Origin of the sequence: Streptomyces kronopolitis (assembly GCF_014646275.1) — a bacterium.
Taxonomy (GTDB): Bacteria; Actinomycetota; Actinomycetes; order Streptomycetales; family Streptomycetaceae; genus Streptomyces; species Streptomyces kronopolitis.
Genome location: NZ_BMND01000002.1, coordinates 395,961 through 507,249, shown reverse-complemented (window position 1 = coordinate 507,249; position 111,289 = coordinate 395,961). Strand labels below are relative to the sequence as shown.

The 111,289-nt window shown below is 72.8% G+C and carries 112 protein-coding genes and 1 riboswitch (2 of these 113 only partly in view); of the genes, 55 read left to right on the top strand and 57 right to left on the bottom strand.

Annotated elements, in window-relative coordinates:
• Positions 1-82, top strand: a riboswitch (cyclic di-AMP (ydaO/yuaA leader); it begins 109 nt to the left of the window's first position.
• Positions 83-86: 4 nt separating this feature from the next.
• Positions 87-560: a C40 family peptidase gene (locus IEY78_RS04175; protein WP_189096137.1), complete on the top strand. Its 474-nt coding sequence runs from the start codon at positions 87-89 to the stop codon at positions 558-560.
• Positions 561-631: 71 nt separating this feature from the next.
• Here IEY78_RS04175 and IEY78_RS04170 read toward each other — a convergent pair whose 3' ends face one another.
• Entirely contained in the window at positions 632-1,309 is a 678-nt protein-coding gene (locus IEY78_RS04170; RefSeq protein WP_189096136.1) for a LysE family translocator, read from the bottom strand.
• A 71-nt stretch (positions 1,310-1,380) separates the two neighbouring features.
• Here IEY78_RS04170 and IEY78_RS04165 point away from each other — a divergent pair, with 71 nt between their 5' ends.
• The gene (locus IEY78_RS04165) at positions 1,381-2,298 is read left to right on the top strand and encodes a LysR family transcriptional regulator (RefSeq protein ID WP_189096135.1); all 918 of its coding nucleotides are present in this window, start codon (positions 1,381-1,383) and stop codon (positions 2,296-2,298) included.
• Positions 2,299-2,343: 45 nt separating this feature from the next.
• Here the strand turns inward: IEY78_RS04165 and IEY78_RS04160 are convergent, their stop codons facing one another.
• A complete protein-coding gene (locus IEY78_RS04160; protein ID WP_189096134.1) occupies positions 2,344-3,561 on the bottom strand; it encodes an 8-amino-7-oxononanoate synthase in 1,218 nt (405 codons plus the stop codon).
• A gap of 156 nt (positions 3,562-3,717) precedes the next feature.
• Between IEY78_RS04160 and bioB the strand changes: the two genes are divergently transcribed.
• From bioB to IEY78_RS04140, 4 genes are all read left to right on the top strand, one after another.
• Positions 3,718-4,896 (top strand): biotin synthase BioB, encoded by a 1,179-nt coding sequence (bioB, locus tag IEY78_RS04155; protein ID WP_189096133.1) that lies wholly within the window; start codon positions 3,718-3,720, stop codon positions 4,894-4,896.
• Entirely contained in the window at positions 4,889-6,193 is a 1,305-nt protein-coding gene (locus IEY78_RS04150; protein ID WP_189096132.1) for an adenosylmethionine--8-amino-7-oxononanoate transaminase, read from the top strand. Before bioB ends, IEY78_RS04150 begins: the two co-directional genes overlap by 8 nt.
• The gene (bioD, locus tag IEY78_RS04145; protein ID WP_373294054.1) at positions 6,082-7,011 is read left to right on the top strand and encodes a dethiobiotin synthase; all 930 of its coding nucleotides are present in this window, start codon (positions 6,082-6,084) and stop codon (positions 7,009-7,011) included. The genes IEY78_RS04150 and bioD overlap by 112 nt, the downstream gene beginning before the upstream one ends.
• Before the next feature lie 169 nt (positions 7,012-7,180).
• Positions 7,181-7,852 (top strand): class I SAM-dependent methyltransferase, encoded by a 672-nt coding sequence (locus tag IEY78_RS04140; RefSeq protein WP_189096130.1) that lies wholly within the window; start codon positions 7,181-7,183, stop codon positions 7,850-7,852.
• Between the two features lie 68 nt (positions 7,853-7,920).
• Here IEY78_RS04140 and IEY78_RS04135 read toward each other — a convergent pair whose 3' ends face one another.
• The 3 genes from IEY78_RS04135 to IEY78_RS04125 all read right to left on the bottom strand — a co-directional run bounded on the left by IEY78_RS04135 (position 7,921) and on the right by IEY78_RS04125 (position 9,324).
• Positions 7,921-8,292: a fic family toxin-antitoxin system, toxin component gene (locus IEY78_RS04135; protein WP_189096129.1), complete on the bottom strand. Its 372-nt coding sequence runs from the start codon at positions 8,290-8,292 to the stop codon at positions 7,921-7,923.
• Entirely contained in the window at positions 8,289-8,558 is a 270-nt protein-coding gene (locus IEY78_RS04130; RefSeq protein WP_189096128.1) for a toxin-antitoxin system HicB family antitoxin, read from the bottom strand. Before IEY78_RS04130 ends, IEY78_RS04135 begins: the two co-directional genes overlap by 4 nt.
• Positions 8,559-8,679: 121 nt before the next feature.
• The gene (locus IEY78_RS04125; protein WP_189096127.1) at positions 8,680-9,324 is read right to left on the bottom strand and encodes a CAP domain-containing protein; all 645 of its coding nucleotides are present in this window, start codon (positions 9,322-9,324) and stop codon (positions 8,680-8,682) included.
• 621 nt (positions 9,325-9,945) lie between these two features.
• Between IEY78_RS04125 and IEY78_RS04120 the strand changes: the two genes are divergently transcribed.
• From IEY78_RS04120 to IEY78_RS04085, 8 genes are all read left to right on the top strand, one after another.
• On the top strand, positions 9,946-10,371 hold the full coding sequence (locus tag IEY78_RS04120) for a GNAT family N-acetyltransferase (RefSeq protein WP_189096126.1): 426 nt from the start codon (positions 9,946-9,948) through the stop codon (positions 10,369-10,371).
• A 208-nt stretch (positions 10,372-10,579) separates the two neighbouring features.
• Positions 10,580-11,923, top strand: coding sequence for a hemolysin family protein (locus tag IEY78_RS04115; RefSeq protein ID WP_189096125.1), 1,344 nt, complete (start codon positions 10,580-10,582; stop codon positions 11,921-11,923).
• Positions 11,920-12,939, top strand: coding sequence for a hemolysin family protein (locus tag IEY78_RS04110; protein WP_189096124.1), 1,020 nt, complete (start codon positions 11,920-11,922; stop codon positions 12,937-12,939). Before IEY78_RS04115 ends, IEY78_RS04110 begins: the two co-directional genes overlap by 4 nt.
• A gap of 132 nt (positions 12,940-13,071) precedes the next feature.
• Entirely contained in the window at positions 13,072-13,842 is a 771-nt protein-coding gene (locus IEY78_RS04105) for an SGNH/GDSL hydrolase family protein (protein WP_189096123.1), read from the top strand.
• 102 nt (positions 13,843-13,944) lie between these two features.
• Positions 13,945-15,387 (top strand): adenylosuccinate lyase, encoded by a 1,443-nt coding sequence (purB, locus tag IEY78_RS04100; RefSeq protein WP_189096208.1) that lies wholly within the window; start codon positions 13,945-13,947, stop codon positions 15,385-15,387.
• 10 nt (positions 15,388-15,397) lie between these two features.
• Positions 15,398-15,955 carry a G/U mismatch-specific DNA glycosylase gene (gene mug, locus IEY78_RS04095; protein WP_189096122.1) on the top strand — a complete coding sequence of 186 codons (558 nt, stop codon included), beginning with the start codon at positions 15,398-15,400 and terminating at the stop codon, positions 15,953-15,955.
• Between the two features lie 145 nt (positions 15,956-16,100).
• Positions 16,101-17,033, top strand: coding sequence for an alkaline phosphatase family protein (locus tag IEY78_RS04090; protein ID WP_229699690.1), 933 nt, complete (start codon positions 16,101-16,103; stop codon positions 17,031-17,033).
• A gap of 1 nt (position 17,034) precedes the next feature.
• Positions 17,035-18,330 (top strand): MFS transporter, encoded by a 1,296-nt coding sequence (locus IEY78_RS04085; protein ID WP_189096120.1) that lies wholly within the window; start codon positions 17,035-17,037, stop codon positions 18,328-18,330.
• A gap of 42 nt (positions 18,331-18,372) precedes the next feature.
• Here the strand turns inward: IEY78_RS04085 and IEY78_RS04080 are convergent, their stop codons facing one another.
• Positions 18,373-18,810: a hypothetical protein gene (locus IEY78_RS04080; protein ID WP_189096119.1), complete on the bottom strand. Its 438-nt coding sequence runs from the start codon at positions 18,808-18,810 to the stop codon at positions 18,373-18,375.
• 122 nt (positions 18,811-18,932) lie between these two features.
• Between IEY78_RS04080 and IEY78_RS04075 the strand changes: the two genes are divergently transcribed.
• Positions 18,933-20,090, top strand: a complete 1,158-nt coding sequence (locus IEY78_RS04075; RefSeq protein ID WP_189096118.1) for an ROK family transcriptional regulator — start codon at positions 18,933-18,935, stop codon at positions 20,088-20,090.
• 62 nt (positions 20,091-20,152) lie between these two features.
• On the opposite strand, the gene IEY78_RS04070 is transcribed toward IEY78_RS04075, so the two are convergent.
• The gene (locus IEY78_RS04070; protein WP_189096117.1) at positions 20,153-20,899 is read right to left on the bottom strand and encodes a GntR family transcriptional regulator; all 747 of its coding nucleotides are present in this window, start codon (positions 20,897-20,899) and stop codon (positions 20,153-20,155) included.
• Positions 20,900-21,265: 366 nt separating this feature from the next.
• Between IEY78_RS04070 and IEY78_RS04065 the strand changes: the two genes are divergently transcribed.
• Positions 21,266-22,096 carry an alpha/beta fold hydrolase gene (locus IEY78_RS04065; RefSeq protein ID WP_189096116.1) on the top strand — a complete coding sequence of 277 codons (831 nt, stop codon included), beginning with the start codon at positions 21,266-21,268 and terminating at the stop codon, positions 22,094-22,096.
• 134 nt (positions 22,097-22,230) lie between these two features.
• On the opposite strand, the gene IEY78_RS04060 is transcribed toward IEY78_RS04065, so the two are convergent.
• Positions 22,231-22,635 carry a VOC family protein gene (locus tag IEY78_RS04060; RefSeq protein ID WP_189096115.1) on the bottom strand — a complete coding sequence of 135 codons (405 nt, stop codon included), beginning with the start codon at positions 22,633-22,635 and terminating at the stop codon, positions 22,231-22,233.
• A 256-nt stretch (positions 22,636-22,891) separates the two neighbouring features.
• Here IEY78_RS04060 and IEY78_RS04055 point away from each other — a divergent pair, with 256 nt between their 5' ends.
• From IEY78_RS04055 to IEY78_RS34950, 4 genes are all read left to right on the top strand, one after another.
• Positions 22,892-24,466 (top strand): alkaline phosphatase D family protein, encoded by a 1,575-nt coding sequence (locus tag IEY78_RS04055; protein ID WP_189096114.1) that lies wholly within the window; start codon positions 22,892-22,894, stop codon positions 24,464-24,466.
• 84 nt (positions 24,467-24,550) lie between these two features.
• Positions 24,551-25,948, top strand: coding sequence for a GNAT family N-acetyltransferase (locus IEY78_RS04050; RefSeq protein ID WP_189096113.1), 1,398 nt, complete (start codon positions 24,551-24,553; stop codon positions 25,946-25,948).
• Between the two features lie 157 nt (positions 25,949-26,105).
• Positions 26,106-27,800: a DUF885 domain-containing protein gene (locus tag IEY78_RS04045; protein WP_189096112.1), complete on the top strand. Its 1,695-nt coding sequence runs from the start codon at positions 26,106-26,108 to the stop codon at positions 27,798-27,800.
• 79 nt (positions 27,801-27,879) lie between these two features.
• Entirely contained in the window at positions 27,880-29,337 is a 1,458-nt protein-coding gene (locus tag IEY78_RS34950; RefSeq protein WP_189096111.1) for a GNAT family N-acetyltransferase, read from the top strand.
• A gap of 53 nt (positions 29,338-29,390) precedes the next feature.
• Here IEY78_RS34950 and IEY78_RS04035 read toward each other — a convergent pair whose 3' ends face one another.
• Positions 29,391-32,612, bottom strand: coding sequence for an AAA family ATPase (locus IEY78_RS04035; RefSeq protein WP_189096110.1), 3,222 nt, complete (start codon positions 32,610-32,612; stop codon positions 29,391-29,393).
• A complete protein-coding gene (locus IEY78_RS04030; protein WP_189096109.1) occupies positions 32,609-33,775 on the bottom strand; it encodes an exonuclease SbcCD subunit D in 1,167 nt (388 codons plus the stop codon). The genes IEY78_RS04035 and IEY78_RS04030 overlap by 4 nt, the downstream gene beginning before the upstream one ends.
• Positions 33,776-34,151: 376 nt before the next feature.
• On the opposite strand from IEY78_RS04030, the gene IEY78_RS34945 reads away from it, so the two are divergent.
• Positions 34,152-34,508 (top strand): chaplin, encoded by a 357-nt coding sequence (locus IEY78_RS34945; RefSeq protein WP_308426852.1) that lies wholly within the window; start codon positions 34,152-34,154, stop codon positions 34,506-34,508.
• 114 nt (positions 34,509-34,622) lie between these two features.
• Here the strand turns inward: IEY78_RS34945 and IEY78_RS04020 are convergent, their stop codons facing one another.
• Positions 34,623-36,077, bottom strand: coding sequence for an APC family permease (locus IEY78_RS04020; protein ID WP_189096107.1), 1,455 nt, complete (start codon positions 36,075-36,077; stop codon positions 34,623-34,625).
• A 152-nt stretch (positions 36,078-36,229) separates the two neighbouring features.
• Complete coding sequence (locus tag IEY78_RS04015; RefSeq protein WP_189096106.1) at positions 36,230-36,856, bottom strand: YigZ family protein; 627 nt, start codon at positions 36,854-36,856, stop codon at positions 36,230-36,232.
• A gap of 260 nt (positions 36,857-37,116) precedes the next feature.
• On the opposite strand from IEY78_RS04015, the gene IEY78_RS04010 reads away from it, so the two are divergent.
• Together IEY78_RS04010 and IEY78_RS04005 are read left to right on the top strand one after the other, a co-directional pair.
• Positions 37,117-37,896, top strand: coding sequence for a type VII secretion system-associated protein (locus IEY78_RS04010; RefSeq protein ID WP_189096105.1), 780 nt, complete (start codon positions 37,117-37,119; stop codon positions 37,894-37,896).
• A gap of 164 nt (positions 37,897-38,060) precedes the next feature.
• Positions 38,061-38,468: a CoA-binding protein gene (locus IEY78_RS04005; protein ID WP_189096104.1), complete on the top strand. Its 408-nt coding sequence runs from the start codon at positions 38,061-38,063 to the stop codon at positions 38,466-38,468.
• A gap of 15 nt (positions 38,469-38,483) precedes the next feature.
• On the opposite strand, the gene IEY78_RS04000 is transcribed toward IEY78_RS04005, so the two are convergent.
• Entirely contained in the window at positions 38,484-39,041 is a 558-nt protein-coding gene (locus tag IEY78_RS04000; RefSeq protein WP_229699689.1) for a YbaK/EbsC family protein, read from the bottom strand.
• A 43-nt stretch (positions 39,042-39,084) separates the two neighbouring features.
• Entirely contained in the window at positions 39,085-39,657 is a 573-nt protein-coding gene (locus IEY78_RS03995; RefSeq protein ID WP_189096103.1) for a helix-turn-helix domain-containing protein, read from the bottom strand.
• 107 nt (positions 39,658-39,764) lie between these two features.
• Between IEY78_RS03995 and IEY78_RS03990 the strand changes: the two genes are divergently transcribed.
• Positions 39,765-40,634 (top strand): DMT family transporter, encoded by an 870-nt coding sequence (locus IEY78_RS03990; RefSeq protein ID WP_189096102.1) that lies wholly within the window; start codon positions 39,765-39,767, stop codon positions 40,632-40,634.
• Between the two features lie 28 nt (positions 40,635-40,662).
• Here IEY78_RS03990 and IEY78_RS03985 read toward each other — a convergent pair whose 3' ends face one another.
• Complete coding sequence (locus tag IEY78_RS03985) at positions 40,663-41,421, bottom strand: acyltransferase (RefSeq protein WP_189096206.1); 759 nt, start codon at positions 41,419-41,421, stop codon at positions 40,663-40,665.
• Positions 41,422-41,571: 150 nt separating this feature from the next.
• Between IEY78_RS03985 and IEY78_RS03980 the strand changes: the two genes are divergently transcribed.
• Positions 41,572-42,111, top strand: a complete 540-nt coding sequence (locus IEY78_RS03980) for a gamma carbonic anhydrase family protein (RefSeq protein ID WP_189096101.1) — start codon at positions 41,572-41,574, stop codon at positions 42,109-42,111.
• Positions 42,112-42,210: 99 nt separating this feature from the next.
• Here the strand turns inward: IEY78_RS03980 and IEY78_RS03975 are convergent, their stop codons facing one another.
• The 9 genes from IEY78_RS03975 to IEY78_RS03935 form a co-directional block, all read right to left on the bottom strand.
• The gene (locus IEY78_RS03975) at positions 42,211-42,969 is read right to left on the bottom strand and encodes an enoyl-CoA hydratase/isomerase family protein (RefSeq protein WP_189096100.1); all 759 of its coding nucleotides are present in this window, start codon (positions 42,967-42,969) and stop codon (positions 42,211-42,213) included.
• A 54-nt stretch (positions 42,970-43,023) separates the two neighbouring features.
• On the bottom strand, positions 43,024-44,157 hold the full coding sequence (locus IEY78_RS03970) for a cytochrome P450 (protein WP_229699688.1): 1,134 nt from the start codon (positions 44,155-44,157) through the stop codon (positions 43,024-43,026).
• Between the two features lie 222 nt (positions 44,158-44,379).
• Entirely contained in the window at positions 44,380-45,741 is a 1,362-nt protein-coding gene (locus IEY78_RS03965) for a cytochrome P450 (RefSeq protein ID WP_189096098.1), read from the bottom strand.
• Positions 45,742-45,751: 10 nt separating this feature from the next.
• A complete protein-coding gene (locus tag IEY78_RS03960; protein WP_189096097.1) occupies positions 45,752-46,342 on the bottom strand; it encodes a GTP-binding protein in 591 nt (196 codons plus the stop codon).
• The gene (locus IEY78_RS03955) at positions 46,317-46,697 is read right to left on the bottom strand and encodes a DUF742 domain-containing protein (protein ID WP_189096096.1); all 381 of its coding nucleotides are present in this window, start codon (positions 46,695-46,697) and stop codon (positions 46,317-46,319) included. The genes IEY78_RS03960 and IEY78_RS03955 overlap by 26 nt, the downstream gene beginning before the upstream one ends.
• A complete protein-coding gene (locus IEY78_RS03950; protein WP_189096095.1) occupies positions 46,694-47,107 on the bottom strand; it encodes a roadblock/LC7 domain-containing protein in 414 nt (137 codons plus the stop codon). The genes IEY78_RS03955 and IEY78_RS03950 overlap by 4 nt, the downstream gene beginning before the upstream one ends.
• A complete protein-coding gene (locus tag IEY78_RS03945; protein ID WP_189096094.1) occupies positions 47,104-48,330 on the bottom strand; it encodes an ATP-binding protein in 1,227 nt (408 codons plus the stop codon). Before IEY78_RS03945 ends, IEY78_RS03950 begins: the two co-directional genes overlap by 4 nt.
• A 428-nt stretch (positions 48,331-48,758) precedes the next feature.
• On the bottom strand, positions 48,759-49,115 hold the full coding sequence (locus tag IEY78_RS03940) for a DUF4333 domain-containing protein (RefSeq protein WP_189096093.1): 357 nt from the start codon (positions 49,113-49,115) through the stop codon (positions 48,759-48,761).
• A 129-nt stretch (positions 49,116-49,244) separates the two neighbouring features.
• Entirely contained in the window at positions 49,245-50,240 is a 996-nt protein-coding gene (locus IEY78_RS03935) for an alpha/beta hydrolase (protein ID WP_189096092.1), read from the bottom strand.
• Positions 50,241-50,835: 595 nt separating this feature from the next.
• Between IEY78_RS03935 and IEY78_RS03930 the strand changes: the two genes are divergently transcribed.
• A complete protein-coding gene (locus IEY78_RS03930) occupies positions 50,836-51,045 on the top strand; it encodes a hypothetical protein (protein WP_189096091.1) in 210 nt (69 codons plus the stop codon).
• Positions 51,046-51,121: 76 nt separating this feature from the next.
• Here IEY78_RS03930 and IEY78_RS03925 read toward each other — a convergent pair whose 3' ends face one another.
• Both IEY78_RS03925 and IEY78_RS03920 read right to left on the bottom strand, forming a co-directional pair.
• Positions 51,122-51,772 carry a DedA family protein gene (locus IEY78_RS03925; protein ID WP_189096090.1) on the bottom strand — a complete coding sequence of 217 codons (651 nt, stop codon included), beginning with the start codon at positions 51,770-51,772 and terminating at the stop codon, positions 51,122-51,124.
• 264 nt (positions 51,773-52,036) lie between these two features.
• Positions 52,037-52,492, bottom strand: a complete 456-nt coding sequence (locus IEY78_RS03920; protein WP_189096089.1) for a DUF4442 domain-containing protein — start codon at positions 52,490-52,492, stop codon at positions 52,037-52,039.
• 235 nt (positions 52,493-52,727) lie between these two features.
• Between IEY78_RS03920 and IEY78_RS03915 the strand changes: the two genes are divergently transcribed.
• The gene (locus IEY78_RS03915; protein WP_229699687.1) at positions 52,728-54,011 is read left to right on the top strand and encodes an MFS transporter; all 1,284 of its coding nucleotides are present in this window, start codon (positions 52,728-52,730) and stop codon (positions 54,009-54,011) included.
• A gap of 24 nt (positions 54,012-54,035) precedes the next feature.
• On the opposite strand, the gene IEY78_RS03910 is transcribed toward IEY78_RS03915, so the two are convergent.
• The 4 genes from IEY78_RS03910 to IEY78_RS03895 all read right to left on the bottom strand — a co-directional run bounded on the left by IEY78_RS03910 (position 54,036) and on the right by IEY78_RS03895 (position 57,452).
• Complete coding sequence (locus IEY78_RS03910; protein ID WP_189096087.1) at positions 54,036-54,890, bottom strand: spermidine synthase; 855 nt, start codon at positions 54,888-54,890, stop codon at positions 54,036-54,038.
• 142 nt (positions 54,891-55,032) lie between these two features.
• Entirely contained in the window at positions 55,033-55,875 is an 843-nt protein-coding gene (locus IEY78_RS03905) for a patatin-like phospholipase family protein (protein WP_189096086.1), read from the bottom strand.
• Positions 55,876-56,012: 137 nt separating this feature from the next.
• Positions 56,013-57,179, bottom strand: coding sequence for an elongation factor Tu (locus tag IEY78_RS03900; protein ID WP_189096085.1), 1,167 nt, complete (start codon positions 57,177-57,179; stop codon positions 56,013-56,015).
• Between the two features lie 108 nt (positions 57,180-57,287).
• On the bottom strand, positions 57,288-57,452 hold the full coding sequence (locus IEY78_RS03895) for a hypothetical protein (protein ID WP_189096084.1): 165 nt from the start codon (positions 57,450-57,452) through the stop codon (positions 57,288-57,290).
• Between the two features lie 192 nt (positions 57,453-57,644).
• Here IEY78_RS03895 and IEY78_RS03890 point away from each other — a divergent pair, with 192 nt between their 5' ends.
• Positions 57,645-58,346: a TVP38/TMEM64 family protein gene (locus tag IEY78_RS03890; protein ID WP_189096083.1), complete on the top strand. Its 702-nt coding sequence runs from the start codon at positions 57,645-57,647 to the stop codon at positions 58,344-58,346.
• Between the two features lie 196 nt (positions 58,347-58,542).
• Positions 58,543-59,415 carry an undecaprenyl-diphosphate phosphatase gene (locus IEY78_RS03885; RefSeq protein ID WP_189096082.1) on the top strand — a complete coding sequence of 291 codons (873 nt, stop codon included), beginning with the start codon at positions 58,543-58,545 and terminating at the stop codon, positions 59,413-59,415.
• Between the two features lie 54 nt (positions 59,416-59,469).
• On the opposite strand, the gene IEY78_RS03880 is transcribed toward IEY78_RS03885, so the two are convergent.
• From IEY78_RS03880 to IEY78_RS03870, 3 genes are all read right to left on the bottom strand, one after another.
• Positions 59,470-59,763, bottom strand: a complete 294-nt coding sequence (locus tag IEY78_RS03880) for a hypothetical protein (protein ID WP_189096081.1) — start codon at positions 59,761-59,763, stop codon at positions 59,470-59,472.
• A gap of 333 nt (positions 59,764-60,096) precedes the next feature.
• Complete coding sequence (locus IEY78_RS03875; protein ID WP_189096080.1) at positions 60,097-60,792, bottom strand: zinc metalloprotease; 696 nt, start codon at positions 60,790-60,792, stop codon at positions 60,097-60,099.
• A gap of 175 nt (positions 60,793-60,967) precedes the next feature.
• A complete protein-coding gene (locus IEY78_RS03870; protein ID WP_229699686.1) occupies positions 60,968-61,825 on the bottom strand; it encodes a hypothetical protein in 858 nt (285 codons plus the stop codon).
• 243 nt (positions 61,826-62,068) lie between these two features.
• On the opposite strand from IEY78_RS03870, the gene IEY78_RS03865 reads away from it, so the two are divergent.
• Entirely contained in the window at positions 62,069-62,941 is an 873-nt protein-coding gene (locus tag IEY78_RS03865; RefSeq protein WP_229699685.1) for an SCO4651 family lipoprotein, read from the top strand.
• Between the two features lie 8 nt (positions 62,942-62,949).
• Here the strand turns inward: IEY78_RS03865 and IEY78_RS03860 are convergent, their stop codons facing one another.
• Positions 62,950-63,816 (bottom strand): SCO6745 family protein, encoded by an 867-nt coding sequence (locus IEY78_RS03860; protein ID WP_189096079.1) that lies wholly within the window; start codon positions 63,814-63,816, stop codon positions 62,950-62,952.
• Between the two features lie 133 nt (positions 63,817-63,949).
• Here IEY78_RS03860 and IEY78_RS03855 point away from each other — a divergent pair, with 133 nt between their 5' ends.
• Positions 63,950-64,849 carry a S41 family peptidase gene (locus IEY78_RS03855; protein WP_189096078.1) on the top strand — a complete coding sequence of 300 codons (900 nt, stop codon included), beginning with the start codon at positions 63,950-63,952 and terminating at the stop codon, positions 64,847-64,849.
• A 15-nt stretch (positions 64,850-64,864) separates the two neighbouring features.
• Here the strand turns inward: IEY78_RS03855 and IEY78_RS03850 are convergent, their stop codons facing one another.
• The 4 genes from IEY78_RS03850 to IEY78_RS03835 form a co-directional block, all read right to left on the bottom strand.
• Positions 64,865-65,095, bottom strand: a complete 231-nt coding sequence (locus tag IEY78_RS03850) for a hypothetical protein (RefSeq protein WP_042158133.1) — start codon at positions 65,093-65,095, stop codon at positions 64,865-64,867.
• A gap of 2 nt (positions 65,096-65,097) precedes the next feature.
• Positions 65,098-65,334 carry a DUF6400 family protein gene (locus IEY78_RS03845; protein WP_189096077.1) on the bottom strand — a complete coding sequence of 79 codons (237 nt, stop codon included), beginning with the start codon at positions 65,332-65,334 and terminating at the stop codon, positions 65,098-65,100.
• 230 nt (positions 65,335-65,564) lie between these two features.
• Positions 65,565-66,950, bottom strand: a complete 1,386-nt coding sequence (locus IEY78_RS03840) for a PP2C family protein-serine/threonine phosphatase (protein WP_229699684.1) — start codon at positions 66,948-66,950, stop codon at positions 65,565-65,567.
• A 179-nt stretch (positions 66,951-67,129) separates the two neighbouring features.
• Entirely contained in the window at positions 67,130-67,903 is a 774-nt protein-coding gene (locus IEY78_RS03835) for a TetR/AcrR family transcriptional regulator (protein ID WP_229699683.1), read from the bottom strand.
• 276 nt (positions 67,904-68,179) lie between these two features.
• On the opposite strand from IEY78_RS03835, the gene IEY78_RS03830 reads away from it, so the two are divergent.
• Together IEY78_RS03830 and IEY78_RS03825 are read left to right on the top strand one after the other, a co-directional pair.
• Positions 68,180-69,712 (top strand): APC family permease, encoded by a 1,533-nt coding sequence (locus IEY78_RS03830; protein WP_229699682.1) that lies wholly within the window; start codon positions 68,180-68,182, stop codon positions 69,710-69,712.
• A gap of 59 nt (positions 69,713-69,771) precedes the next feature.
• Positions 69,772-71,481, top strand: coding sequence for an amidohydrolase (locus IEY78_RS03825; RefSeq protein WP_189096076.1), 1,710 nt, complete (start codon positions 69,772-69,774; stop codon positions 71,479-71,481).
• 91 nt (positions 71,482-71,572) lie between these two features.
• On the opposite strand, the gene IEY78_RS03820 is transcribed toward IEY78_RS03825, so the two are convergent.
• Positions 71,573-71,983 carry an organic hydroperoxide resistance protein gene (locus IEY78_RS03820; RefSeq protein ID WP_189096075.1) on the bottom strand — a complete coding sequence of 137 codons (411 nt, stop codon included), beginning with the start codon at positions 71,981-71,983 and terminating at the stop codon, positions 71,573-71,575.
• A 126-nt stretch (positions 71,984-72,109) separates the two neighbouring features.
• Between IEY78_RS03820 and IEY78_RS03815 the strand changes: the two genes are divergently transcribed.
• The 7 genes from IEY78_RS03815 (at position 72,110) to IEY78_RS03785 (ending at position 77,695) form a co-directional block, all read left to right on the top strand.
• Positions 72,110-72,571: a MarR family winged helix-turn-helix transcriptional regulator gene (locus IEY78_RS03815; protein ID WP_189096074.1), complete on the top strand. Its 462-nt coding sequence runs from the start codon at positions 72,110-72,112 to the stop codon at positions 72,569-72,571.
• Between the two features lie 296 nt (positions 72,572-72,867).
• Positions 72,868-73,074, top strand: a complete 207-nt coding sequence (locus IEY78_RS03810) for an acyl carrier protein (RefSeq protein ID WP_189096201.1) — start codon at positions 72,868-72,870, stop codon at positions 73,072-73,074.
• Complete coding sequence (locus IEY78_RS03805) at positions 73,071-74,309, top strand: beta-ketoacyl-[acyl-carrier-protein] synthase family protein (RefSeq protein ID WP_189096073.1); 1,239 nt, start codon at positions 73,071-73,073, stop codon at positions 74,307-74,309. Before IEY78_RS03810 ends, IEY78_RS03805 begins: the two co-directional genes overlap by 4 nt.
• An 86-nt stretch (positions 74,310-74,395) precedes the next feature.
• On the top strand, positions 74,396-75,295 hold the full coding sequence (locus tag IEY78_RS03800; protein WP_189096072.1) for an alpha/beta fold hydrolase: 900 nt from the start codon (positions 74,396-74,398) through the stop codon (positions 75,293-75,295).
• Positions 75,296-75,353: 58 nt separating this feature from the next.
• Positions 75,354-75,671, top strand: coding sequence for an ArsR/SmtB family transcription factor (locus tag IEY78_RS03795; protein WP_189096071.1), 318 nt, complete (start codon positions 75,354-75,356; stop codon positions 75,669-75,671).
• On the top strand, positions 75,668-76,513 hold the full coding sequence (locus IEY78_RS03790) for an SRPBCC family protein (protein ID WP_189096070.1): 846 nt from the start codon (positions 75,668-75,670) through the stop codon (positions 76,511-76,513). Before IEY78_RS03795 ends, IEY78_RS03790 begins: the two co-directional genes overlap by 4 nt.
• Positions 76,514-76,978: 465 nt before the next feature.
• Complete coding sequence (locus tag IEY78_RS03785; protein ID WP_189096069.1) at positions 76,979-77,695, top strand: transglycosylase SLT domain-containing protein; 717 nt, start codon at positions 76,979-76,981, stop codon at positions 77,693-77,695.
• A gap of 146 nt (positions 77,696-77,841) precedes the next feature.
• Here IEY78_RS03785 and IEY78_RS03780 read toward each other — a convergent pair whose 3' ends face one another.
• Positions 77,842-78,027, bottom strand: coding sequence for a hypothetical protein (locus IEY78_RS03780; RefSeq protein ID WP_189096068.1), 186 nt, complete (start codon positions 78,025-78,027; stop codon positions 77,842-77,844).
• Between the two features lie 734 nt (positions 78,028-78,761).
• Here IEY78_RS03780 and IEY78_RS03775 point away from each other — a divergent pair.
• The 3 genes from IEY78_RS03775 (at position 78,762) to IEY78_RS03765 (ending at position 81,345) form a co-directional block, all read left to right on the top strand.
• The gene (locus IEY78_RS03775) at positions 78,762-79,415 is read left to right on the top strand and encodes a transglycosylase SLT domain-containing protein (protein WP_189096067.1); all 654 of its coding nucleotides are present in this window, start codon (positions 78,762-78,764) and stop codon (positions 79,413-79,415) included.
• Between the two features lie 381 nt (positions 79,416-79,796).
• Positions 79,797-80,657: a lysozyme gene (locus IEY78_RS03770; protein ID WP_189096066.1), complete on the top strand. Its 861-nt coding sequence runs from the start codon at positions 79,797-79,799 to the stop codon at positions 80,655-80,657.
• 229 nt (positions 80,658-80,886) lie between these two features.
• Positions 80,887-81,345 (top strand): spore-associated protein A, encoded by a 459-nt coding sequence (locus IEY78_RS03765; protein ID WP_189096065.1) that lies wholly within the window; start codon positions 80,887-80,889, stop codon positions 81,343-81,345.
• Positions 81,346-81,433: 88 nt separating this feature from the next.
• Here IEY78_RS03765 and IEY78_RS03760 read toward each other — a convergent pair whose 3' ends face one another.
• A complete protein-coding gene (locus tag IEY78_RS03760) occupies positions 81,434-82,966 on the bottom strand; it encodes an SDR family oxidoreductase (RefSeq protein ID WP_189096064.1) in 1,533 nt (510 codons plus the stop codon).
• Positions 82,967-83,078: 112 nt separating this feature from the next.
• Positions 83,079-83,399, bottom strand: a complete 321-nt coding sequence (locus IEY78_RS03755) for a hypothetical protein (RefSeq protein ID WP_189096063.1) — start codon at positions 83,397-83,399, stop codon at positions 83,079-83,081.
• A gap of 359 nt (positions 83,400-83,758) precedes the next feature.
• Here IEY78_RS03755 and IEY78_RS03750 point away from each other — a divergent pair, with 359 nt between their 5' ends.
• On the top strand, positions 83,759-83,953 hold the full coding sequence (locus IEY78_RS03750) for an antitoxin (protein WP_189096062.1): 195 nt from the start codon (positions 83,759-83,761) through the stop codon (positions 83,951-83,953).
• A gap of 222 nt (positions 83,954-84,175) precedes the next feature.
• Here the strand turns inward: IEY78_RS03750 and IEY78_RS03745 are convergent, their stop codons facing one another.
• The 4 genes from IEY78_RS03745 to IEY78_RS03730 form a co-directional block, all read right to left on the bottom strand.
• Positions 84,176-84,379: a cold-shock protein gene (locus IEY78_RS03745; RefSeq protein ID WP_006601696.1), complete on the bottom strand. Its 204-nt coding sequence runs from the start codon at positions 84,377-84,379 to the stop codon at positions 84,176-84,178.
• Between the two features lie 295 nt (positions 84,380-84,674).
• A complete protein-coding gene (locus tag IEY78_RS03740) occupies positions 84,675-85,880 on the bottom strand; it encodes a D-alanyl-D-alanine carboxypeptidase family protein (protein ID WP_229699681.1) in 1,206 nt (401 codons plus the stop codon).
• Positions 85,881-86,118: 238 nt separating this feature from the next.
• Positions 86,119-86,997 (bottom strand): endonuclease I family protein, encoded by an 879-nt coding sequence (locus IEY78_RS03735; protein WP_373294051.1) that lies wholly within the window; start codon positions 86,995-86,997, stop codon positions 86,119-86,121.
• Between the two features lie 368 nt (positions 86,998-87,365).
• Positions 87,366-87,995, bottom strand: coding sequence for a class I SAM-dependent methyltransferase (locus tag IEY78_RS03730; protein WP_189096060.1), 630 nt, complete (start codon positions 87,993-87,995; stop codon positions 87,366-87,368).
• 236 nt (positions 87,996-88,231) lie between these two features.
• Here IEY78_RS03730 and IEY78_RS03725 point away from each other — a divergent pair, with 236 nt between their 5' ends.
• Entirely contained in the window at positions 88,232-88,660 is a 429-nt protein-coding gene (locus IEY78_RS03725; RefSeq protein ID WP_189096059.1) for a hypothetical protein, read from the top strand.
• A gap of 15 nt (positions 88,661-88,675) precedes the next feature.
• Here IEY78_RS03725 and murJ read toward each other — a convergent pair whose 3' ends face one another.
• Both murJ and ligD read right to left on the bottom strand, forming a co-directional pair.
• Positions 88,676-90,340 carry a murein biosynthesis integral membrane protein MurJ gene (murJ, locus tag IEY78_RS03720; protein WP_373294057.1) on the bottom strand — a complete coding sequence of 555 codons (1,665 nt, stop codon included), beginning with the start codon at positions 90,338-90,340 and terminating at the stop codon, positions 88,676-88,678.
• A 129-nt stretch (positions 90,341-90,469) separates the two neighbouring features.
• Positions 90,470-91,417 carry a non-homologous end-joining DNA ligase gene (ligD, locus tag IEY78_RS03715; protein WP_189096057.1) on the bottom strand — a complete coding sequence of 316 codons (948 nt, stop codon included), beginning with the start codon at positions 91,415-91,417 and terminating at the stop codon, positions 90,470-90,472.
• Between the two features lie 30 nt (positions 91,418-91,447).
• Between ligD and ku the strand changes: the two genes are divergently transcribed.
• From ku to IEY78_RS03700, 3 genes are all read left to right on the top strand, one after another.
• Complete coding sequence (ku, locus tag IEY78_RS03710; protein WP_189096056.1) at positions 91,448-92,614, top strand: non-homologous end joining protein Ku; 1,167 nt, start codon at positions 91,448-91,450, stop codon at positions 92,612-92,614.
• Between the two features lie 114 nt (positions 92,615-92,728).
• Positions 92,729-93,988 (top strand): MFS transporter, encoded by a 1,260-nt coding sequence (locus IEY78_RS03705; protein ID WP_189096055.1) that lies wholly within the window; start codon positions 92,729-92,731, stop codon positions 93,986-93,988.
• A 69-nt stretch (positions 93,989-94,057) separates the two neighbouring features.
• Positions 94,058-94,432: an RNA-binding S4 domain-containing protein gene (locus IEY78_RS03700; protein WP_189096054.1), complete on the top strand. Its 375-nt coding sequence runs from the start codon at positions 94,058-94,060 to the stop codon at positions 94,430-94,432.
• 34 nt (positions 94,433-94,466) lie between these two features.
• Here IEY78_RS03700 and IEY78_RS03695 read toward each other — a convergent pair whose 3' ends face one another.
• Positions 94,467-94,895, bottom strand: coding sequence for a YchJ family protein (locus IEY78_RS03695; protein WP_189096053.1), 429 nt, complete (start codon positions 94,893-94,895; stop codon positions 94,467-94,469).
• A 195-nt stretch (positions 94,896-95,090) separates the two neighbouring features.
• On the opposite strand from IEY78_RS03695, the gene IEY78_RS03690 reads away from it, so the two are divergent.
• Together IEY78_RS03690 and IEY78_RS03685 are read left to right on the top strand one after the other, a co-directional pair.
• A complete protein-coding gene (locus tag IEY78_RS03690; protein WP_006601706.1) occupies positions 95,091-95,285 on the top strand; it encodes a hypothetical protein in 195 nt (64 codons plus the stop codon).
• Between the two features lie 184 nt (positions 95,286-95,469).
• Positions 95,470-97,314: a hypothetical protein gene (locus IEY78_RS03685; RefSeq protein WP_189096052.1), complete on the top strand. Its 1,845-nt coding sequence runs from the start codon at positions 95,470-95,472 to the stop codon at positions 97,312-97,314.
• A gap of 35 nt (positions 97,315-97,349) precedes the next feature.
• On the opposite strand, the gene IEY78_RS03680 is transcribed toward IEY78_RS03685, so the two are convergent.
• Entirely contained in the window at positions 97,350-98,855 is a 1,506-nt protein-coding gene (locus IEY78_RS03680) for an SCO1417 family PLP biosynthesis transcription factor (protein ID WP_189096051.1), read from the bottom strand.
• Positions 98,856-98,956: 101 nt separating this feature from the next.
• Here IEY78_RS03680 and yczE point away from each other — a divergent pair, with 101 nt between their 5' ends.
• The 4 genes from yczE (at position 98,957) to IEY78_RS03660 (ending at position 102,589) form a co-directional block, all read left to right on the top strand.
• Positions 98,957-99,640, top strand: a complete 684-nt coding sequence (gene yczE / locus IEY78_RS03675) for a membrane protein YczE (protein ID WP_189096050.1) — start codon at positions 98,957-98,959, stop codon at positions 99,638-99,640.
• A gap of 8 nt (positions 99,641-99,648) precedes the next feature.
• Positions 99,649-100,437: a glycerophosphodiester phosphodiesterase family protein gene (locus IEY78_RS03670; protein ID WP_189096199.1), complete on the top strand. Its 789-nt coding sequence runs from the start codon at positions 99,649-99,651 to the stop codon at positions 100,435-100,437.
• A gap of 82 nt (positions 100,438-100,519) precedes the next feature.
• The gene (locus IEY78_RS03665) at positions 100,520-101,905 is read left to right on the top strand and encodes an MFS transporter (protein WP_189096049.1); all 1,386 of its coding nucleotides are present in this window, start codon (positions 100,520-100,522) and stop codon (positions 101,903-101,905) included.
• Positions 101,906-102,211: 306 nt separating this feature from the next.
• Positions 102,212-102,589, top strand: a complete 378-nt coding sequence (locus IEY78_RS03660) for an RNA polymerase-binding protein RbpA (protein ID WP_100605284.1) — start codon at positions 102,212-102,214, stop codon at positions 102,587-102,589.
• Between the two features lie 117 nt (positions 102,590-102,706).
• On the opposite strand, the gene fxsA is transcribed toward IEY78_RS03660, so the two are convergent.
• The 5 genes from fxsA to IEY78_RS03635 all read right to left on the bottom strand — a co-directional run bounded on the left by fxsA (position 102,707) and on the right by IEY78_RS03635 (position 108,478).
• On the bottom strand, positions 102,707-103,294 hold the full coding sequence (gene fxsA / locus IEY78_RS03655) for an FxsA family membrane protein (RefSeq protein ID WP_189096048.1): 588 nt from the start codon (positions 103,292-103,294) through the stop codon (positions 102,707-102,709).
• Between the two features lie 81 nt (positions 103,295-103,375).
• A complete protein-coding gene (locus IEY78_RS03650) occupies positions 103,376-104,131 on the bottom strand; it encodes a polyprenol monophosphomannose synthase (RefSeq protein ID WP_189096047.1) in 756 nt (251 codons plus the stop codon).
• On the bottom strand, positions 104,128-105,801 hold the full coding sequence (gene lnt / locus IEY78_RS03645; protein ID WP_189096046.1) for an apolipoprotein N-acyltransferase: 1,674 nt from the start codon (positions 105,799-105,801) through the stop codon (positions 104,128-104,130). The genes IEY78_RS03650 and lnt overlap by 4 nt, the downstream gene beginning before the upstream one ends.
• Positions 105,802-106,331: 530 nt before the next feature.
• Entirely contained in the window at positions 106,332-107,981 is a 1,650-nt protein-coding gene (locus IEY78_RS03640; RefSeq protein ID WP_189096045.1) for an amidohydrolase, read from the bottom strand.
• Between the two features lie 56 nt (positions 107,982-108,037).
• Positions 108,038-108,478, bottom strand: a complete 441-nt coding sequence (locus IEY78_RS03635) for an Lrp/AsnC family transcriptional regulator (RefSeq protein ID WP_026170119.1) — start codon at positions 108,476-108,478, stop codon at positions 108,038-108,040.
• Positions 108,479-108,687: 209 nt separating this feature from the next.
• Here IEY78_RS03635 and IEY78_RS03630 point away from each other — a divergent pair, with 209 nt between their 5' ends.
• Complete coding sequence (locus IEY78_RS03630; protein WP_189096044.1) at positions 108,688-109,104, top strand: hypothetical protein; 417 nt, start codon at positions 108,688-108,690, stop codon at positions 109,102-109,104.
• Between the two features lie 37 nt (positions 109,105-109,141).
• Here IEY78_RS03630 and IEY78_RS03625 read toward each other — a convergent pair whose 3' ends face one another.
• A complete protein-coding gene (locus tag IEY78_RS03625; RefSeq protein ID WP_189096043.1) occupies positions 109,142-110,263 on the bottom strand; it encodes a phosphotransferase family protein in 1,122 nt (373 codons plus the stop codon).
• On the bottom strand, positions 110,260-111,289 hold the 3' portion of the coding sequence (locus IEY78_RS03620) for an Rv3169 family protein (RefSeq protein WP_189096042.1). Its footprint extends 107 nt past the window's final position; only the last 1,030 of its 1,137 coding nucleotides appear in the window; the start codon falls outside the window, past its right edge; the stop codon is at positions 110,260-110,262. Before IEY78_RS03620 ends, IEY78_RS03625 begins: the two co-directional genes overlap by 4 nt.

Here is a 111,289-nt window from a genome sequence, read left to right as displayed (position 1 = left end):
GTGAAGCCGTACGCACGGCCGGGCATTCTTCGCCTGCCCGAACCCGACAGGTCTTCCTTCGCAGGCGGCTGACGAAGGGTTTGCGCATGACTGTGCGCATGCATACGCCGGGTGTGCTGGCGCGCACCGGCACCGTCGCCGCGCTGACGCTGGTCACGCTCGGCGGAACGATGATCGCCCCGGGAGCGACCGGGGACGTGGAGGCCGCGTCCGTGTCCGCGCACGCGCTGCGGGTCGCCGCCTCCAAGCGGGGCGCCCCCTACCGCTACGGCGCCCAGGGGCCCAACGCCTTCGACTGCTCCGGGCTGACGCTGTACTCGTTCCTGCGCGCCGGCCGGGCCCTGCCCCGTACCGCCGCCGCGCAGTACGTCCGCACCCGGCACGTCCCGGCCGCCGCCCGCCGCCGTGGCGACCTGGTCTTCTTCCATTCGACCAGGGGCATTTACCACGTGGGGATCTACGCCGGGAACGGCCGGATGTGGCATGCGCCCAAGGCCGGGAGCACGGTGCGGCTGGAGCGGATCTGGAGCCACGGGGTCTGGTACGGGCGGGTGCGCTGAGCTGTCCCATCTTCTGACTACCCGTCAATTCCCTTCGGTCGGACGGCCGGAGGTGCGGGGCGTGCCGCGAGTCAGGCGAGCACCACCTCGGCCAGCAGCACGCCGCCCAGCACCGTCAGCAGCGCTCCGGTGGTGGCCTGCAGCGCACGCGCCACCCGCGGGCGCCGCAGCCAGGTGCCCAGTCGGTCGACGAGCAGCGCGACGACGGGGAACCACACCAGCGCCATCGCCACCACCAGCGCGGCCAGCAGCAGCGTGCGGGGCAGCGCGGGCTGCCCCGCCGGGACGAACTGCGGCAGCAGACTGAGGAAGAGGACCGGGGCCTTGGGGTTGAGCGCGTTCGCCAGGAAGCCCTGGCGCAGGCTCCGCGCGGTGCCCAGCGGCGCGGCCGGCTGGCCGGTGTCGGCCGGTGTGCCCTCGGTGGCCGTTGTGCCGTCGGCGGCCGCGTCCGAGGTGGCCGCCGGGCGGTGGAACGCCCCGATCAGCGCACGGGCCCCCAGGTACAACAGATAGCCCCCGCCCAGCAGTTGGACGGCTCCGAACAGCGCGGGCACGGCGACCAGTACGGCCGCGAGCCCGGCCACCGCCAGCGCGGTGTGCACCAGCAGTCCGCCGGCGACCCCGAACGCGGTCGCCACCCCCGCGCGCCGCGAGTCGAGCGCGTTGCGCACCACGACCGCGAAGTCCGCGCCCGGCATGGTGACCATGCCCGCGGCGACTGCCGTGAATGCCGTCAGCTGTCCGTCCATGTCAGCAGCTTCGCTGGTCAGAGCCTTTAATGGGTAGTGGCAATGTTCTGGGAGGGCCTAAAGAGGTTCTTATGTACGACCCCACACGACTGGCCGCACTGGTGGCGGTGGCGGAGGCCGGCTCGATCACCCGGGCCGCCGCCCGACTGGGCTACACCGCGCCCGCGCTCTCCCAGCAGCTGGCCAAGCTGGAGCGGGAGGCGGGGGCGGCGCTGCTGGTGCGCCACCACCGGGGGACGCGGCTGACGGCGGCCGGGGAGCTGCTGCTCGTCCGGGCCCGGCGGGTGCTCGACGAACTGGCGCAGGCGCGGCACGAGCTGTCCCGGCTGGCGGGGCTGTCCGGGGGCCGGCTGCGGGTCGGCACGTTCATGACCGCCGGCACGCATCTGCTGCCGCCCGTGCTCAGCGCCTTCCGCCGGGCGCACCCCGATGTGGAGCTGAGCGTGACGGAGTACGTGCCGCCGCAGGCCGCCGAGGCGGTGGCGGTGGGCGAGGTCGATCTGGCGCTGACGCACGTCTATGTGCCGGGCGAGGCGATGCCGCCGCCGGACGGGGTGCACCTCGAACCGCTGCTGACCGAGGAGCTGGTGCTGGTCACGGCGCCCGGCCATGCCCTGTCGGCGGGCTCCGGCCGGCTGCCGCTCGCCGCACTCGCCGGACAGCCGCTGGTCAGCATGGCCCCGGCCAACCCCAACCGGCGCGAGGTGGAGGCGGCGCTGGCGGCGGCCGGGGCGAGTGTGGCGGTGCGCTGTGAGTCGCCGAGCTATGCGGTGGCGTGCGCGCTGGTGAGCGCCGGGCTGGGGGTGGCGGTGGTGCCGGAGATGGTCGCGGAGGGCGCGGTGACACCGCTGGGAGTCCGCCGGCTGGACCCGCCGGAGCTGCGCCGCCGAATCGCTGTCGCCCACCGGCCGGACGCCGGCAGCCCGGCCGCGGACACCCTGCGGGCCCTGCTGCGCGGCGCCTTCGCCCGCCACTCCCCCGCGCCGTGACCAGGGGTACGGCGGCGGGCGGCGTTCGTCCGTTCTGACGGAGGGTCAGCCGGTCGGGGCCGTGGCCAGGATCGTGTCGACCGCCGTGTCGAGCTGATCGTCCGTCAGGTCTGCCCTGGCGGTCAGCCTGAGCCGGGAGATCCCGTCGGGCACCGACGGCGGCCGGAAGCAGCCGACGAGGAGTCCGGCCGCGCGGCAGTCGGCGGCCCAGCCGACCGCCGCCTCCGGCGAGGGGGCGCGGACCGAGACCACCGCGGCGTCCGGCCGCACCGCCGTCAGACCCGCCGCGGTGAGCCGGTCGTGCAGCGTGCGGGCGACCTGCCGGGCCCGGGCGGCGCGCTGCGGTTCACGGCCCAGCACCCGCAGCGCGGTGAGCGCGCCGCCGGCCGCCGCCGGGGCCAGGCCGGTGTCGAAGATGAACGACCGGGCGGTGTTGACCAGGTGCTCGATGACCCGGGCCGGGCCGAGCACCGCACCGCCCTGCGCGCCCAGCGACTTGGAGAGCGTCACGGTGGTCACCACATCGGCGTCGCCGGCCAGCCCGGCCGCCGACAGCGCGCCGCGGCCGCCCTCACCGAGGACGCCCAGTCCGTGCGCGTCGTCGACGAGCAGCGCGGCGCCCCGCGTCCGGCAGGCCTCGGCGAGGGCGGTGAGCGGGGCGGCGTCGCCGTCGACCGAGAACACCGAGTCGGTGACGGCGAGCGCCCGGCCGTCGTGGCCGCCGAGCGCGGCGCGGACGGCCTCCGGGTCGGCGTGCGGGACCACTTCGGTGCGGGCCCGGGACAGCCGGCAGCCGTCGATGAGGGAGGCGTGGTTGCCCGCGTCGGACACCACCAGGGTGCCGGCGGCGGTGAGCGCGGTGACCGCGGCGAGATTGGCGGTGTAGCCGGACGAGAGCACCAGGGCGGCCTCGAAGCCGCAGAAGGCGGCGAGTTCCGACTCCAGCCGGGCGTGGAGTTCGGTGCTGCCGGTCACCAGCCGGGAGCCGGTCGCGCCCGCGCCCCAGCGGTGTGCGGCGGCGGCCGCGCCGCGGGTGACCTCGGGGTGCCGGGCGAGTCCGAGGTAGTCGTTGCCGGCGAGGTCGAGGTGCGGGTGGTCGGCCGGGCGGGGGCGCAGGGTGCGGACCAGTCCGGCGCGCCGGCGTTCCTCGCGGGCCTCGTCGATCCAGTCGAAGGCGGTGCCGTGGGCCGGGCGGCGGGCCTCGGCGGGGGCTGCCGCCGGTGAGCTGTCGCGGGGCAGCGTGGGGGCGGAGTCCTGCGGCATCGGCGTCCTTCGTCCGTGGGCCTCGGTTGTGGGCTGTTGATAGACGTTAGCGGTCGTTCCGCAGGCCCACGGTGTGGCGATACACACACCTCCATCCAGGGTCGTTGTGGGAATCCTCCTTGGCCGGGGGCGGTGCCGTAGGCCAGGATCAACGCCATGGACCTGCTGAACGCACTGGTGGACAAGGGGCTGCGGCGCGAGTTGCCGACCCGCGAAGAGGCGCTGGCCGTGCTGGCGACCTCCGATGACGAATTGCTCGATGTCGTGGCCGCGGCCGGAAAGGTGCGCCGCCAGTGGTTCGGGCGGCGGGTCAAACTCAACTATCTCGTCAACCTCAAGTCGGGCCTGTGCCCCGAGGACTGCTCGTACTGCTCGCAGCGGCTGGGGTCGAAGGCGGAGATCCTCAAGTACACCTGGCTCAAGCCGGACGACGCCTCCAAGGCGGCCGCCGCGGGCGTCGCCGGCGGGGCCAAGCGCGTCTGCCTGGTGGCCAGCGGCCGCGGTCCCACGGACAAGGACGTGGAGCGCGTCTCGAAGACCATCTCCACCATCAAGGAGCAGAACGAGGGCATCGAGGTGTGCGCCTGCCTCGGTCTGCTCTCCGAGGGCCAGGCCGGGCGGCTGCACGAGGCGGGCGCCGACGCGTACAACCACAACCTCAACACCTCGGAAGCCACCTACGGCGACATCTGCACCACACACGACTACTCGGACCGCGTCTCCACCGTCCAGCAGGCCCAGGCGGCCGGCATGTCCGCCTGTTCCGGGCTGATCGCCGGGATGGGGGAGAGCGACGCCGACCTCGTCGATGTGGTCTTCGCGCTGCGCGAGCTGGACCCCGACTCCGTCCCGGTGAACTTCCTGATCCCCTTCGAGGGCACCCCGCTCGCCAAGGAGTGGCACCTCACCCCGCAGCGTGCGCTGCGCATCCTGGCGATGGTGCGGTTCGTCTGCCCGGACATCGAGGTACGGCTGGCCGGCGGCCGCGAGGTGCATCTGCGCAGCATGCAGCCGCTGGCGCTGCACCTGGTCAACTCCATCTTCCTCGGCGACTACCTGACCAGCGAGGGCCAGGCCGGCAAGGACGACCTGGCGATGATCGCGGACGCCGGTTTCGAGGTCGAGGGCACCGACACCACCACGCTGCCCGAGCACCGCCGTGCGGGCGGCTGCGGCGGCGGGGACTGCGGCGATGCGGAGTCCACCGGTTCCGCCTGCGCGGGCAAGGACGCGGCGCCGGCCGCCACCATCCCCGCGCCGCCCGAGGAGAGCCGCCGCGACCTGGTCTCGGTACGCCGCCGGGGTGCCGGCACCGAGCTGCCGCCCAATGCCTGAGCCGCTCTCCCCCGGTGAACTGCTGGACCTCGACCGGCAGCACGTGTGGCATCCGTACGGGCCGATGCCCGGCCGGACCGCACCGCTGCTGGTCGAGTCGGCCTCCGGGGTCCGGCTCCGGCTGGCCGAACCGGTCGAGGGCCGGGACGAGTTGGTGGACGGCATGTCGTCGTGGTGGTCGGCGGTGCACGGCTACAACCACCCGGTGCTCAACGAGGCCGCGCACGGCCAGCTGGAGCGGATGAGCCATGTGATGTTCGGCGGGCTCACCCACGAGCCCGCTGTACGGCTGGCGAAGCGGCTGGTCGACATCACCCCGGAGCCGCTGGAGCACGTCTTCCTCGCCGACTCCGGTTCGGTGTCGGTCGAGGTCGCCGTGAAGATGTGCCTGCAGTACTGGCGCTCGCTCGGCAAGCCGCGCAAGCAGCGGCTGTTGACCTGGCGGGGCGGCTACCACGGCGACACCTGGCAGCCGATGTCGGTGTGCGATCCGGACGGCGGGATGCACGAGCTGTGGCAGGGGGTGCTGCCGCGGCAGATCTTCGCGGACGCGCCGCCGGCCGGCTTCGACGCCGCACCGGACGAGGCGTACGCGGCGCAGCTGCGCGAGCTGATCGGCCGGCACGCCGAGGAGCTGGCGGCGGTGATCGTCGAGCCGGTGGTCCAGGGCGCGGGCGGGATGTCGTTCCACTCCCCCGGCTATCTGCGGGTGCTGCGGGAGGCCTGCGACGCACACGGCGTGCTGCTCGTCTTCGATGAGATCGCGACCGGCTTCGGCCGCACGGGCTCGCTCTTCGCCGCCGGGCACGCCGGGGTCACCCCCGATGTGATGTGCCTGGGCAAGGCGCTGACCGGCGGTTATCTGACGCTGGCGGCGACGCTGTGCACGGCGGACGTCGCGGACGGCATCTCCCGCGGCGCCCTGCCGGTGCTGGCGCACGGCCCGACCTTCATGGGCAATCCGCTCGCCGCGGCCGTCGCCGAGGCCTCGATCGAGCTGCTGCTGTCCCAGGACTGGGCGCAGGAGGTCAAGCGGATCGAGACCGGGCTGCGGGAGGGGCTGGCGCCGGCCGCGGAGCACGCCGGGGTCCGCGAGGTACGGGTGCTCGGCGCGATCGGCGTCGTGCAGCTGGACCACGAGGTGGACATGGCGGCCGCGACCCGGGCGGCGGTCCGCGAGGGCGTGTGGCTGCGCCCGTTCCGGGACCTGATCTACACCATGCCGCCGTACATCACCGGCGACGACGATCTGGCGCGCATCTGCGCCGCGGTGTGCGCGGCGGCCCGCGAGGGCTGACCCCGCGTGCGGGGGAGCGGGCCCGGGCATCCGGCCCGCTCCGCCGCGCACCGGCACTCTTCACCAGGAACCATCCGGCCGCCCCGGGGCGGCCCGCGCAGAGTCGGAGACACACCATGTCAGTGCTGTTCGTGACGGGTACCGGCACGGAGATCGGCAAGACCGTGACCACCGCCGCGATCGCCGCGGCGGCGCTCGCCCGGGGTCGTTCGGTGGCCGTGCTCAAACCGGCCCAGACCGGTGTCACGGCGCACGAGACGGGCGACGCGGCGGAGGTCGAGCGGCTGGCCGGCCCGGTCACCACCCTGGAACTCGCCCGCTTCCCCGACCCGTTGGCGCCCGCCACGGCCGCGCTACGGGCCGGTCTGCCGCCGGTGCTCCCCCAGGACATCGCCGAGGCCGCCGCGAAACTGGACGCCTCGCACGACCTGGTGCTGGTCGAGGGCGCGGGCGGGCTGCTCGTCCGCTTCGACGCGGACGGCCACACCCTCGCCGACGCCGCGCGGCTGGCGAAGGCCCCGGTGCTGGTGGTCGCCCAGGCGGGTCTGGGCACCCTGAACGCCACCGCGCTGACCGCGCTCGCGCTGCGCTCGTACGGCCTCGGCTCCCCGGGCGTCGTCATCGGCAGCTGGCCGGCCGCGCCCGATCTGGCCGCGCGCTGCAACCTGGCCGACCTCCCGGAAGCGGCCGGCGCCCCGCTCCTGGGCCTGGTCCCGGAGCAGTCCGGCGCCCTCGCCCCGGACGCCTTCCGTGCCGCGGCGGCCGGTTGGCTGGCGCCGGCGCTCGGCGGCTCGGACGCGTTCCGGATCCCGGTGTGAGCCGCTGACGGCCTCGGCGGAGGAGCCGGGCGTTGCCGCCCGACCGGGCACGGCACCCCCGGCCCGTACGGATGTGCGCACCGCGGACCGGGTGACTCGCGGGGAGTCCTCGGGCGCCCAGTGGGGAGACTGACGGCAGGAGCGGGCATCGCCGGCGAAGGGGTCCGTCATGTTGCAGCGCAGAAGAGTGCCGCAGGGCACCGTCCACCACCCGGTGTTCGCCCGTTTCTACGCGAACTGCTGCGGTCCGGCGGCGGACGCGCGGGCGGGGGTGGCCGCGCTCCGCAGGGAGTTGCTGGCGGGCGCCACCGGCCGGGTCATCGAGGTCGGCGCCGGCACGGGCCTGAACTTCGCGCACTATCCGGGGACGGTCTCGGAGGTGGTGGCGATCGAGCCGGAGTCCACGCTGCGGGAGGCGGCCCGGTCGGCGGCGGCCCGTGCGGAGGTGCCGGTGGACCTGGTGCCGGGGGTGGCGGAGGCCCTGCCGGTGAAGAGCGAGGCGTTCGACACGGCGGTGGCATCGCTGGTGCTGTGTTCGGTGCACGAGGTGCCGCGGGCGCTGGCGGAGCTGATGCGGGTGCTGCGCCCGGGCGGTGAGCTGCGGTTCTTCGAGCACGGGCGGGCCGCGGGGCGCGGGCTTGCGATGGTGCAGCGGGCCCTGGACCGGACGGTCTGGCCGCTTCTGATGGGCGGCTGCCACACCGGCCGCGATCCGCTGGGCGAGGTGCGGGCGGCCGGGTTCGAGGTGGTGCGGGTGCGCCGGCTGAAGGTGCCGGAGCGCGGGCCGACGCTGCCGACCTCGCCGGCCGTACTGGGCCTGGCGCGGCGGCCGACGGGTTGAACGGACCGAGGGCTGAACGGACCGAGGGCTGAACGGACCGGGTGGAGGACCGAACGGCCGCGAGGCTTTCAGACGGTCCAGGTGCGCAGCGCGTCCGCGATGGCGCAGACGTCGGCCGTGCCGTCCTTGACGAGGCGGGCGAGGTCGCGGACCTGCTCCGGGGAGGTGGCGATCTTCAGCCCGCTGGCGACGAGATAGCCGTAGGCGACCGCGGTCGCGAACATCGCGTTCGAGCCCTCCAACGCCGGTACCCGGAGCAGGAGGTGGAGCAGGGACGCGGCACGCTCCTGGGGGTCGGCGTAGACCGGCACGCCGAGTATCTCGGCCTCGTGGCGGCTGACGGCGGCCACCAGGGCGCCCCAGTCGGTGACCTGGGGGTCTCCGGGGGTGTGCCGTTCGGCGATCAGAAGGAGCCAGGCGAGATCGATCCGCAGTGTCACGTCGTGCCCGGCAGTCCTTCGTGCGGGGTGGGCGCCGCGTCCGGCGCCTCGCGTCGTTCCCTGCCGAATTCCTCGGCGAAGACCCGCTCGTACTGCTTCATGAAGTCGGAGGCGGCCTCGACGAAGGTCTGGCCGATCTCTCCGGCGTCCTTCAGGACGAGTTCCTCGATGTAGCGGTTCATGCTCACCCCCCGCTGCAGAGCGCGCGCCCGCGCCGCTTCGGCAGTGGCCTCGTCCACCCGGACGTTCAGCTGTGTCTTCGCCACCCCTCCAAGCTAGCGCGGGGGTGCTAGCAGCGGCAAGCAACAGCGGCTTCGGGCAGGCCCGGCGCGGGATGCCGTGCGGGGCGGCACCCGTGCGGTGTGCGGCACCCCGCACGGCCGTCCTCTACTTGTAACCGAAGTCCTGAGTCCAGTACGCCCGGAGCTTGCCGCCCAGGGCGACACCTATGCCGGTGGCCTTGGAGTGGCAGGCGAGGATGTTGGCCCGGTGGCCGGGGCTGTGCATCCAGGCGTCGAAGGCGTTCTTGGGCGTGGTCGGCCAGGCGTCGATGTTCTCCGCCGAGGCGTCGTCGTAGCCCTGTGCCTCCATGCGCTCCTTGGGACCCTTGCCGTTGGGGGCGGTGTGCGCGTAGAAGCCGTGGGCGGCCATGTCCTGGCTGTGCAGACGGGCCGCCCGGTCCAGGCGGGGGTCACGGTGCAGGGGCGCGCAACCGTGCTCGGTCCGGGCCTTGTTGACCAGCCGGTTGATCTCCGCCTCGTAGCGCGCGACCTTGCCGGCGGCCCGCGCGGAAGCCGTCGGCGCGGCGGACGGGGTGGCGGGCGCGGACGGCCGGGCGCTCGGCCCGGCGGTGGGACCGCCGGTGTGGGCGGCCGGCGGGAAGGCCTCGCCGGCCTTCGCGTTGTCCTGGGAGTTGAACACCACCAGCGATCCGGCGACGACGCCCACCGAGGCCACGAGGCCGATCGGGATGATCCTGGCCCTGCGCCGGTGGGTGCCGCGCGCCTCGCGCTTCGACGAAGAGAATTTCACGTTCAACTAAATCGTCTCCATGGGGGGATAACCGGAAGGGAAAGGGGCGACCCAAAGGCGCCCACGCGTCTCCCACGGGCAGCCCGGCGAACCGAACTCCCCTTTCCGAGAACAGGGTTACCGTAACAAAACATTCAGCCACTCGATCTTCGCGGATCCGGGCATCGGAAATTGCCCGGCGTGGCCGCAATAAGCAACATGCCCGCTTTCGCCGACCTTTGAAAGCATGATCCTTCCGTTATCTGGATCGAACCAGGTAGGCCAGAAACCCAACTGTGCCTTCTTTCAGGCGGGTTGAGCGAGGCGAGCACGCAAAGCCCCGACTTGCTGGAAATTCCGTCAGCAAGAGGGCCGGAAAACCGCCACCACACGCGCACCGAAACCGGATATCCATGGCCCGACGCCCCCTTTTCGCAGAAATATGCGGGCCGCCCTTCGGGTTTCCGTTCCGCACCAGGGAAGTTATTTACGGCCCAGCCACAGAAAATGTGCGACCGCCGGGCGGCGGGCCCAGCGCGGAAATCGGGGCGCCGGCCGGGACGTCGGGCCGGGTCGGGCCCCCGGCGCCCACATCGCGGAAAGGCTTCGACACCGCGCTCCCGCCGGTGATGGGATCCGAGCATGAATGATCTTCACGTCCGGGCCGGAACACCGGCCGACCTCGATGCCGTGCTCGCCTTCTGGAAGGACTCCGCGGAGGGCACCAGCATCAGCGATGACACCGACGGCGTGGCGCGGCTGGTGGCGCGCGATCCCGCGTCGCTGCTGCTGGCCGAACTGGATGGCGCACTGGTGGGCACCGTGATCGCCGGCTTCGACGGCTGGCGCTGCCACCTCTACCGGCTGGCCGTGCACCCCGGGCATCGCCGCCAGGGCATCGGCGGCACGCTGCTGGCGGCCGCCGAGGAGCGGTTCCGTGCGCTGGGCGGGCGGCGCGGTGACGCGATGGTGCTGGACCGCAACGAGTCGGCGCACCATGCCTGGCGGGCGGCGGGGTACGCCCCCGAGCCGCAGTGGAGCCGCTGGGTCAAGCACCTCGACGACTGAGCCCACCCGTCGGCGCGCGAGCGGGGCCCATCCGGGGTACGGACGAGCCCCGCTCGCACTTTGCTGATCCTTTACCATGGAGGCTCCACCGACCCCGGCGAAAGGTGTGTGAGCGTCCAGCCATGGGCGAACCTCCCAGTTGTCGAGCTTCCTGGCGACATAGCGCGAACCTCCCGATCCTGCTCGATCATGGGACGGAGGTGACTCGATGACCGACCTGCTCTTTCTGGGCGTGGCGCTCCTCCTGACCCTGGCCTGCGGAGTCTTCGTCGCGGCCGAGTTCTCGCTGACGACCGTCGAGCGCAGCGACCTCGAACGCGCTGTCGAGCGCGGCGAGCGGGGCGCGGACAGCGCCCTCAAGGCCGTCCGCAGCCTCACCTTCCAGCTCTCCGGGGCCCAGCTCGGGATCACCGTCACCGGGCTGGTCATCGGCATGCTGTCCAAGAAGGCCATCGCCACCCTGCTGGCCGGACCGCTGGACGCGATGGGCCTGCCCCGCTCGGCGGCGGACTCGCTGGCCCTGGTCCTCGGCACGGCGATCTCCACCGTCGTCCTGATGGTCGTCGGCGAGCTGGTCCCGAAGAACTGGGCCATCTCCAGCCCGCTGGCCATCGCCAAGCGGGTGGCCACCGCGCAGCGCGGCTTCAGCGCCTTCTTCCGGCCGCTGATCCGCCATCTCAACAACGCCGCGAACCGCATGGTCCGCCGGATGGGCCTGGAGCCCACCGAGGAGCTGGTCTCGGCCCGCGGCCCGCAGGAGCTGGTGGCGCTGGCCCGGCACTCCGCCGATGAGGGCGCGCTGGAGGCCGACACCGCCGAGCTGTTCGTCCGTACCCTCAGCCTCGCCGATCTGACCGCGGAGAACGTGATGACCCCGCGGGTGCAGGTGATGGCGCTGGAGGTGCAGTCCACCGCGGAGGACGTGGCCAATGCGACCCGGGCCTCCGGACTGTCCCGCTTCCCGGTCTACCGCGGCAGCCTGGACAGCGTCGTCGGGGTGGCGCACATCAAGGACGTGCTGACCGTCCCGGCCGAACGCCGCCCCCGCCATCCGGTCTCCGAGCTGGTGCGCGAGCCGCTGCTGGTCCCCACGACGCTGACCGTGGACCGGCTGCTGGACCGGCTCTCCGGCAAGCGCACGATGGCCGTGGTCATCGACGAATACGGCGGAACGGCCGGCGTGGTGACCCTGGAGGACATCGTCGAGGAGGTCGTCGGCGAGGTCCGTGACGAGCACGACCCGATGGAGACCCCCGATCTGGCACCGGCCGGGGCGGACGCCGAGGGCCGCGCGCTCTACCAGGCCGACGGCGCCGCCCGCACCGACCAGCTGGAACGGATCGGCCTGCGACTGCCGGAGGGCCCGTACGAGACCCTCGCCGGTCTGATCGCCAGTGCGCTGGGCCGGATACCCGTGGCCGGCGACAGCCTGGAGGTGGCCGGCTGGTCCATGGATGTGCTCGACGCCACCGGTCACCGCGCCGCGCGGGTGCTGCTGCACGCGCCGCTGCCCGGAAGCACCGACGAGCGGGAGACGGAGGCCGGCCGATGACCGCGCTACAGCTGTTCGTGGGCCTGCTGACGCTGGTCGTCAACGCCTTCTTCGTGGGCGCCGAGTTCGCGCTGATCTCGGTGCGCCGCAGTCAGATCCAGCCGTTCGCCGAGCGCGGTGACCGGCGGGCCGCCAGCGTGCTGTGGGGTCTGCAGCACGTCTCGGCCCTGCTGGCGGCCGCCCAGCTGGGCATCACGCTGTGCACGCTGGTGCTGGGTGTGGTGGCCGAGCCGGCCATCGCCCATCTCCTGGAGCCGGTGTTCCACGCGGTGGGGATCCCGTCCGCGCTGAACCAGCCGATCTCGTTCGTGATCGCGCTGTCGCTGGCCACCTATCTGCACATGCTCTTCGGCGAGATGGTGCCGAAGAACGTCGCGCTGGCCGAACCGGTACGCAGCGCGCTGCTGCTGGGGCCGCCGCTGGTCGCGCTGACCAGGGCGCTGCGCCCGGCGATCTTCGCGATCAACGCGCTGGCCAACGGGCTGCTCGCGCTGCTGCGGGTGGAGACCAGGGACGAGGTGGCCGCGACGTTCTCGGACGCCCAGCTCGCGAAGATGGTCGAGGACTCCCGGGCCGCCGGGCTGCTCGACGAACGGGCCCAGGAGCGGCTGCGGGACGCCCTGGAGCTGGGCCGCCGCCCGGTCCGGGACGTGGTGCTGCCGGTCGAGCGGGTCGTCTCCGCACGGATGGGGATCACCCCCGAGGGGCTGGAGCAGCTGGCCGCCGATTCCGGCTTCTCCCGCTTCCCCGTCGTCGACGACACCGAGCGCATCCTCGGCTATCTGCACGTCAAGGACGCCCTGGACGCCGCCCCCCGCCGGCAGCCGTTCCCGGTGTCGGCGCTGCGGCCGATCGCCCGGGTCAAGGCGGCGACGCTGCTGGACGACGTGCTGACGGCGATGCGCGGCTCCCGTACCCATCTGGCCGCGGTGATCGGCGAGGACGGGCGGCTGGCCGGGCTGGTGACGATGGAGGACGTGCTGCGGGAGCTGGTGCTGCAACAGCCCGCGGCCTGACGGGCGGGAGCGGGAGGGGCGCCGACGGGTGCCCCTCCCGTTCCTTTTCCCGCCGTGCGCTCTTGGCACCGGGCGGCTCCCGGGGGCCCGGCCATACCGCGCGGTACGGCCGGGCGGTAGGATCACCGCGCCATGGAGATGAATGCCCGCTACACCAGTTTCGTCGCGGTCGGCGACAGCTTCACCGAAGGCATGTCGGACGGCCTGCCGGACGGCTCGTACCGCGGCTGGGCCGATCTGCTCGCCGCCCGGCTGGCGGCCTCCTCACCCGGATTCCGCTACGCCAATCTCGCGGTGCGCGGCAAGCTCATCGGCCAGATCGCCGACGAGCAGTGCGGCCCGGCCGCTTCCATGGGCGCCGATCTGGTGACCCTGGTGGGCGGGCTCAACGACGTCCTGCGGCCGCGCTGCGACGTGGCGCAGGTCTGCGCGCGGTTCGAGGAGGGCGCGGCCCTGCTGGCCAGGGGCGGTGGACAGCTGGTGCTGATGCGCAGTCCGGGCCGGCAGGGTCCGGTGCTGGAGCGCTTCCGGCCGCGGATGGAGCGGCTGTTCGCACACCTCGACGAGGTGGCCGCGCGGCACGGGGCGGTGGTCGTGGACCTCTACGGGTCGCGGGCGCTGTCCGATCCGCGGCTGTGGGCCGACGACCGGCTGCATCTGAACGCCGAGGGGCACCGCCGGGTGGCGGAGGCCGTGTGGCAGGCGCTCGGGCTGCCGGCCGGGGACGACTGGGACGCCCCGCTGCCCAGCGCCGCACCGCCCGGCTGGGGCGCCCGGCGCACCGCGGATCTGCGGTTCGCCCGCGAGCATCTCGTGCCGTGGATGGGCCGCCGGCTCACCGGCCGGTCCTCGGGGGACGGCCGCCCGGCCAAGCGGCCCGAGCTGCTGCCGTACGAGGTCTGACGGGAGGGCCGCCGCGGCCGCGCTCGGCTTGGAGGAAACTACAGCCGGGACCGGGGCGCTGGCCTGCGTAAAGCGCCAGTAGACTCTGACCACGTGACTGCTGTGTCTGCGAAGCCTCGCATCCCCAATGTCCTGGCCGGCCGCTACGCCTCCGCGGAGCTGGCCGTGCTGTGGTCCCCCGAGTACAAGGTCAAGCTGGAGCGGAAGCTGTGGCTCGCCGTGCTGCGTGCGCAGCAGGACCTGGGGGTGGAGGTCCCCGAGCAGGCGCCGGCCGACTACGAGCGGGTCCTGGAGAACGTCGACCTGGCCTCCATCGCCGAGCGCGAGAAGGTCACCCGGCACGACGTCAAGGCCCGCATCGAGGAGTTCAACGCCCTCGCCGGCCATGAGCAGGTCCACAAGGGCATGACCTCCCGCGACCTGACCGAGAACGTCGAGCAGCTCCAGGTGCGACTGTCGCTGGAGCTGATGCGCGACCGCACGGTGGCCGTGCTGGCGCGCCTGGGCTCGCTGGCCGCGCAGCACGCCGAGCTGGTGATGGCCGGCCGCTCGCACAACGTCGCCGCCCAGACCACGACGCTCGGCAAGCGCTTCGCGACCGCGGCGGACGAACTGCTGGTGGCCTACGCCCGGCTGGAGGACCTGCTCACGCGCTACCCGCTGCGCGGCATCAAGGGCCCGGTCGGCACCGCCCAGGACATGCTCGACCTGCTGGGCGGCGGCCCGGACGGCGCGGCCAGGCTCGCCGAGCTGGAGCAGCGGATCGCCGGGCACCTCGGCTTCGGCCAGGCCTTCACCTCCGTCGGGCAGGTCTACCCGCGGTCGCTGGACTACGACGTGGTGACCTCGCTGGTGCAGCTGGCCGCCGCCCCGTCGTCGATCGCCAAGACCATCCGGCTGATGGCCGGGCACGAGCTGGTCACCGAGGGCTTCAAGCCCGGCCAGGTCGGCTCCTCGGCGATGCCGCACAAGATGAACACCCGCTCCTGCGAGCGCGTCAACGGCCTGATGGTCATCCTGCGCGGCTACGCCTCGATGGCCGGTGAGCTGTCCGGCGACCAGTGGAACGAGGGCGATGTGTCCTGCTCCGTGGTGCGCCGGGTCGCGCTGCCGGACGCGTTCTTCGCGCTCGACGGCCTGCTGGAGACCTTCCTGACCGTGCTCGACGAGTTCGGCGCCTTCCCCGCCGTCATCGCCCGCGAGCTGGACCGCTACCTGCCCTTCCTCGCCACGACGAAGGTGCTGATGGCGTCCGTGCGGGCCGGCGTGGGCCGCGAGGAGGCGCACGAGGCGATCAAGGAGAACGCGGTCGCGTCGGCGCTGGCCATGCGCGAGCAGGGCGCGGAGCGCAACGAGCTGCTGGACAAGCTGGCCGCGGACGCGCGGATCCCGCTGGACAAGGCCCAGTTGGACGCGCTGATGGCGGACAAGCTCTCGTTCACCGGTGCCGCGGCCGGCCAGGTGGCGTCCGTCGTCGCCCGGATCGAGGAGATCACCAAGCAGCACCCGCAGGCCGCCGCGTACACGCCGGGCGCCATCCTCTGACGCGACCGCCATGCGTTTCACTCCCGAAGAGCTGGCAGCCGCTCGCGACCGCCTCGTCCCCGACGTGGCCGCGAGCGGCTTGCGCGTGCTCTTCTGCGGGATCAACCCGGGGTTGATGACGGCGGCCACCGGCCACCACTTCGCGCGGCCCGGCAACCGCTTCTGGCCGGCCCTGCACGCCGCCGGCTTCACCCCGCGCCGGCTGCGGCCCGACGAGCAGGAGGAACTGCTCGCGCACGGCCTGGGCATCACCAATATCGTGGCCCGGGCGACCGCCAGGGCCGACGAGCTGAGCGCGGAGGAGTACCGCGAGGGCGGCCGGCTGCTCGCCGAGAAGGTGGCCCGGCTGCGGCCGCACTGGCTCGCGGTCGCCGGTGTCACCGCCTATCGCCTCGCCTTCGACGACAAGCGCGCCGCGATCGGACCGCAGCAGCGCACGCTGGGCGAGACCCGTATCTGGGCCCTGCCCAACCCGAGCGGGCTGAACGCCCATTGGACCCCGCAGGCGCTGGCGGAGGAGTACGGACGGCTGCGCGCCGCGGCGTTCGCGACGGAGGACGACGGCTGAGACTCCCGGGGCCGACGGTGCGCGGCGGCATCGGCCGCTCGTCCGCTGTTCCCCCGCGCGTCATTCGACAGGCGTGTACATGTCACGGCGTCAGCTCTACGCTGTCGCCGCCCGCACCCCCCACCTCCCCCGTACGGAGGCTCCCGTGCCTGCTCCGTCCTCCTCGGCTTCCCCCACGGCTTCCCCCTCCACCTCTCTTCTCCGCCGCTCACGCCGCCACCGGGCCGGTGCGCTCGCCGCGGCGTTCGGGCTCGCCGCGGCCGGCCTCGCCCTCCGGGCCGGCACCGGCTTCGGCGCCGAGCCGGCCGCGGCCGCCGTGCCCACCCCCGACCATGTGGTCGTGGTGGTCTTCGAGAACCACGCCTACGGCCAGGTCATCGGCAGCTCCAGCGCCCCGTACATCAACTCCCTGGCCGCCGGGGGCGCCAGCCTCACCGCTTCCTACGCCGAGACCCACCCCAGCCAGCCCAACTACTACGCCCTCTTCTCCGGGGACACCCAGGGCGTCACCGACGACAGCTGCGTCGACCCGGGGTTCAGCGACGCCCCCAACCTCGCCGCCGAGCTGACCGCGGCCGGCAAGTCCTGGGCGAGCTACAACGAATCGCTGCCGTCCGACGGCTCCACCACCTGCAAGAGCGGCCGCTACGCGCAGAAGCACAACCCGTGGTTCGGCTTCAGCAACGTCCCCACCGGCTCGGCGCACACCTTCGACGCGTTCCCCGGCGACTTCTCGCAGCTTCCCACGGTGTCGTTCGTGGTGCCGAACCTGTGCGGCGACATGCACGACTGCTCGGTGTCCAGCGGTGACACCTGGCTCAAGAACCACCTCAAGAGCTATGCCGACTGGGCCCGGACCCACAACAGCCTGCTGCTGCTCACCTTCGACGAGGACAACCGGCTCAGCGGCAACCGCATCCCCACCGTGCTGTACGGCCAGCCGGTGAAGCCCGGCGCCACCTCCCCCACCACCTACAACCACTACGACGTGCTGCGCACCCTGGAGGACATGTACGGCACCGCGCACGCGGGCAAGGCCGCCGACGCCAAGGACATCAGCGGCATCTGGGCGAGCTGAGGTGTATCTCGCAGACCGCCCGGCCGCCGCCACTCCGGCGGAGGTCGGGCGGCCCTCCCGGGTGCGGCGCTCCGTGGCCGCGCTGCCCTCCACGGTGCTCATCCTGGGCACGGTGAGCCTGATCACCGACGTCTCCTCGGAGATGATCACGGCCGTTCTCCCGCTCTATCTGGTCGCCGAACTCGGGCTGTCCCCTTTGGGGTTCGGGGTGCTGGACGGGGTCTACAACGGGGTGAGCGCGCTGGTCCGGCTGGTGGGCGGGCGGGTGTCGGACCGGGACGGGGGCGGCGTTCACAAGGCGGTGGCCGCGGTGGGGTACGGGCTGTCCGCCCTGTGCAAGCCGCTGCTGCTGATGGTGCACTCGCTGCCGCTGATCGGTGCGGTGCTGGCGGTGGACCGCACCGGCAAGGGACTGCGGACCGCCCCACGGGACGCGATGATCTCGCTGGCGGCCGAACCGGCCGTGCGCGGGCGGGCCTTCGGGGTGCACCGGGCGATGGACACGGCCGGCGCGCTGGGCGGACCGCTGGTCGCGTTCCTGCTGCTGCGGGCGGCCACGGACGGCTACGACGCGGTGTTCACGGTCAGCTTCTGCGTGGCCGTACTGGGCGTGCTGGTGCTCGTGCTGTTCGTCCCCGGCCGCGCCCGGGACACCGCCCGGCGCACCGGTGAACGGGCCCCGGTCCGGCCGCGGATGCCGGTGCGCGCCCTCCTGGGCCGGTCGGAGGTGCGCCGGCTGACGGCGTGTGCGGTGCTGCTGGGGCTGACCACCGTCAGCGATTCCTTCCTCTATCTGGCCCTGCAACGACGGCTGGACCTGCCGGCCGGGTGGTTCCCGCTGCTCCCGCTGGGCACGGCCGCGGCGTTCCTGCTGCTGGCCGTGCCGCTGGGGGCGGTCGCCGACCGGCTCGGCCGCCGGCGGCTGTTCCTGGCCGGGCATCTGGCGCTGCTGTGCGCCTACGGCTTGCTGACGGCCCCGCTCGCCGGCGGCCCGCCGCTGGTCTGTGCCGTGCTGGTGCTGCACGGTGCCTTCTACGCGGCGACCGACGGAGTGCTGGCGGCCGCGACCGCCGACGCGGTGCCCGAGGAGGTCCGGGGCAGCGGTCTGGCCCTGGTGCAGACCAGCCAGACCGCCGCCCGCTTCGTCTGCTCGCTCGCCTTCGGCGCCGCCTGGACCGCGTGGGGCGACCGCACCGCCGTACTGGCCGCCGCCCTCGGCCTCGCCCTCGCCGCGGCCCTGAGCGCCCGCCTGCTGCACCACGCCACCCCGGCCCCGGCTCCCGCCACTCCCCCGTGACGGCCGAAGCCGTGCTTCCTTCGCACCCGCCCCGCCCCCCTCCTACGCCACCCGCTCCTCCCCGACCGCCACCAGCAGTTGGCAGGGCAGTTCCGGACCGCCCTGCCCCACCCCCACGCCTATCCACCGGCCCCGCACCCGCCAGCCGTGCATCCGCGGGACATAGCCGCAGAGCGTGTCCAGCGGCGGACGGACCGGCAGGCCCTGTGCCTGCCGCTCCAAATGAGCGGTGAGATCGACCACTTCGGCCGGCCCCCACCGTAAGGACAAGGCCTGCACCAGCGCCGTCAGCCCGTCCGCGAACTCCTCCTCGACCTCCGCCGCCTCGGCCGGGTCCACGTCCCACAGATCCGGGCCGGTCCGCAGCGCGGCTATATGGAAGCCCGGCCCGCTCTCGGCCATGGCGGAACGGACCCGCCCGGCCGGGAAGTCCCGCGCGCGCCACAGGTCGATGGCCGTCAGCTGCTCATCCAGCGTCATGCCCTCAGTAAACCGTCCGGGTCTGACAATTGACTCCCCGCGGACGGACCGCGCTCGCGGCACTCGCCGCGCACCGCACGTCCGGTTACGATCCGCCCACACGGCGAGCGAGGGAGCGGACGTTGGGGCGGCTCACCGGCGGGGACCCGTCCCTGCTGCGACGGATCAACTCCACGGTGGTGCTGCACGCGCTGCGCGCCGCCGACTCCCCCACACTCACCGATCTCGTGCGCGCCACCGGCCTGTCCCGGCCCACGGTCGAGGGCGTCGTCGAAGGGCTCATCGAGGCCGGTCTGGTGGCCGAGGCCGCCGCCGGGGCGGGTGCGACGCGCCGACAGGGACGGCCCGCCCGCCGGTTCCGGTTCCGCACCGAGGCCGGCCATCTGCTGGGCATCGAGATCGGCCCGCACCGTGTCGCGGCACTGCTCTCCGACCTGGGCGGCCGGGTACGCGACAGCGCACAACGGCCCGTGGCGGAGACCGCACCGGCCGAGGAGCGACTGGAGCAGGTGCGCGCCCTGGTCACCGAGCTGCTGCGCCACTCCGGCGTGCCGCGAAGTGCGCTGCGCGCCGTAGGGGTCGCCGGCCCCGGCATCGTGGAGGCGGACGGCACGGTACGTCTGAGCACCGCCCTGCCGGGCTGGACGGGCCTGCGGCTGGGCGAGCGGCTGCGGCGGTCCTTCCGCTGCCCGGTGCTGGTCGAGAACGACGCCAACGCCGCCGCGGTGGCCGAGCACTGGCAGGGCGCGGCCACCGGCTCCGATGACATCGTCTTCGTGCTGGCGGGGCTCAGCCCGGGGGCCGGTTCGCTGATCGGCGGACGGCTGCACCGCGGCTTCGGCGGCGCCGCGGGGGAGATCGGCGCACTGCATCTGCTCGGCCGTGAGGCGCGTCCGGAGAAGCTGCTGTCGACGACCGGAACGCCGCTGCACCCCCTCGACGAGGAGCAGGTAGGGGCGGTCTTCGCGGCGGCGCGGGAGGGCGCGGCGCAGGCCCGGGCAGCGGTGGACCGCTTCCTGCGGCGGCTGGTGCACGATGTCGCGGCCCTGGTGCTGGCGCTCGACCCGGAACTGGTGGTGATCGGCGGCCGGGCGGCGGGTCCGGCCGGTGTACTGGAGCCACTGCGCACGGAACTGACGCGCTACTGCCTGCGCCCGCCCCGGGTCGTCCTGTCACAGCTGGGCGAGGCGGCCATCGCCACGGGGGCGCTGCGGCTCGCGCTCGACCATGTGGAGGGTGAACTCTTCGACGTACAGGGTGCAGTGACGAGCCGTCAGTGAGTGTTCGGAGGCCGGTGTCCGCCCTGCCCGGTGCGCGACCACCGCCCCGCCCCGCCGGCGGCTCAGCCCGCGAGCAGGGCGATCGGGTCGCTCTCGCCGAAGGTCAGGCGGCAGGTGTCCGCACGGTAGGTGGCGACCGCGACGGCCATCGTGCGCCCCGCCGAGACATAGCGGGTGGTGACGACCAGGACGGGCGCGCCCGGCAGCCGGTCCAGCTGCTTGGCGTCCTCCGCACGGGCCGAACCGAGTTCGACGGTGCGTTCGCGGCCGGTGAGCTCCAGCGTCTGCAACGCGCGCAGGACCGTACGCGCGCGGGCCTGGGCGCCCGGTGGGACGGCGGCCGCGCAGCCGGGAACCACGGCGGACGGGACGTAGAGCAGTTCGGCGGCGACGGGCTGATCGTGCGTGACCCGGCTGCGGCGCACGAGGTGCACCCGGTCGCCGGGGGCCGTCTCCAGCAGACGGGCCACCGCGGCGGGCACCTGGTCCGTCTCGACGGCGTCGACCGGCAGCCAGTCGTCCTCGCCGACGCCGGGCCAGGTGTGGTGGGCGGATTCGACGGCGACGCCGACCCGGGGCGGGGCGACCATGGTCCCGACACCGCGGCGGCGTTGCAGTCGCCCCTCCAGCTCCAGCTGTTCGAGGGCCTGCCGCAGCGTGGCGCGGGCGACGCCGAAACGGGCCGCCAGATCCCGCTCGTTGGGCAGGATCTCGCCGACCGCGAACTCCGAGTCCAGCGCCTCGCTCAGCACCGTCCTGAGTTGCCAGTACTTCGGCTCCGGCACCGTTTCGAGTTGCCTGGTCCCCACCGTTGTCCTCCGCACCGGCCGTCACCCCGCGGGGCGTTGCCCCGATGGACCGCGGGCCCGCACCCATGCCCTACGCCGGGGCCCGTTCCGCGCGCCCGGTCGGGGCGCTGCTTTATGAAAGGTTGTTGCAGTATCCCGACGATATGGGCGCCCCCACCCTTGGTCAAGACCAATCCCGGGCCACCGCCCGGACCCTGCCGCTCCGCTTCCGACCGGTCCAACGGACTCCGGTACGCCGCTCCGCCACCCCGCGGGATCACCCGTTGCCGGTCCCGGCTGCCCCATACCGCTCAGTAGCCTCAGCTGGCATCGTGTCAGTGCACACCCCGCGCCACCGCACACGCACCGCACCCCCGAGGAGTTCCCATGGCCGCCCCGGTCTCCTTCGCCCATGTCACGCCCGAGGACCGGCCGCCGTTCACGGTCGCGTACGAACGCAAGGGCGCGGGCGAACCGATCGTGCTGCTGCACGGCATCGGCCACCACCTCCAGGCCTGGCACCCGGTGACCGACATCCTGGCCGCGTCCCACGAGGTCATCTCGCTGGACCTGCCGGGCTTCGGCGCCTCCCCCGCGCTGCCCGGCGACGCCTCCTACGACCTGGACACCGTCCTCCCGCTGCTCACCGCCGCGTTCGCCGAGCTGGGGGCCGAGCGTCCGCATGTGGTGGGCAACTCGCTGGGCGGGCTGCTGGCGCTGGAGCTGGGCCGCCGGCGGGCCGTCCGCTCGGTCACCGCGCTGTCGCCCGCGGGCTTCTGGACGACGGCCGAGCGGCGGTACGCCTTCGGTGTGCTGCGCGGCATGTACGCGGGCGCGCAGGTGCTGCCGGAGCCGATGCTGGAGACGCTGGCCCGCTCCCCGCTCGGCCGCGCCTCGCTGACCGGCACCATCTACGCCCACCCGGGCCGCCGTTCGGCCGATGCCGTGGTCGCGGAGACCCGGGCGCTGCGGGACGCGACCGGCTTCGCTCGGACCCTGGCCGCCGGGCGGGGCGTGCGGTTCACCGACGATGTCCCGCACGTGCCGGTGACCATCGGATGGGGCAGCCGCGACCGGCTGCTGCTGCCCCGTCAGGGCGTCCGCGCCAAGCACACGATTCCCGGCGCACGGCTGGTCCGGCTGCCGGGCTGCGGACACGTACCGATGAACGACGACCCGGCGCTGGTGGCGCGGGTGGTCCTCGACACGGTGCGGTAGGGCGGACGGGGCCTGGCAGCAGAACGCCGGGCCGGTCAGCAGGGGCGGTCAGGGGGTGCGGCCGGGCCGCGGCTCTACCGGGAAGCTCTGTTCACCGACGGCCCCTGCGGAGCACCCGAACTCCTCGCCCGTACCTACGCGTTGGACCAATCCCGCGGCGACAGCACCAGCCGGTAGCCGTCCGGGTCCTCCAGGGTGACGCCCCACTCGTCCCAGTAGGGGTTGTGGGCGGCCACCCGCCTGCCCCCGTTGCGCTCCAGGCGGGCCACGAGGTCGGCCGGCACCGCCTCGCCCAGGTAGACCACCAGCAGATCATCCGCCGTGGGGGACGGTGCGAGCGTGCCCGAGGGGTCGACGGTCAGCTCCAGGTGCCAGTGGGCGTCCGGCCAGCCGAGCATCAGCAGGGCGTGCTCACCTGGCTCGCCGTCGTGGCGGTACAGCTCGGTGAGGCCCAGGCCCTGCTTCCAGAAGCGGCCGGCCGCGGCCAGATCGCGGGACGGGCGGGCGATGCGGACATGGGCTGAGCCGTTGGCCGGCATACGGGGTCACCTTTCTCCCGGCCGCCCCACGGCGGCGCGTAGCAGAAACGTAAGGGCCGTGGCGGCATCCTGGCGATCGGCCGTTGGTCTTGCGACCATGGCCCGGGTCCGGCGGGTCGCAGGGCCCGGGACCCGTTCGGGCTAACGGGGCACGCACCGTGAACGGGCCGCTGTTCACCGTCCGTTCGACTGTGGGGCACCGGACAGCGATACCAACGGGGCGGCAGTGAAACCGGTCGAGGCATGGAGGTTCGGTATGGCGCAGGAATCCGGCGGCGGCTTCGGGCGGCGCGCACTGCTGCGGGGCGCCGCGGTGGGGTCGGCGGCACTGGCCCTGCCCGCGCTCTCCTCCGCCGCGCCGGCGCAGGCCCGCAGTGGCCGGCCGGCCGCCGGCTGGGGCGTACAGGCGGGCGATGTGACGACGTCATCGGGGCTCATCTGGGTGCGGTCGGACCGGCCGGCCCGGATGGTGGTGCAGACCGCGGCCACCGAGTCGTTCCGCCATGCCCGGTCCTGGACCGGTCCGCTGCTCGGGGCGGGCACGGACTTCACCGGCGTCACCTCGCTGCACGGCCTGCCCCCGGGGGAGCAGATCCACTACCGGGTGCTGCTCGCCGACCCGGACGACCCGCGGCGCACCGGCGAGCCGGTCGCCGGCACCTTCCGCACCGCACCCGCGGGACGTCGCGCGGACGTCCGCTTCCACTGGTCGGGCGACCTCGCCGGGCAGGGCTGGGGCATCAACCCGGACCGCGGCGGATACCGCATCTACGAGGACATGCGCCGCCGGAACCCGGACTTCTTCCTGTGCAGCGGCGACAACATCTACGCGGACAACCCGATCACCGAGAAGGTGACCCTGCCGGACGGCCGGATCTGGCGGAACGTGACGACCGAGGAGAAGGCTAAGGTCGCCGAGACCCTCGCGGAGTTCCGCGGCGCCTTCCGCTACAACCTGCTCGACGACAATCTGCGCCGCTTCAACGCGCAGGTGCCGACGATCACGCAGTGGGACGACCACGAGGTGCACAACAACTGGTACCCGGGTCAGCTGCTCGACGACGACCGGTACACCGAGAAGGACGCCGATGTGCTCTCGGCGCGGTCGCTGCGTGCCTTCAGTGAGTATTTCCCGATCCGTACGCTGCGGCCCGACGGGCACGGCCGGGTCTACCGGGTGGTGCACCACGGTCCGCTGCTCGATGTCTTCGTGCTGGACATGCGCCGTTACCGCGACGCGAACTCGCCGGGCCGGCAGACCGACGACCGCCAGGGCATCCTCGGGGCAGCGCAGCTGCGCTGGCTCAAGCGGGAGCTGTCCCGCTCGCGGGCGGTGTGGAAGGTGATCGCCTCCGACATGCCGCTGGGCCTGGTCGTCCCGGACGGCAAGACCGACTTCGAGGCGGTGGCGCAGGGCGATCCGGGCGCACCCCTGGGACGCGAGTTGCAGCTCGCCGAGCTGCTGCGGCACATCAAGCACGACAGGATCACCGGCACCGTCTGGCTCACCACGGACGTCCACTACACCTCGGCGCAGCACTACGCGCCGGAACGGGCCGCGTTCAAGGATTTCGAGCCCTTCTGGGAGTTCGTGTCCGGGCCGCTGAACGCGGGAGGTTTCCAGGCGGTGAAGCTGGACGGAACCTTCGGGCCCACTCAGCCGTTCCTCAAGGCGCCGGACCGCGCCAACACCTCCCCCGCGGAGACACCGCAGAATTTCGGGGAGATCGACATCGACGGCGCGAGCGGGGAGCTGACGGTCAGGCTGCGGCAGGAAGGCGGAACGGTGCTGTTCACCAAGGTGCTTCAACCGGGACGGGCAGGACAGTAGAGGCCAATGCGTCGATTGCGTCTTTTACCCGTCGGACACAATGTGTTGGCGATCAGGCAACACCTGTCCGCCAGGCTGGTGTGCATGACTGAAGCATCTTCTGCGCATTCCGCCCGCCGCCCGCACCGGCGCCGGGACCTCATCGGGCTGGCCGCCCTGTTCACCGCCGTGGCCATGGCCGGCACCCTCGCCCCGGCGGGCCCCGTCCTGCTGTGCTGCGCCGCGGTGGCGCTGCTGGCCACGACGGGCTACTACGCCTGGCGCTCACGGCGCCACGAAAACGCCCCGCCGCCGACCGATACCGGCGCCACGGCGCCGTCCCCCGCCGGTCCGGCCCCCCGGGCCGCCGGCCAGGAGACGACGCTGTGGCGGATGCGGACCACGGTCCGGGACGAGCCGGGCAGCCTGGCCGTGCTGTGCACGGCGCTGGCCGGGGAGCGGGTGGACATCCTCAGCCTGCAGACCCACCCGCTGTCCGACGGCACGGTCGACGAGTTCCTGCTGCGCGCGCCCGCCGCGCTGCAGTCCGCGGAGCTGACCGGCACGGTGTCCGGCGCGGGCGGCACGCACTGCTGGCTGGAGCGGGCCGACACCCACGACCTCGTCGACGCCCCGACCCGGATGCTGGGCATGGCGACCCGTACGGCTCTGGACTCCGCCGAACTCCCGCTGGCGTTGCGCCAGTTGCTGGGCCGCTGCACGATCCACTCGGTGCCCGCGCGCTCGCTGCACGGCCGGCCGCTCGCCGAGCAGGTGCCCACCGAGGGCGTGCTGGAGGAGCACCGTATGAAGTTCCGCGACTCCTCCGGGGGCTCGCTCACCATCGAAAGGCCGCAGTTGCCGTTCACGCCCACCGAGTTCGCACGGGTGCGCGCGCTGGTCGAACTGGACGCCCGGCTCGGCCAGCGGGTGCCGCCGCGGCGTGATGTGCTGACGCTGCCCGAGGGCAACGAGATCACGATCCGCCGCGCCGACACCTCCGATCTGACCGCGGCCCGCGAGATGCACGAGCGCTGCTCCCCGCAGACCCTCGCGCTGCGCTACCACGGCCCGGTCGGCGACGCGGACCGCTATCTCGACCATCTGCTCAGCCCGCGGTACGGGCGCACCCTGGCGGTGGAGACCGCGTCCGGCCGGCTGGTGGCGCTCGGCCATCTGCTGTGGGACGGCGACGAGACCGAGATCGCCCTGCTGGTCGAGGACGCCTGGCAGCAGCGCGGCATCGGCGCCGAACTGCTGCGCCGGCTGGCGACGATGGCGGCCGAGACCGGCTGCACCAGCGTGTACGCGATCACCCAGGCCTCCAACACCGGCATGGTGGCGGCGATGCGCGGACTCGGCCTGCCCCTCGACTACCAGATCGAGGAGGGCACGCTGGTGATCACCGCCCGCCCGGCGAGCCTGTCCCCGCGCCGCGCGCCCCGCGAGACCGTACGGATCGAGGAGATCCAGCAGATCCAGGACGCCTCGGGGCGCCGCTGAGCACCCGCTCTCCGCGGCCCCGCGGTCCAAGTGCGAGGGAGCCTGCCGGGCGTCGCGGCGCCCGGCCGACTCCCTCGTGCGGCGCCGGGCCGCCCTCGTCACGAGCCATTGGCCGATTGCTGGTGACGCGGCGGGCCATCCGTACGAGGATGGCCCCATGCCCCACACCACAACCCCCCAGAGCGGTCCGCTGCCCCGCCAGGTCGCCGACGCCTATGTCGACGCCTTCGTGGAACTGGACCCGATCGCCGGTACCTTCCTCGGGATCCCCGGGAGTTCCGGCCGGCTCCCCGACTTCTCACCGACCGGCCAGGAAGCGCTGGCCCAGCTCGCCCGTACGACGCTGGAGCGGCTCGCCGAGGCCGAGGCCCGGCCGGGCGCGGAGCTGCCCGCCGAGCAGGTCTGCGCGCGGCTGCTGCACGAGCGGCTGACCGCCCAACTGGCGGTCCACGAGGCGGGCGAGGGCCTGCGCACCGTCAGCAACCTCAGCTCGCCCCTGCACAGCGTCCGCGAGGTTTTCACGGTCACCCCCGCCGAGACCGACGAGGACTGGGCGGCGATCGCCCGGCGGCTGCGGGCCGTGCCCGCCGCGCTGGAGGGCTACCGCGCCGCGCTGGACGCCGGCCGCAAGCGGAACCTCCCCGCCGGCCCGCTCCAGGTCACCACGGTCATCGGCCAGTTGGACGAGTGGATCGGCACGGACCGCAGCTGGTTCGCCGAGTTCACCGCCCCGGGGCCGCACGCGCTGCGCGGCGAGCTGACCGAGGCCGCCGCCCTGGCGACCGGCGCCCTGGTGGAGCTGCGCGACTGGTTCCGTGACAGCTACCTCCCGGCCGTCGCGGACGCCCCGGACGTGGTGGGCCGGGAGCGCTACGCCCGCCTCGCCCGCCACTACAACGGCGCCGACATCGACGCGGACGAGGCCTATGTCTACGGCTGGTCCGAATTCCACCGGCTGCTGGCCGAGATGGAGACCGAGGCGGAGCAGGTGCTGCCCGGCGCGAAGACCCCGTGGGAGGCGCTGGCCTGGTGCGATGAGCACGGCGAGGCGATCGAGGGGGTCGAGGAGACCCGGCAGTGGCTCCAGTCGCTGATGGACGAGGCCATCGAGGCGCTCGACGGCACCCACTTCGAACTGGCCGAGCGGGTACGCCGGGTGGAGTCGCGGATCGCCCCGGCCGGCAGCGCCGCCGCCCCGTATTACACCCCGCCGTCGCTGGACTTCTCCCGTCCCGGCCGGACCTGGCTGCCGCCCATGGGCGAGACCCGCTTCCCGGCGTACGACCTGGTCTCCACCTGGTACCACGAGGGGGTGCCCGGCCATCACCTCCAGCTGGCGCAGTGGGTCCATGTCGCCGACCGGCTCTCGCGCTACCAGACGACCGTGGGCATCGTCAGCGCCAACGCGGAGGGCTGGGCGCTGTACGCCGAGCGGCTCATGGACGAGCTGGGCTTCCTGACCACCGCCGAGCGGCGCCTGGGCTATCTGGACGCACAGATGATGCGGGCCATCCGGGTCATCATCGACATCGGCATGCATCTGGAGCTGGAGATCCCGGCGGACTCCCCCTTCCACCCCGGTGAGCGCTGGACGCCGCAGTTGGCGCACGAGTTCATGGCGAGCCACTGCAGCCGGCCGGCCGACTTCGTCGAGAGCGAGATCGTCCGCTACCAGGGCATGGCCGGCCAGGCGATCGGCTACAAGCTCGGCGAGCGGGTGTGGCTGCGGGGCCGGGAGGCGGCCCGCGCCCGGCACGGCGCGGACTTCGACCTCAAGGCCTGGCACATGGCCGCGCTGTCCCAGGGCTCGCTGGGCCTGGACGATCTGCTGAGCGAGCTGTCGGCGCTCTGACACCGGCCCCGGGACACGGCGGCCGGCCGACCCGTCCGGTGCGGTGCCCGGCCGCCGTCCGTCCGTAGGGTCCGCTGACATGACAGTGGACCCTACGGGCGGCCCGCCGCTCCTTCTGTTCCCGGGCGACCCGCTCCGCCCGCGGCGTCCCGATCCGCACTTCGCGGCCGAGGCCGCCACCGCGCACTCGGCCGGTGCCGGGTGTGCGGTCCTGGACCACGAGGCGCTGCTCGCCGGGGACGCCGAGGGGGCGCTGGCCCGGGTGCCGCGGGGCGCCGGACCGGTCTGGTACCGCGGTCGGCCGCTGCCCGCCGCGCACCATGCCGCGCTCGCCGCGGCCCTCACCGCGCACGGCGGCCGGCCCCTGACCTCCCCCGCCGCCTACCGCACCGCCCGGGAACTCCCGCGCTGGTACGCCACGTTCCGCGCCCTGACACCGCCCAGCGGCTGGCTGGCGTGCGCCCCCGGCCGGGTCCCCGAGCCGTCCGCGCTGGCCCGTCTCGCCGCCGGGCTGGGCGCACCGGGCCGCCCGTGCCCGCTGCTCGTCACGGACTGGGGCGCATCCGGCGGGCACGAAGCGGAGGACACTTGCCGCCTCCCCGACGGGGCCGACACCGACCGGCTGGTCTCGACCGTCGGCCGCTACCTGGCCCTGCGGGGCGAGCGCCTGACCGGGGGTGTGGCGCTGCGGGCCGTCGAGCCCCTCGATCCGGTGGGTGTGGCCCGGGTGTGGTGGGTGGACGGTGAACCGGTGCTGACCGGCCCGCACCCCGGCGCTCCCGAGCTGCGGCCGCTTCCGGATCTGACCGCCGTGGCGCCCGCGGTCCGGGCACTGGGCGCGCGCTTCGTCACCACGGATCTGGCGCGGCGCACGGACGGGGTCTGGCGGGTGCTGGAGGTCGGCGACGGTCAAGTGGCCGCGCTGCCCCCGGGGGTGGACCACCGCCCGTTGTTCGAGGCCCTGGTCACCGCGGGCGCCGGCCATCCGCTGACCCTCGCGGCCGGCCGGGTCGCGCTGCGCGCCCTGCTCCCGGCCACCGCCGCCCGGGTCGCGGACGGCGAGGCCGCCGGCTTCGACTGGATCGACGGCGCACCGGCCGCGACCACGTCCGGCGCCGCCGGCATCGCGGTCCGGGCCGCCGCGGCGGGCCCCTGCCGCCCCGGCTGGGGCGTCTTCGTCCTGACCGACGCGGCCACCGGCACGGCGCTCGGCAGCATCGGCTTCCACGGCCCACCGGACGACGAGGGCTTCGTGGAGATCGGCTACGACCTGTCCCCGTCCGCACGCGGCGCCGGATGGGCGACCGAGGCGGTCCGGCTGCTGACCGGGTGGGCGACGGACCGCCCCGAGGTCCGGATCGTGTGCGCCCTGACCGAGCCGGAAAACGTCGCCTCGCAGCGCGTCCTGGAACGGGCCGGCTTCCGCTTCGCCGGGGAGCGCGAGGGGCTGCGTGCCTACGAGGTCCGCGCGGTGCCGGACGCGGGCGGGGCCGTGGCCGGGGAGCGGCTCAATGCCGGTAGCCACCCCCGGAGTTGATGACCTGGCCGGTGATGCGGCTCTTCGGCGTCGGTCGGCCCGTCCCCGTCCGCTCAGCCACGTACCCGGTGCCGGACCGTGGACCCCGACCGGGCCTTGACGACCTCCAGCTGGGCCGGGATGCGCGCCCTGAGATCGGCGACATGGCTGACGATGCCGACGCTGCGGTCGCGTTCGCGCAGCGAGTCCAGTACGTCCAGCACCTCGTCCAGGGTCTGTTCGTCCAGGCTGCCGAACCCCTCGTCGATGAAGAGGGTGTCCAGCCGGACGCCGCCCGCCTCGTCGGTGACGACGTCCGCGAGGCCCAGCGCCAGCGCGAGCGAGGCGAAGAAGGTCTCGCCGCCGGAGAGGCTGGAGGTGTCCCGTTCGTGGCCGGTCCAGGAGTCGATGACGTGCAGCCCCAGGCCGGAGCGCCGGGCGCCGCCGGCCCGCTCGTCGGAGTGGACGAGGGTGTAGCGGCCGGCGGACATCCGCTGGAGGCGGGCGCTGGCGGCGGCCGCGACCTGTTCGAGCCGGGCGGCCAGGACATACGACTCCAGGCGCATCCGGCGGGCGTTCTCGGCGGAGGTGCCGGAGGCGAGCGCGGCGAGACGGGCGATGCGGTCGTGGTCGGCGCGCAGCGGGGCGAGTTCGCGGGCGTCGGCCTCGGCACGGGCGGAGAGCCGGTCGAGCGCGGCGCAGCGTTCCTCGGCCGCGGCGAGGGTGGCCGAGGCGGTGCGCAGCCGGGCCGCCGCGGCCTGGTGCGCGCCCTGTGCGGCGGCTGGATCTGCGGGCGGCAGCGCCGCGGCGGCGCGAGCCTGCGGATCGGCCAACTCGGCCTCCACCGCGGCGGATTCGGCCTGCCAGTCGTCGAGCCGCTGTTGCAGTGTCCGCCATTCGCCCTCGCGCAGCAGCGCCTGCGCGGCGGCCTCGGCGGTGTCGAATCCGGCACCGGAGGCGGCCTCGGCCAGTCCTGCTTCGGCCTCGTCGAGCCGCCGGGCGCAGGCTTGTGCCGTACGGGACGCCTCCGCCGCGGCGGCCAGCAGCACCACCTGCCGCTCCAGCCGGGCGGCGCGGTCGGCGACGCTGGGGCTGTCGCCCCGGGACCGCGCCAACTCCTTTTCCAGAGCGTCCTGTTCACGATCCAGCGCCTCGCGGTGGGAGGTGCGGGCGGCGGCCCGGCGTTCGGCCTGCTGCTGGTCGCCGCGCCGCCGTTCGGCCTCGCGCTCGGCGTGCCCGAGCGCCTCGCGGGCGGCGTGCAGGCCGGCGCCCTGCGCATGGGCGCGGGCGTGCTCGGCCTCCCAGTCCGCGATCTGCGCGGCGAGTTCGGCGGTGGCGGCGTCCCCGGCCGCGGCGGTCGCGGCGGCCAGCGCCTCCTTGGCCGACTGGCACGCGGTCTCCGTGCGCGCACGGTCCTGCTCGGCCTGCCGGTGGGCCTCCTGCGCGGCCTCCTCGGCCGCCCGGTCGACATGGCCGGCGCCGGCCCGCGCCGGGTCGGGGTGGTCGGTCGCCCCGCACACCGCGCAGGCCTCGCCGTCGCGCAGCTGGTCCGCGAGTTCGGCGGCGATCCCGCGCAGCCGCTCCTCCTTGAGCGTCAGCCACTGCTCATGGGCCGCCGTGGCGCGCTCCCTGGCGGCGAGCAAATCCTCCTCGGCCGCGCGCACCTCGCCCCGGAGGCGGTCGCGGCGACGGGCCGCCTCGGCCCGTTCGCGGGCCGGTGCGATCCGGGTGCCGAGCTGTTCGGCGCGGGTGGCGGCCTCCCGTGCCGCCTCGATGCGCTGCTCGTGTGCCGTCCGGGCCTCGTCCCATGCGGCGAGCCACTCGGCGGCGTCCAGCAGGGTCTGCTCGTCGGCGCGCGCCTCGCGGTCGAGGGCGGCCCGCTCCCCCGCGAGGTCCGCGGCGCGCCGCTCGGCCCGCCGGGCCGCGGCGAGCGATCCCAGGTCCTCCCGCACCGCCCTCTCCTGTGCCGCGAGTTGCTCGCCCGCCGCGGCGGCGAACCGGTCGGGCAGCGGCCCCCGGGCCTGCCGCTCGGCGTGCCGGGCGGTGTCGAGTTCGCGCCGGGCGGCGTCGCGCAGGGCGAGCGCCGGGGCGACCTCCGCGGCCGCGCGCGCCCGCTCCAGCCGGTCGCGGGTGCGCTCCCGCTCCTCGGCACGCTCGTCGAGCCGGGCGGCCCGCTGCCGGGCGTCGGCGTACCGCTGCTGGAGCCGGTCCCGCTCGCGGGCCGCCGTCCACCGCTCGGCCGCGGTGTGCTCCGCGGTCTCGGCGGCCGTCACCGCGCTGTGCGCGACGGCCAGCCGCTCCCGTGCGCTCACCCGGGCGACGGCCGCCCGCACCAGCACCGTCTCGACGAACCCCGGCTCGCCCGGGCCCGGTACGTCCGGCTCCTCCCCCGTACGTGCCACCCCGCGCCCGCCGGGCTCCACCGCTCCGCCCTGCCCCGGCACCGTCGCCGCCTGCGTCAGGACCGCCGCCGTCGCCCGGCCGCGGCCGCCCGCTGAGGCACGGCCACGGGCCGGTGCGCGCCCCGCCGCCCGCCCCTCGCGGTCCGGCGCCGGGACCGACGGGTCGGTGAGGTCGGCGCTCTCACCGGCCGCCTGTGCCATCCGGTGGGCCAGCGCCAGCAGCCGTTCGTCGCCGGCCAGCACCGTTTCGCCGGCGGTCTTGCGGCGCGCGTTCAACTGCTCTTCGAGCGCCGCGAACCGCCGGGTGTCGAAGAGCCGCCCCAGCAGCCGCGAGCGGGCCTCCGCGTCGGCACGCAGAAAGCGCGCGAAGTCGCCCTGCGGCAGCAGCACCACCTGGCAGAACTGCTCCTTGCTCATCCCGAGCAGCTGGCCGATCTCCTCACCGATCTCCTGGTGGGAGCGGCTCAGCGCCTTCCAGCGGCCGTCCGGGCCGGCACCCTCCGGGGCGGGAGCCGCACCGGGCCCGGCCGGCACGAACTCCCGCAGCCTGCTCTGCGCCTTCTCCTTTGTCGTGCCGCTGCCCCGCTTCTTGGGGCGGGGCTGCTCGGGCAGCCGGGTGATCTCCAACCGCCGTCCGGCCACGGTCAGTTCGAGGACCACCTCGGTGGGCGTCATCGGGTCCGCCAGATCGCTGCGCAGCGCCTGGCCGCTCTGCCGCGCCCCGGGCACCGAGCCGTAGAGCGCGAAGCACACCGCGTCCAGGACCGAGGTCTTGCCCGCGCCGGTGGGCCCGTGCAGCAGGAAGAGGCCCTCGCGGGTGAGCCGGTCGAAGTCGACGGTCTGGGTGGCGCCGAACGGCCCGAAGGCGGTGAGCGCGAGCCGGTGCAGCCTCATCGGGCCCCCTCCGCCGCCGTCTCGGCGGTGCGCACCTCGTCGATGGCCGACCGCAGTGCGGCCCGCTCCTGCGCGTCGGCGGCGCGGCCGGCCCGTACGTGCACCACGAAGTCCTCGGCGATCTCCTGGTCGCTGCGGCCGCGCAGCCGCTGGGCGTACGAGGCCGACCCGTCGGCGGCGACCTCGTCGGGGTCGAAGACGAGGCTGACGAGGTGCGGGAAGCGCTTGGCGAGCCGGGCCATGGGCTCGTGCGGGCGGGCGGTGTCGGTCAGTGTCGCCTCGACCCAGGAGTCCTCGTGCCGGGCGTGCGCGGGGTCGGCCAGCAGCTCTTCCAGCGTGCCCCGCAGGCGGGCCAGCGGTCGCGGCACCGGGCAGTCCACCCGCTCCGCGCGCACGGCGCCGTCCCCGTCCAGGTCGACGAGCCAGGAGGATTTGCGGTGTCCGGCCTCGGAAAAGGAGTAGGCGAGCGGCGATCCGGAGTAGCGGACGCGCTCGGTGAGGGTCTGGCAGCCGTGCAGATGGCCCAGTGCGGCGTAGTCGACCCCGTCGAACACGGACGCCGGGACGGACGCGACCCCGCCGACGGTGATATCGCGCTCGCTGTCACTGACCGCGCCGCCGGTGACGAAGGCGTGCGCCAGCACCACCGACCGGGTCCCCGCGGGCCGGCCGGCGAGGTCGGCCCGCACCCGCTCCATCGCCGCGCGCAGCACCTCCGCGTGGTCGGCCCGCCGGGCGCCGAGGGTGTCCCGCACCATCGCGGGTTCGAGGTAGGGCAGCCCGTACAGCGCCACCGGGCCGTGTGCGTCGTCGAGCAGCACGGGCGTGCCGCAGCCCGCCGGGTCGGTCCGCAGGTGGATGCCGGCCCGCTCCATCAGCCCGGAGCCGACGCCCAGCCGGCGGGCGGAGTCGTGGTTGCCGGAGATCATCACCGTCGGGACGCCGAGCGCGGCGAGCCGGTGCAGCGCCTCGTCGAACAGCTCGACGGCGGCGAGCGGCGGCACCGCCCGGTCGTAGATGTCGCCGGCGACCAGCACGGCGTCGACCTCGCGGGCGCGCACCGTCTCGACGAGATGGTCGAGGAAGGTCCGCTGCGCGGAGAGCAGACCCACCCGGTGAAAGGACCGCCCCAAATGCCAGTCAGAGGTGTGCAGCACTCTCACGAAAGGGCTCCGACCTGCATGTTTCTCCCCCTCCGAGGCGACCGGTCAGCGTCCCGGCCGACGCGATTCCTTGGCGCCATTCTCGCACCCGCGCACGGGGCCGGGTGACCGCGGAGGTCCCGCGCCGGGGCTCCGGCCGGGCCCGACCGGACCCACGCCCGCCGAGCCCGTTTCACCGCACACGAAGCCATAGAACGTTCGTCCCAATAGCCGCTATACGCAAGCCATTTGCACTAAACCACATTTACTCCCTGAAAGAGTGAAATGCTCGCAAACTCTCTCAAGGTGCGGCTGTGGGCGCCGAAAACAAGTAACAGGAAGCGGCAGCTAGTCGCTTTGGATCGATCGGGAGATTGTTATGTCACGGATCACACGGGTGACGGCTATCGCCGCTCTTGCGGCCAGTACCGCCCTGGGTGGCATGTCGGCAGCGTTCGCAGACAGCGGTGCGTCCGGCGGCGCGGCCAATTCGCCGGGAGTGTTGTCAGGCAATGCGGTTCAGGTCCCGATTCACATTCCGGTCAACGTGTGCGGCAACACCCTGAACGTCGTGGGCCTGCTGAACCCGGCCTTCGGGAACACCTGCCTCAACGGCTCCATCGAGCGCCGCCGGGTGATTGTTCACCACCACCACGTCCGCCACATCATGCCGCACCACAAGAAGCGCCACCACAAGAAGCGCCACCACCGTCCCATCGGTGGAATCCACACCGGCGGCGGCGGCATGTCCTAAGACGGGACCCGTCCCGGGCGCTGCCGGTCATCACGGCACCGCCCGGGGCACCCGCTGACGCTCGCACCACCCGGCCCGGGGCCGGGCCCGTTTGCACCGAGAGCCCTTCCACCTTCATCGGCGCAGACGGCCCGGCCCCGGGTTTGTGCTGTGCAGGTACTCCTCGCGGATCCGCTTCGGGCCGAACGGCCACTCCTTCTCGCGCCGGGCCCAGACCAGGAACGCCACCACCCCCGCGCCGACCCAGGCCAGCGACCATTCGACGGGGTACCGGCCGGGCGAGTTGCGATCCGCGTAGCCGTAGATGACCAGCCAGCCGAGCAGGGCGACGATGCTCGGCAGAGGATGGAGCCACATCCGGTAGGGCCGGCGCAGCCCCGGCTGGCGGCGGCGCAGCACGCTCACCGCGGCCACCTGGGCCAGCGCCTGGACGAGCACCATGACGGTGGTCAGCAGCTGGATGAGGGTGGCCAGGTCGGTGTGCCGGCCGAGCAGGAAGCCCGCCGCCGTCACCGCGCCCATGGTGAGCAGGCCCAGCGTGGGAAAGCGGTGACGGGGGTGGAGCGTGCCGTAGGGGCGGAAGAAGACCCGGTCGCGGGCGGCGTCGTAGGGGATCCTGGAGCCGCCGAGGAGTCCGGTGAGGACGGAGGCGGCGGCGGTGAGCAGGATGAGCACCGTGACGGTGTCGGCGGCGCCCCTGCCCCAGGCCTTCTCCAGCACGACGGAGGCGACGGAGGAAGACGCCGGGCTGTGCGGGTCGAGCATCTCCCGCCAGTCGACGACCCCGAGCGTGCCGATCTCCAGCAGCAGATAGATCGTCATGATGCCGAGGATCGACCGGATGACGGCGCGCGGGATGGTGCGGCCGGGCGCTCTGATCTCGGCGCCCAGGTACGCGACGGTGTTGTAGCCGAGGTAGTCGTAGATGCCGATCGTCAGGCCCGCCGCGAAGCCGGTCCAGAAGTGGCCGGCCGTCAGCTCGACGGCGTGCGCGGGGTAGGTGAAGGCCCGCTCCGGGCTGAAGTGGGTGAAGGCGGCGGCGATGACCAGCACGACCGAGGCGATCATCACCGTCCACAGGACGACGGTGAGCCGGGCGATGTTCTCCACCCGCCGCCACAGCAGGACGACGATGCCGGCGGTGACGGCGAGACCGACGAGGTCGCCCTGCCCCGGGCTCAAGTCCGGCCACAGATAGGCCAGGTACTGCACGAAGCCGAGCACGCCGGTGGACATCCCGAGCGGGATGAAGAGCATGGCCGTCCAGACGAACAGGAACGGCATCAGCTTGCCGGTGCGGTACTGGAAGGCCTGCCGCAGATAGACGTAACTGCCGCCGGCGCCGGGCAGCGACGCCCCGAGTTCGGCCCAGATCAGCCCGTCGGCGAGCGCCAGGACCGCGCCCGCGAAGAACCCGATCACGGCCTGCGGCCCGCCGAAGGCCGCGACCATCAGCGGGATCGTCACGAACGGACCGATTCCGCACATCTGGCTCATGTTGAGGGCGGTGGCCTGGAACAGGCCGATGCGCCGGACGAATCCCACGCGCTCATCGGGGAGTTCAGCCATCCGGCAGACCCTTCTCCGGTCGGCGCGCACGCCGGACGCCGGTCCTTCTCGCCGCGCCTCATGCTGGCACGGTCGCCGCACCGGCACATCGGCGCGGACCGGCCATTTAGGCGCGGCCCGCGCACTCCCGCGCACGGCGCCGGGCCGGCCGGTCAGGCGTCCCCGTACGCCTCGCCGCCGAGTTCCAGCCGCGCCGTCCCGGCGGTGGTGTCCGCGAGCCAGCCGCGGAAGGCCTTTAGATCGGACTCCGGCAGCCCGACCTCGATGCGGACCTCCGCGCCGTACGTCACCTCGCGCACCGTCCGGCCCGTCGTACGCAGATCGTTCTCCACCCGGCCCGCGCGCTGGTGGTCGACGGTCACCGTCACCAGCCGGAAGCGCCGGCGGGTGACCGTTCCCAGCACGTCCAGCGCCTCGCCGACGACACCGCCGTAGGCGCGGATCAGGCCCCCGGCGCCGAGCTTGACGCCGCCGAAGTAGCGGGTGACCACGGCGACCACGAAGCGGACCTCGCGGCGCACCAGCATCTGGAGCATCGGTACGCCCGCGGTGCCGCCGGGCTCCCCGTCGTCGCTGGCCTTCTGAACGCCGCCGTCGGCACCGAGGACGTAGGCGAAGCAGTGGTGGCGGGCCGTGGGGTGTTCCCTGCGGATGCGCGCGATGAAGTCCTGGGCCTCGGCCTCGGTCGCCACGGGCGCGAGCGCGCACAGGAAGCGGGACTTGTTGATCTCGATCTCGTGGACGCCCTCGCGCGCGAGCGTGCGGTACTGCTCCTGCATCGGGCCAGCCTATGCGGCCCCGGTGACCTGCGAAGCGGCGGCCGGCGGCGGCCCGCGCCGCGCGGGGGTGTCCGCCGTACGGGCCCGGGTGTCGGCCGGACGGGCGCAGTCCGCACGGCCAGGCGGCGTACCCGCCCCGTCCGCACGGTGCGTCGGGGAGACGTCCGCGCCGCCCGTGGGCACTGTGAGGCCAGTGCGAGAGCCTCGTGTTCCGGGGCCCCGCTCGTACACGTAGGAACGGCGGGTTTGCGGAGGGCGGCATGGAAGAGAGCACACAGGCGGCGATGACGGCGGGCGTGCCCGTGACGGGTGACGAGATGCCCGAACCCCCGCCCGAGGTCATCGAGGCGGCACGCACTGCGCCCGATCACTGGTTGGCCATGGTGGATCTGACCTGGCAGGGCGAGGGGCCACCGCCCCTGTGGGCGCTGATCGGGCAGTGGCGCTCGGGTCCGACGGGCGAGATCGAGGAGTGGCGGGACAATCCGGAGTACCGGCCGTCGCCGCAGATGCTGGACTGGCCGGAGCCGGCCGACGCGGTCGACTGCGCGGTGCAGCTCGCCGCGACCGGCTACGGGCCGGGCCAGGACGTGTCCGAGGCGCTGGCGCGCGCGGAGGTGTCCGTACTGGTCACCGCGACCGGCTCACCGCTGGCCGCCGCCTCCCCCGAGGGCACCCCGGTGATCCCGGTCTACACCTCGCAGAGCTATCTCGAATCGGTGGGCCGGCTGCTCTTCGACCGCCGGCCGGTGTCCGCGCTCGTCGAGCAGCTGCCGCCGGGGCACGCGCTGTATCTCAACCCGACCGGCCCGGTGAGCATGCTGGTGGACACCGAGGAGCTGCGCGCCGCGGTGGCCGCGGCGTCCGGCACGACGGACGAGGCGGGCAAGCCGGCCGTGGCGGCGCGCCCGGGCACCGGGGCCGGCGGCGCCGAGCCGGTGAGCGGCGGCCGGGCGATCGGCAAGCCGGCCCGTGCGGCGAACGGCAGCACCGTCGGCGCCGGGATGGCCAGTAGTGGAGTGGCCCGCGGCCGGAACTGATCCGCCGGCGCACAGGACCCGCCCCGCCCGTCTTCCCCTTCGGGCGGGGCGTCTGCCGTACCGCCGCGGGGTCCTCGCGGTCCGCGCACCGGTCGTCCCACGACGGGAATCTCCTGGCGGCGCCGTCCGTTGAGCGCACAGGAACCTTCCACAGGAGGCAGTGCGTGTACGGCGACCCCACCACGATCCGCAGGATCCTCACCGAGCTCGGCGACACCTGGGCGATCGTGGGCCTGTCGAGCAACGAACAGCGGGCGGCGCACGGCGTCGCGGAGGTGCTGCAGCGGCACGGCAAGCGGATCGTGCCGGTGCATCCGAAGGCCGAGACGGTCCATGGTGAGCAGGGGTATCCCTCGCTCGCCGCGATCCCGTTCCCGGTCGATGTGGTCGATGTCTTCGTCAACAGCGAGCTGGCGGGCGGCATAGCCGACGAGGCGGTGGCGCTGGGCGCGCGGGCCGTCTGGTTCCAGCTCGGGGTGGTCGACGAGGCGGCCTGGGACCGGGTGCGCGACTCCGGGCTCGATATGGTGATGGATCGCTGTCCGGCGATCGAGCTGCCCCGGTTGGGCTGAAGGGGGCGGCGCTCGTCAGGCGGTGCCCAGGCCGTCCAGGAGTGTGGCGCCGGGCAGTTCGGCCAGTGCCGTGCCGGGCACGATGAGTTTGCCGCGGCGGCTGCCGCTGCCGATCAGGGCGTAGGGGGTCTCGGCGACGGCGGTGTCCACCAGCAGCGGCCAGTCGGCGGGCAGGCCGATCGGGGTGATGCCGCCGTATTCCATCCCGCTGTCGTCGACCGCCTGGTCCATCGGCGCGAACGACGCCTTGCGGGCGCCCAGTTGGCGGCGCACCGCCCCGTTGACGTCCACGCGGGTGTGCGAGAGGACGACGCAGGCGGCCAGGGTGGTCTGCCCGCCGCGCTTGCCGGCCACCACCACGCAGTTCGCCGACTGCTCCAGCAGCCAGGGCCCGTAGTGTTCGACGAGCAGGGCGGTGTCCGCGATGGCCGGGTCGGTGTCGACGTAGCGCAGCTCCTCGACCGCCACCGGCCCCTGCCAGTCACGCAGCGCGCCGGCCACCGGAGGGACCAGCAGGTCCAGGCACTCGACGGCGGGGCGGACATCGTCAAAGGCATCCATCGGGACGGGCATACGCGCCAAGTTAACAGTCGTGCCCGCCCGGCGGCGGACCCGCTCAGCGGGCGAGCGGGATGATCACCGACATGGTCATCTCGACCGGCTCCGCGCCGTCGTTGCGGTAGGCGTGGGGGACCTTGGCCTCGAACGTCGCGGAGGCGCCGGCGGGCACTTGGTGCTCCGCGCCGTCGACCACCAGCGTCAGGGTGCCGGTGCGGACATGCAGCAGTTCGACGGTGCCGGGCGGGTGCGGATCGGAGGCGCTGCGGTCGCCGGGCATCAGCCGCCAGTCCCACAGTTCGAAGGGCCCGGGGGCCTCGGCGCCCACCAGGAGCATGGTGAAGCTGCCGGCCTCGGTGGACCAGAGCCGGACCGCCTCGTCGGCGGCCACGATGCGCACCTGCGGGCCCTGCTCGTAGTCGAGCAGCGTGGTGATGCTGACGCCGAGCGCGTCGGCGATCTTGACGGTGGTGCCCACGCTCGGGTTCGTACGGGCCTGCTCGATCTGGATGATCATGCCGCGGCTGACCCCGGCCCGGGCCGCCAGCGCATCGAGGGTGAAGCCGCGCTCACCGCGCCAGTGCTTGAGGTTGCGGGCGAGCGACTGCGTGAGCTGATCGAGATCCGTCACGGGTCCGTCCAGGTCGGGGGCGAATATATTCGATTCCGCAGTTCAGTTTCTTGCACTACGGTGTGGTGTACTTCAGCGTCCGGTTCACTGTACTGCGAGGTTTCACCATGACAGCGGTCTTCGCCCTGGCCACCAGCCTGCTGTGGGGGCTCGCCGACTTCGGCGGCGGACTGCTCACCCGACGGCTGCAGGCGCTGACCGTCGTGGTGGTCTCGCAGACCCTGGCCGCCGTGGCACTGGGCGCCATCGTGCTGGCCACCGGCGGCTGGCGGGAGGCCGGACCGCAGCTGTGGTGCGCGGTCGGCGCGGGAGTCGTGGGACCCGCCGCCATGCTCTGCTTCTACCGCGCCCTGGCGCTCGGCCCGATGGGCGTGGTCTCCCCGCTCGCCTCGATCGGCACCGTCCTGGTACCGCTCGGCGTCGGGATCGTGGCGGGCGAGCGGCCGGGGCTGCTGCAGTCCGCCGGCATGGTGGTGGCCGTGGTCGGCGTGCTGCTGGCCGGCGGCCCGCGGCTCAACGGCGCGTCGGTGGCCCGCCAGACGATCGCGCTGACGCTGGTCTCGGCGCTCGGCTTCGGCGCGGTGATGGCGCTGATCTCCGAGGCGTCCACGACCGTCACCGGGCTCTTCCTCGCCCTGTTCGTCCAGCGGGTGTGCAATGTCGCCGTCGGCGGCGCCGCCCTGTACGCCTCGGTGCGGCGCGGCACCCCGGCACTGCCCGAGGGCGGACTGCCGGCCCTTCGCGGCGCGCTGCCCGCACTCGCCTTCGTCGGGATCGCCGATGTCGCCGCCAACGGCACGTACGCGATCGCCGCCCAGCACGGCCCGGTCACCATGGCGGCGGTGCTCGCCTCCCTCTACCCGGTCGTCACCTCGCTCGCGGCGCTCGGCGTCCTCAAGGAGCGGCTCCAGGCCGTCCAAGCGGCCGGCGCCTCGCTCGCGCTGGTCGGCACGGTGCTGCTCGCCTCGGGCAGCTGACTCCGGGGCAGGCGCGCCTGACGGCTGGTCAGGACGCCTCGTACGCCTCCCCGGCCTCCGCGGCGTGCCATTCCTGCACCGCGCGCAGCTGCTCGGGGGTGACGCCCTCGGGGATCGGCACCGGCGCCGGCGTGCGCAGCGGCGGCTGCCAGCCCTCCCGGGGGTCCCAGCGGCGGACGACCTTGGCGGGCGCGCCGGCGACCACCGCGTGGTCGGGGACCTCGCCGCGCACCACGGCGCCGGCCGCGACGACCACGTTCCGGCCCAGCCGCGCGCCGGGCAGGATCACCGCGCCGGTGCCGATCCAGCTGCCGGAGCCGATGGCGACCGGGTCGCTGCGCGGCCACTGCTTGCCGATCGGCACCTCGGGGTCGTCGTAGCTGTGGTTGGTGGTGGTGACGTACACCCCGGGGCCGAAGAAGCAGTCGTCGCCGATCGTCAGCCGGACATCGGCGATCACATGGCTGCCCCGCCCGAGCACCACGCCGTTGCCCAGCGTGAGGATCGGGTCCGGGCCGAGATCGAGGTCCGGCATCATGCCCGCCGTGAGCGTCACGTCCTGGGCGATGATGCAGTGGTCGCCCAGCTCGATCCACGGGTCGCCGAAGACCGTGCCCTGCGGGAAGGCGAGCCGGGTGCCGGTGCCGATCCGGCGGAAGCGGTACGGGCCGGGGCGCTGTGCCGTCACGGCCGCGGACTCCCTCACCCAGCGCGCGCCGCGGTGCACGGCACGCGACACGGCCCGGCGCCGCCAGGCCGCGACGGATGAGAACACGTTCTTGTTCATCGGCACCCGCACACGGTAATCGGCCCGCCGCCGTAGCGACCGTGCGGCGTGCTGTGATCTTCGCCCCACCCGCGGCCGTCCCCGCCGGGCGCCGCGGAGGTCGTCTACGGTGCTGGAGTCGCGGCGCAGCACGGCAAAGGAGAGCGAAGAATGACGGCACGGGCCTTGATCTCAGCGGTGAACGGCAAGGAGCCGGCCATCGATCCCTCGGCGTTCACCGCCGCGACGTCCGTCGTGCTCGGCGAGGTCTCCATGGCGGCCGGCTCCAGCGTCTGGTACCACGCGGTGCTGCGGGCCGACTGCGGCCCGATCGTGCTCGGCGCCGACAGCAACATCCAGGACAACTGCACGGTCCATGTCGACCCCGGCTTCCCGGTGACCGTCGGGGAGCGGGTCTCGGTCGGCCACAACGCGGTGCTGCACGGCTGCACCGTCGAGGACGACGTGCTGATCGGCATGGGCGCCACGGTGCTCAACGGGGCCCACATCGGGGCGGGTTCGCTGGTCGCCGCGCAGGCGCTGGTCCCCCAGGGCATGCGGGTCCCGCCCGGCTCCCTGGTCGCCGGGGTGCCGGCGAAGGTCAAGCGCGAGCTGACCGCCGAGGAGCGCGAACTCCTCACCGTCAACGCCACGATGTACGGGGAGCTGGCGGCGCAGCACCGGGAGACGGTCACGGCCGACGGGGAGTGAGCGGGCCGGGCGGCCGCGGCGGCACGGACCGGGGACGCGCCCGCGCCCGGCCGCCGCGGATCGGCTCGGCGCTCCCGCTCGGCCGTCCTGCGGTTAGCCTCAGCGTCCGGCGGTGGCGACGGTCAGCGCGGAGGACAGCAGCTCGGCGTCGAACAGGGTGGCGTCCGCCAGGCGGTTGGCGTTGGCGTAGGCGTTCAGCATCAGCTTGGCGGTCCGCAGGGCCGAGGGGGAACGGCGCACCAGCGGCTTGATCCAGCGTGCGACGGTGCTGTCGAGCTGCTCCTCGGGGACGGCCTTGTGCAGGATGGACAGCTCCTGCGCGGTGGCGGCGTCGAAGTTGTCGGCGGTCAGTATCAGCTCACGGATCCGCGAGGCGCCCGCCTCGTGCAGCAGCCGCGGCATGATCCCGCCCCAGGCGGGCGGCACCCCCAGGCCCAGCTCCGGCAGCCGGAAGCGGCAGGTGTCCGCGCCGGCCCGCAGATCGCAGAAGACCGCGAGCCCCACACCGGCGCCGACCACCCCGCCGTGCAGCCGCGCGATGGTCACCACGTCCGTGCTCGCGAGGGCCTCGCACACCCGCCGCGCCTTGTTGCCGAGCGCGCGCAGCCCCACCCCGCCGGGCTCCTCGGCGAGCAGAGCCGGGAACTCCGAGCGGTCACCGCCCAGGCAGAAGTCCGCGCCCGCGCCGGAGAGGACCAGGACCCGGATACCGGACTCGTCGTCCAGGGCCCCCAGTACGGCGAGCAGCTCGTCGAGGATCTCCCCCGAGATGGCGTTGCCCGTCTCGGGACGGTTCAACTGGACGGTGAGAACGGCGCCTTCCCGTCTCACGAGGAGGGACTTGAAGTCGTGCATCATGGGCGTTCCTTGTTTCGTTGTGCCGCTGTGCGGGAGGCCTGTGCGCCGGGGCGGTCAGACGCGGACGACGGGAAGAGTGACCAGGCGGCGGAAGGCCACCCGTGACTCCCAGACGGGCGGTGCGCCGATCCGCAGCCCGGGCAGCCGGTCGAGCATCGCGGTGAGCAGGCAGTCCGCCTCCATGCGCGCCAGCGCGTTGCCGAGGCAGTAGTGGATTCCCCCGCCGAAGCTCAGGTGGGAGGCGCGCCGGCTGACGTCGAACTCCTCGGGGGCGGCGAAGTGGTCCGGGTCGTGATGGGCGGCGCCGACCATGAGCTGCACCATCTCGTTCTTGCGGACGGTCACGCCGGCCAGCTCGGTGTCCTCGGGGGCGATCCGGCTGATCATGTGGATCGGGGCGTCGTAGCGCAGCACCTCGTCGATCGCGTCCGGTATCTGCTCGGGGTGCACCCGCAGCCAGTTCAGCTGCCGGGGGTGCTCCAGGAGCAGCCGGATCATGCTGGACAGGACGTGTGAGGTGGTCTCCAGCGCGGCCAGCACCATGAAGAGCGCGAGGGAGAAGACGGCCTCGTCGACGGCTTCGCGGTCGGGCTCCTGCGCGTCCCAGACGCGGAGCCAGGAGGAGACCGGGTCATCGCCCGGATTTCTTCGCCGTTCGCTCACCAACGCGGTGAAATACTGGCGCAATTGATGGCTTGATCCGTCCGAGAGCATGAGCTGGCTCGGCGTCGGAAACAATTCCTGGGTGTACACCTGATCATGGGTGAGCGCACGCAGAAGGGCATAGTCGGACGGCGGAATCCGCAGCCATTCCCCGATGGTGATCACCGGAAGTTCCTCGCTGACCAGGGCGCAGAAATCCGCCGGGCCGGTCGCGAGTTGTTCCTCGAACCGGTCGAGCAGCCGCCGCGTCGTCCGCTGGATCGACGGTCGCATTCCGGCCACGCAGTTGCGGTCGAAAACGTTGCCCAACGACCGCCGCACCCGGGTGTGGTGCGGCGGGTTGAGCATCGGCAGGGTGCCGCCCATCTGCCGGGAGGCATCCGCGCTCCAGCGGGCCGCGTCCCCCTGACGGGCCCGCCAGGCACTGTCCGGGACCCGCCAGTTTCTGCTTCGCAAAAGCTGGTGGCACAGCCCGTATGACGTGGCCAGATATCCGCCCCAGGGCGCCGGAACGACCTCTCCCATGGTCCTGAGTTTCGCGTACAGCGGCAGCGGATTCGACTGGCCGTCGACCGTGCGCAGACGGGAAAAAAGCGAAACCACACTGCGCCGGTCGACGGCGGCAGTGGCCAGAGCGGGAGGCAAAGCGGCACCTTCTTTCAGAAGATCACTCACGGATCGCCAACCCTGCATACCCCTGCCGCCGAACGTTCATGCGACAAACGAACATTCAAGCTGTAGTAAAGCTCACACCCGCCACCAGCTGAGGAATCCACTCCACCAGCTGCCCTTCTGGGGCTTGCCCTGCTGCTCCTGGGCCCGGGCGGCTCCCCCCTCGGCCGCGGCGGGCAGCGGGCGCCGCCGCTCGCTGCGTACCGGGGTGAAACGGGCGGGCAGCGCGTTGAGCGCGCGGTGGAACGGGCCGGGCCGCCAGGTCAACGTCTGTGCGGGCACGCCCAGTTCGATGTCGGGCAACGTGTTCAGCAACTTCTCGATCGCCCGTATGGAGATCAGCAGCGCGGGGTCCTTCGCCGGGCAGGCGTGCGGGCCGGCGCCCCAGGCCAGATGGGCCCGCTTGCTGAACGTCTGCCGGCTCGCGGACAGGCTCGGGTCGGCGTTGGCCGCCGCGAAGCTGATCAGCACCGGCGTCCCGGCCGCCAGCTTGGTCCCGGAGAGTTCCACCTCGTGCACCGGGTAGTGCGTGGCGTAGTTGGCGATCGGCGGGCTGTTCCACAGCACCTCGTTGATCGCGTCCTCGACCAGGACGTCACCGCCGCCCTGCGGGCCGCCGGCGAACTCCTCCTCGGACAGCAGCTGCCGCAGCGCGTTGGCGATGATGTTCTGCACCGGCTCGGTGCCCGCGCCGATGAGCAGGGCCAGCTGGTGGACCATCTCCTCGTCGGTCAGGCGGGACTGGTGCTGCATCAGCCAGGAGGTGACGTCCTCGCCCGGCGTGCTGCGCTTCAGCGTGACCAGCTCGAACAGGGCACCGGCCATGACCTCGTTGGCCCGCTCCACATCCACGCCGTCGAAGAGGTTGGAGATGGCGCTGATCAGCCGGTCGCCGATCTCGGCCGGGCAGCCGAAGAGGTCGTTGAAGACCAGCAGCGGCAGCAGCTGCGCGTAGTCACTTATCAGGTCGGCCTTGCCCCGCAGGCCGAACTGGTCGATGAGGTACGCCGCGACGCGGTCGACATGCCGGCTCACCCGGTGCATGTCCAGGCGCGCGAGGCTCTCCGTCACCGCCTGGCGCAGCCGAAGGTGCTCGGCGCCGTCGGAGAACATGCAATTCGGCCGGTACATCATCATCGGCAGCACGGGGCTGTCCTGCGGGACACGCCCCTCGTTCAGCGCGCGCCAACGGCGGGAATCCCGCGCGAAGGTGTCCGGGTTCTGCAGGACGTGCAGCGCGGTGGCGTAGTCCGTGACGAGTTCGGCCTCCACACCAGGAGCCAGCTCGACGGGGGCGCTGGGGCCGTACTGCCGCATCGTGTCGTAGAAAGCGTCCGGTGCGGCGGCGAATTCCGGCCCGTGCAGGGGCACCCTTTCGCCGCCGGCGTGCGCGGGGCAGCCTGGCGGCGGAGACTGGAATTCCGAGTGAGATTGCATGGCTGAGCTCCTAGTTGACGCGGGACTGTAGATATCGGACGAGTGCGATCAGGGAATCTGCCGAGGAACGCTGGTCCCGTGCGTCACAGTGGACGACGGGCGTCTCCGGGAGAAGGTCCAGCGCCTCCCGGATCTCGTCGAGCGAATGGGAGGGGGTCCCGTCGAACCGGTTCACGGCGATGGCGTACGGGATTCCGTAGTGTTCCACCAGGTCCATGACAGGGAACGACTCGTCAAGACGCTGCGGGTCGACCAGGACCAGCGCACCGAGCGCCCCCCGCGTCATGTCTTCCCACACCTGAACGAACCGCTGCTGCCCGGGCGTTCCGAACAGATAGAGGACCAGCTGCTCACTGAGGGTGAGTCGGCCGAAATCCATGGCGACCGTGGTCGTGGTCTTGTCCGGCGCGCCCTTCGGATCGTCAATTCCCGCGCCCGCCTGGGTCATTACCTCTTCGGTCCGCAGCGGAGGAATCTCGGACATGGTGCCGATGAATGTCGTCTTCCCCACGGCGAAATGACCTACCACGAGGATCTTCGCCGCGGTCTGCACTGAATCACGCAGGTACACGCCGTCATCCAAAGCGGGCCTGGAGTCCATTCAGCACCTCCTCAAGGATTTTCCGGTCGACAAGCTGAGCGCTAGGTATGGGCGCGCGGGAGTAGAGATACCCCTCCCGCGCGAGGTCGGACACCAGAATCTTGACGACGCCCACCGGGAGCCGGGTGTGCCCGGCGATCTCGGCGATCGAGAGAAAGCCTCCCGAACACAGCTCCAGCAGGCGGAGCTTCTCCGGATCGAGCGGTTTCGTCCGAGGGGGCTCCGCATGCACGGTGACCAGGGTGATCAGCGAGAACTCATCGCCGTCAAGAAGATCGCGACCGTTGGTGATGACGTACGGCCGCACTAAATCCGCTGCTTCGTGTTCCAGCTCCGGCTCGTCGTCATGTGTCATGACTGAATATCTGCCCTCTCACGAGGCGGGCTGGTCAATGCCTTACCGAGCTGCCCGACCAGCTGCTGCATACGGAAGGTGATCTCCGCCATGTCGACATCGGGCGATGCCGAAACGGCGAGATACGCGCCTTCACCGGCCGAGATGAGAAAGACCCAGCCATGGTCGAATTCCACCAGCGTCTGCCGCCACTGCGGGCGGTTGGCGGACGCACCGCCATGGCAGAAGTCGGCCACCGTACGGCTCAGCGACTGCATTCCGCTCATTGCCGCGGCGACGGTATCGGCGTGGTCCCGGCCGACGTCCTTCGAGCGGGCCATGAGCAGACCGTCGGCGGAAACGAGAATGGCATGCTGCGCTTCGGGCAGTTCCAGAGCACTGTCAAGCATCCATGACAGATCGTAGTTCACTGAACCTCATGCCCTTCATCGCTTGCATTAGTGGAACGCCGGCCGGACTGCGTGCCGCGCTGGAATGCGCCCATGACGGACGCGGCCCGTGCACTGTCGCGGGCCGGGGTTTCCGTGGTCTCGTTCTGGGTCGGCACGATGGAAATCGCACCACGGCGGCGGCGCTTGGGCAGCCCGCCGGCGGTCGTCTCACCGACCGGCGCCGAGGGAGCCGGCGGCTGCGCGGTCGGCACCGGTCCCGGAGCCTGGTAGGAGGGGCGCCGCTGGGCCGGAACGGCACCGCCGGAAGCCGGGTGACCAGGAGGGTTCTCGGGCGGCAACGGAGCGGACGCGGCCACGGCAGGGCTCTCCTCGGGCTCGTGCAGGGACGTCAGTAGATCGTCGGGGAGCAGGACGACCGCGCGCACGCCACCGTAGGGAGAGGTGGAATCCACCGATACGCTGAATCCGTAGCGGGCGGCGAGCACACCCATGACCGTGAAACCGAACTGCGGCGGATTTCCGAGGCTGGAGACGCTGGCGGAATTCTCGCTCGACAACAGCCGGGCGGCGCGCGCCTTCTCCTCCTCGTTCATACCGACACCGGCGTCATCGACGACGATGCATACGCCCTTGGGTACCGGACGGATATTGATCTCGATCATCGTTTCCGGCGCCGAGTAACTGGTGGCGTTGTCCAGCAGTTCGGCAAGAACCAGCGCGACCGGTTCCACCGCACGGCTCACGATGGCGAAGTTGCTCTGCGACCGGATTTCGACGCGCGTGAAGTGACGGATTCGCCCCTTCGCACTGCGGACCACATCGTAGAGCGAGGCATTGTGCCGCCGCCGGCCGAGCCAGCCGTCGCAGAGGACGGCGATGGACTGGGCCCGCCGCGCGAACTGCGAGTTCATGTGGTCGATGTCGAGCAGATCCTGAAGGATCTTGTGCTCGCCATAGGTTTCCTGCAGCTTGGAAATCGCCAGCTGCTGCTCGCTCGCCAGCCCCTGGAGGGTGCGCATGGCGGACTTCAGAGTGGTCTTGGTGGCCTCTTCCGCGCGGTCTTTGGCCTCCTCCACCGCCTCGGTGTAGCGGTCTTCCAGATTGGCGTAGTGCTGCTTGAGATCAGCCTTCTCTGCTCGAAGCTCCGATATTTTCTTTCGACCGCGAATAATCGCGGTTGCGGCTACAGGTGTGCCAGCGATCAATCCCCAGAGCGCTGGATCCTGGAAGTATTGCGTCATAAGACTCTCTTCGGACGACGGAGCCACCAGGTGTCGTTCGCCTGGCTGCGACGTATCTGCTCATTCGCGGTTCCGGACATACGTGAACGGCCGCGCGCAGTCGCCTGCCAGAAAGCCATCAAAGGGCCGGCTAATGGCATAGTGCTCCCGGGGTGGCAGTTTTCAAAGGCCAATGCGCGGAATTACTTTCTTGCCTTAGCAGGTGACTAGCCCGTTGGCAAGTGCGATGATCTTAGCATCACGACAACGGCCATCGTCCAACCGCGATCTGAACAGTTCCTCATCTGAAGGGGATTCAACAAAGGCCCCCTTTGGGGCCATTGGACTCTTGCGCCGGGATCGGCGGCAGCCCTCTCGTCCGGATCCTGACGATCCGTTGACGTGCGGCGACGCGGTCCTCGCGCGGGGCGGTGGACGGGTCGGCCGACTCAGCGATGCGGGGCGTCGTGCACGTACGTGATCTCGCCATCGCGGACCCGGACGACGCGCACGGTCATGTCGCGGTCGGTGCCCCGCAGGTAGTGGGCCGTGCACCGGGTCCGGGCGCCCTTGACGGCGCGCAGGTCGTGCGTGCAGTCGACCGATCGCGGTCCCCTGGGGATCACCGGCAACGACAGATGGTCCGAGATCGACCGCGCGACCTCGCGGCGCGGGACGGTGTCGGTCGTCCGGTGCACCGCGCTGGTGGCGTTCCGGTCCCGCAGCCATTGGCTGCCGGCCGTGAGGCTTCCCGCCAGCAGAGCCGTACCGACCAGCGTCAGACCGACAGCTCGCAGTGTGCGCACGACTCTCCTTCCCGCGGGTATCCGCCGTTCCCCGGGCCGCGGCGCGGCCGGATCACGGACAATTCTTGCCGGATGCCCGGCGTCGGCAACACGAGCCCGCCGTGGTGCCGCCACCCAGGCGACGCTGCGTCAGGGGGACGGCACCGGTCCCTGCATCTGTTCGCTGATCCAGTGCAGCGACTCGGGCATCCGCTGGATGTAGGTGTGGCCGCTGTGCACACCGTTCGGTATGTCGAAGAGCGTGGAGTGGATCGGTCCGCCGGTGTAGTCGGCGATGAAGCGCTTCACATCGGGCACCGCGACCTCCCGGCTGCCGAGCTCGAACGCCAGATAGACCTCCGGGCCCTTGCGCCGGTCCAGCTCCCGTGCGAGGTGACGCGGGTCGTTGGCCCGCATCTCCGCCGGGTGCCCCTGCCACAGCGGTGAATCCGGCGCCGTGTCAGGGCCGTTGACGATCGCCGCCTTGAACTGCTGCGGCTCCTTGAGGACGGCCTTCAGGGCGGCGAAGCCACCGGACGAGGACCCCATGAAGGCCCAGCCGTCCCGGCTGTCGTAAGTGCGGAAATTGGCCCGCGCGAAGTCCGGCACGTCCTCGGTGAGCCAGCTGCCCATCTTCGGCTGCCCCGGGATGTCGCTGCCGTCGTAATACCTCTTGCCGGGGTTGAGCACCGGCATCACCAGGATGAACGGCAGCGTCTTGCCCTGCCGGGACCACTCCGCGAGCCGCTCCTCCAGCGAAAAGGGCTCCCCCGCCCAGTAGTTGAACGGATAGCCGTAGGCGCCGGGCAGCGCGATCAGCACCGGGAAGGCGCTCCGGGCGTACCGGGGGCGGTGGTACTCGGGCGGCAGCCAGGTCCAGATGTCGCCGGTGAAGCCGGACTTACGGCCGTGCCAGGTCGTCCGTACGACCTGGGTGCCGTCGTCGCCGGTCGTCCGGAACGGGGTGAAGGAGGAGCGCGGTCCGCGCGGCGGCACCATCCGCGGCCGGCCGTTGTTGGCGTCCGCGGGACGGGCCCGCAACCGCGGCACACCGGAGGCGTCGACGGCATCACGGCCGGTACCGCAGCCGGCCAGCAGCACCAGAGCCAGCACGCTCACCGCAGCTCGGACACGCAGGCACTTCATCGGGACGCTCTCCTTGGATGCTCGGTCCGGCCGCGGACACCACGCTGCCATCACGGCGCCGGTCCGAAGACACCACCCAGAGATCGCCCGGAGCCCGCCCGGCACCGCCCCCGGCCGCGTGAGCTGGCGCTCCGCGGTTTTCCGGCCACAAAAGGGCGCTCCGGCACGTCAATTGGGCCGACCGGGATTTCCCCCGTTCGATAGACCTGCGGCTTGTTTGCTCGTTCACCGGACGGTCGGTTCTGACCCGGCGGATTCCCGTTCCGCGAGGGTGCGGGGTTGTGCCGCGGGGGGATGACCGATGACCGCCTGGGCCGCTCGCCGGGCCACCCGCTGCCCGGAATGGCGGGACGGGCCGTGGAACACGGGCGGTGGCGCGCGGGCAGCGGAGCACGAGCGGCCGTCCGTACTGCTCGATGGCACCCGGCCGGGAAGGCACCCGCGGCTCCGGCGTCCGGTCCCGGTCCTTCGCCTCACGGCGGCCGGTGCGGCCCTGATCTGCGCCGACGTACGGCGCCACGAATGGGGTCACTCCCTGTGACACACCGGTCACGTCCGGGATGCGGGTGCGCCGGGCCGGTCGCATGCTGAGGGCATGAAGCGTGCCCCCGTGATCGTGCATCCGCCCTGTACGGGCGGTCGCCGTGTGACGCTCTACGGACAGGATCTGGGGCGGGCACTGCGCCCCGGCGATGTGGCCGCCATACTGCGCCGGGCCGGTTTCGGTACCGCGCGGTTCGTCTGGGACGACACCGGCGTCTTCGAATGGCGCGACGGCGGGCCGGACGTGTGGCTGATGCCCTGAGCCGCCGAGGCGGCGCCGTGGAGGATCGGTCGGGCGGCCGGGCGGGCAGCGGAGTCGCTCCGGCCCGGCGCACCGGTCAGTCGACCGTCGCGGCGACCTTGGCTTCCTTCGCCGCGCGGGCGGCGGCCGCCTTCTTCGCGCGGTGCTTCATCAGGAGGAACGAGCCGATGCCGAACAGCACCGCGGCACCCAAGCCCCACGACGAGAAGCGCTTGAGCCAGGGCTCGGCGACGATGCCCACGCTGTAGATGAGCGCGGTCGTCCCGCCCGCCCAGATGATGCCGCCGAGGACGTTGGCGATCAGGAACTTCCAGTACGGCATCCGCAGCACGCCGGCGAGCGGGCCGGCGAAGATGCGCAGCAGCGCGATGAAGCGGCCGAAGAAGACCGCCCACATCCCCCACTTGTCGAACTGCGCCTCGGCCATGGCGACATGGTCGGGACCGAAGTGCCTGGGGAACCTCCGACCGGCCCAGTGCAGCAGCGGCTGGCCGCCCTTGCGTCCGATCAGATAGCCGACGGAGTCCCCGAGGATCGCGCCGATCGACGCGCAGGCGCCGAGCACGTACGGGTTGATGTGGTCCTGGGTCGCGGCGAGGATCGCCGCGCTGACGAGGACGATCTCACCGGGCAGCGGAATGCCGAGGCTCTCCAGTCCGATGACCACCCCCACCAGGAGGTAGACGCTCACGGCCGGTACCGTCTCGAGCCACTCCTGGATGTGCAAAACCGGTTCCTCCGCTGAAGTAGGGCCCCCGTGGGCCGGGCCCGATGCCCCTGGCACCGCGGCCGCTCGATCCCCTTGGCACGCCTGGGCGCGCCCGGGAAGCGTACTCGATCGGGTCGCCCATGAGCCGATTCGTCCCGCGGTGGGCGACCTCCGCCGCCGCGGCCGACGGGGCCCTCCCGGGACGGCGACGGCCCGCCGCGCGGTGGCGCAGCGGGCCGGTGGGAGAACTCGGCTGTGAAGCGATTCACCCGGTGAAGCGGCTCACTTGTTGGGGCGCAGGGTCCACACGATGGTCATCTCGCCGGTCACCGCGCCGTCCTCGCGGGTGAGGGAGACGTTCACCGGGAATTCCGGGCGCTCGCCGGCGTCGAGCTCGGCGACCACCTCGGCCACCGGCCGGCCCAGCTCCGCGGTGGCGGCGACCGCCCCCATGGCGAGCTTCTTGTAGCCGATCTCGGCGCGCACCGCCAGCGGCACCGCGCGGCCGAGCTGGTCGCCGAAGGCGGTCATCACGATCGCCCCGCTCGCGGACTCGGCGAGGGTGAACATCGCGCCGGCGTGCGGGCCGCCGACGTGATTGTGGAAGTCGGACTGGTCGGGCATGCGGACCACGGCGCGCTCGGCGGTGGTCTCGGTGAACTCGAGGTTCAGGGTGCGGACCATCGGCACGGAGGCCGCCATCATTTCGCCGATCGACGGCAGGGTCTCGGAGGACATGAGGTCATGTTACCTAGCGGTAGCTTAGCTGGGAAGGGCGGCGGGGTCCGGGTGTTCCGCCCCGCGCCGATCCCGGTGCGCGCCGCTGCCCGCGCCGCCTATCGTGGACGCCCGTGCGGCCAGGTCAACAACACAGCGCAGACGCTCGGGTGAGCCACCCGGCGCACGAGGTGCACGGTGCGCCGGGTTCCCCGTGCCGCCGTCCCTCCGCCACCGGCCCGGGCTCGCTGCCGTGGTGAGAGCCCGTCCCGCCTGGGCCGGACGCAACTATCTGCTGCTCACCGGCGCCACGGTGATCACCAGCCTCGGCAGCTCCGGTGCGCTGATCGCGACCGCCTTCGCGGTGCTCGCCGCCGGTGGCACCGCCACCGAGGTCGGCCTGGTCGCGGCCGCCCGCACCGTCCCGCTGCTCCTCTTCCTGCTGATCGGCGGCGCGGTCGCCGACCGGCTCCCCCGGCACCGTGTGATGGTCGCCGCGAACACCCTCAACTGCGTCTCCCAGGGCCTGTTCGCGCTGCTCGTGCTGACCGGGGAGCCGCGGCTGTGGCAGATGGCGCTGCTGGCCGCCCTCGGCGGTACCGGGCAGGCGTTCTTCGCGCCGGCCTCCGAGGGCATGGTGCTCGCCGGGGTCTCCGGTGAGCACTCCGGCCGCGCCTTCGCGGTGTACCGGATGGGCATGAACGGCGCGAACATCGGCGGGGCCGCGCTCGGCGGGGCCCTGGTCGCCGCCGTCGGCCCGGGCTGGGTGCTGGCCATCGACTCCGCGGCGTTCGCACTCGCGGCGGCGCTGCGTGCGTTCCTCGACGTCAGCGGAGTTCCCCGGCGGGCGGCCGGCGGCGGGATGCTGCACGACCTGCGGGAGGGCTGGCGGGAGGTCGTCTCGCGGTCCTGGCTGTGGGCGGTGATCCTGCAGTTCTCCCTCGTCAACGCCATGGTCGCGGCCGCCGAGGCGGTCTACGGGCCGGTGATCGCCGCACGGTATCTGGGCGGCCCCGGCCCATGGGGGCTGGCGCTGGCCGCCTTCGGCGCGGGGACCGCGGGCGGCGCCCTGCTGATGACCCGCCTGCGGCCGCGCCGCCTCCTGCTGACCGGTGCGCTGTGCGTGTTCCCGCTCGCCCTCCCGTCCGCCGCGCTCGCCGTGCCGCTCCCCACGGCCGGGCTCGCCGTGATCATGTTCGGTACCGGCGTCGCGATCGAGGTCTTCGCGGTGACGTGGATGGTGGCACTGCACCAGGAGATCCCCGAGGACAAGTTCTCCCGGGTCTCGTCCTACGACTGGCTGGGCTCGCTGGCCGTGGTCCCGGCGGCCACCGCGCTGGCCGGCCCCGTGCAGGACCTCATCGGCACCAGGGCCGCGCTGTGGGGCTGTTCGGCGCTGATCGTGCTGCTGACGGCGGCGGTGCTGTGCGTTCCCGGTGTACGGCGGCTGACCCGGCGCACGGAGCCGGAGCCGACGGCCGGATCGGCGGACTCCCCGGCGGCCGGTGCTCCGGAGCCGCAGGCGTCGGGGACGCCGTGAGCCGCGGCCGCGACGGGTCCGTGCTCAGCCGACGCTGAACGCACCGTCCGGGGGCACCGGCGAGGCCACCGCCTCGGCGTCGCGTACGGGTGCCGCGTCCGCGATCAGCCGCCGCAGGCGCGCACCGTGCTCCACCCGGGCCGGGAACGCGTCGCCGGCCGCCCGCCGGGCCAGCGCCGCGAGCGGGAGCGGCGCGCGCGAGGCGAGCAGCACGGCGTTGCCGAAGCGGCGGCCGCGCAGCACCGAGGGCTCCGCGATCAGCGCCAGGTGCTCGAAGACCGTGGCGAAGTTGGCGAGTTGGCCGCGCAGGAAGCCGAACGGCGCGCTGTCCGCGAGGTTCGCGGCATAGCAGCCGTCCTCCCGCAGCACCCGGGCGGCGGCCCGTGCGTACTCGACCGAGGTGAGCTGCGCCGGCACCCGCGAGCCGCCGAAGACATCCGCCACGATCACATCGGCGCTGTGCTCCGGCGCCGCCTCCAGCGCCGTGCGGGCGTCCTGGGCGTGCAGCGTGACACCGCGGTCGGCGGGCAGCGGCAGATGCTCCGCCACCAGGGCGAGCAGGGCGCGATCGGCCTCGATGACGTCCTGCCGGGAGTGCGGCCGGGTGGCCGCCAGATAGCGGGGCAGGGTCAGCGCCCCGCCACCGAGGTGCAGCGCGTCCAGCGGCTCCCCCGGAGCGGCCATCTCGTCCAGGACGAAGGCCAGCCGGCGCACATACTCGAATTCCAGGTGCAGCGGCGCGTCGAGGTCCACGTACGACTGGGGCGCCCCGTCGACCGTGAGCAGCCAGGCCCGGGGCCGGTCGACATCGGGCAGCAGCTTGGCGGTGCCGCAGTCCACGGTCCGGGTGACGGGTATCGGCTCAGGTGCTGGGTCCACCGTCCCATTGTGCCGGTCCGGGCCGGGTCGCCGGCGCCGGTGCGGATCACGGCCCTTGGCCCGGTGCGGGCCGCGCCGCCCGGCCGCCGGCCCCGGGGCGGGCGGTTCAGTCCGGCCAGTCCGGCCAGTCCGGCCAGTCCGGTCAGTTCGGCCAGACCTGCCGGATCTCCGCCAGGTGGGACGCGGCCTGCCGGCGTCCGGCGCGGGCCGCGTCCGCACGCTGGGCGGGGTCCAGCACATTGCGGCCGAACGCCGACCGGGCCGCGCGGTCCGGGGTGATCACGCACACCTGCGCACCCTGGCGCGCCAGTTGGGTGCCCTGTGCCCGGGGGCCGGCGATCGGCCCGCCGGAGGCGGCCATCGGCGCGACGATCACCACCCGGTCGCAGCCGGCGGCCAGATCCGCGTTGGCGCTGGAGTGCACCCCGCCGTCGATCCAGCGGGTGCCGTCGATGGTGACCGGCGGATAGACACCGGGGACCGCGCAGCTCGCGCCGACCGCGTCGAGCAGCCGCACCCCGCTGGTGTCGTCGAAGGCGGTCCGCTCCCCCGTGGCCGCGTTCACCGCCGTGATCACCAGCCGGCGGGCCGGCCAGTCGGCCAGCTCCAGGGTCCGGGCGATGACCGTGCGCTGGGTCTCTTCGGGAACGGTGCGGGCCGCCAGGGCCAGCTTCCCCATCCGCACGCCGAAGGACACGGTGTCCCGCGAGCGCAGTGCGATGGTCGCGAACCGGGCGAGCGCGGCCGGGCCCATCCGCTCCGTCGCGCGGGACTCGGGCACGGCGAGCTGGCGCTCGTAGATCTCGTCCAGGGGGAGCTGCCGGGAGGTGAGATGCGCGCCGACGATCGATCCCGCGGAGGTGCCGATGACGACATCGGCGTCGGCCAGACCGACGCCCGCCTCGGCCAGACCGGCCAGCACACCGATCTCCCAGCCGATGCCGGTGAGCCCTCCGCCGCCCAGGACCAGCGCCGTACCCGCCATCAGGTCACCTCGATCATCCGTGTGTGCGCGGCCGTTCCTCCGGGCGAGCAGTGTCGCACCCCGCGTGCTCCCGGGACACCGGCGGCCGCGCCCCGCCTCGGCGACCGGGCCGGACACCGCCACTGACCTGCGCCGCCTCACTCCCCGACGGTGCGCACCGTGCCCACTCCGACGGTCCGGCCGCCCTCCCGGACGACGAAGCCCAGGCCCGTCTCCAGCAGCACCGGGCGGTCCAGTGCGACCTGCACCGTCACCGTCTCGCCGGGGTGGGCGAGGTTCCGCCCGCCGAGGTCGAGGCGGCCGGTGACGGCCGCGGTGCGCAGGTGGAACTGCGGCCGGTAGCCGGTGGACAGCGGCGTCCGGCGGCCGCCCTCCTCGGTGGCGAGCACCTGAAGGACGGCGGTGAAACGGCGGCGCGGGGTGAGGCTGCCGGGCGCCGCGATGGCCTGCCCGCGGCGCACCCGGTCGCGGTGGAGTCCGCGCAGCAGCAGTCCGACGTGGTCCCCGGCCTCGGCCGACGCCATGCGCTTGCCGAACGTCTCCAGCCCGGCGACGGTCGCCTCGGCCCCCGCACCGGTCACCGCCAGCCGGTCGCCGATCCGCACCGTGCCGCGCTCGACGGTTCCGGTGACGACCGTGCCGCGCCCGGTGAAGACGTGCTGCACCGGCAGCAGGAACGGGGCGGCCGGATGCCGCTCGGGCACCGGGACACCCACGTCCACGGCGTCCAGCAGCGCGTCGATCGTCGCCGTCCAGCGCGGGTCACCCGCCAGGGCACGCAGCCCCGAGACCCGTACGACGGGCACATGCGCCCCGTCGTAGCCGTGCGCGCTCAACAACTGGCGCACCTCCCGGTCCACGGAACCGGTGAACTCGGGGTCGCCGGCGTCGGCCTTGGTCAGGGCCACGACGAGGTACCGGACGCCCATCCCCCGGGCGAGCAGCACATGTTCGGCGGTCCGCGGCATGATCCCGTCGAGCGCGGAGACGGCCAGGATCGCCCCGTCGAGCTGCGCCAGGCCGGTGATCATGTTGGTGCCGAAGTCGGCGTGACCGGGCAGGTCGGCATGGGCGACGTGCCGGGTGTCGGTCTCGTACTCGACGTACGAGCCGGTGACGGTGCGACCGCGGGGCGTCTCCTCGGGCCTCCGGTCGATCCGGCCGAACGGCACGAGGGGGCCGCTCCCCCGGTCGCTCAGCACCTTGGTGAGGGCCGCGGTCAACGTGGTCTTGCCGTGTTCGGAATGACCCAGGGTGCCGATGTTCAGATGGGGCTTGGCGCGCACATATGCCGTATCGGGCACGTTGTTCTGCCTCGCAACAATGCGGTGAGGACGGCGACTTGGCGCCGTGGGACCCCTGGGGACGGCCGACCCTCCCCCTGCGGGGTCCGCCGGACGATCCGGAGAGGGTCAGCCACACCCGCCGACGGCCCGCACAACAGCCGCGAGGGCAGGGACGGTGCCGGTGCCGGTGGCGACATCCGCCGCGGCGACCTCGGCGACGGGCGGCGCGACGGCAGCCTTCGGCCCGTCCACGACTGCGGACGGGGGCGGGAGGAAGACGCGCCGGGGCATGCGCCTCATGGTTCCCGGTGTCCGCCGCGCCGTCGAGCGATTTACCCGCCGCTTCCCCGGCCGAGCGCGGACTCATGCGAACACAACAGGACAACATTGCGCGCGTTTCCGTCCGCCCCGAAACGCGCCGACCGCGGGACGGGAAAGCCGCTCCTTCCCCTCCCTCTCACCCCGGTCGGTTACGCTCCCGGGATGCTCCCACCCGCCGCAGCGCCCGCCGGCCCCGCCGCGCGCGCCACGCGTGTGCTGCTCTCCCCGTGGACCCGGCTGGGCGTGCTGCTCGCCCTGCTGGCGGCCGCGGCGACCGTCGTGCTGCTGTGGCGGCCGCAGGAACTGCTGACCGGCGGCTGGCCCGCGCAGCTGTCCGGCCCGACCGCCCCGGTGGTCTTCGCCCTGACGTACGGCGCGTGCGCCACGGCTTTCGTCCCGCGCCCGGTGCTCAACCTCGCGGCGGGCGCCCTCTTCGGCTGTCCGGCCGGACTGGCCGCCGCGCTCGCCGGCACGGTCCTGAGCGCCGGACTGTCCTTCGGGCTGGGCCGGCTGCTCGGGCAGGACGCCCTGCGTCCGTTGTTGCGCGCCCGCTGGCTGACGGCCGCCGACCGGCAGTTGAGCGAGCACGGCTTCCGTTCGATGCTGGCGATCCGGCTCTTCCCCGGCCTGCCGTTCTGGGCCACGAACCACTGCGCCGCGGTCTCCCGGATGGGCTGGCTGCCCTTCCTCCTCGCGACGGCCCTGGGCAGCATCCCGAACACCGCGGCCTACGCCCTCGCCGGCGCGCAAGCCTCGACACCCACCTCACCGGCGTTCCTCCTCGCCACGGGCTTCGTCGTCGTCAGCGCGTTGGGGGCACTGGTGGTGGCCTGGTGCAAGCGCAAGGCGCTGCGCGGCAGCTGACCGCAGCGAGGCCGGCGGCACCTGCCGCGGGAGCCGCCACGCGCCAGGTGTGACGGGTCCAGGACCCCTTGGCCATCCGGACATCTTCGGACGTTACGCTGCCCCGACCGGCGATGATCCACATCCGCCACCCGTGTCCGCTTTTTCACATCTCGCGCAGGTCAGCGCCTGATCACCCTTGGATAGCGTATTTTCCATGACTTGGTTTGAATCATTCGTGCTCGGACTCGTCCAAGGGTTGACCGAGTTTCTTCCGATCTCGTCCAGTGCCCATCTCCGGCTGACCGCGGCGTTCGCCGGCTGGCAGGACCCCGGGGCGGCGTTCACCGCCATCACCCAGATCGGCACCGAAGCGGCCGTCATCATCTACTTCCGCAAGGACATCGGGCGGATCATCTCGACCTGGGCCCGGTCCCTCTTCCGGCGCGAGCTGCGACACGATCACGACGCCCAGATGGGCTGGCTGGTCATCGTCGGCTCGATCCCGATCGGCGTGCTGGGCATCACGCTCAAGGACGCGATCGAGGGCCCGTTCCGGGACCTGCGGCTGATCGCCACCACCCTCATCGTGATGGGCGTCGTCCTGGGCATCGCCGACCGGCTGGCCGCCCGCGACGAGACCGGCGGCCGGCACCGCGCCGCCAAGCAGCGCAAGAGCCTCACCGACCTCAACGTCAAGGACGGCCTGCTGTACGGCGCCTGCCAGGCAATGGCCCTGATCCCCGGCGTCTCCCGCTCCGGCGCGACGATCAGCGGCGGCCTGCTGATGGGCTACACCCGTGAATCCGCGGCCCGCTACTCCTTCCTGCTCGCCATTCCCGCCGTACTGGCCTCCGGCGTCTTCGAACTCAAGGACGCCGGCGAGGGCCATGTCGCCTGGGGCCCCACCGTCTTCGCCACGCTCATCGCCTTCGTCGTCGGCTACGCCGTCATCGCATGGTTCATGCGCTTCATCTCCCACAAGAGCTTCATGCCGTTCGTGATCTACCGCATCCTGCTGGGCATAGCCCTGTTCGCCCTGGTCGCGGCCGGCGTGCTGACACCCCATGCGGGGGAAACGGCGGGGTGAGGAGCCCGTACCCGGGGAGGTGGGCAGGACGGTCCGTTGAGCGCCGATGCCTGGTTACGGGCGTCGGGACGGAAGCGGCGGGAGCGCGGGCCATCGGGTGGCCATCCGGTCGTGCAGGGCAGTGCAGAGCGTGCCGAAACGCTTCAACTCCGCGTGGCCGGCGCTCATCCGGCTGACGACGGCGAGGCGGTGCAGCAGCCGCTGCCGAGCGCTTGCGGTGCCCCAGGTCCAGTCCCGCCGGGGGACGCGGGCCAGGTGGTCGGTGTCGCCGCGCCGCGCGCGGGGCACCAGCGCGTCGCCCCGGATCAGCCAGCCCGCGCAGACATCGGTGAGATCGGCGGGGAGCACGGCGCCGGTCTCGGCACGCCATGCCGTGCGGGTAGGCGCCCTCGGCCCGGTGCAGCAGCGCTTCCGAGGCGGCCGTGGCACACCAGCAGGTGGGAAACCCGACGCGGAGATAGGCCAGCTCCACTCGCCACACACGCGAGCGCGGGCTGCTGTCCAGTCGACGGGCGTGTCGGGGCGGCCCCAACTCGGCCTGTAATGCGTCCCCGAAGGGCAGTCGCGACGGCATGGGCGCATGCTCGCACGCGACCGGCCACCCGGTCGCCGCATTTCCGCACGCGAGCCCGTGAACTCGGCTCCCCTGTACCGGACTCCGCCCCGGCCCCCTCCCCGTGACTATCTGACGCCCTGCACACGGGCGTTGGCCAGCAGGGCCTTCAGGCCGTTGAGGTCGAAGCCCGTCAGCTTGCCCATGTCGACGGTGGTCCGGTAGCCGCCGTTGGGGTCGCACATGATCGGCTTGTTGCCGTAGGACGTGGCGACGCACTCGAAGTTCTCCACGACACCGTCCTTGTCCAGGTCGACGTTCGGGTGATCGAGACCGAGCGCGTGCAGCATCTCGTGGACGACGGTGTTCCGCACGACGTAGGTGTCGATCCGGTACGAGCCGTCGAAATACTCGCTGTCGATCGCCGCGATTCCCCCGATCCCGACCCCCTTCGGCGGGTGGGGGCAGGGCATCCCCTGGGAATAGCCGGGCTTTCGCAGGGGCCGGTACATCTCGGTGATCTGGACGTGGCCGACGGGCCCGCACTTCGCGGGATTGACGGTCTCGACGCCGCCGAGGGCCAGCTTCACGCCGACGGCCTTGGCCTGGTCGACGGCGGCCGTCAGATAGGGGGTGTAGCGGGCCTTCATGGCGGCCGTGGCGAACGTGACCGTGTACGAGCGGGACGGGCTGAGGCTGGTGACACCGAGCCGGGAGGTCAGGTTCCACCCGGTGCCCTTGGTGGTGAGCGTCGCCGCCTCCGCGGGCGCCGTGGTGAGCGTGCACACCGATATCGCGGCGGCCACCGCGAGAGTCTTGCGCATGAGGGTCTTCCCTCTCCATTTGTCCGGGGAAGTGATGCTCTTTCACGCATCAGACTCATGAGCCACACAAATGGTTACATCGACCGTCCCGTATTTCTGCTGCGGCGAGGGGAGTTGGGGGCCTGGGGCGGGACTCTGCGGCCGTGTGCGTACGTATCGCGCCCCCAGCCGGCGGTCAGGAGCTGAGGTGGTACTGGGCCCAGGGCTGATGGGAGGAGACGGGCTCCTCGTGCGGGGGTGTGAGGGTGCCCCACGGGGCGAGGGCGCTGTCCCATTCGGAGGCGAGGGCGGCCATGTTGTCCGGGACGGACTCCGCGGTCGGCATCGCTCCCGTGTGCCAGGCGGATGCCATGTGGTGGCCCGAGGGAGCGGCGTTCCAGGCGGCCGTCTGCTGGGCGGGAATGGAGTACTCGGATTCATGGACATCGCCGGGTCCGCGCCGATGGCGTCCGGCGTGGGTCTCGACCGGGCCCGGGTAGAACCGCCCCTGGGCGGAGAGCTGTTGGGCCCGGGTCACCAGGCGGGTGAGATCGAGCCCGAATTCGGCGGCGAGTTCACGCAGATCCACTCCGGTCTGCCAACTGCCGATCAGTACCGCGTCCATGGCCGGTGACCAGCTCTGTTCCGCCGCCCCCGGGGCGCCGACGTTCTCGCGGACCGGGGCGGTGGGACGGGTTCCGGCCGAGGAGTTCTGGTGGTGGGGATATTCGGCGGCGGGCTCGGGAGCCAGCGGAGTTTCCTCGGGCTGCGGGGCCGCGACGGGAGTGGAGGCCGCCAGCAGTTCCTCGGCGACGGCACGGGCATCGTCCTTGCCGACCGTGCGCCGGGCGATCCGCACTTCCCGCTCGTTCAAACCGAACAGACCCGCCACCGCGCCGGTGCTGCCCACCGTGACCGCGAACGCCGCCAGCACCCGTGACCGGTCGGCCTGCGCCTCGTCGAGCCTGGCCTGCGCCTCACGCACCCGCTCGTCGCCCAGACAAAACGCTTCTGCCAGAACGGCGTTGCGGTCCCACAACTCTCTCGGATCCATACTTATTCAACGCCTCGCGCGCGCTGGTGTCCCGATCTGGCTAAATAAAACACCCCAAAGCACCCATCGAACCACCAGATGAAAATCACTCCGGCCCCATGGCTCCCGCCCGTCCTCGGCCCCGCCGGGGGCCATACCCCCAGGCCACGCGGTCAAGTCCCGCCACACGGCGGATTGTCAGTGCCGTGCGTTACTGTCTCGATCAGTCACATTTCCATATGTCCGTGTGTTCATGGGGGGGCCATGACTCGTATTTCCCGTACTTCGTTCCGCGTCGCGGGGGCGTTGCTGACCGGCGCGGTGCTGTGCGGCACGGCGGCATGCACGGCGTCCAAGGGGACCGCTGCGGACGGCTCGGGGCCGGAGGGCTTCCACGCCGCGCCGGTCGCCGCGGTCCAGAAGGCCGTCAACAAGGGCGCCCGGCTCAACTCCGCTTCGTATCGCCTCTCCGGCAAGGTCCCGGGGCAGGGAAGCGTCGAGGGCAAGGTGTCGTTCAGCCTCCGTCCGCGCGTCGCCGACATGCGGATGAAGGCGTCCGTGGGCGGTAAGGCGCAGGAGTTCTCGGTGCGGCTCGTCGGGGGCTCGATGTATCTGGGTGGGAGCTCGGTGACGGCGGCCGGGATGGACGGCAAGCACTGGATCAGGTTCGCCATGAAGACCAAGGGGACCGACGCACTCGGGGGTATGCAGCAGCAGGCCGACCAGGACCCGGCGGCCCAGGCGTCGTTGCTTCCGCAGTCGAAGGACATCAAGAAGGTCGGCACGGAGACCGTCGACGGCGTGCGGACGACGCACTACGCCGGCACGGTGGACGTGGCGGAGCTGCTCGGGCGGCAGGCGCCCAAGAGCGCGATGGACGCCGCGCGCCGCAAGAAGGCGATCGAGCAGTACGGGCAGCTCGGGGTGCGCAAGCTGCGGCTCGACATGTGGATCGGACCCGATGACCGGACCGTGAAGTTCCGGGAGCGTGCGCAGGCCGCCCAGGGCCCGCTGGACCTGACCATACGGTTCTTCGGCGTCAACAAGCCGGTCACGGTCCAGGCGCCGCCGGCCTCGGACACGGTGGATCTGGCGCAGAAGCTGAAGGAGAGCGGCATACCGCCGCGTACGTCCTGACGGGCGCCTCAGTGCGGCACGGGCGCGTCGAGGTGCGGCAGACCGATCGGGTTGGGGAAGGGGAGCACCTCCGCCGCGAGGATGCGGCGGACCACGGGCTCCAGCGCGTGCAGCATCTCCTCGGCCCGTGTCTCGGGCAGCGGGTGCAGCAGCCGGCCGGCCAGCCGGTCGGTTGCTGCCTCGATGCGCTCACGTTCCCGCCTGCCGTGCCCGGTCGCCTCGCCGTAGGCGTCCACGAAGTCACGGGCCCGCAGCCGGTCCACCGCCGCTGCCCAGTCCTCCTCGCTCCAGCCGCGGTCCTGCCGCATGGCCTCGCCGGGGACGCGACCGGACGCGGCGGCCAGGACCACGGCCTCGCAGCCGTCGAGCCCCTCGTCGGCGAGGACGGCGTGGTGCGCGTCGCCTCTGAACTCCCTGATGGTGGTGACCAGTTGCCACAGCCGCTCGACGGGGTCGGCGTGGTCGCACAGCGCGCGGTTGGCGGCGAACAGCGGGCGGGCGGTGGCCGGTGCGTCCTCGACGATCGTCTGGAGCGGGGGCAGCAGCTCGGTGGCGCGGCGCTCCAGTTCGGGGTCGATCGCGCGCAGCGCCCGGGCCGCACGGCTGCCGCGTTCGTCGAGGACATGCGCCGGGCTGACGATGCTCCAGGCCTCGGGCAGCGCCCGGGCGACCATCCCCGGCGCGAACACCCCGAGAACGGCGGTGGCCGCGGAGGGTTCCACCGCTCCCAGGGGAGCAGTGCGGGCCGCGAAGTACCCCATCCAGAAGCCCTTGAGACCGAGGTCCTTGCCCAGGTCACGGCAGTGGTCGTCGAAGTAGCAGACCGCGTGCACCGGCTCGGTCAGCAGCCAAAGCGATCGTGCGTGCAGCTCCATGCCCGGCACGCTACCGCCGGCGGACAACCGGCGCACCGCGTGCACCCCCCGTACGGCCCCCTCCGGCGAGCCCGCCCCGCGAGCCGCGGCCGGCAGGGAGAACCCACCCGCATCGCAGAGAGGATCAGCAGCAATGCCCAGCCACGCAGAGATCATCGACCGCGCACTGGATCGCATAGTGACCGGCTATGTCTTCCCCCAGCGCGCCGTGGAGATCGACCAGGCGATCAGGGCCCGGTTGGCATCGGGAGCGTATGACGCACTGAGCGGTGCCGCGTTCTGCGCGGCGGTGACCACACACCTCCAGGAGGTCTGCCCGGACAAGCACCTCCGGCTGCTGTGGGAGGACGAGCCCAGGGCCGCCGAGCCCGCCGAGTCCGAGGAGGGGGACGGGGGGCGGGCGGCCTTCCTCGCGCTGATGCGGACCGAGAACCAGGGCATCCGCCGCTGCGAGCAGCTCGACGGCAACATCGGCTACCTGGACATCCGGTGGATGGCCGACGCCGGCGAAGGCGCGCGGGCGATCGGCGCGGCCATGGAGCTGGTCGCGCACACCCGGGCGCTGCTGCTCGATCTGCGGGAGTGCCGGGGCGGCTCCCCCGCGGGCGCCGCGATGTGGTGCAGCTACTTCTTCCCCGACGATCAGGTGCACCTCAACGACTTCTACGAGCGCGCCACCGACTCCACCCGGCAGTACTGGACCCTGTCGCATCTGCCGGCGCCGCGCTATCTCTACCGTCCGGTGTACGTCCTCACCAGCACGACGACCTTCTCCGGCGGGGAGGACGTGGCGTACACCCTGCAGGCGTACGAGCGCGCGGAGGTGATCGGGGAGACCACCCGCGGCGGGGCGCACCCGACGAAGCGGCACGCGGTGACGGAACACATCACGGTCGCCGTGCCCACGGCCCGGACGATCAACGCCGTCACGGGCAGCAACTGGGAGGGCGTCGGAGTGCGGCCGGACCGCGACGTACCGGCAGACACGGCATTCGAGGTGGCGTACAAGGAGGCGCTGGAAAGGCCGGCCTAGGCGCGGCGGTGGGCGTCAGGCGTCGGTGCGGCCGCCCGCGCCGAATCCGGACTGCCAGGCCCACAGATGGGTGCAGTTGGGGCACTGCAAGTGCAGAACGCTGCCCTTGTTCGACAGGAGGTAGCGCCAGTGGTCCGCGCAGGTGCGGCCGTCGAGGCAGGTGCCGCAGTCCCGGTGGTCCTGGCAGCCAGGGCACGGCACCCAGGCCCGGCGGCCAATGTCGGCGGTGGGGTCGAGCGGCAGCATGCTCAGGCCTGTCCGGAGGCGGGCAACACCCCGGCGGAGACCAGCATGTCGTACGTGGCCTGCTGCTCCGCGTCCAGGTTCGAGTAGAGGAGGCGGTAGGCGTCGGCCTCCCCCTCCAGCACCGCGAGGGGGTCCCAGGTGTCGCCCAGCGCCGCGACGACTTCGGTGCGCCGCCGGGCCTCGTCTGCAGTGAGGTCGAACTCGACTATGTGGTGGTCCGAGGTGTTGCGGTCGATCATGGTGCGCGTCCCATGCCACGTGCGGATGATTCGGACGTGTCTATCAAGCCGGGCGGCACTGAGGAAGCGTCAGGCGGGGAGGGCCCCGGAGAGGTCCGGAATACGGAACGGCCGGTCGCACAGCGTGCACCCACGAAAGCGCATAGAAGCGGGCAAATCGCTGATCCCGTGCGGGGCATTGCCTGCTTTACGCCGGAGATGCCCCTCAATGCGGGGTGTGACGGAATCCATCACGGTGCGGGCGGTTCCGCGGGCAGGCGTCGCACCGCGACCGCGGCGGCGTCGTCGCCCAGTCGGCCGTCGGTGTGCGCCAGCAGATCCGCTCGCAGCAGCCGCAGGACCTGCTCCGGGCTGTGGCCGCTCCAGGCGCCCGCGCGCTCGGCCAGCGGGTAGAACACGCCCTTGCCGTCGCGGGCCTCGGTCACCCCGTCCGTGTAGAGCAGCAGCAGATCCCCAGGCTCGAAGGGGAACGTCTCGACCTCGTAGTCGGGCTCACCCGCCAGCCGCCCGAGCCCGATCGGCAGCGCGGTCCGCTCCGGGCGCAGGGTGAGGGCCCACCCGTCGCGCAGCAGCAGCGCGGGCGGATGGCCGCAGGTGATGGTGCGCAGCACGGGCCAGTGGTCGGGGATGTCCAGGAGCGAGACGGTCGCGAAGGTCTCGTCGGTGTCCGTGTCACTGTCGGTGTCGACGCCGGTCTCCGCGTCGTGGTTGGCGGCGGTGTCGGGGCCCGGGTCCGGCTTCGGGCCGGTGGCAGGCTCGCGCCCGGTACCGGACCCGGCCCCGGGGCCGGGATCCGCACCGGCGGCCGGGACAGACCACCCGTCCGCCCGATAGCCGTCACCCACATCCACCGAGGCCCCCGACGAGGCTTCCGTCGGAACTCCCGTCGCACCCCCTGGCCCGCCCCCTTCCCCGGCTCCCCTCGCGACCTTGGAAGCGTTGACCCACTGGCTGCTGTCCCAGCGCACCGCGCCGTCCAGGTGGATGGCCAGCTTGGGCAGGGTGGCCTGGCGGTGGGCGGCGGCCCGGAAGGCCCCGAGGAGCAGGGCCGCATTGCTGTAGGCGGGCAGGCCCTTGCCCCGTACGTCGCCGATGATCAGCCGGGTGCTGGTGGTGGTGCGGGCCGCCGCGAAGAGGTCGCCGCCCATCGCCGCCTCCTCCTCGGCCGGCAGGTAGAAGGACGCGATCTCCAGGAAGCCGCTGCGCGCGGGCAGCGGCCTGAGCAGCACGTGCTGGGCGACGGCGGCCACCGAGCGGCTCTTGGTGAGCCGCCGCTCGCCGCGGTCGCGTACGACGGTGTAGAGCACGACCAGCGCGGAGACGACGATCAGCGCGGCGATCTGGACCTCGAGGTTCTCCGTGAACAGCGCCCGGCGCGCGAGTCCGATGTTCACCTGCGCGATCACCGCCAGCGCCCCGATCGCCGCCGTCAGCGCGGGCCCGGCGAAGGCCGCGGTGAGGGTGGGGGCGGCGACCAGCAGGGGCCCGAGGTGGATGTCGGGCGGCGAGAGGACATCGATCGTGCAGACCGCCACGATGAGCCCGATCGGGATCAGCACCAGGACGTGACTGAGTTCCCGTCGTTCCGAGAGCCAAGGCAGCCGTCGCAAGGGCATGCCTCATCGTGGCACCCAGAAGGGCGAAATGCCCGGATCATCCCGCCGGGTCGCCTCCGGAGCCACCCATTCCGGAGGCGCGCCGTTCCAGAGGCACCTCACTCCGGAGCCGCCTCATTCCGGAGGTGCCTCATCCCGGAGACGCCGCACTGCGGAGGCGCCTCACCCCGGCCGGCACCTCACCCCGCCCGCTCCGCGCCTTCCCCCGCAACCCGATCCGCCGCCTCCCGCTCGGTCGCTCCACTCTCGGCCGCCCCCCGATCCACCGCCTCCCGTCGCATCGCCGCGACCAGCAGATCGAGGGCGCGCTCGACGGCCGAAGCCGCCATGAGCGGCAGCTGCTCCCGTACGCGGTGCAGGTTGGGGTACTCGTCGGCGGGCAGGCTGCCGTACCGGTCCTGCCAGGCCTGCTCGTCCGCCGCGCGCTGGGCGGGAGCAAGCCGCAGCACACCGGCGTCCAGGGCCGCGTGGCCGAGGGCGGTGTCCACGAGCGCGTGGTAGTGGCGGACGGCCGTGGCCTCGTCGAAGCCGGCTCCGAGCAGCAGGCCGACGCCGGTGTCGACCACGCGCTGCTCATGGGGGCGGCCCGTGACCCGGATCGTGCTGAACGCGGCGATCTGTGGATGGCGCAGCGCGGAACGGTAGGCGCGCAGGCCCAGTTCGCGCAGATCGGCGCCCCAGTCGCCGCTGGGTCCGAAGCCGGCCATGGACTCGCCGATGAGCCGGTCGGCGAGCGCCAGGAGCAGGTCCTCGGTGTTGCGGAAATAGCGGTAGACGGCGGAGGGGTCGGCGCCGAGCGCCGCACCGAGTTTGCGGACGGTGAAGGCCTGCGCGCCCTGGGAGTCGATCAGGTCACGGGCCGCGTCCACGATGAGATCGGCCGACAGCACCACCCCTGAGCTGGTCGGCCGGCGCCGCTTGCGCTCGGCCGGAACGCGCTCACTCTCCGTCACGCCGGACCTCCGTACCGCTCCGTTCCCGGCCCCTCGGGCCCTGTGCGGGCAAGTTAATCACCAGGTTACGTCAACACCGTTGACACAAGCTGGGGCGGGCGGTTTCATCGGCGACACACACGGACCGCCGCGGTGCCGTACCCCGCTCCGCACCCCATTCGCACGACGCGGCCGGCCCCGATCCCGGGCCGGGCCCGTGCCGCCCTGCCACCCCTTCCGCACCTCCCCCGGCCCGGCGAGAGTCCGGCCCGGGCAGCCGTTCAAGGAGTGAGTGCCATGCCTTCCCCCGTGCCGCAGGAACCCGGCCGGCCGCCGAGAATGCACCGCTCGCTGGGGGTGAAGGACGGTGTGGCCATCGCCGCGTCGAGCACCGCCGCCACCACCAGCCTCGGCATCGGCATGGGCTCGCTGGCGGCGTACGCCGGGCGCCAGACGCCCGCCCTGCTGCTGCTCGCGTTCCTGCCCGTGTTCGGCATCGCCCTGTCGTACGCCCGGCTCAACCGCACTGAGCCGAACTGCGGCAGCGGCTACACCTGGGTGGGCCGGTCCATCGGCCCCTGGTCGGGGTTTCTGACCGGGTGGGTGGTGCTGATCGGCAGCGTGATCTTCATGGCGTACACGGGGGCGGTCACCGGCTCCGTGGTGCTCCAGTTCCTCAACAAGCTGGGTCTGCACAGCCTGTTGGGCCTCCGGCTGGATCCGTCCTCGACGGGCATCAGCACCGCCGTCGGCCTGATCGCACTGGTCCTCGTGACGGTCACCGCCATCACCGGCGTGCGGTCCGCGACCCGCCTCCAGATGTGGCTGCTGATCTTCGAGTACGCGGTGCTGGTGGTCTTCTGCGGCTACGCGCTGTACATCGGTGACCAGCCGTTCTCGCTGTCCTGGCTCAACCCCTTCGAGATCGGCTCCCCGCAGGCGCTCGCCCAGGGGATGGTGATCGCGGTGTTCATCTACTGGGGCTGGGACGCCGCGTTCAGCGTCAACGAGGAGACCCGCAACGCCTCCGACGCGGCCCGCGGCGGGCTGATCGCGCTGGTGGCGATGCTGGGGCTGTTCCTGATCGGCGCGATCGCGTTCCAGCGGGTGATGAGCACCGGCGAACTCATCCACAACGGGCCGCAGGCGCTCACCTTCCTCGGCAGCAGCCTGGCGCCGGAACCCTGGGCCTCGCTTCCGCTGGCCGCCCTGATGTGCTCCGCCTTCGCCTCGCTCCAGTCGAGCGTGATCCCCACCGCCCGGGGCGCGCTGGCGATGGCCCGCGATCGGACGCTGGGCCCGGTCTGGCAGCGCCTGCATCCGCGCTACGGCTCGCCGGCCGTGGGCACCCTCGTGATCATGGCCATGGCCGCGCTGCTGGCCGTGCTCGCGGTCGGCATCCCCAAGCTCAACGACATGATCCTGACCGCGGTCAACTCCATCGGCCTGACCGTGGCCCTCTACTACGGCCTGACCGCACTCGCCTGCGCGGTGCGCTTCCGCGGCAGCCTGCGGGACGGCGCGGTGCGCGCGGTGCGGGACGTGGTCGTCCCGGCGGCGAGCGCCCTGGCGCTGTTCGGGCTCGGCGGCTACCTCGTCTGGGACTACGCGACCATGAGCGACCACTTCGAGGCGAGCCCGGACAACGGCTGGTTCATGCTGCTGCTCCCCGCGCTGTTCCTCCTGCTCGGCCTGGCCACCGCCGCCTGGGCCAAGTGGGTCCGCCGCTCCCCCTACTTCCGCACCGGCCGGGGCACCGACGCCGACGCGCTCACCCTGCCGATGGACGGGGACGCCGGCGAGCCACTGCCCCGCCCCGTGGAGAGCTGACCGCCGTCCCCTCACTCCCGACCGCACCACCCACCCGACGCCACTGGAGCCACACACTCATGGATCTCCGCACCACCGCGCAGACCGGCCCGACCGCCGCCGCTTCCGGATCCGCCGGCGACCACCACGCGGACCTCGTCTTCCTCTCCGGCCCCGTCCACACCGTCGACCCCGCGCGGACCCGGGCGAGCGCGGTGGCGGTCCGCGGGGAGCGGATCATCGCCGTCGGGCACGACGCGGCGGTGCGCGAGCTGATCGGGCCGCGCACGGAGGTCGTCGATCTGGGCGGCAAGCTGCTGATCCCCGGCTTCCAGGACGCCCATATCCATCCGGTCGGCGGCGGGCTGGAGCTGGCGCTGTGCGATCTGAGCGCGGCCGAGACCGCCCCCGCGTACCGCGAGCTGATCAGCGCGTACGCGGCGGCGCATCCGCGGGTTCCGTGGATCACGGGCGGCGGCTGGTCCCTGGAGGCGTTCCCCGGCGGGATGCCGACCCGCGAGTTCCTGGACGAACTCGTCCCCGACCGCCCGGTGTTCCTCGTCAACCGCGATCACCACGGCGGCTGGGCCAACACCCGCGCGCTGGAACGCGCCGGGGTGACCGCCGCCACGCCGGACCCGGCCGACGGGCGCATCGAGCGGGACGCCGACGGCAATCCGACCGGCATGCTCCAGGAGGGGGCCATGCGGCTGGTGGGTGATCTGGTGCCGGAGCCGACGCTCGCCGAGCGGACCGCGGGGCTGCTCAGGGCGCAGGAGCTGCTGCACGGCTACGGGGTGACCGCCTGGCAGGACGCGATGCTGGGCCGCGCCCCGGGGGCGCCCGACGCCACCCCCGCCTACGTGGCCGCCCGCAGCGAGGGCAAGCTCACCGCGCGGGTGCGGGGGGCGCTGTGGTGGGAGCGGGACCGCGGCGCGGAGCAGATCCCCGAACTGCTGGCGCGGCGCGAGGAGTTGACGGGTGGGCGGCTCCAGGCGACCAGCGTCAAGATCATGCAGGACGGCATCGCAGAGAACCACACCGCCGCCATGCTCAGCCCCTACCTCACGTCCTGCGGCTGCACCTCCGACAACAGCGGCATCTCGTTCATCGACCCCCAGGACCTGTGCACCTATGTCACCCGGCTGGACGCGGAAGGCTTCCAGGTGCACTTCCACGCCCTGGGCGACCGGGCGGTACGCGAGGCACTGGACGCGGTCGAGGCGGCGCGGCGGACCAATGGCCGGACCGACACCCGGCCCCACCTCGCCCATCTCCAGGTGGTCCACCCCGAGGACATCCCGCGCTTCCGCCGGCTCGGCGCGACCGCCAACATCCAGGCGCTCTGGGCGGCCCACGAACCGCAGATGGACGAGCTGACCATCCCCTTCCTGGGCGCCCAACGGGCCGCCTGGCAGTACCCGTTCGGGGATCTGCTGCGCTCGGGCGCCACCCTCGCGGCGGGCAGCGACTGGCCGGTCAGCTCCCCGGACCCGCTCGCCGCCCTGCATGTCGCGGTCAACCGGCGGACGCCGGACGGCCCGGACGCGGCACCGGCCTTCCTGCCCGAGCAGCGCATCGACCTGGGTGCGGCGCTGGCCGCGTACACGGCCGGCAGCGCCTACGCCAACCACCTCGACGACACCGGCACCATCCGCCCCGGGATGCTGGCCGACCTGGCCGTCCTCGACCGCGACCCGTTCGACGGCCCCGACGAGGAGATCGCCGCGACCCGGGTGCTCCAGACCTTCGTCGGCGGGAGCCGGGTGTACGCGGCCGACGACGCCTGAGCAGAACGGCGCGGCCGGAGCCCCCACGCCCCGGCCGCGCCGCGTGCCCACCGGACCGGCCCTCGCGAGACCGCGGGGCCGGCCCGCGCGGCTACTCGATGACCAGCTCGACGTCGATGTTGCCGCGGGTGGCCTTGGAGTACGGGCAGAACTCGTGCGTGGCCTCGACCAGCTTGCGGCCGGTCTCGCCCGCGAGGGTCTCCGGCAGCTCGACGCGCATGACGACGCCGAGGCCGAAGCCCGTGCCGTCCTTGCCGATCGAGACCTCGGCGGTGACCGAGACGTCCTTGGTGTCGATCTTCATCTGGCGGGCGACATTGCTCATCGCGCTGGCGAAGCAGGCCGCGTAGCCGGCGGCGAAGAGCTGCTCCGGGTTGGTGCCCGCGCCGTTGCCGCCGAGCTCGGGGGGCATGGCCAGGGCGAGGTCGATCCGGCCGTCGGAGCTGACGGCCCGTCCCTCGCGTCCGTTGGCGGTGGCGACAGCGGTGTACAGCGCGTCCATCACGGTTCCCTTCGTGGCGCGGCGGCCGTTTCCCGGCCGTCCGATGAGCACTACAGTCGCACACATTTAAATTGTACGCAACTAAGTTGTGCGCAATTAAATGGCCGGGCGAGCTAACCTGGACCCATGACCCCTACGACCAGGCCACCGGTGCCCGACGCCGAACTGCTCCGCCTCGACCACCAGGTCTGCTTCTCCCTGCACGCCGCCTCGCGCGCCTTCGGCGGCGTCTACCGGGACGCCCTGAAGGACCTGGGCCTGACCTATCCCCAGTACCTGGTCATGCTGGTCCTGTGGGAGCACGGGCCCCAGCCGGTCAAGACCATCGGCGAGCGGCTGCGGCTGGACTCCGGCACCCTCTCCCCGCTTCTCAAGCGATTGGAGACGGCCGGGCTGGTACGGCGCGAACGGAGCAGTGAGGACGAGCGCTCGGTCACCGTCCAGCTCACGCCCGCCGGCGACGAGCTGCGCGCCCGGGCGCTGCCGGTGCCGCGCCGGATGCTGGCCGCGACCGGTCTGACGATCGAGGAACTGCGCACGCTCCAGGGCCTGTTGGGGCGGGTGACCAGCGCCCTCGACGAGGCCTGACCCCACCGCTCCCCCGAGTCCGCAGCCCCGCGGCCCGTACCTCTCGCGGGTCCGCGGCGTTACGTACGTAGGTGCTTTCCGCGCCGTCCGCAAGGCGGGGCACGCACGCCCTGTCCACCCTGGTGCACTCATCACCCCATTGAGCTACCAAAGTTGGGGAGTCATCAGGGCAAAGGCGTATAAAGGGTGGTCAAACCAGCCGGAGCCGCCGGTGAGATCCCGCCCACGACGCGGTCGGCAGCATCGCCTACGGCAAGGAGGAGCTCCACGTGAAAGCGGCAGAAGTTGTCACCACCATGCTGGTCCAACGGTTCGGGGTCTCCTCGGGCGACATCACCGACGGGGCCGCGCTGCGCAGCCTGCGGTTGGACTCCCTGGCACTGGAAGAGCTCCGCGTGCTCATCGAGGAACGGCTGGACATCGACCTGGACGAGGTGTCGCTGACCCCGCGGAACACCGTGGGCCAGCTGGTCGCGGCCGTCGACGGCAAAGTCCCGGCATGACAGGCCGCCAGGAGCCGTTCTCCGCGGCCGTCACAGGACTGGGACTGGTCACCGCCGCGGGCGTCGGCGCGAAGGCCACCTGGCATTCCGTCACCCAGGACACGGTGCCTTCCGGAGTGGCGCGGCACGACGAACTCGCCGATCTGCCCTGCGACTTCATGTACACGGTCCCCGATCTGGACACCCTCGGGCTGCTCGGTGTGGCCACCCAGCGGCTGATGGACCGCTTCTCGCAGCTGGCGGTGATCGCCGCCCGGGAGGCCGTCGCCGACGCCGGGCTCGACACGGAGTCCTGGGACAGCGAGCGCGTCGCGGTGGTGATCGGCTCCGCGCACGGCGGGCTGCCCTTCTACGACCAGCAGCACGTGGCGATGGCCGGGCGCGGCGCCCGGCGGGTCTCGCCCAAGCTCGCCCCGCTGACCGTCGTCAACAGCGCCGCCAGCAGCGTCTGCACCGATCTCGGCGCGCACGGCCCCAGCCTGGGGGTGGCGACGGCCTGCTCCTCCGGCACCGTCGCCCTGGGCACCGCCCACCAGCTGCTGCGCGCCGGGGTCTGCGACATCGCCATCGCCGGCGGTGCGGAGTCGGTGCTGTCCCGGCTGCTGATCGCCAGCGCCTGCCAGATGAAGGCGGTCTCCACCCGCCGGGACGACCCGGCCACCGCCTGCCGCCCCTTCGACGCGGGCCGGGACGGCTTCGTGGTCGGCGAGGGCGCCGGGCTCCTGGTGCTGGAGCGCCCCGAGCACGCCCGGGCGCGCCGGGCACCGGTCCGCGCCCGGCTGCGCGGCTACGGCGCCTCCAGCGACGCCCACTCCGCGGTGGCCCCGGACCCCGACGGCAACGGCATCGAGCGGGCGCTGCGGACCGCGCTGGCGGACGCGGGGGTGCAGCCCGGCGACGTCGGGCATGTCAATGCGCACGGCACCTCGACGGTGGTCAACGACCGGGTCGAGGCCACCGTGCTGCGGCGGGTGCTCGGCGATCACCCCCTGGTCACCTCCACCAAGGCGATGACCGGGCACGCACTGGGTGCCGCCGGCGGCATCGAGGCGGCGCTCACCGTGCTCGCGCTGGAACAGCAGCTGGTGCCGCCGACCGCCAATCTAGAGGTGCCCGATCCGCGGATCCCGATCGACATCGTGCGCAAGGAGGCCCGCCCGGCGTCCTTCGACTGCGCGGTCAAGACGTCGCTCGGCTTCGGCGGGCACAACGCCGCGCTGGTACTGACCCGCTAGGGGCTGTCTTCACAGTCCCGCCTGGACCACCACCGCACACCCGGTCGGCGCGCACGCCCCGCCGGTGCCGCGAGAAGGAAACTGCCATGTCCGAGGAAACGATCCGCGCCCTGTCGGTGGGCGGGCTGTCCTACTCCTACCGGCGGCTGCGGCAGCCGCGGTGGACCACCGAGCCCGTGCTGGTGCTGGGGGGCGCGCTCCAGGGGATGTTCGGCTGGCCGCAGATGGAGGACCACCTGGGGCCGGTGGCGGATGTGGTGACCGCCGACCTGCCCGGCATGGGCAGCGCCGATCCGCTGCCCCCGGGGCCGAGCATCGACGTGGTGTGCGCGGCGATCGAGCGGATCATCGACGATCTGGGCGTCCCCCGGATCAATCTCTTCGGCTTCTCCTACGGCGCGGGCGTGGCCTTCGGCTGCGCCCGGCGCTTCCCCGGACGCATCGCACGGCTCGCCCTCGGCGGGGTCCCGGCCCACATCAGCGAGGCGCAGCGGGAGCTGTGGCAGCGGGCCGCCGATCATCTGCTGCGCGGTGACGACGAGACCTTCGCCACCCTGGTGACCGAGGGGCTGATGTGCCTGGACGCGGGCCGGCACGTCACCCACCGCAAGCTGGCCTACCGCTACGTCCGGCGCTCGATACTGCACGCGGCCCGCCACTCCGGGGACGCCGCCGCCGCGCTCAGCCGCGGGCTCCAGGACCGTCCGGACTTCTCCGGCGGCCTGACCGGGATCCCCACCCTCGTCTTCAGCGGGGAGCACGACACGGTGACCTCCCCCGCCCGCCAGCGGGCGTTCGCGGCCACCATCCCGGGCAGCCGCTTCCTGACGATTCCGGACGCCGACCACTGGGTGGTGCTCGAACGCCCGCAGGACGTCGCGGACTTGGCGGCCCGGTTCTTCACCGACGGCCCGCTCAGCTCGGCGCCCTGTCTCGCACCGGCGGCGGGCAGGGAGTCGTCGCCGGCCGATCCGGCGTGTGTCTGAGGCACCACGCCCGGTACATTCCCTTGCGGTTATATAGCCGGAGCGGCATGCTGGCGGCATGCCCATACCGTTCGACGTACTCGCCGAGCCGCGCCGGCGCGAGATCCTCGACCTGCTCCTGGAGCGGCCGCGCCTGGTCGGCGAGCTGACGGAGCGGCTCGGACTGAGCCAGCCCGGCACCTCCAAGCATCTGCGGGTGCTGCGCGAGGCCGGGCTGGTCCGGGTCCGGCAGGACGCCCAGCGCCGCTGGTACGAGCTGCGGCCCGAGCCGCTGGCGGAGCTGGACGCCTGGCTCGCCCACTACCGCCATCTGTGGACCGGGACCCTGGACGCGCTGGAACGGCATCTCGACGCCATGGAGGACGACCCCCGATGAATCCGCACTCCGACACCCTCACCACCTCCGACGGCCGCACCGCCCTGCGCATGGAGCGCCGCCTCGCGCACCCGCCCGCGAAGGTCTGGTCGGCGATCACCGACCCGGCGCACATCGGGCAGTGGTTCCCCGCCGAGGTCACCGTGGAGCTGCGGCCCGGCGGGGCGATGACCTTCACCATGCCGGGCGTCAGCGGGGTCGCCCTGACCGGGACGGTCACCGACGCCGAGGAGCCGCGGCTGTTCGCCTTCACCTGGGGTGAGGACCATCTGCGCTGGGAGATCGCCCCGGACGGCGAGGGCTCGCTGCTGACCTTGGTGCACACCTTCGGCGACCGCTTCGGCGGCGCCAGCTTCGCGTCCGGCTGGCACCTGTGCCTCACCGCGCTCTCGCAGCTGCTCGACGGCGCCCCGCCCGCCGTGGCGCGCGACGCCGGTGAACTCCACGAGGCCTACGTCGAGCAGTTCGACCTCGGGCACGGCGTGGTCGAGGACACCGCGGACGGTCCGCGGATCCGCTTCGAGCGCCAGCTGGTCAAGCCCGCCAGGACCGTCTGGGCCGCGCTGACCTCGGGCGCGGAGCCCGCGGTGGACGCGCCGGCGCCAGAGGGCTTCACCGCCGGGGAGGCGGCCGGGCCCGTCACCGAGGTGCACGCTCCGTCGGTGCTCGTCTACCGCTGGCATCCGCTGGGCACAGTCCGCTGGGAGCTGGGCCGGGGCACCGGCCATGGCGCCCGGCTCGTCCTCACCCAGACCGGCCCGCGCGGTTTCGACACCGCCGCCGCGCTGGACGCCTGGCACGACCGGATCGAGCACCTCGCGGCACGGCTGCTCGGCGACTGACCTTCCGCATTTCCCCCGCCCCGCTTCTTCGCGCCCCCTGCGGATTCCGCAGGGGGCGCGTGCACTAGGCAGCTCCGGCACCGCCGCCACCCCCGCGGAAAAGCCTCTCCGATGTGTGAGCCAGGCAACTTCGCAAGGCTCCGGAGAAGGCTTCGGCGTCCGCTCCGGGTGATGCATGGCACGCGACGTACGTCACGTACGAGCACCGCTAGTCGATGCCCTTCCCGGCGTTTACCGCAGAGCGCCATCTTTACAACGGACATCTCGCTCTATCTCACGAAGATAGGTAGTACAAGGCACCTTTGCCACCATCCAGGGCTCGCGTTAACCATGTTCCGCACAGCACCGAGAACGAGCCTGCGGCCTCAGCCAGAACGGCGAAACGCGGCCATGACCCTCGGTTCTCACGCGCCAACCGAAGGCCGTCTCCCCCCGCTACCCAGCCCTGGAAGAGGTCATATCCGCATGCCTGGTTTCACTCTGCCCCGCACCCTCCGCACGACCCGCATCACCCGCACCCACAAGATCTCCGCTGCGGTGGTGGCGTCCGCGAGCTGTGCCGCCGCCCTGGCGCTCACCGCGGCGCCCGGCAATGCCGAGACCACCGCCGCGCAGGCGCCGGCCGGGGTCAAGCCGGTCAGCGCCAACGGTCTGCCGCTCACCGCGCAGGACCGGGCCGACGACGGCGCGAAGGACCGCCAGGTCGCCTCGTCGCTGACCGCCGGCCTCAAGGTCACCGCCGTCGCGAAGCAGGGCCACACGGCCAAGCAGGCGGCCGACCGGTCCGCCGACCGCAAGATCATCGCTGCGCCGAAGGCCGCCGCCCCCAAGGCCGCGCCGAAGGCCGCCCCCAAGCGCTACGCCGACAACCTCGACGGCTGGATCCGTGAGTCGCTCGACATCATGAAGGCCAAGCGGATACCGGGCTCCTACGAGGGCCTGCACCGCAACATCATGCGGGAGTCCAGCGGCAACCCGAACGCCGTCAACAACTGGGACATCAATGCCATCAACGGCATCCCGTCCAAGGGCCTGCTCCAGGTGATCCAGCCCACCTTCAACACGTACCACGTCGCGGGTACGCCCCATAAGCTCACCGACCCGGTCGCCAACATCACCGCCGCCGCCAACTACGCGGCGCACCGCTACGGCTCGATCGACAACGTCAACTCGGCCTACTGAGCCGGGAAGACCCGACCGTGCGGACGGTCGGAACAGACTGAACCCGGGTGCCGCGGCGGCGGCACCCGACTCGGCAACGGCAGTGGCCCTGCCCGCAACTCGCGGGTGGGGCCACTGCCGTTGTCGTGGTGTGGGGCCACCGCGCGTCAGTAGCGGTCCGAGGGGCCCGGGCCGCCGAAGAGCGCGTCGAGCACCTCGCCGGCCGCCCGAAGTCCCTCCCGTTCCTTGGCGGTGAGGCGGTGGCCGTCGGCCGGCGAGGCGACGGCGGGGCCGGCGGCGAGGAAGCCCGTGACGAGGAGACCGGTGAGCACGACGGCAAGACGACGGAGCATGAGCACTTCCCTACGCTGAGTGTGGACGGTGTGCGCTGCCACCCTCCGGGAGCGGACGGGCCCCCGTCATGCGACAGCCCCGGACGCTGCTGCGAACGGCCCAGCACCACCGCCGTATCGCCGTAGCGCGCGCTCACCAACGGCGGAGCGGGCGCCGCCGCCCTCGTTCCGGGTGCCCGGGCGACCGCCGCCGTGGGCCGGACGTGCCGCGTGCGTGAACCAGGGCACAATCGCCGCCCTCGCGGGCCCGGACGCGGTGCCTGTCACCGCACCTGCCACCGCATTTGAGGGGTCCCGATACGCCACGCCCGGCCGCCATCCGGATAAATGGGCCGCGGTCGGCGGGTAAATCGGCCCCGGCGAAAGCTAATTCCGGTGTGAGCCAGGCAACTTATAGCCCCGTCCGCAGTGGGCTTTACCGCCCCTTCCAGGTGACCCGAGGCACGCGACGTACGTCACTTACGAGCCCGCCTAGTCGATATCCTGCGGCCATTCCGGGTCAACGGAGCCGCACACACTCATTACTTCCGGGATGCATATTTCTCTCACGAAGTTGAGTAGTACAGAGCACCATTGCCTCAATTCGGGACGGGCGTTAACCATGGATTCCGACGCACTGAGAGCGAGTTTGCGATTCACGCCGCACGGCGGACGCAGCAAAGACCTCCGGTTCGTCTCGCGCCGCCAAAGAAGGCCGCCTCCCCGTCCCCAGTACCTGGAAGAGGTCACTCTGCATGCCCAGCTTCACCCTGCCCCGCGCTGCCCGTATCACCCGCATCACCCGCACCCACAAGATCGCCGTGGCCGTCCTGGCCGCCGCGGGTGCCACCTCCGGCCTGGCCCTCACCTCGGCCCCGGACACCGCTCAGGCCGCTTCTGAGCACGCTCCGGCCGCGGTCAAGCCCGTCGATGCGAAGGGTCAGCCGGCGAAGGCCGACGACGCGAAGACCGGCCGCCCGGTGACCGCCTCGGTCGCCGACCACGTCAAGGTCACCGCCGTCGCGAAGCAGCACAGCGCCCAGCAGGCCGCGAACCGCTCCACCGAGCGCAAGGCCGTCAAGGACTACCCGAACAACCTGGACGGCTGGATCCGCCAGTCCCTGGACATCATGAAGGCCAAGGGCATCCCCGGCTCCTACGAGGGCCTGCACCGCAACATCATGCGGGAGTCCAGCGGCAACCCGAACGCCGTGAACGGCTGGGACGTCAACGCCGTCAACGGCATACCGTCCAAGGGTCTGCTCCAGGTGATCCAGCCCACGTTCGACCAGTACCACGTGGCCGGAACCGCCGACAAGCTCACCGACCCGGTCGCCAACATCACCGCCGCGGCCAACTACGCGGCCGACCGCTACGGCTCGATCGACAACGTCAACTCGGCCTACTGAGCCGAGCGAGCCGATGCGCCGTCACCCACCCGCCCCGACCGGCCCTGCCGGATGAGGCAACGGGAATGACGGACCCACAACGAGCCGACAGGCTCTGCACATGGCAGCTTGCGAAGCGGCGAAATGGCGCGTTCGCCGCTGCGCGGTGAAGCGGGTCCCGGCACAGCCGGGGCCCGCTTCGCTCTGTCCCGGAGAGGTGCGCGGACCCGGCCGCGGGCGGCCGTCGGCGGCCGCCAGACGAGTGAGATGCGGGGCCGGTCGGCGGACTGACGGCCTGTTGGGTCATAGCGTCAGGCAGTTCTGCGTATAAGTCTCTTATCGGCAGGATTCTGCTCAAAAGCTGCCGAACCTGACTCAACCGAAGGCCTTCGGAGGCATGCGATGCCCTTGCGCAGATCCGGTCCGGCCCGCCGTACTGTCCCTATTGCGGCCGGAACTCTTGCTTCTCTTCTCTCCGTGCTGCCCCTCGCGCTGCCTGGTGCCGCCACCGCGCAGGACGCCGGGAAGAGACCCGCCCACCCCGACCAGGACTGGATGGGGTCCACCATCGTGGCCCACGAAGGTCTCGGCACCCTCCGGGCCGGCGGCCTGGCGCCGCGGATGTCGTCCAGAAGGTCGGTGGCCGGCGTCGACGTCTCCAGCCACAACCGCAAGGTCGGCTGGTCGGGGCTGCGCAGGTCCGGTGTGCGATTCGCCTATGTCAAGGCCACCGAGGGGACCAGCTACACGAACCCGTACTTCGCGCAGCAGTACAAGGGCTCGTTCAAGGCCGGCATGATCCACGGCGCGTACCACTTCGCGCTGCCCGACCACTCCAGCGGCAGCTCCCAGGCCGAGTACTTCGCCGACCACGGTGGCGACTGGTCGCGGGACGGCCGGACGCTGCCCGGCGCGCTCGACATGGAGTACAACCCCTACGGTGCGACCTGCTACGGCAAGAGCCACAAGGCGATGGTCAGCTGGATCCGCGACTTCGTGCTGACCTACCGGGAGGAGACCGGCCGCTATCCGGTCGTCTACACCTCCACCAACTGGTGGAAGCGCTGCACCGGCAACTCCGGAAAGTTCGGCCGGACGACTCCGCTGTGGATCCCGCGCTACGGCTCCTCCGTCGGCGCACTGCCCGCCGGCTGGCACTTCCACAGCATCTGGCAGCACACCTCCTCCGGTCACACGGTGGGCGACCGCAACCGCTTCAACGGGACGTACAGCCGCCTCAAGGTCCTCGCCAACGGCAGCTGACCCCGGATACCCCACCACCCAGGCCGGTCCCCGGCGCCCTCCGCGGCGCCGGGGACCGGCCTTTCTCCTACCTCATTTGCCCCTGGCGTCACAGAATTCACGGAAATCCTGATCGCAAATCGGCCGGAAATAACGGGAATTCACGATGCCGTGCAACCATCCACGGCGGGCCGGTGTCCAACACTGCGCAACGACCACGCAAGGCACCGCACCCAACGGGGGTATTCAGATGAAGCGTTCACATGCCATCGCGGGATCCGCAATCCTGGCCGTCGCGGGAATCGCCACGATGGCGACGGCCACCACCGCGACCGCCGCGCCGAAGGCCGCCGCGTACAACGGAGCCTGCGGAAGCGGCTACAGCGTGGTGAATTCCGTGCCGGTCACCGGAAAGGGGACCGTGTTCCTGACGTACAACGCGAAGACCGGAAAGAACTGCGTCGTGACGGTGCGCAACGCCACCGGAAAGCCCGTGCAGATGTACGCCTATCTCACGGCCACCGACGGCAGTTCGCCGTGGGTCTACGACAGCGGCAAGTACACCTCGTACGCCGGTCCCGTCTACCTGCCCGGGAAGGGCATCTGCGTGGACTGGGGCGGCTCGATCGAGTCCGTCAGCGTCAATGTCTCCGGCTCCAACTGCGGCCGGTTCGCGGCCGGTGTGGTGACGCACCACCGCGGTCACTGAGTTCACCGGGGCAACCCACCAGGGCGGGCTTCCAGGGGCGTCGGCTCCCGGGGGCCCGCTCTCGGCATGCCGTGGCCGCGCGGCCGGATCACTCGCCGTGGGCGCGGTGTTCGGCCTCCGCGGCCGCGGCGATGTTGCGGGCCATGCCGCCGAACACGGCGGCGTGGAAGGGCGAGACGCACCACCAGTAGGCATGGCCGGTCAGTCCGTGCGGGTGGAAGAGGGCCCGCTGGCCGTAGCGGGTCCGGCCCCGGTCGTCGCGGCCGACCGTCAGTTCCAGCCAGGCCAGTCCGGGCAGCCGCATCTCGGCGCGCAGCCGCAGCAGCCGCCCGGGGGCGACCTCTTCGACGCGCCAGAAGTCGAGCGAGTCGCCGACCCGCAGCCGGCGGGCATCCCGCCTGCCGCGGCGCAGCCCCACCCCGCCGACCAGCCGGTCCAGCCAGCCGCGCACCGCCCAGGCGAGCGGGAAGGAGTACCAGCCGTTGTCGCCGCCGATGCCCTCGACCACCCGCCACAGCGCGTCGGGGGGCGCGTCCACGGTCCGCTCGCGCAGATCGGTGTAGAGGCTGCCGCCGGCCCAGTCGGGGTCGGTGGGCAGGGGATCGCTCGGCGCGCCGGGCACCGCGGCGTTCGACCAGCGGGTGGCCACCTCGGCGTCCCGTACCCGGCGCAGCGCGAGCTGCAGCGCCTGGTCGAAGGCGATCGGGTGGCCCGGCGGGTCCGGGTCGGGCACGTACCGGGCGATGTCGTGCTCGCGGCAGACGACCTCGTGGCGCAGCGATTCGGCCAGCGGCCGGGCGAGGCCCGGCGGGACCGGCGTGACCAGGCCGATCCAGAGGCTGGACAGCCGCGGGGTGAGCATCGGCACCGGGAGGATCAGCCGTTCGGGCAGTTCGGCGACGCGGGCGTAGCGCTGCATCATGTCGCGGTAGCTGAGCACGTCAGGCCCGCCGATGTCGAAGGCCCGGCTGACGTCGTGGGGCAGGCGGGCGCAGCCCACCAGGTAGCGCAGGACATCGCGGACGGCGACCGGCTGGATGCGGGTGCGCACCCAGCTGGGGGTGACCATGACCGGCAGCCGTTCGGTGAGGTAGCGCAGCATCTCGAACGAGGCCGAGCCGGAGCCGATGATGACCGCGGCGCGCAGGACGGCGGTGGGGACACCGGACGCCAGCAGGATGTCCGCGACCTCGGCGCGGGAGCGCAGATGGGGGGAGAGCTGCTGTTCGGGGACGCCCTCGGGGGTGAGACCGCCGAGGTAGACGATCCGGCGCACGCCGGCGGCGCGGGCCTGCCGGGCGAAGATCTGCGCGGCCCGGCGGTCGGTGTCCTCGAACCGCCGGCCGCTGCCCAGGGCGTGCACCAGGTAGTACGCGACGTCGACGCCGTCCATCGCGGTGGCCACCGATTCGGCGTCGGTGACATCGCCGCGCAGCACCTCCATGTCCGCCGCCCGGGGGTGGTCGCGCAGCTTCTCCGGGGTCCTGGCCAGCGCGCGGACGGCGAACCCGGCCGTGAGCAGCTCGGGGATCAGCCGGCCGCCGATGTAGCCGGTGGCGCCGGTGACCAGGGCGAGTGGGCGGGTCCCGGGCCGCGCGGGGGCGTCGCCTGTGCCGGACATCTGCGCGGCCTCCTCGGGTGGAGCACGTGCGTGGGTGACGTGCGGTCAGGTCGGTACGGGAGCGGGCGGGCCAGGGGCGGTCGGGCAAGTGGCACCCGGCCTTGAGTGCCGCCTACCCCCGGGGGCCGCCCGAGGGTGACCGGGCGTCGCGGCAGGTGTCCCGGCGCGGCTCGGGGCGGCGTTCGCGTGCGCGGCCGGCGGTCCGGGCGGCCGCGCCGCCGTCGCACTCGTGGCCGTGGCCCGTCTCCTGGCAGCAGGGCGCGTCGGCGTCCTGGTCGCGGCTCGGGTCCAGGCCCAGCATGTCCATCAGCATCGACAGGTCGCCCGCGCTCCGGGCATGGCCGGCCAGCGCCTGTCTGGCGAGCCGTCGTTCCTCTTCACACGACACGGCGCGCGGCGCGGGATCCTCGGCACTGCGGTGTTCATCGCTCACCGCTGCATTCTCAGCCGGACCGCGGCGCCGTGCCCGTCGAGCGGGCCGACGGCGGCTGATGGCAATTTCCGCCGGGCAACTGCTCCACTCGGGTGGGCGGGCGCGCTTCCGGGCCGGGAACGGTGCGGGCCTCCCCCGCCGCCGTGTGCCCGGGAGGGGGCGTCCGTTCCCCGTGGCGGTGCCGCGCCGCGCCACCGGAGCGCGGGTCACCGGCCGCCGACGGCATCCGGCCCCCGGGAATCCGCCCCCGCGCCGGTGCCATACCCCGGCCGTGGACGGCCTGCCGGGCTCCCTGATGCAGATCCCCTGGGACAGGACGATGCTGGAGGCGTGGGGGACCGTGGTGAGGAGGACGAATCATGTCCATGATGGACAAGATCAAGAGCATGCTGAAGGGCCACGAAAGCCAGACGGACAAGGGCATCGACAAGTCCGGCGACATGGTCGACGACAAGACCCAGGGCAAGTACAAGGGCCAGGTCGACACGGGCCAGGACAAGCTCAGGGACCAGTTCGGCAGCGGACCGGGCCAGGACCGGCCACCGCAGCCCTGACCACCACAGACCTGACCACCTGAGCGGCCCGCCCGGCGGCGGCGCATTCCCGCCGCGCCGTCGTACGCCGCACGGATGAGCACCGCGCCATCCGGCCGGTCGCGCCCGGTGCCCCCAGGAGGCCGGGGACGGGGCCGATGGGGTGAGGCGGCACCGCCCCCTCGCGCGACGGTGCCCGCCCCCGGGATCGGGAGCGGGCACCGAGAGGTGAGTCCGCGGTGGCTACGCCAGCCGGATCTTCTCGGCCTGGGGGCCCTTGTGCCCCTGGGTGACCTCGAAGGTCACCTTCTGGCCCTCCTGCAGCTCTCGGAAGCCCGTGGCGTCGATGTTGGAGTAGTGCGCGAAGACATCGGCGCCGCCGCCATCCTGGGCGATGAAGCCGAAGCCCTTCTCCGAGTTGAACCACTTGACCGTGCCGGAAGCCATGTCCGTCTCCTTCGTTCAATGGGCTTGCGTCGGCTTCCGCGTGCTGCGGAATCCGGAGGTGATCGCCCTGGTCCGGAGACGCGCTACACAGCAAGGACGCCCGTGAATGCGACACGGGCGTCCGGCACTTCGGAACCACGACAGCTGATCAGGACGCTACACCGAGCAACGCCCGGCGGGCCGTACAACCATGACGGACGCGTCGCCGTTCACCGGCCAAGGCCAGCGCACGTCCTCCGTATTCCTGACCGATCGGACGGGTGTGCGACAGGTCCCGATGCTGCGGGCTGCGGTCTCAGCCGGTCTCCACGCTCTCGGCCTCGGGCTCGACCGCACGCTCGGCCGCGCGCTCCCGCTCGCTCTCGCGCAGCTTGCGGCGACGGAACCACGCACCGGTGCCGAGCCCGGCGAGGGCGATGACGCCGACGGCCGACAGCAGCCACCAGTACCGCCCCTGCCATCCGGCGTCCGCCGGACCGATCGCCGCCTTGTGCAGGGCCGTTCCGGACCCCTGCCGATGGGCGGCGTTCAGCGCGCCGCCGTCGGCGTCGCCGGCGTTCCAGGCGGGGAGCGCGCCGACCGCCGCGGTGTGCGGTGCCGCCTCGAATCCCCAGTCCAGCAGGGTGCGGGTCTCCTCGTAGACCGCGTTCGGGGCGCCGGACTGCGGGTTCATGACGGTGACCAGCAGCGTCCGGCCGCCGCGCCGGGCGGCGGCGATCAGCGTGTTGCCGGCGTGCGTGGTGTAGCCGTTCTTCACGCCGATCAGCCCGTCGTACGGCCTGACGCCGTGTGAGCCGACCAGCAGCCGGTTGGTGTTCTGGATGCCGAACGAGTCCGGGCCGCCGTCCTGCGGAAGCTGGGCCTCCTTGGTCGCGGCGAAGTGGGCGAAGTCCGGGTTGTGCAGACCGGCCCGGCCGAAGAGCGTCAGGTCGTAGGCGGAGGAGACCTGGCCCGGCGTGTCGAACCCGTCGGCCGACTCCACTCGCGTGTCGCGGGCGCCGAGGCGGTGCGCGGTCTCCTGCATGTCGTCGATGGTCTTGTTCCAGCCGCCGTTCATGGCCGCCAGGGTGTGGACGGCGTCGCTGCCGGAGCGCAGGAAGACGGCGCGCCACAGATCGTCGACGTGGTACGGCATGTCCTCCTTGAGACCCGCGAGCGAACTCCCGGACTCGATACCGGACAGGTCCTCCAGCGAGACCGTGTGCACCTCCCCCTGGGAGAACTTCGGCAGCACCGTCACGGCGAACAGCGTCTTGAGGGTGCTGGCGGGCGGCAGCGGCCGGTGGGCGTTCTTGGCCGCGAGGACCTTGCCGCTCGCCATGTCCGTCACCATCCAGGACAGGGCGGAGAGGTCCGGTGGCTCGGGTGCCTCCGCCCTGGGCAGGAACTGCACTCCGTGCCGGTCCAGCCGGTAGTCGGCGGCGGCCGGATCGGCGAGGTGCGTTCCGGGCCGCAGGTCGTCGATGCCGTTCGGGCCATCGGCGACTGCCTGACCGGGCACGGCCCACAGGCCGGCGGCACAAAGAGTGGCGGCGGTGGCGACTCTGACGGGGGCCCAACTCACGCTAGACATGTCGCCCACGCTAAAAACGACCCGGGCGTGTCGCTGCCTGGCATACGCCATCCGATGTGCGGGGGCTCCAGCGGCGGGCGCGGCGGCCGGTACCGGTGGGCTCAAGACCGGTGGGCCGGGCCCGGCGGTCGTCCCGCCGGGCCCGGCCCACGCGGCCGCGTCCCGGTTACCAGATCGCGTCGACCCACTCCGGGTGGTCGACGAACGGGTTCCGGTTGTGCTGGTACTTGTCGAATATCACCTGGTTGCGGTGCTTCTCGAAGGAGTCCGGCGGGTCCTGCTTGCTCCACTGCTTCAGGACGGAGAGCTTGCCGATGTGCGGCGCGGTGCCGTTGTCGACCTTGTCGTTGGGTTCCAGGTCCGGGAATCCGTCGCCGCCGTCGTAGCGGACGGCCATGTAGAGGATCATGCGGGCGACATCGCCCTTGACCGCGTCACGGGGCTCGAAGGAGTCGTCGTCGGTGCGGCTGCCCGGGGCTCCGGGGACCGCCTCCCCGCCGTTGTCGAAGTCCTTGTCGCCGCGGGCGCCGTTGACGGAGACCTCGGCCGGGCGCAGATGGTGCAGGTCGGTGCCCGGGCCGGTGTCGGTACCGAAGTCGCCGTGGGACTTCGCCCAGACGTGTTCGCGGTTCCAGTCGTCCTCGCCGCCGCCGTGGGCGTCCTTGCTCGCGGAGCGGCCGGAGTACAGCAGGATCACGTTCCCGCTCTTGTCCGGGTCCTGGTCGGTGTCCTTGAGGGCGTCCCAGACCTCGTCATACGTCAGCTTCCCGGTCTGGGTGGTGCTGATGATCCGGTGCAGTGAATCCTTGAGCGCCTGGCCGGTCTTGCCGACGGCGTCCTTGTAGTACGTGTCGTCGTACGACGTGTGGTCGCCCGCACGCAGGGCGTGGGAGGGGTGCGAAGCGAAGGGCGCGGCGGCGGGCCGGTGTACGGACTCGGTGGCCGTCGCGTTGGCCGGGATCTGTGCGACCACCGCCGTCAGCACCGTACCGATGGCGAGAGCCAGTCCTATACGGGCGCGACGGGTCACGCATGTGGTGTCCACGAAGTGTGTCCTCTCCCCTGATTGTGGCGTCGAGTCGCGAAATGTGGGGGCGCGACCCGGGCCGGCCGTGGGGAAACACAGCCGCAGGCAGCTTTCCATCACCGGAATCATCACGGCGTGAACAGGGGGAGAGGGTTATGTGCCCACTCCGTGACAGTCACGGAATTCCCCCGAAACCCCGGAAACGCAGCACTGTTGCCGATACCCCGTCAGGTGGGGCGGAGGCAGGAGATGTTCGGTGCGGAGGGGTTCGCACCGCTGCCCGGGGAGGGAAGCGGCGGGCACACGGGCACCGCTCATGGAAATCCACGCGTGGGAACGAAATGGGTTGCTGGGCGGGCAAGTTGGCGTCTGCTTTTGAGTCGTCTTCAGGAACGCGGCTTGTCCCACATCAGGGCATAGCGCCACAGGAGATGGCGGCGGAATCGGCTGCCCGGCAGCATGTCCCGTGCCGCGCGCCGGATCTCACCCCAGGTCATGTCCGCGTCCTGGATCGGCATGCCCGACGGTGCGGACATGCCGCCGTGGCGCCGGGCGAGGAGCCGGGCGGCGGGCACGCCCGCGCCGCTGATGAGCCAGTCCAGCGGTGTCCGGGTGCGGGCCAGGCCGATGACGACGAGGCGTCCGCCGGGTGCGAGCAGGGCGGTCATACGGCGGACCGCGGTCGTGAAATCCAGGTGATGGAGGACGGCCACGGCGCAGAGGAAGTCGTACCCGCCCGGAAGGGACTCGTCCGCCGCCAGGAAATCCGCCTCGACAAAGGTGGCGTTCGGGGACCGGGCGCCGGCCTCGCGGGCCAGCCGGATCATCGCCGACGAGCGGTCCACGCCGGTCACCTCGGGAATCCGCCGCGCGAGTTTGCGGGCCAGCAAGCCGTCGCCGCATCCGATGTCCAGCGCTCGGGCACAGCCGTCCGGCACGGCACCGAGCACCAGCCGGTGATAGTGCACATTGTGATTCCAGTACGGGTTCGGGAGTTCTTCCGGAGTGCGCGGCATGCGGCCACGGTAGCGAGGCAACCGGCGCACTTTGGCCTTATCGGGTGAACTCGCACCCGGCCTGCAACCGGACGGGCCCGGCCCGGCTTCCGAAGAACTGACACGTTGTTCACCGAATGCCCCGAATCCCGGAAACTCCCCGGATTCACCTGATCCCGCCGAACCTTCGAACCCCTCGAATCCTTCGGACCCCTGAATCCTTCGAACCCTTCGGACCGTGAGTTGTGGAGGCCCTTATGTCGCAGTTCTGCCCCACTCCCCCGCCGTACGGTGCCACGCCGGGCTATGTGCTCGCTCCCCCGCGCCCCGAGGAGCGTCTCGGTGCGCCGGCGAGCGCGCAGCAGCGCCCGTCCGGGTACTCCGCTGAGCCCGTTCTGCCGCCGCCCCGCCCGGAGGACCGGCTGCACTTCGGGCCGCTGCTCCCGCAGGACCGGCCGCCGGCTCCCCCGTTCCCCGGAGCGCAGCGGCAGGGTCCGGTGGCCATGCCCGACCGGCGGCGGCAGGAGCTCCAGGCCGCGCTGAGCGCCGCGGGCATCACTCCGGCGGACGCCGACCTGGCGGCCCTGGCGGAGATCGCGAGCCTCGGTGACACCACGGTCGCCGCCGTCATCGACTGGCTCGGGGCCGCCGCCCGGGCGTCCTGGCCGCGGCCCCGGGCGGTGTGACGGCGGCCTGCCCGGTCAGCGCAGCCCGGGCAGACCGCGCAGCTCGGCGATCTTCAGCACGCGGGCCAGGAGCACGAAGGCCAGCGCCATGGTGAGGGCGCCGGCGGCCAGGGCCGGCACGGCGGTCCAGCCCGCCGGGACGGGCACACCGGAGCTCGCCCGGGCCACGAGCCGGCCCAGCACGCCGGCCGCGGCCGCGGCGAGCGCCAGCTTGCCGTAGGTGCGGCACAGCCGCCGGCCGTCGAGGCGACCGGCGAGCCGGCGGCGCAGCAGCACCGCGGTGAACAGCAGCCCCACCCCGTAGGCGACGGCATAGGCCGCGGCCATCCCGATGACCGCCCAGCGGGTGGGCAGCCACAGGTGGCAGGCCGCGGCCAGGCCGATGTTGACGACGGCGATGCACAGCGCCGCCCGGAACGGCGTACGGGTGTCCTCGAACGCGTAGAAGCCGCGCAGCAGCAGGTACTGGGCGGAGAACGGGATCAGGCCGAGCCCGAAGGCCTGGAGCATCTGCCCGGCGGGCGCGGCCGACGCCGCGTCCACGGCACCGTGTGCGAAGAGGAGTTGGGCGGTCTGCGGGCCGAGCGCGACGAAGGCGAAGGCGGCCGGGACGATGACGACCCCGCTGATCCGCAGCCCGCGGGAGAGGTCGGCGCGCATGTCGTCCAGGCGGCGTTCGGCGACCGCCCGGCTCATCCGGGGCAGCAGCGCGGTCACCAGCGAGACGGTGACGATCGACTGCGGCAGCATCCAGATGGTCTGCGCGAAGCTGTAGGCGGTGTAGCCGACGCCACCGGTGGGGCTTTGCTGGTCGGCGGCGCCGGCGAAGCGGGTGACGACGGTCATCGCGGCGAGGTTGGCGAGCACCAGCAGCAGCGTCCACCGGGCGGCCCCGATGCTCTTGCGCAGACCGCTGCCGCGCCAGTCGAAGCGCGGCCGGAAGCGGAAGCCGGCGGCGCGGACGAAGGGGATCAGGGCCAGTGCCTGTACGGCGATGCCGCCCGTGGTGGCGATGCCCAGGAAGTCGACCTGGCCCGGGGTGATGTCCTCGATCCGGTCGGGGCCCGCCAGCAGGCCGAAGTAGAGGCCGAACATCGTGACCAGCACGACGTTGTTGAGCACCGGTGTCCACATCATCGCGCCGAACTTGTTCCGGGCGTTGAGGACTTGGCCGAGGATGAAGAACAGTCCGTAGAAGAAGATCTGCGGCAGCAGGAAGCGGGCGAAGACCACGGTGAGCGCGAAGGCGGCGTGGTTCCCGGGGGTGTCGCTCGTGTAGACGGCGACGATCTGCGGGGCGGCCCAGACCGACAGCACGGTGCCGACCGCGAGGACGCTCAGGACCAGGGTGACCAGCCGCTGTTCAAACGCGCGGCCGCCGTCCGGATGCTCGGTCCTGGCCCGGACCAGCTGCGGCACCAGCACCGAGTTCAGCGCGCCGCCGATCATCAGCGTGTAGACGCTCATCGGGATGGTGTTGGCCATGTTGTACGTGGTGGCGAGCAGTCCGGTACCGAGCGCGCCGGCCTGGAGCATCACGCGGATCAGCCCGGTGGCCCGGGAGACGACGGTCCCCAGCGCCATCAGGAGCGAGGAGCGCCGCAGCCCCGCACCCGGGTCGCCGTCCGTTCCGGTCGCCGCGTACGCCCTGGTATCGGCGTCCTCGGCCCCGCCGGGCACCGTTCCGCCGCCGGGTATCTCCTCGTCCGCCGAACGGCCCGGTCGGTCCGGCAGACGCAGCCGCAGTGTGTCGTGCGGTGGATGTGGTGTGTGCGGTGTGTGTGATGTCCCGTCCAACATGCCGTCAATCTACGGGGATTCGCGCGCGGGGCCGGGCCGCCGGGGCGCGGATCGCGCACGGGACGGTGTCGCGGCGGGCAGCGGACGGGCCCGGTCCGGATCGAGGAGCGGGGCGAACAGGTCGCCGTGGCGGTCGAGGCGGGGGCCGATCTCCTCGAAGAGGAAGGTGAGTTGGCGGGGGTCGGTGCAGTCCGCGATCTCGTCCCAGGTGACCGGGGTGGAGACGGTGGGGGTCTCGCGGGCCCGCAGGGTGTAGGCGGCCGCGGTGGTCTTGGCGGCGGCGTTCTGGGAGAAGTCGAGGAAGACCTTGCCGGGGCGCAGCGTCTTGGTCATCTTGTCCACGACCAGGTCCGGGAGGGCCGCCGCCGCCTCGACGGCGAGCGCCCTGGCGTACTCGGTGGTCCGCTCGGACGAGGTGGGCTCGACGGGCACGAGGAGGTGCAGGCCCTTGGCCCCGCTGGTCTTGGCGTGGACGTCCAGACCGTCGGCCGCCAGCCGGTCGCGCAGCCACTGCGCCGCGACACAGCACTCCACGATGGTGGCCGGGGCGCCGGGATCGAGGTCGAGGACGAGCCGGTCGGCGATGCCCGGCGCCCGGGACGTCCACTGCGGGGTGTGCAGCTCGACGACCAGGTTCGCGGCCCAGACCAGCGAGGGGAGGTCCTGCAGCAGGACCTGGCGAGTGGGTCCGGACGTCGAATGGGGGACCTCGCACGTCTTCACCCAGGAGGGTGTGCCGGGCGGCACGTTCTTGGTGAAAAACCGCTGGCCGTCCGGCCCGTCGGGGTAGCGCAGGAAGGACAGCGGCCGGTCGCGGAGGTGGCTGAGCAGCGGTTCTGCGGTGGTGGTGCAGTAGTGCAGCACCTCACCCTTGGTGGTGCCGGTCCCCGGATAGAGGACCTTGTCCAGGTTGGTCAGCGAGAGGCGCCGCCCCTCCACGACCGTGATCGGCGACATACCATGAGAATCCCACACAAGGGATGAAAGATGCGTTCTATCTGGAATGGGTCGATATCGTTTGGCCTGGTCACCATCCCGGTGAAGACCTACAGCGCCACCGACCGCACCTCGTCGGTCTCCTTCGTGCGCATTCACGAGAAGGACGGCGCGCCGGTCCAGTACCGCAAGATCTGCGAGCTGGACGGCGAGGAGGTGCCGAACGAGGAGGTCGGCAAGGGCTACCAGCCGCCCGGCGACGACACCATCGTGCCGATCACCGACGACGACCTGTCCCGGCTGCCGATGCCGACCGCCAAGACGCTGTCGATCCTGTCGTTCGTCGACCCCACCGGGATCGACCCGCTCCAGATGGACAAGTCCTACTACCTGGCGCCCAACGGGGCGGCCGCCGCCAAGCCGTACACGCTGCTGCGGGAGGCGCTGGAGCACCACCGGAAGGTCGCGATCGGCAAGGTGGCGATGCGCGGGCGGGAGTCGCTGGCGATGCTGCGGGCGCACGCCGGGGCGCTGGTGATGCATCAGCTGCTGTGGCCGGATCAGATCCGGCCCGCCACCGATGTGGTGCCCGACGACGTCGAGATCCGCGAGAACGAGATGACGCTGGCCGAGACCCTGATGGACTCCCTGGGCGAGCTGGATCCCGCGGAACTCCATGACGACTACCGCGAGGCCGTCGAGGAGCTGGTGGCCGCCAAGCTGGAGGGCACGGAACCGGCCGCCCCGGCGTCCGACACGTCCGGTGCCCAGGTCATCGATCTGACGGCGGCCCTGGAGAAGAGCGTGCAGGCGGCACGGGGCGGGGGCGGCGACACGGCGTCGGCGCCGGCCTCCGTGACATCCCTGCGGGGGCGGAAGGCCGCGAAGAAGAGCACGGCGGGCTCGGGCACCGCCAGGAAGAGCGGGGCGGCGGAGCAGGCCGCGGGCCGCGGATCCGGCAGCACCGCCACGAAGAAGGCCCCCGCGAAGAAGACCGCGGCACAGAAGACAGCGGCGGCGAAGAAGACCTCGACCGCGTCGCAGGACGCCACGGGGCGGACGAAGGCCGCGTCGAAGAGCACCACGAAGAAATCCACCGCGAAATCCGCCACCGAGAAGCCCACCGGGGCGAAGTCCACCGCCAAGACGGCCACCGCCAAGAAGACCGCGGCCCGGAAGACCGCCGCCAAGAAGACGGACCGGCGCTCGTCCGCCTGAGCGCCCGTCCGCTCGCGGACGAGCCCGCCGATCCGGTTTGCCCTCGACCTCTCCCCCTCGCTTAGATGCGGGTGGTCGTCGCCGACGGTCCGGTGCGGCGAGGGGGCGGTGGGTATGGCGGGCAGGCGGGCGCTGGGGCGTCGATTCGGATGGCTGTGGGCGGCGTTCGCGGTCAGCTCGTACGGCACGGGGCTCGGCTTCGGGGCGTTGCCGCTGCTCGCGGTGCTGGTACTGCACTGCGGACCGGCCCAGGTGGCGGCGCTGGCCGCCACGGGGCGGGCCGTGGGAGCGCTGGTCGCGGTGCCGCTCGGCCCCTGGGTGGAGTTCCGTCGCAAGCGGCCGGTCATGGTGGCGATGGATCTGATCCGCTGCGCGGCGCTGCTGAGTGTCGCCGCCGCGTTCGCGCTCGGCCGGCTCGGCTTCGCCCAGCTCCTGCTGGTCTCGGTGGTCACGGCCGCGGCCGACATCGCGTTCAAGGCGGCCAGTGGCGCGTATCTGAAGGCGCTGGTGCCGCCGGCGGACCTGCTCGTCGCGAACAGCCGGTTCGAGTCCACGACCTGGACCTCGACCATGGTCGGACCGCCGCTCGGCGGGGCCGCGATCGGACTCTTCGGCCCGGTGACGACCGTGGTGGCCGACGCGGTCAGCTATCTGCTCTCGGCGCTGGGCATCCGCGCCATCGGCGGGACGGAACCGGTCCCCGAGCGCTCCGGTGCGGCACGGCTGCGCGCGGGCGACCTGCTGGCGGGCTGGCGCCACATCCTCGGTCACGCCGCGCTGCGCCCGCTGTTCCTGAACTCGATCGTGGTCAACGGACTGATCATGGCGTCCCAGCCGCTGCTCGCCGTACTGATGCTGGGCCGCCTGGGGTTCGCGCCCTGGCAGTACGGCCTCGCGTTCGCGGCCCCCTGCGTCGGCGGGCTGCTCGGCTCACGCCTGGCGCACCCCCTCGCGGCGCGGTTCGGCCCGCACCGGGTGCTGCGCGCCTCCGGGGCGCTGCGCTCCTGCTGGCCGCTGGGCCTGGCGTTCGTACAGCCCGGCGTCCCCGGGCTCGCCATCGTGCTCGTCGTCCAACTCGGCGTGGTGACCGGCTGCGGCGTGTTCAACCCGCTGCTGGCGACGTCCCGGCTCGACCACACCGCCCCCGACCGGGTCGCGCGCACCCTGGCCGCCTGGTCGATCAGCAGCAGTGCCGCCATCGCCGCCGTGACCGCCCTGTGGGGTCTGCTGGCCGCCGCCACCGGCCCCCGCACCGCGATCGCCGCCGCCGGCGTCCTCCTCCTGGCCACCCCGCTGCTGCTCCCGCGCCGCGCGAACACGTCCCGGGACGAGCCCACCGGGACCGGGGTCCGAGCCGCCGTCGATCGCGTCTGAGGCCGGAACTCGCGGGCGGGAGCGGCCTCGGGCCGTCTCTCCCGCTGGCGCGCGTTCTAGAGTCTGGATATGGCTTCAGACGAGGGGACCACCCGCATCGACAGCTGGATCTGGTCCGTACGGTTCACCAAGACGCGCTCGCTGGCCGCGGCGGCCTGCCGCGCCGGGCACGTCCGGGTCAACGGGGAACGGGTGAAGCCGGCGCACGGTGTGCACAACGGCGACGAGGTGCGGCTGCGGCACGCGGGCCGGGAGCGGATCGTGGTGGTCGCGCGGCAGGTGCGCAAGCGGGTGGGCGCGGCCGTCGCCGCGGAGTGCTACGTCGACAACTCGCCGCCGGAGCCGCCGCGCGAGCAGGTCGCGGTGGTCGCGCACCGCGACCGCGGCGCCGGACGCCCCACCAAGCGCGAGCGCCGCGAGATCGACGAGCTGCGCGGCCGCTGAAAGGGCACCCGGGGCCGCCGGACCGGCCCCGTTCCTAGCCGGGCGGCATGGCGTCCAGATAGACCCACCGGCCGTCCTCGCGGACGAAGCGGCTGTGCTCGTACTGGCTGTCGGCGTGGCCGTGCAGGGTGTAGTGCGCGCGGAATTCGACGGCGCCTTCGGTGTGGAAGGCGCTGCCGCCGCTGGTGCCGAGGATCTCCAGTCCGGTCCACCGCTGTGCCGGGTCGAGGTCCAGTCCGGCCGGGCGGGTCGTCGGGTGCCAGGTGCGCAGCAGATATCCGGTGTCGCCGACCGCGAAGGCGCTGTACCGCGAGCGCATCAGGCGCTCAGGCGTCGGGGCGGTGGCGCGCCCCTGGTGGAAGGCGGCGCAGCAGTCGCCGTAGGTCGCGGCGCGCCCGCAGGGGCAGGGTGCGGCGGGGGTGACGGGAGCCGGGCGGCGGGGCGTGTTCTTCGGTTTCGGCACCCCCCGATTGTGCCGGGTCGGCGGGGGCGGTCCGCGACACGCCGGGCGGCCGCCGAAGCGGCCCACGCGAAAGCTGCGCCCATTTAGGGAATTTCAACGATAAATCACCCATTTGCAGCTTTTCGTGGCTTGATACGTGCTGTGAGGCTGGAAGAACTCATGGTGACCGTCCCCACCACCCAGGAGAGAACCCCCATGATTCTGTCCATTTCCGGCGTCGTCCTGCTCGGTGTCATCGTCTTCCTCTTCTTCCGCAAAGACGGCCTGAAGCTGTCCCACGCACTGGTCTCCGCGCTCTTCGGGTTCTACCTCGCCAGCTCCGCCATCGCGCCCAGCATCAAGGCCGGCGGCGCGAGCCTGGCCAACCTCCTCGGGGGGATCAAGATCTAGGGGCTGCCGCCCGGCTCTCCCACCCGGGATTCCCGCCCGGAGTCCCCGTCCGGCGCCACCCACCGGTCCCCGCCCGGACGGGCCGCGCCCGCTCCCGTCCGGGCGGCCCCGCGTGCCGCACGTTCCCCGGCTCGCCGCCCACGCCGAGCCCCCGACGACCACCGCACGAGCAACAGGAGAAGACGTGGCCCGGCGCCCCCTGCCCCGCATCCTGACCAGCGGCCAGCCCCTGACCCGCATGGCCAACAGCGCCTCGCTCGCCCGCAGCCGCGAACTGGCGCGCACCGCCGCCGAGAGCGCCTCCGACGTGTTCCACCCGCTGATCGTCATCGCCCGCGGGCTGCGCCGGCTGGGCGCGGCCGGGCGCGGGCGCTGGGTCGCCACGCCGCGGGAGCACCGCGGCCCGACGGCCTTCTTCATCGGGGCGTGCGTGTTGGTCCTGTGCCTGGTGCCGTACGGGCCGCTGCTCGCCGTGATCACGCTGATGGCCGCGGGCGCCTGGGCGGGGCGGGAGCGCACGCCCGTCGAGACCGGCCCCGGCGAGGCCGCGACCGAGCGGCTGCGGGCACTGTACGAGGCGCTGGTGCCGTACCTCTGCGTGGACGGTGACCCCAGTCCCCTCTACGCGCCCGACGGCGACTGGGAGCGGGCCTTCCCCGAGTACGCCTTCGACGACGGCGGGCGGCTCGAACGGCTCCAGCTGAAGTACCCGGCGTACTTCACCGACGGCGAGGACGGGGCCCGGACCCGCATCGAGCAGGTGCTGTACGCCAAGGCCGGCCGCGGCCGGGAGTACCACTTCGCCTGGGACGAGCTGGCCAATCAGCTCACCCTGACCGCCCTGGGCCCGCTGCCCACCGATATCGCCGCCCAGCGCTTCGTCACCTCGCCGGGCGAGCTGGTGCTCGGGTTCACCGACCCGGACTTCGTCCAGCGGACCCTGCCGGTCACCGCCGGCGAGGAGATCCGGGACGCGCCGCCGGTCGTCTGGCGTACCGGGCCGCGCTCCACCGAACCGCATCTGCTCGCCCTGGGGCAGCCGGGGACGGGCGGCACCACGTTGCTGCGCTCGCTCGCGCTCCAGGCGTTGGCGCACGGCGATGTGCTGGTCATCGACGGCGGCGGCGCCGGCGAGTACGGGTGTCTGACCGGGCGGCGCGGTGTGCTGGGAGTGGAGAGCGGGCTGGCGGGGGCGCTGGCGACGCTGGAGTGGGCCGCCCACGAGACCGAGCGGCGGCTGGTCGCGGCGAACCGGGCCCGGCAGGCCGGCCGGCCCGCGCCGGAGGACACCCGCCGGCCGCTGTGGATCATCGCGGACCGTCCCACCGCGCTGACCCATATCGCGGCCGCGGAGGGCCGGGACGATCCGCAGCAGTGGCTCCAGGTGCCGCTGCGGCACGGCCGGGCCGCCCAGGTCACGGTGGTCGTGGCCGAGCACTTCGAGAGCGCCGAGCTGCTGAGCGAGCCGGTGCGGGCGCACACCAAGGCCCGGGTGGTGCTCGGCCCGGCCACGGCGGAGGAGGTGCAGGCGGTGCTCGGGGCGCCGCCGCACACCACTCCGGTCGCGCAGGTGCCGCCGGGGCGCGGCTACGCACGCCTGGGCACCGCCGCCGTGCTGCGGCTCCAGGTGCCGGCCACCCCCGACCCGCTCGACGATGCCACCGGCCAGGCGCACCGGGAGGCCGTCCTGGCGCTGCTGCCGGAGCGGACGGTTCCGGCCGATGGGGCGGGCCCGGCCGAGCCGGCGGGCGGCAAGCGGTCCGAGGACGTCCGCCCGGCGGGCGGCGACCGCACGGTGGGAGCGGGCCGCAAGCCGGTGGACTTCCGCAAGGTGGACCCCCGCACGTCCGCGGGCGGCGCCGGTGCGGAGTCGGCGGGCGGGACCGCCGGGGCCGAGGGGACGCCGCGGGACGGGGAGAGCGGGGGTGCCGGCGAACCGGTCGGCGCGGCCGTGCGCGCGGCCCACGGCAAGGGCGGCGAGCCCCGGGTGGTCAACGGGTCGGCGGACGCGTCCCGGGCGGAGAGCTGAGGATCGCCCGGCGAAGGCCCGGAGGGGCCCGGCGGTCAGGCCACGAAGGCGTGCCGGGCCTCGGTGCCCAGCGGCGCACCCGTCGCGACCAGTCGCGCGGCGCCGGCCAGCCGGACCGCGGCCTCGTCCGCGACGGCCCCGCTGACCGTGAACGGCAGGCGTACGAAGCCCTCGAAGGCCCCGTCGACACCGAACCGTGGACCGGAGGGCACCCGCACCCCGAGCCGCTCCCCCGCCTCGGCGATCCTGGAACCGGAGAGTCCGCCGGTCCGCGCCCAGAGCGTGAGCCCGCCCCGCGGCACGCTGAACTCCCAGTCGGGCAGGTGCCGTTGGAGGGCCCCGACGATCGCGTCGCGGTTCTCCCGGGCCTGCGCACGACGGATCTCGACGGCCTGCTCCCAGCCGCCGCCCTTCAGGAGCGAGGCGATGGCGAGCTGTTCGAGGACGGGTGAGCCCAGGTCGGAGTAGGCGCGGGCGGCGACCAGACTGCGGATGACATCGGGCGCGGCCCGCACCCAGCCGATCCGCATCCCGGCCCAGAACGCCTTGCTCGCCGAGCCGACGGTGATCACCGCGCTGCCCGCGGGGTCGAAGGAGCAGACCGGGCGCGGCGGCTCGGGGTCCTCGTCCAGCTGGAGTTCGGTCATGGTCTCGTCGACGACGAGCAGCGTGCCGGCCGACTTGGCGGCGTCGACCAGGCGGCGGCGCTGGTCGTCGGTGGCGAGGGTGCCGGTGGGGTTGTGGAAGTCGGCGACGACATAGGCCATCCGGGGCGCGGCGTCGCGCATCACCTGACGCCAGACGGGCAGGTCCCAGCCGGCCAGCCGCTCACCGAGGGCGACCGGGACGAGCCGGGCGCCGGCGTCCCGCATCAGCTGGAGGATGTTGGCGTACGACGGGGAGTCGACGGCCACCCGCTCGCCGGGGCTCGTACACAGCCGGCAGATCGCGGCCACCGCGCCCATCGCGCCCGTGGTCACCATGATCTGTTCGGGCATGGTGGGGATGCCGCGGGCGGTGTAGCGGTCGGCGAGGGCCTGGCGCAGGACCGGCAGGCCGGCCGGGTAGTCGCCGTGGGTGTGGGCGTAGAGCGGGAGGTCGGCCATCGCGCCCTGGACGGCGCGGGTGAGCCAGGGCTCGGGGGCCGGGAGGGCGGCACAGCCGAGGTCGATCATGGATCCGGCGGCCTCCGGGGGCAGCGGTTCCAGGCCCCGGGTGGGCAGCGGGTTGCCCGCCGGGACGGCCGTCCAACTGCCCGAGCCGCGCCGGGACTCCAGGAAGCCCTCGGCCCGCAGCGCCTCGTAGGCGGCGGCGACGGTGGTGCGGCTGACGCCGAAGGCCGCGGCCAGCTCGCGCTCGGCGGGCAGCCGGGCGGCGACCGGTATCCGGCCTTCCAGTACGAGCAGGCGCACCCGGTCGGCGAGGCTGCGGTAGGCGGGCAACCGGCGCCCGCCGGCCGCGAGTTGCGTGTCGCACGGGTCCTGCGACCGGAGCAGCCGGGCGAGTTGGGGCGCGCCTACCGCTGAAGTCCACTGAGCCACGAAGATCAGTCCACCTTCCCCGAATTGGCTCTACTTCCCGAGCCCGGACACGCCACATGGTGTCATGCGTCGGTCCAATCCTGCCAGGAGGGGGAAAAGTCATGTCCACGCCCAGAGGGTCCGGTCCGGGGAGGGCGCCGGTGACGCGCCGCCTCGTCCAGCTGTACACGGGGCTGCCGCTGTACGGCGTGAGCATGGGACTGATGGTCCGCGCGGACCTGGGCCTGGAGCCATGGAGCGTACTGAACCAGGGCATATCCCGGCATACGGGGCTGTCGATCGGCACCGTCACCATCGTGTCCGGCGTGCTGATCCTGCTGCTGTGGATCCCGCTGCGGCAGCGCCCCGGGCTGGGCACGGTGTCCAACGTGGTGATCCTCGGGCTGGTGATGGACGCGACGCTGGCCGTGACGCCGGAGCTGTCGGCGTTGGGGGCGCGCATCCCGCTCCTGGCGTTCGCCGTCGTCCTCAACGGCGCCGCGACCGGCCTCTACATCTCGGCCCGCTACGGCGCGGGACCGCGCGACGGCCTGATGACCGGGCTGCATCAGCGCACCGGCCGCCCGGTGCGGCTGGTGCGGACCTGCATCGAGATCACGGTGCTCGCGGTCGGCTTTCTGCTCGGCGGGTCCCTCGGGGTCGGCACGGTGGTCTACGCGCTGGCCATCGGGCCGCTGGCGCAGTTCTTCCTCCGCCGCTTCGCGATCAGCGGCCTGCCCGGGGAGCCGTCCCCGGTGGTGGCCCGCTCAAGGACGTCACCCGAGCGCGCGATACTGCCCGAGTGACCTCAGCGATACGCCCCCGCCACGCCTATCTCGACCACCCCGCGCCGCTGCCCTTCGCCCACCGCGGCGGGGCGGCCGACGGCCTGGAGAACACCGCCGCCGCCTTCCGGCGCGCGGTCGCCCTCGGCTACCGCTATCTGGAGACCGATGTGCACACCACATCGGACGGACACCTCGTCGCCTTCCACGACGCCACCCTCGACCGCGTCACCGACTCCCGGGGCGCCATCGCCTCGCTCCCCTGGCAGGCGGTGCGCCGGGCCCGGGTCGCCGGCCGGGAGCCGCTGCCGCTGTTCGAGGAGCTTTTGGAGGAGTTCCCCGACGCGCGCTGGAACGTCGACCTCAAGGCGGAGTCCGCGCTGGAGCCGCTGCTCGGCCTGCTGCGCCGCACCGGCGCCTGGGACCGGGTGTGCGTCGGCTCGTTCTCGGAGGCCCGGGTCGCCCGGGCGCAGCGGCTGGCCGGCCGCCCGCTGGCCAGCTCGCTGGGCACCCGCGGCGTGGCCGGCCTGCGGCTGCGCTCCTACGGCCGCGGCCGGCTGCCGCTGGACCGGCTGCTGGGCGCGGCGGTGCGCCGCAGCGCGGTGTGCGTCCAGGTCCCCGAGCGGCAGTGGGGCATCCCGGTCGTCGATCCGCTGTTCCTGCGCGCCGCGCACGCCCTGGGCATGCAGGTGCATGTCTGGACGGTCAATGACGCGGAGCGGATGACCGCCCTGCTCGACCTGGGCGTGGATGGCATCATGACCGACCACATCGAGACGCTGCGGACGGTACTGACCGAGCGCGGGTGCTGGGTCTGAACGGGGTGCCGGGCCCGCGCGGGAACTGCGCGTCCGCCCGCCGCGGCCCCGCCGGCGGTCCGCCGCGGTGAAGGGGGACGGGATGACGGGGGCGGGCGTGGAGGGCACACAAGCCGTGGGCGGGGCCGTGGACGAGGCGGCCGCCCGGCGCCGCGAGCAACGCGGCTGGTACTGGTACGACTGGGCCAACAGCGTCTATTCGACGACCGTGCTGACCGTCTTCCTGGGGCCGTACCTGACCTCGGTGACGACGGCCGCGGCGGACGCGCACGGCCTGGTGCACCCGCTGGGCATCCCGGTGCGCGCCGGCTCCTTCTACCCGTACACGGTGTCCCTCTCGCTGCTGCTGTCCGTATTGGCGATGCCGCTCGCCGGGGCCGTGGCCGACCGGACCGGCCGGAAGAAGCCGCTGCTGGGGTGCTGCGCGTATACGGGCGCGGCCGCGACGGCGGGGATGTTCTTCCTCGGCGGCGACCGCTATCTGCTGGGCGGCGCGCTGCTGATCCTCGCGAACGTGTCGTTCGTGGTGTCGACGATGCTCTACAACTCCTTCCTGCCGCAGATCGCGACCCCCGAGGAGCGGGACGCGGTCTCGTCCCGGGGCTGGGCCTTCGGCTACGCGGCCGGGGCGCTGGTCCTGCTGGCCAACCTGGCGCTCTACGGCGCGCACGACTCCTTCGGCCTCTCCGCCGGCGCCGCGGTCCGCATCTGCCTGGCCTCGGCGGGGCTGTGGTGGGGCGTGTTCTCCGTGATCCCGCTGCGCCGGCTGCGCGACCGCCGGACGGCGGCCGCCGGGGCGCCCGGTGCGGCGGGCGGCGCCTCGCTCGCCCAGGGCTGGCGGCAGCTGGCCGAGACCTTGCGCGGGATGCGCCGCCACCCGCTCACCCTCTCCTTCCTGCTGGCCTATCTCGTCTACAACGACGGGGTGCAGACGGTGATCACCCAGGCGTCGGTGTACGGCTCGGAGGAACTGGGGCTGGACCAGAGCACGCTGATCGTCGCCGTCCTGCTGGTGCAGGTGCTGGCGGCGGCCGGCGCCCTGCTGATGGGCCGGCTCGCCCGGCGGTACGGCGCGCAGCGGACGATCCTGGCCTCGCTGGCCGCCTGGACGCTGACGGTCGCGGCCGGCTACGTCCTGCCGGCCCGGGCACCCGTGTGGTTCTTCGCGCTGGCCGCCGGCATCGGCCTGGTCCTGGGCGGCAGCCAGGCGCTGTCGCGCTCGCTGTTCTCGCAGCTGGTGCCGCGCGGCAGGGAGGCGGAGTACTTCTCCGCGTACGAGATCAGCGACCGGGGCGTGAGCTGGCTGGGGCCGCTGGTGTTCGGGGTGACCTACCAGCTCACCGGGAGCTATCGGGACGCCATCGTGTCCCTGGTGGCCTTCTTTTTGATCGGTTTTGTCCTGCTGGCGAGGGTGCCGGTGGGCCGGGCGATCGCGGCGGCCGGAAATCCTGTGCCTGACCGGATTTAGGCCCAGGGGCTGCGGAGCGGTAGTGTACGCCTTTGGCTCACCAGGCGGACCGTTACTGCGCGCTCAACCATATATGGCGCTGGGTGACATCTGCTGCCAGATGTGACAAACCGGGCAATGGTGGGTACAACAAGGGGCGGCACGAAGGAAGGCAGCGGCGCACAGCGCCTCCATCAGTGGGCGGTGGTGGGCGACGGGTGGGCGCATCTCCCGAATGCGGGAATCTTCACCGCCGACCGGACGTTGACCGGATGACGACGACAGCGACACCTGTCCTGTGGGCGACAAGCCCGGGAGGCACGATTCATGAGTGAGCGAGCTCTCCGCGGCACGCGACTCGTGGTGACCAGCTACGAGACCGACCGCGGCATCGACCTGGCCCCGCGCCAGGCGGTGGAGTACGCATGCGAGAACGGACATCGATTCGAGATGCCGTTCTCGGTTGAGGCCGAGATTCCGCCGGAGTGGGAGTGCAAGGTATGCGGTGCACCCTCGCTTCTGGTGGATGGCGATGGCCCTGAGGAAAAGAAGGGTAAGCCCGCGCGTACGCACTGGGACATGCTCATGGAGCGGCGCACCCGCGAGGAGCTCGAGGAGGTGCTGGCCGAACGGCTGGCCGTCCTGCGCTCCGGCACCATGAACATTGCCGTGCATCCGCGCGACACCAACCGCAAGTCCGCCTGACGGCGGGATTGCACCGAGCAATACCCAAGGGCCGGGTCACCGCACTGCGCGGTGACCCGGCCCTTGTCGCTGTCCGGGACTCCCCCGGGCGCGGGCCCGGGGGTGCGGCGGGGGCGCTCAGCCGGTCAGCGGCGGGTCCTGGCGGCGCGGCGGCGTCGGCCCGTCCTCCCGGATGACCTCGCCCTGGACGACCTTCCCGTCCGGCCGGTGCATCCTGGCCTGCTGGAAGGCGTCACCGAACGAGCCCGCGGCGGGCCGCTTCCTGCGGGACAGCAGCTTCTCGGTGCGGCGCTGGATCAGCTTGCCGGTCGGCGGGAAGAGGCAGAGCAGCCCCAGCGCGTCGGACGCCAGCCCCGGCAGCATCAGCAGCAGTCCGCCCGCCATCGGGAGCGTATTGCCGCTGCCCGACGCGCCGTTGCCGGACGGGGCGCGGCCGCCGGGGGCCGCCGGGTCGCCGCCGCCCTGCATGCTCTCGGCGAGCCGCTGCCAGGCACGGCGGCCGGCCCGCTTGATCACATAGCCGCCGACCAGCACCCCGGCGATCAGCAGCAGCGCCACCGTCCACCCGCTGGTGGCCTCGGCGACCACCGTCAGCAGCCAGATCTCCAGCACCATCCAGGCGGCGACGCCCAAAGGCACGTACCGGCGGGCGCGCGAGGGCCGGGAGGGGCGGGGATTCGGCGGGGGCGTGGCTCCTGACGTCATGCCTCAAGTGTGCCTGGCCCGCGCCGCTGCCCCCGGCAAAGGTCCGTCCGGGGGCGCGAGAACCGCTCGGGGTGCGCGGCGTCAGCGGCCGCGGATCTTGTCCACCCGCGAGCCGATGCCCCAGGCCGTGACCCGCCACAGCGCCTCGACGACGATGTCCCGGCTCATCTTGCTGTCGCCCAGCTCCCGCTCGACGAAGGTGATCGGGACCTCGACGACGTGGTAGCCGGCCTGCACCGCGCGGCGGGCGAGGTCGACCTGGAAGCAGTAGCCCTGCGAGGCCACGTCGTCCAGGCCCAGACCCGTCAGCGCCTCCGCGCGGAAGGCCCGGAAGCCGCCGGTGATGTCGTGCAGCGGCAGGTCCAGCACCAGCCGGGAGTACGTGCTGCCGCCGCGGGAGATCAACTGGCGGTACTTGGGCCAGTTCACGGTGCGGCCACCGGGCACCCAGCGCGAGCCGAGGACGAGGTCGGCGCCCTTGAGGGCGGTCAGCAGCCGCGGGAGCTCCTCGGGCTGGTGCGAGCCGTCGGCGTCCATCTCGACCAGCACGCCGTAGCCGTGCTCGATGCCCCACCGGAAGCCCGCGAGGTAGGCGGCGCCGAGGCCGTCCTTGCCCTTGCGGTGCAGGACGTGGACGTGCGCGTCGTCGGCGGCCAGCTCGTCGGCGAACTTGCCGGTGCCGTCGGGGCTGTTGTCGTCCGCGACCAGGACGTGCGCCTCGGGGACGGCCGCGCGCACCCGCGAGACGATCGGCTTGATGTTCTCCGCCTCGTTGTAGGTCGGAATGATCACCAACGTGGTGCCGAGCGGACCGTATTGCCGCTGACCGTCTGTCACTGCTGCCCCTTCTCGTCCTTCGTGCGCCCGCGCCTGCCGCTGACCACCGCGGCGGCACAGGACAGAAGGCCCACGATAGCGAGCAGCCACTCGGGAGCGGCACCGACGCGGTCGGCGAGCGTCGTTTCGTCACGCAGCGGAATGCGCGCGGAGACCACGCCCCGGGTGAACTCGGGGATCTGGTGGGTAACCGTGCCGTCCGGGGCGACCACCGCGCTGATGCCGCTGGTGGCGGCGGTGACCACGGCCCGGCCGTGTTCGACGGCGCGCAGCTTGGACATCGCCAGCTGCTGCTCGGGCTGACCGGTGCGGCCGTAGGTGGCGTTGTTGGTCTGGATGACCAGGGCGCGGGCGCCGGCGTCGACCGTGTCGTGCACGATCTCGTCGTAGGCGACCTCGAAGCAGATGACGTCGCCGAGCCGGGCGGGGCCGAGCTGGAGCACCCCGGTGTGGTTGCCGGGGTAGAAGTCGCGGGGCACCCGCTGGAAGCGCGTGATGATCTTGCTGAGCTGCTCCCGGAACGGGACGTACTCGCCGAACGGCACCGGGTGCTGCTTGGTGTAGGAGGCGCCCGGGCCCTTCTTCGGGTCCCAGACGATGCCCTCGTTGAAGACGTAGCCCGCCTTGGAGGGGTGGTCGACCAGGGCGCCGACCAGGACGGGCACCCCGATGGACTTCACGGCCCGGTCGATCCGGTCGTAGGCCTGCGGGTACTGGAAGGGGTCGAGGTCGGAGGAGTTCTCCGGCCAGATGACCAGGTCCGGCTTCTTGACCCGGCCGGCCCGGACGTCCGCGGCGAGCTTCTCGGTGGCCGCGGCGTGGTTGTCGAGGATCTTCATCGGGCGGCCCAGGAAGTCCATGCCGGCCTGCTGGACGTTGCCCTGGACGACCGCGATGTCCACGCTGTCGTCGGCCTTCGTGGGGACGGGGACGGCCAGACCGGCCAGGGTGACGGCGGCGGCCAGCCCGAACGCCTCGAAGGCCGGCACGGCCCGGCGCAGGCCGCCGTTGCCGCGCAGCCCCCAGAGCGTGGCGGCGCAGGCGGCGAGCAGGGCGCCGGCCAGCGCGACGGCGAAGGTCACCAGCGGGGCGCCGCCGAGCGCGGCGAGCGGGGTGAACGGCGTGCCGGTGTGGGCGAACGCCAGCCGGCCCCAGGGGAAGCCGCCGAACGGGAGCCGGTCGCGGGCCCACTCCTCGGCGACCCACAGGCAGGCGGTCCACAGCGGCCAGAGCGGCAGCCGGGAGGTGACGGCGAGCCCGGCGCCCAGCAGCGCCACGAAGAGCGCCTCGGCGACCGAGAGACCCACCACCGCGTCCCAGCCGACGACATGCAGCCACTTCAGCAGGAGCAGGAAGAACGGGAGCCCGAAGACGAAGCCGGTCCACGCCCCCTGGCGCGTGCCGCGGCCGCGGGTGAGCAGCGACAGCGCGGCGACGGCCACCAGGGACAGCGGCCACAGGTCGTACGGCGGGAAGGCGAGGGCGAGCGCCAGGCCGAAGACCACCGCGAGGCCGGTGCGCGGCGCCTCACGGCGGGCGAGCGCGGCCAGCCGACGGGCGCGCCGGGGCCGCGTGGTCAGGGCGGTGGCGCCCTGCCCGTCGGGGGGCACCGGGCCGTCGGGCGAGGTGCCGCTGACGGCTTCTTCGGTGGTATCGGAACCCGATGGCACGGTCGCGGGCCTTCCTGCAGGTCGTGGCGGTGGTGAGCTGACCGTACATCGGAAGGGCGGGGTTGCGGATGCGGGGTGCACGAAAGGTGAAGAACGCCGCGGGAGGCCGCGGGCGGGCCGCGGCGCGGTGCGGATAGGGGCCCGGCGCCCTTCGGGCCGACCTGGGACCCGCTGGCTGCGGGTCGACCGAGAGCCGTTGTCTACTGAGCGTCCGGGCCCCACCCGGGTCGCACCTGCCGATCGGGCCAGACGTTCCGTCGCCCCGTGCCGCTGGTGCTGGACCTGGCTCCCAGTGGTGGCGTGCCCAGTGGCACGCCGCCCCATGGCCCAGCTGCGTTCGACGACTGCGCGGAGGTCTGCCGGTCGGACGTCCTGTGGTGGACTCGGCCGAACCTACCGGCCGCCGACCGCCTGCTGTCAACAGGTGCTCCGCCTGCGTCGTTTCGCGTCGCCCCAGGTCAGCCCCGAGCGGCCCCAGGAGAGCCAAGGAGCGGCAAGCACGGTCCGCGACGGCACCTGCCCGCGCGATGTCACTCGTTCGGCGGCCCGAAGACCGTTCGCCCGCCGACGACCGTGGTCAGGCACACCGGGAGGTCGTTGCCGGGGGTGAGATCGGGCAGGCCGGGGGTGCCGGAGCGGGGGTCGGTCGACCAGCGTTCCACCCGTTCGTCGGGCGCCTGGACGAGCAGCTCGCCGGTGCGCCAGACCGCGTAGTCGGCGGGCGCGCCGGGCACCAGGACGCCGGCGTCGTCCCGGCCGACGGCGCGCCAGCCGCCGCGGGTGTGGGCGGTGAACGCGGCGCGGGCGGAGATGCCGTGGCTGCGGGTGCGGTGGAAGACGGCGGCGCGCACGGTGCCCCAGGGGTCGAGCGGGGTGACCGGGCTGTCGGACCCCAGGGCGAGCGGGACACCGGCCTTCAGCAGCGCGGCGTACGGGTTGAGGGTGCGGGCCCGCTCGGCGCCCAGGCGGGCGGCGTACATGCCCTCCGCACCACCCCAGGCCGCGTCGAAGGCGGGCTGGACGGAGGCGGTCAGGGCCAGCTCGGCGAAGCCGGCGATGGTGCGCTCGGTGAGCATCTCGGCGTGTTCGACGCGGTGCCGGGCGGCCCGGATCCGGTCCAGGCCGACGCGCTCGGCGGCGGCCCGTACGCCGTCGACGACGTGGCTGAGCGCGGCGTCGCCGATGGCGTGGAAACCGGCCTGGAGTCCGGCCTCGGTGCAGGCGGCGACATGGGCGGCGATGTCCTCGGCGGCCAGCTGGGCGACGCCGGTGTGGGCGGCGTCCGCGTACGGGGCGTGGAGGTGGGCGGTGTGCGACCCCAGCGACCCGTCGGCGAACAGGTCGCCCGCGGCGCCGATCGCGCCGAGTTCGCGGATCCGCTGCGCGTCCTTTGCGGATGCGACCGTCTCGGCCCAGTAGCCGACCACCCGCGGGCCGGTCCCCTGCCGGGCGAGGGCGAGCAGTCCGGTGAAGTCGTCCTCGCCGGAGATGTCCGGGCCCGCGCACTCGTGGACGGTGCCGATGCCGAGCGCGGCGGCCCGCGCCAGGGCGGCGGCCTGGGCCTCCCTGCGCTGGGCGGGGGTGAGGGTGGCGTACGCGGCCTTGCGCACCGCGTGGTGGGCGTCGCCGGTCAGCGGGGCGTCGGCGTGGAATCCGGTGCGTTCGCGCACGCCGGGGACCAGGTCCAGCAGCGCCGTCGTCACGACCGCGGAGTGCACGTCGACCCGGGTGAGGTAGAGCGGGCGGCCGCCGGTGGCCTCGTCCAGCTCCGCGCGGGAGGGCGCGCGGCCCGCCGGCCAGAGCGCGGCGTCCCAGCCGTGGCCGAGCAGGACCCGGTCGGCGGGGCGGGCGGTGGCGTAGGCGCGGACCCGGGCCAGCGCCTCGGGCAGGTCGCCGGCGCCGGACAGGTCGAGGCCGGTGAGCGCCAGCCCGGTCGAGGTGGTGTGCACATGTGCGTCCGTGAACGCCGGGGTGACCAGCGCGCCGTCGAGCTGCACGACCTCGTCGACACCGTCGGCGAAGGAGTCGGCCGCGCCCTCCTCGCCGACCCAGGCGATGCGGTCCCCCTCCACGACCATGGCGGTGGCGAAGGGGTCCGCGGGGCTGTGCACCTCGCCACCGCGCAGCAGGACGGTGCGGGAGGGATGCTGCCGGGCCGGTTCGGGAACGTGCGCGCTCATACCGGACAGTTTGGCCCCTGCGCGGGACCGGATCGCACGCGGGGGGCGATCAACGGTCAGATGCGCGGCGGGCGGGCCTCGTAGGGGGTGGAGAGCACGACGGTGGTGCGGGTGGAGACGCCGGCCAGGGTGCGGATGCGGGTGAGCAGGTGCTCCAGCTCCAGCGGGGTGGCCACCCGGACCTTGAGGATGTAGTTCTCGTCGCCGGCGACGCTGTGGCAGGCCTCCAGCTCGGGGACCTCGGCGAGGCGGTCGGCGATGTCGTCCGGCGCGCTGGGGTCGAAGGGCTTGACCGAGATGAAGGCGGTGAGCGGCAGGCCCACGGCTTCGGGGTCCACGATGGCGGCATAGCCCCGGATGACACCGCGCTGTTCCAGGCGGCGCACCCGCTGGTGCACCGCCGAGGTGGACAGGCCGGTGGCCTTGCCCAGGTCGGTGTAGCTCATCCGCCCGTCCTTGACGAGCAGATCCACGATTTGTCGGTCCAACTCCTCCACCCGTTCAACCTACTGTGCGCGGGCGCGAATGCGCACTGCGCGCCGGCTCGTGAGCACCCGTGCGCCCGGTTGTGTGACCAATGCCACACGGGTGAACCGGTGTCCGCCGGACGCCCGCGATTATGCGCGGGGCATGGAGGGAATTGCTGGTGGTGGCCAGGACCGCCCGTCACAGGAAGTCAGCGATCCGATCGGCCCACCCGAGGGGGATGGACAGCATGCGACGTCTTCAGCAGGACTCCGCTGCCGCGAACACCGGCGCCCAGGAGGACGACAGTCCCGGCACCGGTGGCGTGGACGACCCGTTCGACACCTATGAGATCTACCGCGTGACCTGCCCCGACTGCCGGCAGCCGATCGCGCTGCTGGCGGACGAGGACGTCCTCCCGGAGCACGCCCGGTGCCCCTCGCCGTGGAACCCGTTCGGCCTGACGGTGTGCCAGGGCTCCGGCCGGGCGGTGTCCGAGGCCCCGGAGACCGAGGACGCCCTCGACACCCAGGAGCAGGACGCGGCCGTGCTGCTGACCCTGCCGGCCGGCCTGGACTGGCGCCGCCAGCCGTTCTCGCACGTCGGCGGGCCCGGCACCCGGCCGGCCCGGGTGCCGCGGATGCGTCCGCGCGGCTGAGGGCCGCTCCGCGCCCGTGCGCACGGGCGCTCCGGCCTCACCAGTAGCGGCCCGCGAGCATCGCCTCCAGGGTGTCCCGGTGGAGGATCAGCGCATCGGCGTCGGCCGGGGCCGGCGCCTCGCCGAAGTGGATCCGGCGGTAGGCCACGCGCAGCATGACGATGGCGTGCCGCAGGGCCGCGTAGAGGGTGTGGAACTCCATGTCACGGGGCGGGTGCCCGGTGAGCCGGGCGTAGCGGCTCTCGACGCGGTCCCGGCGCAGGAAGCCGGGCAGTCCTGGCTGACCGCTCCCCTCGGCCAGGTCCTGGAAGAAGCGGTGGAGGTAGACCATCCAGCCCAGGTCGAGTTCGCGGGGGCCCAGCGCGGCCATTTCCCAGTCGAGGACGGCGGCCGGCGCGAAGCCGTCGTAGACGATATTGCCGATCCGGGCATCTCCCCAGCTCAGTACGGTCTCACCGGGATCCGGCGGCCAGTGGTCGGCGAGCCAGGCGAAGCCGCGCTCGATCAGCGGGGAGCGCGGGCGGCCGTCCACCACCCAGGAGTAGTAGGCGCGTTGGGCCTCGACATGGCGGCTCAGGGCGCTTCCCGTGCCAGGGATAGCGAGGAACTCGGCCTCGGCGAGAGGGACTTGCCCGTGCAGCCGGGCGAGGACCGCGACGCTGTCGGCTTCCAGTCGGTCGCGCTCGGCGTCGGTGGCGCCGTGCAGCCAATTCCCCTCGTACGTATAGGGCATGACGTCCGGCGGGACGCGGCCGGCGGCGCGCGACATGACGAAGAACGGGGCGCCGAGGTGCGCCGGATCCTCCTCCAGCCACAGGGTGCGGGGCACCGGGACGTCGGTGCGGGCGGCGACCAGCCGCATGGTGCGGTACTGCCGCGCCATGTCGTACCGGGGGAAGACGCAGTACGCGGCGGGGTCGGCGGCCAGCCGCAGCGCGCAGGCGGCCTCCGGCGGGTCGGGGTGGTCGATGTCGAAGAGCAGGGTTTCGCTGGACATCCCGTTGGCGTCCGGGACGGTCGCGCCGTGGGCGCGGGCCCCGGGGAGCCGGGTGCCGAGCCAGGCGGTGAGGCGGCGGGCGAGCAGCTCGGGGTCGCGGGTGGTGGTGCGGGGGCGCCGGGCGTCCGCTGTGCGGTCTCCGGGGCGCGGGTGGTCCGTCATCGGCCGTCCTCCCCCGCGACGGAGTCAAGACCGGTGAATCCGCTCGGGTCGTGGCGGCCGAAGCTGCCGTGCTCGAAGATGCCGTACCCGGTCCGGCCGTCCAGGGTGAAGCGGGCCGCGTGGTCGGTGACGCCGTAGGCGGCGAGCGGGTGGGCCGCCGGGTCGGAGAGGTCGTAGCTGCGGCGGTCGGTCCAGCCGCGGCCGCGCCAGGTGCCGTGCTGCCAGTCGTCGGCGGGAGGGTAGCCCGCGCCCACCGCGAGGGGCGAGTAGGTGAGGATCTCGGCGGTGAGGTCGAGGGGCGTGCGGTCGGGGGCGGTGAGGTGGAGGACTGCGCGTTCGGGGTGGCGGGTGCCGGGGCGGTAGGTGATGTCCGTGTGCGGCCAGCCGAGTTGGACGTCGTGGGCGCCGTCGCGGCGGACCGAGACGGCCTCGTTCAGGGTGCGGTGGCCGTCGGCGTCCTCCTGGACGATGACCATCACGAAGCGGTCGTCGAAGCGCACCGGGCACCAGAGCCAGTGGAAGCCCTCGGGCCGCAGCTCCTCGGCGGCCCGCCCGGCGTCCTCGCCCGGTATCGGGCGGACGCCCCAGCTGCGGTCACGGGTGCCGGTCCACTCCCCCGCCGTGACGGCGAGTTCCCGACCCGCGGCGCGGATGCGCCCGGTACAGGTGCCGGCCTGGACGAACCGCCGACCTTCGAGCGTCAGCCGGTCGCCGCGGTACTGGGTGTGGTGCGGCTCCCAGCTGGCCGGGAACGCCGCGTGCCAGGTCAGGTCGTACGCCAGGCCGTCCGGGTCGCCGGGGTCCGCGGCGCAGGTCAGCCGCAGCCGGCTGAGGGGCTCCTCGACGGTGACGGTGAGCGGGCCGACGGTGAGGGCCATGCGGTCGTCGGTGAGCGCGTCGGAGGCGCGGACGGCGTGCAGCCGGTCGCCGAGGCGGAGGGTGGCGTAGGCGTCGATGACACCGGTGTTGGGATAGACCCCGAGGCCGGCGATCAGCAGGGCGCGGCCGGAGTGGTCCATGACGTGG

Coding starts and splice junctions, on each gene's coding strand:
- IEY78_RS04055 (WP_189096114.1), top strand. CDS start 22,892: ATGGCGCAGGAATCCGGCGGCGGCTTCGGGCGGCGCGCACTGCTGCGG.
- IEY78_RS03965 (WP_189096098.1), bottom strand. CDS start 45,741: ATGCAATCTCACTCGGAATTCCAGTCTCCGCCGCCAGGCTGCCCCGCG.
- IEY78_RS03830 (WP_229699682.1), top strand. CDS start 68,180: ATGCCTTCCCCCGTGCCGCAGGAACCCGGCCGGCCGCCGAGAATGCAC.
- IEY78_RS03795 (WP_189096071.1), top strand. CDS start 75,354: ATGCCCATACCGTTCGACGTACTCGCCGAGCCGCGCCGGCGCGAGATC.
- IEY78_RS04015 (WP_189096106.1), bottom strand. CDS start 36,856: ATGCAGGAGCAGTACCGCACGCTCGCGCGCGAGGGCGTCCACGAGATC.
- IEY78_RS34950 (WP_189096111.1), top strand. CDS start 27,880: ATGACAGTGGACCCTACGGGCGGCCCGCCGCTCCTTCTGTTCCCGGGC.
- IEY78_RS03820 (WP_189096075.1), bottom strand. CDS start 71,983: ATGGACGCGCTGTACACCGCTGTCGCCACCGCCAACGGACGCGAGGGA.
- IEY78_RS04140 (WP_189096130.1), top strand. CDS start 7,181: ATGTTGCAGCGCAGAAGAGTGCCGCAGGGCACCGTCCACCACCCGGTG.
- IEY78_RS04050 (WP_189096113.1), top strand. CDS start 24,551: ATGACTGAAGCATCTTCTGCGCATTCCGCCCGCCGCCCGCACCGGCGC.
- IEY78_RS03875 (WP_189096080.1), bottom strand. CDS start 60,792: ATGCGCAAGACTCTCGCGGTGGCCGCCGCGATATCGGTGTGCACGCTC.
- IEY78_RS03745 (WP_006601696.1), bottom strand. CDS start 84,379: ATGGCTTCCGGCACGGTCAAGTGGTTCAACTCGGAGAAGGGCTTCGGC.
- IEY78_RS04105 (WP_189096123.1), top strand. CDS start 13,072: ATGGAGATGAATGCCCGCTACACCAGTTTCGTCGCGGTCGGCGACAGC.
- IEY78_RS03725 (WP_189096059.1), top strand. CDS start 88,232: ATGTCGCAGTTCTGCCCCACTCCCCCGCCGTACGGTGCCACGCCGGGC.
- fxsA (WP_189096048.1), bottom strand. CDS start 103,294: ATGACGTCAGGAGCCACGCCCCCGCCGAATCCCCGCCCCTCCCGGCCC.
- IEY78_RS04150 (WP_189096132.1), top strand. CDS start 4,889: ATGCCTGAGCCGCTCTCCCCCGGTGAACTGCTGGACCTCGACCGGCAG.
- IEY78_RS03845 (WP_189096077.1), bottom strand. CDS start 65,334: ATGATCGACCGCAACACCTCGGACCACCACATAGTCGAGTTCGACCTC.
- IEY78_RS03860 (WP_189096079.1), bottom strand. CDS start 63,816: ATGGAGCTGCACGCACGATCGCTTTGGCTGCTGACCGAGCCGGTGCAC.
- bioB (WP_189096133.1), top strand. CDS start 3,718: ATGGACCTGCTGAACGCACTGGTGGACAAGGGGCTGCGGCGCGAGTTG.
- yczE (WP_189096050.1), top strand. CDS start 98,957: ATGTCCACGCCCAGAGGGTCCGGTCCGGGGAGGGCGCCGGTGACGCGC.
- IEY78_RS03865 (WP_229699685.1), top strand. CDS start 62,069: ATGACTCGTATTTCCCGTACTTCGTTCCGCGTCGCGGGGGCGTTGCTG.
- IEY78_RS03770 (WP_189096066.1), top strand. CDS start 79,797: ATGCCCTTGCGCAGATCCGGTCCGGCCCGCCGTACTGTCCCTATTGCG.
- IEY78_RS03665 (WP_189096049.1), top strand. CDS start 100,520: ATGACGGGGGCGGGCGTGGAGGGCACACAAGCCGTGGGCGGGGCCGTG.
- IEY78_RS03625 (WP_189096043.1), bottom strand. CDS start 110,263: ATGACGGACCACCCGCGCCCCGGAGACCGCACAGCGGACGCCCGGCGC.
- IEY78_RS03815 (WP_189096074.1), top strand. CDS start 72,110: ATGACCCCTACGACCAGGCCACCGGTGCCCGACGCCGAACTGCTCCGC.
- IEY78_RS03890 (WP_189096083.1), top strand. CDS start 57,645: ATGCTCCCACCCGCCGCAGCGCCCGCCGGCCCCGCCGCGCGCGCCACG.
- IEY78_RS03700 (WP_189096054.1), top strand. CDS start 94,058: ATGGCTTCAGACGAGGGGACCACCCGCATCGACAGCTGGATCTGGTCC.
- IEY78_RS04045 (WP_189096112.1), top strand. CDS start 26,106: ATGCCCCACACCACAACCCCCCAGAGCGGTCCGCTGCCCCGCCAGGTC.
- ku (WP_189096056.1), top strand. CDS start 91,448: ATGCGTTCTATCTGGAATGGGTCGATATCGTTTGGCCTGGTCACCATC.
- IEY78_RS03805 (WP_189096073.1), top strand. CDS start 73,071: ATGACAGGCCGCCAGGAGCCGTTCTCCGCGGCCGTCACAGGACTGGGA.
- IEY78_RS03660 (WP_100605284.1), top strand. CDS start 102,212: ATGAGTGAGCGAGCTCTCCGCGGCACGCGACTCGTGGTGACCAGCTAC.
- IEY78_RS03945 (WP_189096094.1), bottom strand. CDS start 48,330: ATGACGCAATACTTCCAGGATCCAGCGCTCTGGGGATTGATCGCTGGC.
- IEY78_RS03975 (WP_189096100.1), bottom strand. CDS start 42,969: ATGATGCACGACTTCAAGTCCCTCCTCGTGAGACGGGAAGGCGCCGTT.
- IEY78_RS03930 (WP_189096091.1), top strand. CDS start 50,836: ATGAAGCGTGCCCCCGTGATCGTGCATCCGCCCTGTACGGGCGGTCGC.
- IEY78_RS03800 (WP_189096072.1), top strand. CDS start 74,396: ATGTCCGAGGAAACGATCCGCGCCCTGTCGGTGGGCGGGCTGTCCTAC.
- IEY78_RS04080 (WP_189096119.1), bottom strand. CDS start 18,810: ATGACGCTGGATGAGCAGCTGACGGCCATCGACCTGTGGCGCGCGCGG.
- IEY78_RS03810 (WP_189096201.1), top strand. CDS start 72,868: ATGCTGGTCCAACGGTTCGGGGTCTCCTCGGGCGACATCACCGACGGG.
- IEY78_RS03895 (WP_189096084.1), bottom strand. CDS start 57,452: ATGCCCCGGCGCGTCTTCCTCCCGCCCCCGTCCGCAGTCGTGGACGGG.
- IEY78_RS04035 (WP_189096110.1), bottom strand. CDS start 32,612: ATGAGGCTGCACCGGCTCGCGCTCACCGCCTTCGGGCCGTTCGGCGCC.
- IEY78_RS03970 (WP_229699688.1), bottom strand. CDS start 44,157: ATGGGAGAGGTCGTTCCGGCGCCCTGGGGCGGATATCTGGCCACGTCA.
- IEY78_RS03885 (WP_189096082.1), top strand. CDS start 58,543: ATGACTTGGTTTGAATCATTCGTGCTCGGACTCGTCCAAGGGTTGACC.
- IEY78_RS04165 (WP_189096135.1), top strand. CDS start 1,381: ATGTACGACCCCACACGACTGGCCGCACTGGTGGCGGTGGCGGAGGCC.
- IEY78_RS03855 (WP_189096078.1), top strand. CDS start 63,950: ATGCCCAGCCACGCAGAGATCATCGACCGCGCACTGGATCGCATAGTG.
- IEY78_RS03935 (WP_189096092.1), bottom strand. CDS start 50,240: ATGAAGTGCCTGCGTGTCCGAGCTGCGGTGAGCGTGCTGGCTCTGGTG.
- IEY78_RS04120 (WP_189096126.1), top strand. CDS start 9,946: ATGAATGATCTTCACGTCCGGGCCGGAACACCGGCCGACCTCGATGCC.
- IEY78_RS03730 (WP_189096060.1), bottom strand. CDS start 87,995: ATGCCGCGCACTCCGGAAGAACTCCCGAACCCGTACTGGAATCACAAT.
- IEY78_RS03990 (WP_189096102.1), top strand. CDS start 39,765: ATGACAGCGGTCTTCGCCCTGGCCACCAGCCTGCTGTGGGGGCTCGCC.
- IEY78_RS03690 (WP_006601706.1), top strand. CDS start 95,091: ATGATTCTGTCCATTTCCGGCGTCGTCCTGCTCGGTGTCATCGTCTTC.
- IEY78_RS03825 (WP_189096076.1), top strand. CDS start 69,772: ATGGATCTCCGCACCACCGCGCAGACCGGCCCGACCGCCGCCGCTTCC.
- IEY78_RS04020 (WP_189096107.1), bottom strand. CDS start 36,077: ATGGCTGAACTCCCCGATGAGCGCGTGGGATTCGTCCGGCGCATCGGC.
- IEY78_RS03920 (WP_189096089.1), bottom strand. CDS start 52,492: ATGTCCTCCGAGACCCTGCCGTCGATCGGCGAAATGATGGCGGCCTCC.
- IEY78_RS03780 (WP_189096068.1), bottom strand. CDS start 78,027: ATGCTCCGTCGTCTTGCCGTCGTGCTCACCGGTCTCCTCGTCACGGGC.
- IEY78_RS03905 (WP_189096086.1), bottom strand. CDS start 55,875: ATGGCGGGTACGGCGCTGGTCCTGGGCGGCGGAGGGCTCACCGGCATC.
- IEY78_RS03955 (WP_189096096.1), bottom strand. CDS start 46,697: ATGACACATGACGACGAGCCGGAGCTGGAACACGAAGCAGCGGATTTA.
- IEY78_RS03790 (WP_189096070.1), top strand. CDS start 75,668: ATGAATCCGCACTCCGACACCCTCACCACCTCCGACGGCCGCACCGCC.
- IEY78_RS03765 (WP_189096065.1), top strand. CDS start 80,887: ATGAAGCGTTCACATGCCATCGCGGGATCCGCAATCCTGGCCGTCGCG.
- IEY78_RS03760 (WP_189096064.1), bottom strand. CDS start 82,966: ATGTCCGGCACAGGCGACGCCCCCGCGCGGCCCGGGACCCGCCCACTC.
- mug (WP_189096122.1), top strand. CDS start 15,398: ATGCGTTTCACTCCCGAAGAGCTGGCAGCCGCTCGCGACCGCCTCGTC.
- IEY78_RS03960 (WP_189096097.1), bottom strand. CDS start 46,342: ATGGACTCCAGGCCCGCTTTGGATGACGGCGTGTACCTGCGTGATTCA.
- IEY78_RS03980 (WP_189096101.1), top strand. CDS start 41,572: ATGACGGCACGGGCCTTGATCTCAGCGGTGAACGGCAAGGAGCCGGCC.
- IEY78_RS04000 (WP_229699689.1), bottom strand. CDS start 39,041: ATGCCCGTCCCGATGGATGCCTTTGACGATGTCCGCCCCGCCGTCGAG.
- IEY78_RS04175 (WP_189096137.1), top strand. CDS start 87: ATGACTGTGCGCATGCATACGCCGGGTGTGCTGGCGCGCACCGGCACC.
- IEY78_RS03750 (WP_189096062.1), top strand. CDS start 83,759: ATGTCCATGATGGACAAGATCAAGAGCATGCTGAAGGGCCACGAAAGC.
- IEY78_RS03640 (WP_189096045.1), bottom strand. CDS start 107,981: ATGAGCGCGCACGTTCCCGAACCGGCCCGGCAGCATCCCTCCCGCACC.
- IEY78_RS04065 (WP_189096116.1), top strand. CDS start 21,266: ATGGCCGCCCCGGTCTCCTTCGCCCATGTCACGCCCGAGGACCGGCCG.
- IEY78_RS04160 (WP_189096134.1), bottom strand. CDS start 3,561: ATGCCGCAGGACTCCGCCCCCACGCTGCCCCGCGACAGCTCACCGGCG.
- IEY78_RS03850 (WP_042158133.1), bottom strand. CDS start 65,095: ATGCTGCCGCTCGACCCCACCGCCGACATTGGCCGCCGGGCCTGGGTG.
- IEY78_RS03985 (WP_189096206.1), bottom strand. CDS start 41,421: ATGAACAAGAACGTGTTCTCATCCGTCGCGGCCTGGCGGCGCCGGGCC.
- IEY78_RS04170 (WP_189096136.1), bottom strand. CDS start 1,309: ATGGACGGACAGCTGACGGCATTCACGGCAGTCGCCGCGGGCATGGTC.
- IEY78_RS03840 (WP_229699684.1), bottom strand. CDS start 66,950: ATGCCCTTGCGACGGCTGCCTTGGCTCTCGGAACGACGGGAACTCAGT.
- ligD (WP_189096057.1), bottom strand. CDS start 91,417: ATGTCGCCGATCACGGTCGTGGAGGGGCGGCGCCTCTCGCTGACCAAC.
- IEY78_RS03775 (WP_189096067.1), top strand. CDS start 78,762: ATGCCCAGCTTCACCCTGCCCCGCGCTGCCCGTATCACCCGCATCACC.
- IEY78_RS04010 (WP_189096105.1), top strand. CDS start 37,117: ATGGAAGAGAGCACACAGGCGGCGATGACGGCGGGCGTGCCCGTGACG.
- IEY78_RS04115 (WP_189096125.1), top strand. CDS start 10,580: ATGACCGACCTGCTCTTTCTGGGCGTGGCGCTCCTCCTGACCCTGGCC.
- IEY78_RS04110 (WP_189096124.1), top strand. CDS start 11,920: ATGACCGCGCTACAGCTGTTCGTGGGCCTGCTGACGCTGGTCGTCAAC.
- IEY78_RS04060 (WP_189096115.1), bottom strand. CDS start 22,635: ATGCCGGCCAACGGCTCAGCCCATGTCCGCATCGCCCGCCCGTCCCGC.
- IEY78_RS03785 (WP_189096069.1), top strand. CDS start 76,979: ATGCCTGGTTTCACTCTGCCCCGCACCCTCCGCACGACCCGCATCACC.
- IEY78_RS03705 (WP_189096055.1), top strand. CDS start 92,729: ATGGCGGGCAGGCGGGCGCTGGGGCGTCGATTCGGATGGCTGTGGGCG.
- IEY78_RS03870 (WP_229699686.1), bottom strand. CDS start 61,825: ATGGATCCGAGAGAGTTGTGGGACCGCAACGCCGTTCTGGCAGAAGCG.
- IEY78_RS03630 (WP_189096044.1), top strand. CDS start 108,688: ATGGACAGCATGCGACGTCTTCAGCAGGACTCCGCTGCCGCGAACACC.